The organism is Rhizobium sp. BK591, assembly GCF_014195045.1.
Lineage (GTDB): Bacteria > Pseudomonadota > Alphaproteobacteria > Rhizobiales > Rhizobiaceae > Rhizobium > Rhizobium anhuiense.
The window spans coordinates 286226-399279 of the sequence record NZ_JACIAZ010000001.1; the positions used below are offsets into that span (position 1 = coordinate 286226).

At 61.6% G+C, this 113054-nt stretch carries 109 protein-coding genes and 1 pseudogene (2 of these 110 running past the window's edge); 52 read left to right on the forward strand and 58 right to left on the reverse strand.

The annotated features are described in order from the left end of the window. The 3 genes in view from FHX10_RS01315 to FHX10_RS01325 are tightly spaced (at most 9 nt apart) and all read left to right on the forward strand, a layout consistent with a single transcriptional unit that may run on beyond the window. Positions 1-414 carry the 3' end of a bifunctional alpha/beta hydrolase/class I SAM-dependent methyltransferase gene (locus FHX10_RS01315; RefSeq protein WP_063474480.1) on the forward strand. The gene continues 1371 nt to the left of window position 1, outside the view, so 414 of the gene's 1785 nt are visible here — the last part of the coding sequence; its start codon lies beyond the left edge, outside the window; its stop codon occupies positions 412-414. Positions 415-423: 9 nt separating this feature from the next. Beyond that, positions 424-1752, forward strand: a complete 1329-nt coding sequence (locus FHX10_RS01320) for a phosphatase PAP2/dual specificity phosphatase family protein (protein ID WP_063474481.1) — start codon at positions 424-426, stop codon at positions 1750-1752. Beyond that, positions 1749-2189, forward strand: coding sequence for a hypothetical protein (locus FHX10_RS01325; RefSeq protein ID WP_063474482.1), 441 nt, complete (start codon positions 1749-1751; stop codon positions 2187-2189). Before FHX10_RS01320 ends, FHX10_RS01325 begins: the two co-directional genes overlap by 4 nt. A gap of 221 nt (positions 2190-2410) precedes the next feature. On the opposite strand, the gene FHX10_RS01330 is transcribed toward FHX10_RS01325, so the two are convergent. The 3 genes from FHX10_RS01330 to puuD all read right to left on the reverse strand — a co-directional run bounded on the left by FHX10_RS01330 (position 2411) and on the right by puuD (position 6221). Beyond that, complete coding sequence (locus FHX10_RS01330; protein WP_063474483.1) at positions 2411-3553, reverse strand: alpha-hydroxy acid oxidase; 1143 nt, start codon at positions 3551-3553, stop codon at positions 2411-2413. A 122-nt stretch (positions 3554-3675) separates the two neighbouring features. Then, positions 3676-4986, reverse strand: coding sequence for a guanine deaminase (gene guaD, locus FHX10_RS01335; RefSeq protein WP_063474484.1), 1311 nt, complete (start codon positions 4984-4986; stop codon positions 3676-3678). Further along, the gene (gene puuD / locus FHX10_RS01340; RefSeq protein ID WP_063474485.1) at positions 4983-6221 is read right to left on the reverse strand and encodes a urate hydroxylase PuuD; all 1239 of its coding nucleotides are present in this window, start codon (positions 6219-6221) and stop codon (positions 4983-4985) included. The genes guaD and puuD overlap by 4 nt, the downstream gene beginning before the upstream one ends. A gap of 115 nt (positions 6222-6336) precedes the next feature. Between puuD and FHX10_RS01345 the strand changes: the two genes are divergently transcribed. Both FHX10_RS01345 and FHX10_RS01350 read left to right on the forward strand, forming a co-directional pair. Then, positions 6337-7023: a Type 1 glutamine amidotransferase-like domain-containing protein gene (locus tag FHX10_RS01345; protein ID WP_063474486.1), complete on the forward strand. Its 687-nt coding sequence runs from the start codon at positions 6337-6339 to the stop codon at positions 7021-7023. Between the two features lie 164 nt (positions 7024-7187). Further along, positions 7188-7520: a hypothetical protein gene (locus FHX10_RS01350; protein ID WP_018243137.1), complete on the forward strand. Its 333-nt coding sequence runs from the start codon at positions 7188-7190 to the stop codon at positions 7518-7520. Between the two features lie 87 nt (positions 7521-7607). Here FHX10_RS01350 and FHX10_RS01355 read toward each other — a convergent pair whose 3' ends face one another. After that, on the reverse strand, positions 7608-8504 hold the full coding sequence (locus FHX10_RS01355; protein ID WP_184389040.1) for a LysR substrate-binding domain-containing protein: 897 nt from the start codon (positions 8502-8504) through the stop codon (positions 7608-7610). A 101-nt stretch (positions 8505-8605) separates the two neighbouring features. On the opposite strand from FHX10_RS01355, the gene FHX10_RS01360 reads away from it, so the two are divergent. Next, entirely contained in the window at positions 8606-8797 is a 192-nt protein-coding gene (locus FHX10_RS01360; protein WP_047611388.1) for a hypothetical protein, read from the forward strand. Here the strand turns inward: FHX10_RS01360 and xdhC are convergent. The 4 genes from xdhC to FHX10_RS01380 all read right to left on the reverse strand — a co-directional run bounded on the left by xdhC (position 8770) and on the right by FHX10_RS01380 (position 14386). Beyond that, positions 8770-9588, reverse strand: a complete 819-nt coding sequence (gene xdhC, locus FHX10_RS01365) for a xanthine dehydrogenase accessory protein XdhC (RefSeq protein WP_063474488.1) — start codon at positions 9586-9588, stop codon at positions 8770-8772. The genes FHX10_RS01360 and xdhC overlap by 28 nt on opposite strands. A 107-nt stretch (positions 9589-9695) precedes the next feature. Then, positions 9696-12035, reverse strand: coding sequence for a xanthine dehydrogenase molybdopterin binding subunit (xdhB, locus tag FHX10_RS01370; protein WP_063474489.1), 2340 nt, complete (start codon positions 12033-12035; stop codon positions 9696-9698). Positions 12036-12114: 79 nt separating this feature from the next. Continuing rightward, positions 12115-13581 carry a xanthine dehydrogenase small subunit gene (gene xdhA / locus FHX10_RS01375; protein WP_063474490.1) on the reverse strand — a complete coding sequence of 489 codons (1467 nt, stop codon included), beginning with the start codon at positions 13579-13581 and terminating at the stop codon, positions 12115-12117. Between the two features lie 28 nt (positions 13582-13609). Beyond that, the gene (locus FHX10_RS01380; RefSeq protein ID WP_063474491.1) at positions 13610-14386 is read right to left on the reverse strand and encodes a 3-hydroxybutyrate dehydrogenase; all 777 of its coding nucleotides are present in this window, start codon (positions 14384-14386) and stop codon (positions 13610-13612) included. A gap of 158 nt (positions 14387-14544) precedes the next feature. On the opposite strand from FHX10_RS01380, the gene glpK reads away from it, so the two are divergent. The 6 genes from glpK (at position 14545) to map (ending at position 20507) form a co-directional block, all read left to right on the forward strand. After that, complete coding sequence (gene glpK / locus FHX10_RS01385) at positions 14545-16038, forward strand: glycerol kinase GlpK (protein ID WP_063474492.1); 1494 nt, start codon at positions 14545-14547, stop codon at positions 16036-16038. 160 nt (positions 16039-16198) lie between these two features. Next, positions 16199-16573 carry a YciI family protein gene (locus tag FHX10_RS01390; RefSeq protein WP_011653034.1) on the forward strand — a complete coding sequence of 125 codons (375 nt, stop codon included), beginning with the start codon at positions 16199-16201 and terminating at the stop codon, positions 16571-16573. Further along, positions 16570-17829, forward strand: coding sequence for an RNA polymerase sigma factor (locus FHX10_RS01395; protein WP_063474493.1), 1260 nt, complete (start codon positions 16570-16572; stop codon positions 17827-17829). Before FHX10_RS01390 ends, FHX10_RS01395 begins: the two co-directional genes overlap by 4 nt. Before the next feature lie 100 nt (positions 17830-17929). Next, positions 17930-18397, forward strand: coding sequence for an SRPBCC family protein (locus FHX10_RS01400; RefSeq protein ID WP_063474494.1), 468 nt, complete (start codon positions 17930-17932; stop codon positions 18395-18397). 250 nt (positions 18398-18647) lie between these two features. Further along, a complete protein-coding gene (locus tag FHX10_RS01405) occupies positions 18648-19709 on the forward strand; it encodes an LLM class flavin-dependent oxidoreductase (protein ID WP_063474692.1) in 1062 nt (353 codons plus the stop codon). Positions 19710-19748: 39 nt separating this feature from the next. After that, positions 19749-20507, forward strand: a complete 759-nt coding sequence (map, locus tag FHX10_RS01410; RefSeq protein ID WP_047611367.1) for a type I methionyl aminopeptidase — start codon at positions 19749-19751, stop codon at positions 20505-20507. A gap of 227 nt (positions 20508-20734) precedes the next feature. On the opposite strand, the gene FHX10_RS01415 is transcribed toward map, so the two are convergent. After that, positions 20735-21310 (reverse strand): PadR family transcriptional regulator, encoded by a 576-nt coding sequence (locus tag FHX10_RS01415; RefSeq protein ID WP_047611365.1) that lies wholly within the window; start codon positions 21308-21310, stop codon positions 20735-20737. Between the two features lie 166 nt (positions 21311-21476). Between FHX10_RS01415 and FHX10_RS01420 the strand changes: the two genes are divergently transcribed. Together FHX10_RS01420 and sbmA are read left to right on the forward strand one after the other, a co-directional pair. Beyond that, complete coding sequence (locus FHX10_RS01420) at positions 21477-22661, forward strand: YbfB/YjiJ family MFS transporter (protein WP_174824438.1); 1185 nt, start codon at positions 21477-21479, stop codon at positions 22659-22661. 126 nt (positions 22662-22787) lie between these two features. Then, a complete protein-coding gene (gene sbmA, locus FHX10_RS01425) occupies positions 22788-24053 on the forward strand; it encodes a peptide antibiotic transporter SbmA (RefSeq protein WP_063474495.1) in 1266 nt (421 codons plus the stop codon). Between the two features lie 210 nt (positions 24054-24263). On the opposite strand, the gene FHX10_RS01430 is transcribed toward sbmA, so the two are convergent. Further along, positions 24264-25253 (reverse strand): polysaccharide deacetylase, encoded by a 990-nt coding sequence (locus tag FHX10_RS01430; protein WP_097542064.1) that lies wholly within the window; start codon positions 25251-25253, stop codon positions 24264-24266. Positions 25254-25645: 392 nt separating this feature from the next. On the opposite strand from FHX10_RS01430, the gene FHX10_RS01435 reads away from it, so the two are divergent. From FHX10_RS01435 to der, 3 genes are all read left to right on the forward strand, one after another. Continuing rightward, positions 25646-26230 carry an NnrU family protein gene (locus FHX10_RS01435; protein WP_063474497.1) on the forward strand — a complete coding sequence of 195 codons (585 nt, stop codon included), beginning with the start codon at positions 25646-25648 and terminating at the stop codon, positions 26228-26230. Positions 26231-26545: 315 nt separating this feature from the next. Beyond that, positions 26546-27229: a tetratricopeptide repeat protein gene (locus FHX10_RS01440; RefSeq protein WP_063474498.1), complete on the forward strand. Its 684-nt coding sequence runs from the start codon at positions 26546-26548 to the stop codon at positions 27227-27229. 16 nt (positions 27230-27245) lie between these two features. Then, positions 27246-28661, forward strand: coding sequence for a ribosome biogenesis GTPase Der (gene der, locus FHX10_RS01445; RefSeq protein ID WP_047611354.1), 1416 nt, complete (start codon positions 27246-27248; stop codon positions 28659-28661). Between the two features lie 292 nt (positions 28662-28953). On the opposite strand, the gene FHX10_RS01450 is transcribed toward der, so the two are convergent. Further along, positions 28954-29391, reverse strand: coding sequence for a MarR family winged helix-turn-helix transcriptional regulator (locus tag FHX10_RS01450; RefSeq protein ID WP_063474499.1), 438 nt, complete (start codon positions 29389-29391; stop codon positions 28954-28956). Between the two features lie 161 nt (positions 29392-29552). On the opposite strand from FHX10_RS01450, the gene FHX10_RS01455 reads away from it, so the two are divergent. Continuing rightward, positions 29553-30566: an alpha/beta hydrolase gene (locus tag FHX10_RS01455; RefSeq protein WP_063474500.1), complete on the forward strand. Its 1014-nt coding sequence runs from the start codon at positions 29553-29555 to the stop codon at positions 30564-30566. A gap of 5 nt (positions 30567-30571) precedes the next feature. Here FHX10_RS01455 and FHX10_RS01460 read toward each other — a convergent pair whose 3' ends face one another. Both FHX10_RS01460 and FHX10_RS01465 read right to left on the reverse strand, forming a co-directional pair. Continuing rightward, a complete protein-coding gene (locus FHX10_RS01460; RefSeq protein ID WP_063474501.1) occupies positions 30572-31753 on the reverse strand; it encodes a glycosyltransferase family 4 protein in 1182 nt (393 codons plus the stop codon). A gap of 238 nt (positions 31754-31991) precedes the next feature. Further along, on the reverse strand, positions 31992-33032 hold the full coding sequence (locus FHX10_RS01465) for a glutamine synthetase beta-grasp domain-containing protein (protein ID WP_047611346.1): 1041 nt from the start codon (positions 33030-33032) through the stop codon (positions 31992-31994). Between the two features lie 433 nt (positions 33033-33465). On the opposite strand from FHX10_RS01465, the gene gstI reads away from it, so the two are divergent. After that, positions 33466-33654 (forward strand): glutamine synthetase translation inhibitor GstI, encoded by a 189-nt coding sequence (gene gstI, locus FHX10_RS01470; protein WP_063474502.1) that lies wholly within the window; start codon positions 33466-33468, stop codon positions 33652-33654. A gap of 151 nt (positions 33655-33805) precedes the next feature. On the opposite strand, the gene FHX10_RS01475 is transcribed toward gstI, so the two are convergent. The 7 genes from FHX10_RS01475 to FHX10_RS01505 form a co-directional block, all read right to left on the reverse strand. Further along, positions 33806-34726 carry a sugar kinase gene (locus FHX10_RS01475; RefSeq protein WP_063474503.1) on the reverse strand — a complete coding sequence of 307 codons (921 nt, stop codon included), beginning with the start codon at positions 34724-34726 and terminating at the stop codon, positions 33806-33808. A 195-nt stretch (positions 34727-34921) separates the two neighbouring features. After that, positions 34922-35263: a hypothetical protein gene (locus tag FHX10_RS01480; RefSeq protein ID WP_063474504.1), complete on the reverse strand. Its 342-nt coding sequence runs from the start codon at positions 35261-35263 to the stop codon at positions 34922-34924. Positions 35264-35429: 166 nt separating this feature from the next. Further along, positions 35430-36416, reverse strand: coding sequence for an ABC transporter ATP-binding protein (locus FHX10_RS01485; protein WP_097542065.1), 987 nt, complete (start codon positions 36414-36416; stop codon positions 35430-35432). Beyond that, positions 36409-37401, reverse strand: coding sequence for an ABC transporter ATP-binding protein (locus tag FHX10_RS01490; protein ID WP_018243107.1), 993 nt, complete (start codon positions 37399-37401; stop codon positions 36409-36411). The genes FHX10_RS01485 and FHX10_RS01490 overlap by 8 nt, the downstream gene beginning before the upstream one ends. Continuing rightward, positions 37402-38319, reverse strand: a complete 918-nt coding sequence (locus FHX10_RS01495; protein ID WP_063474506.1) for an ABC transporter permease — start codon at positions 38317-38319, stop codon at positions 37402-37404. Further along, positions 38316-39239 carry an ABC transporter permease subunit gene (locus FHX10_RS01500; protein ID WP_063474507.1) on the reverse strand — a complete coding sequence of 308 codons (924 nt, stop codon included), beginning with the start codon at positions 39237-39239 and terminating at the stop codon, positions 38316-38318. The genes FHX10_RS01495 and FHX10_RS01500 overlap by 4 nt, the downstream gene beginning before the upstream one ends. Positions 39240-39287: 48 nt before the next feature. Further along, the gene (locus FHX10_RS01505) at positions 39288-40868 is read right to left on the reverse strand and encodes a peptide ABC transporter substrate-binding protein (RefSeq protein ID WP_047611333.1); all 1581 of its coding nucleotides are present in this window, start codon (positions 40866-40868) and stop codon (positions 39288-39290) included. A gap of 285 nt (positions 40869-41153) precedes the next feature. Here FHX10_RS01505 and FHX10_RS01510 point away from each other — a divergent pair, with 285 nt between their 5' ends. Beyond that, a complete protein-coding gene (locus tag FHX10_RS01510) occupies positions 41154-42800 on the forward strand; it encodes an alpha-glucosidase family protein (protein WP_063474508.1) in 1647 nt (548 codons plus the stop codon). Between the two features lie 71 nt (positions 42801-42871). On the opposite strand, the gene ade is transcribed toward FHX10_RS01510, so the two are convergent. Beyond that, positions 42872-44569 (reverse strand): adenine deaminase, encoded by a 1698-nt coding sequence (gene ade, locus FHX10_RS01515; RefSeq protein ID WP_063474694.1) that lies wholly within the window; start codon positions 44567-44569, stop codon positions 42872-42874. A gap of 119 nt (positions 44570-44688) precedes the next feature. Continuing rightward, positions 44689-45792, reverse strand: coding sequence for a branched-chain amino acid ABC transporter substrate-binding protein (locus tag FHX10_RS01520; protein ID WP_047611329.1), 1104 nt, complete (start codon positions 45790-45792; stop codon positions 44689-44691). Positions 45793-45906: 114 nt separating this feature from the next. On the opposite strand from FHX10_RS01520, the gene FHX10_RS01525 reads away from it, so the two are divergent. Then, on the forward strand, positions 45907-46143 hold the full coding sequence (locus FHX10_RS01525) for a hypothetical protein (RefSeq protein ID WP_155295704.1): 237 nt from the start codon (positions 45907-45909) through the stop codon (positions 46141-46143). A 134-nt stretch (positions 46144-46277) separates the two neighbouring features. Next, positions 46278-47192, forward strand: a complete 915-nt coding sequence (locus FHX10_RS01530) for an HD-GYP domain-containing protein (RefSeq protein ID WP_047614315.1) — start codon at positions 46278-46280, stop codon at positions 47190-47192. 104 nt (positions 47193-47296) lie between these two features. On the opposite strand, the gene FHX10_RS01535 is transcribed toward FHX10_RS01530, so the two are convergent. The 6 genes from FHX10_RS01535 to FHX10_RS01560 form a co-directional block, all read right to left on the reverse strand. Further along, positions 47297-48622 (reverse strand): aspartate aminotransferase family protein, encoded by a 1326-nt coding sequence (locus FHX10_RS01535; protein ID WP_184389043.1) that lies wholly within the window; start codon positions 48620-48622, stop codon positions 47297-47299. 357 nt (positions 48623-48979) lie between these two features. Further along, positions 48980-49297 carry an ArsR/SmtB family transcription factor gene (locus FHX10_RS01540; RefSeq protein WP_003561417.1) on the reverse strand — a complete coding sequence of 106 codons (318 nt, stop codon included), beginning with the start codon at positions 49295-49297 and terminating at the stop codon, positions 48980-48982. Positions 49298-49413: 116 nt separating this feature from the next. Next, a complete protein-coding gene (locus tag FHX10_RS01545; RefSeq protein WP_029867901.1) occupies positions 49414-50163 on the reverse strand; it encodes a HugZ family protein in 750 nt (249 codons plus the stop codon). A 31-nt stretch (positions 50164-50194) separates the two neighbouring features. Continuing rightward, positions 50195-51247: a choline ABC transporter ATP-binding protein gene (choV, locus tag FHX10_RS01550; RefSeq protein ID WP_029867902.1), complete on the reverse strand. Its 1053-nt coding sequence runs from the start codon at positions 51245-51247 to the stop codon at positions 50195-50197. After that, the gene (gene choW / locus FHX10_RS01555; protein WP_024319499.1) at positions 51244-52089 is read right to left on the reverse strand and encodes a choline ABC transporter permease subunit; all 846 of its coding nucleotides are present in this window, start codon (positions 52087-52089) and stop codon (positions 51244-51246) included. The genes choV and choW overlap by 4 nt, the downstream gene beginning before the upstream one ends. A gap of 73 nt (positions 52090-52162) precedes the next feature. After that, positions 52163-53119, reverse strand: coding sequence for a choline ABC transporter substrate-binding protein (locus FHX10_RS01560; protein ID WP_029867903.1), 957 nt, complete (start codon positions 53117-53119; stop codon positions 52163-52165). 237 nt (positions 53120-53356) lie between these two features. Here FHX10_RS01560 and FHX10_RS01565 point away from each other — a divergent pair, with 237 nt between their 5' ends. The 3 genes from FHX10_RS01565 (at position 53357) to FHX10_RS01575 (ending at position 56385) form a co-directional block, all read left to right on the forward strand. Beyond that, positions 53357-53959 carry a thymidine kinase gene (locus FHX10_RS01565; RefSeq protein ID WP_029867904.1) on the forward strand — a complete coding sequence of 201 codons (603 nt, stop codon included), beginning with the start codon at positions 53357-53359 and terminating at the stop codon, positions 53957-53959. A gap of 73 nt (positions 53960-54032) precedes the next feature. Beyond that, positions 54033-55106: a hypothetical protein gene (locus tag FHX10_RS01570; RefSeq protein WP_029867906.1), complete on the forward strand. Its 1074-nt coding sequence runs from the start codon at positions 54033-54035 to the stop codon at positions 55104-55106. A 148-nt stretch (positions 55107-55254) separates the two neighbouring features. After that, entirely contained in the window at positions 55255-56385 is a 1131-nt protein-coding gene (locus FHX10_RS01575) for a DUF2333 family protein (RefSeq protein WP_029867907.1), read from the forward strand. Positions 56386-56432: 47 nt separating this feature from the next. Here FHX10_RS01575 and FHX10_RS01580 read toward each other — a convergent pair whose 3' ends face one another. Beyond that, positions 56433-56894 carry a PAS domain-containing protein gene (locus tag FHX10_RS01580; protein ID WP_029867908.1) on the reverse strand — a complete coding sequence of 154 codons (462 nt, stop codon included), beginning with the start codon at positions 56892-56894 and terminating at the stop codon, positions 56433-56435. Between the two features lie 46 nt (positions 56895-56940). Further along, complete coding sequence (locus tag FHX10_RS01585) at positions 56941-57666, reverse strand: helix-turn-helix transcriptional regulator (protein WP_029867909.1); 726 nt, start codon at positions 57664-57666, stop codon at positions 56941-56943. A 332-nt stretch (positions 57667-57998) separates the two neighbouring features. On the opposite strand from FHX10_RS01585, the gene FHX10_RS01590 reads away from it, so the two are divergent. Next, complete coding sequence (locus tag FHX10_RS01590; protein ID WP_029867910.1) at positions 57999-59648, forward strand: hypothetical protein; 1650 nt, start codon at positions 57999-58001, stop codon at positions 59646-59648. Positions 59649-59708: 60 nt separating this feature from the next. Here the strand turns inward: FHX10_RS01590 and FHX10_RS01595 are convergent, their stop codons facing one another. Next, positions 59709-60239, reverse strand: coding sequence for a TIGR00645 family protein (locus FHX10_RS01595; protein ID WP_080759844.1), 531 nt, complete (start codon positions 60237-60239; stop codon positions 59709-59711). A 157-nt stretch (positions 60240-60396) separates the two neighbouring features. Here FHX10_RS01595 and FHX10_RS01600 point away from each other — a divergent pair, with 157 nt between their 5' ends. Then, a complete protein-coding gene (locus tag FHX10_RS01600) occupies positions 60397-62076 on the forward strand; it encodes a formate--tetrahydrofolate ligase (RefSeq protein ID WP_029867912.1) in 1680 nt (559 codons plus the stop codon). A gap of 67 nt (positions 62077-62143) precedes the next feature. Here the strand turns inward: FHX10_RS01600 and FHX10_RS01605 are convergent, their stop codons facing one another. After that, entirely contained in the window at positions 62144-63091 is a 948-nt protein-coding gene (locus FHX10_RS01605; RefSeq protein ID WP_029867913.1) for an extensin family protein, read from the reverse strand. A 271-nt stretch (positions 63092-63362) separates the two neighbouring features. Between FHX10_RS01605 and FHX10_RS01610 the strand changes: the two genes are divergently transcribed. From FHX10_RS01610 to queF, 6 genes are all read left to right on the forward strand, one after another. Continuing rightward, positions 63363-65597 carry a TonB-dependent hemoglobin/transferrin/lactoferrin family receptor gene (locus FHX10_RS01610; RefSeq protein ID WP_029867914.1) on the forward strand — a complete coding sequence of 745 codons (2235 nt, stop codon included), beginning with the start codon at positions 63363-63365 and terminating at the stop codon, positions 65595-65597. Between the two features lie 264 nt (positions 65598-65861). Further along, positions 65862-68051: an anthranilate synthase gene (locus FHX10_RS01615; protein ID WP_029867915.1), complete on the forward strand. Its 2190-nt coding sequence runs from the start codon at positions 65862-65864 to the stop codon at positions 68049-68051. A gap of 131 nt (positions 68052-68182) precedes the next feature. Then, entirely contained in the window at positions 68183-68422 is a 240-nt protein-coding gene (locus FHX10_RS01620) for a hypothetical protein (RefSeq protein ID WP_029867916.1), read from the forward strand. 15 nt (positions 68423-68437) lie between these two features. Then, positions 68438-69109, forward strand: a complete 672-nt coding sequence (locus FHX10_RS01625; RefSeq protein ID WP_047611309.1) for a DUF2161 domain-containing phosphodiesterase — start codon at positions 68438-68440, stop codon at positions 69107-69109. Positions 69110-69326: 217 nt separating this feature from the next. Further along, positions 69327-70241, forward strand: a complete 915-nt coding sequence (gene emfA / locus FHX10_RS01630) for a CDF family cation efflux transporter EmfA (RefSeq protein ID WP_047611305.1) — start codon at positions 69327-69329, stop codon at positions 70239-70241. Next, positions 70241-70705 carry a preQ(1) synthase gene (gene queF / locus FHX10_RS01635; protein ID WP_029867919.1) on the forward strand — a complete coding sequence of 155 codons (465 nt, stop codon included), beginning with the start codon at positions 70241-70243 and terminating at the stop codon, positions 70703-70705. Before emfA ends, queF begins: the two co-directional genes overlap by 1 nt. Before the next feature lie 134 nt (positions 70706-70839). Here the strand turns inward: queF and FHX10_RS01640 are convergent, their stop codons facing one another. After that, complete coding sequence (locus FHX10_RS01640; RefSeq protein WP_029867920.1) at positions 70840-71613, reverse strand: DUF2076 domain-containing protein; 774 nt, start codon at positions 71611-71613, stop codon at positions 70840-70842. A gap of 330 nt (positions 71614-71943) precedes the next feature. On the opposite strand from FHX10_RS01640, the gene FHX10_RS01645 reads away from it, so the two are divergent. The 4 genes from FHX10_RS01645 (at position 71944) to leuA (ending at position 75993) form a co-directional block, all read left to right on the forward strand. Next, complete coding sequence (locus tag FHX10_RS01645) at positions 71944-72528, forward strand: ATP-dependent Clp protease proteolytic subunit (protein WP_029867921.1); 585 nt, start codon at positions 71944-71946, stop codon at positions 72526-72528. Positions 72529-72716: 188 nt separating this feature from the next. Beyond that, positions 72717-73916, forward strand: coding sequence for a benzoate/H(+) symporter BenE family transporter (locus FHX10_RS01650; protein WP_029867922.1), 1200 nt, complete (start codon positions 72717-72719; stop codon positions 73914-73916). A gap of 60 nt (positions 73917-73976) precedes the next feature. Continuing rightward, positions 73977-74102 (forward strand): hypothetical protein, encoded by a 126-nt coding sequence (locus FHX10_RS35410; protein WP_254959063.1) that lies wholly within the window; start codon positions 73977-73979, stop codon positions 74100-74102. Positions 74103-74259: 157 nt separating this feature from the next. Further along, complete coding sequence (leuA, locus tag FHX10_RS01655; protein ID WP_029867923.1) at positions 74260-75993, forward strand: 2-isopropylmalate synthase; 1734 nt, start codon at positions 74260-74262, stop codon at positions 75991-75993. Between the two features lie 12 nt (positions 75994-76005). On the opposite strand, the pseudogene FHX10_RS01660 reads toward leuA, so the two are convergent. Then, positions 76006-76492 (reverse strand): annotated as a pseudogene (locus tag FHX10_RS01660) (winged helix-turn-helix transcriptional regulator). Between the two features lie 5 nt (positions 76493-76497). Here FHX10_RS01660 and FHX10_RS01665 point away from each other — a divergent pair. Further along, positions 76498-77526: a zinc-binding alcohol dehydrogenase family protein gene (locus FHX10_RS01665; protein WP_049813628.1), complete on the forward strand. Its 1029-nt coding sequence runs from the start codon at positions 76498-76500 to the stop codon at positions 77524-77526. Positions 77527-77623: 97 nt separating this feature from the next. On the opposite strand, the gene FHX10_RS01670 is transcribed toward FHX10_RS01665, so the two are convergent. From FHX10_RS01670 to FHX10_RS01685, 4 genes are all read right to left on the reverse strand, one after another. Then, entirely contained in the window at positions 77624-78466 is an 843-nt protein-coding gene (locus tag FHX10_RS01670; protein ID WP_029867926.1) for an anti-sigma factor family protein, read from the reverse strand. A gap of 2 nt (positions 78467-78468) precedes the next feature. Then, positions 78469-78978, reverse strand: coding sequence for an RNA polymerase sigma factor (locus FHX10_RS01675; protein ID WP_029867927.1), 510 nt, complete (start codon positions 78976-78978; stop codon positions 78469-78471). Positions 78979-79165: 187 nt separating this feature from the next. Then, on the reverse strand, positions 79166-79726 hold the full coding sequence (locus FHX10_RS01680; RefSeq protein ID WP_029867928.1) for a tetratricopeptide repeat protein: 561 nt from the start codon (positions 79724-79726) through the stop codon (positions 79166-79168). Between the two features lie 159 nt (positions 79727-79885). Continuing rightward, entirely contained in the window at positions 79886-80794 is a 909-nt protein-coding gene (locus FHX10_RS01685) for a metallophosphoesterase family protein (RefSeq protein ID WP_029867929.1), read from the reverse strand. Positions 80795-80864: 70 nt separating this feature from the next. Between FHX10_RS01685 and FHX10_RS01690 the strand changes: the two genes are divergently transcribed. Next, the gene (locus FHX10_RS01690) at positions 80865-81344 is read left to right on the forward strand and encodes an NUDIX domain-containing protein (protein ID WP_029867931.1); all 480 of its coding nucleotides are present in this window, start codon (positions 80865-80867) and stop codon (positions 81342-81344) included. A gap of 6 nt (positions 81345-81350) precedes the next feature. Here the strand turns inward: FHX10_RS01690 and FHX10_RS01695 are convergent, their stop codons facing one another. Beyond that, positions 81351-82337 (reverse strand): glutathione S-transferase family protein, encoded by a 987-nt coding sequence (locus FHX10_RS01695; RefSeq protein WP_029867932.1) that lies wholly within the window; start codon positions 82335-82337, stop codon positions 81351-81353. Positions 82338-82531: 194 nt separating this feature from the next. Here FHX10_RS01695 and FHX10_RS01700 point away from each other — a divergent pair, with 194 nt between their 5' ends. Further along, a complete protein-coding gene (locus tag FHX10_RS01700) occupies positions 82532-83095 on the forward strand; it encodes a GNAT family N-acetyltransferase (protein ID WP_080759849.1) in 564 nt (187 codons plus the stop codon). Here the strand turns inward: FHX10_RS01700 and FHX10_RS01705 are convergent, their stop codons facing one another. The 5 genes from FHX10_RS01705 to FHX10_RS01725 are packed head-to-tail and all read right to left on the reverse strand — an operon-like array spanning position 83096 to position 90342. Continuing rightward, entirely contained in the window at positions 83096-83512 is a 417-nt protein-coding gene (locus FHX10_RS01705) for a GNAT family N-acetyltransferase (RefSeq protein ID WP_029867935.1), read from the reverse strand. A gap of 4 nt (positions 83513-83516) precedes the next feature. Further along, complete coding sequence (locus FHX10_RS01710; protein ID WP_029867936.1) at positions 83517-85586, reverse strand: membrane protein; 2070 nt, start codon at positions 85584-85586, stop codon at positions 83517-83519. Between the two features lies 1 nt (position 85587). Next, positions 85588-88401, reverse strand: a complete 2814-nt coding sequence (locus tag FHX10_RS01715) for a DUF4159 domain-containing protein (protein ID WP_029867937.1) — start codon at positions 88399-88401, stop codon at positions 85588-85590. Next, positions 88398-89318 carry a DUF58 domain-containing protein gene (locus tag FHX10_RS01720; RefSeq protein ID WP_029867938.1) on the reverse strand — a complete coding sequence of 307 codons (921 nt, stop codon included), beginning with the start codon at positions 89316-89318 and terminating at the stop codon, positions 88398-88400. The genes FHX10_RS01715 and FHX10_RS01720 overlap by 4 nt, the downstream gene beginning before the upstream one ends. 13 nt (positions 89319-89331) lie before the next feature. After that, complete coding sequence (locus tag FHX10_RS01725; protein ID WP_028757018.1) at positions 89332-90342, reverse strand: AAA family ATPase; 1011 nt, start codon at positions 90340-90342, stop codon at positions 89332-89334. Between the two features lie 158 nt (positions 90343-90500). On the opposite strand from FHX10_RS01725, the gene FHX10_RS01730 reads away from it, so the two are divergent. Genes FHX10_RS01730 through FHX10_RS01740 form a run of 3 tightly spaced genes read left to right on the forward strand, consistent with a single transcriptional unit; the run spans position 90501 to position 93021 of the window. Continuing rightward, positions 90501-91124: a DUF1285 domain-containing protein gene (locus FHX10_RS01730; protein WP_028757008.1), complete on the forward strand. Its 624-nt coding sequence runs from the start codon at positions 90501-90503 to the stop codon at positions 91122-91124. Beyond that, the gene (locus tag FHX10_RS01735; RefSeq protein ID WP_028757009.1) at positions 91121-91771 is read left to right on the forward strand and encodes a CoA pyrophosphatase; all 651 of its coding nucleotides are present in this window, start codon (positions 91121-91123) and stop codon (positions 91769-91771) included. The genes FHX10_RS01730 and FHX10_RS01735 overlap by 4 nt, the downstream gene beginning before the upstream one ends. After that, positions 91768-93021 carry a CCA tRNA nucleotidyltransferase gene (locus FHX10_RS01740; RefSeq protein WP_063474521.1) on the forward strand — a complete coding sequence of 418 codons (1254 nt, stop codon included), beginning with the start codon at positions 91768-91770 and terminating at the stop codon, positions 93019-93021. Before FHX10_RS01735 ends, FHX10_RS01740 begins: the two co-directional genes overlap by 4 nt. A gap of 66 nt (positions 93022-93087) precedes the next feature. Here the strand turns inward: FHX10_RS01740 and FHX10_RS01745 are convergent, their stop codons facing one another. From FHX10_RS01745 to hemF, 3 genes are all read right to left on the reverse strand, one after another. Beyond that, complete coding sequence (locus FHX10_RS01745) at positions 93088-93273, reverse strand: DUF1059 domain-containing protein (RefSeq protein WP_010029983.1); 186 nt, start codon at positions 93271-93273, stop codon at positions 93088-93090. A 112-nt stretch (positions 93274-93385) separates the two neighbouring features. Beyond that, positions 93386-93655, reverse strand: coding sequence for a hypothetical protein (locus FHX10_RS01750; RefSeq protein WP_028757011.1), 270 nt, complete (start codon positions 93653-93655; stop codon positions 93386-93388). A 103-nt stretch (positions 93656-93758) separates the two neighbouring features. Beyond that, positions 93759-94670 (reverse strand): oxygen-dependent coproporphyrinogen oxidase, encoded by a 912-nt coding sequence (gene hemF / locus FHX10_RS01755; protein ID WP_028757012.1) that lies wholly within the window; start codon positions 94668-94670, stop codon positions 93759-93761. A 177-nt stretch (positions 94671-94847) separates the two neighbouring features. On the opposite strand from hemF, the gene FHX10_RS01760 reads away from it, so the two are divergent. Continuing rightward, on the forward strand, positions 94848-95108 hold the full coding sequence (locus tag FHX10_RS01760) for a hypothetical protein (RefSeq protein WP_017965345.1): 261 nt from the start codon (positions 94848-94850) through the stop codon (positions 95106-95108). 3 nt (positions 95109-95111) lie between these two features. On the opposite strand, the gene FHX10_RS01765 is transcribed toward FHX10_RS01760, so the two are convergent. After that, complete coding sequence (locus FHX10_RS01765) at positions 95112-96758, reverse strand: Na/Pi cotransporter family protein (RefSeq protein WP_028757013.1); 1647 nt, start codon at positions 96756-96758, stop codon at positions 95112-95114. A 215-nt stretch (positions 96759-96973) separates the two neighbouring features. After that, positions 96974-97435: a tRNA (cytidine(34)-2'-O)-methyltransferase gene (locus FHX10_RS01770; RefSeq protein WP_028757014.1), complete on the reverse strand. Its 462-nt coding sequence runs from the start codon at positions 97433-97435 to the stop codon at positions 96974-96976. A 385-nt stretch (positions 97436-97820) separates the two neighbouring features. On the opposite strand from FHX10_RS01770, the gene FHX10_RS01775 reads away from it, so the two are divergent. Further along, complete coding sequence (locus tag FHX10_RS01775; protein ID WP_028757015.1) at positions 97821-99677, forward strand: ABC transporter ATP-binding protein; 1857 nt, start codon at positions 97821-97823, stop codon at positions 99675-99677. Positions 99678-99764: 87 nt separating this feature from the next. On the opposite strand, the gene FHX10_RS01780 is transcribed toward FHX10_RS01775, so the two are convergent. After that, positions 99765-99995 (reverse strand): CopG family ribbon-helix-helix protein, encoded by a 231-nt coding sequence (locus tag FHX10_RS01780; RefSeq protein ID WP_028757016.1) that lies wholly within the window; start codon positions 99993-99995, stop codon positions 99765-99767. Between the two features lie 162 nt (positions 99996-100157). On the opposite strand from FHX10_RS01780, the gene FHX10_RS01785 reads away from it, so the two are divergent. Further along, complete coding sequence (locus FHX10_RS01785; protein WP_063474522.1) at positions 100158-102071, forward strand: ABC transporter ATP-binding protein; 1914 nt, start codon at positions 100158-100160, stop codon at positions 102069-102071. On the opposite strand, the gene FHX10_RS01790 is transcribed toward FHX10_RS01785, so the two are convergent. Further along, the gene (locus FHX10_RS01790; RefSeq protein WP_063474523.1) at positions 102027-102959 is read right to left on the reverse strand and encodes an endonuclease/exonuclease/phosphatase family protein; all 933 of its coding nucleotides are present in this window, start codon (positions 102957-102959) and stop codon (positions 102027-102029) included. The two genes, FHX10_RS01785 and FHX10_RS01790, sit on opposite strands and share 45 nt — an antisense overlap. A 284-nt stretch (positions 102960-103243) precedes the next feature. Between FHX10_RS01790 and petA the strand changes: the two genes are divergently transcribed. The 4 genes from petA (at position 103244) to FHX10_RS01810 (ending at position 106684) form a co-directional block, all read left to right on the forward strand. Then, positions 103244-103822, forward strand: coding sequence for a ubiquinol-cytochrome c reductase iron-sulfur subunit (petA, locus tag FHX10_RS01795; RefSeq protein WP_063474524.1), 579 nt, complete (start codon positions 103244-103246; stop codon positions 103820-103822). Between the two features lie 14 nt (positions 103823-103836). Next, entirely contained in the window at positions 103837-105117 is a 1281-nt protein-coding gene (locus FHX10_RS01800) for a cytochrome b (RefSeq protein ID WP_047611266.1), read from the forward strand. Positions 105118-105142: 25 nt separating this feature from the next. Beyond that, positions 105143-106027, forward strand: a complete 885-nt coding sequence (locus FHX10_RS01805) for a cytochrome c1 (RefSeq protein WP_047611264.1) — start codon at positions 105143-105145, stop codon at positions 106025-106027. A gap of 114 nt (positions 106028-106141) precedes the next feature. Then, a complete protein-coding gene (locus FHX10_RS01810) occupies positions 106142-106684 on the forward strand; it encodes an adenine phosphoribosyltransferase (RefSeq protein ID WP_018243044.1) in 543 nt (180 codons plus the stop codon). Positions 106685-106708: 24 nt separating this feature from the next. Here FHX10_RS01810 and FHX10_RS01815 read toward each other — a convergent pair whose 3' ends face one another. Both FHX10_RS01815 and FHX10_RS01820 read right to left on the reverse strand, forming a co-directional pair. Then, positions 106709-107176, reverse strand: coding sequence for a MaoC family dehydratase (locus FHX10_RS01815; protein WP_063474525.1), 468 nt, complete (start codon positions 107174-107176; stop codon positions 106709-106711). Then, positions 107173-107643 carry a MaoC family dehydratase gene (locus FHX10_RS01820; protein WP_063474526.1) on the reverse strand — a complete coding sequence of 157 codons (471 nt, stop codon included), beginning with the start codon at positions 107641-107643 and terminating at the stop codon, positions 107173-107175. Before FHX10_RS01820 ends, FHX10_RS01815 begins: the two co-directional genes overlap by 4 nt. Positions 107644-107724: 81 nt before the next feature. On the opposite strand from FHX10_RS01820, the gene FHX10_RS01825 reads away from it, so the two are divergent. Beyond that, positions 107725-108798: a hypothetical protein gene (locus FHX10_RS01825; protein ID WP_063474527.1), complete on the forward strand. Its 1074-nt coding sequence runs from the start codon at positions 107725-107727 to the stop codon at positions 108796-108798. A gap of 18 nt (positions 108799-108816) precedes the next feature. Here the strand turns inward: FHX10_RS01825 and ychF are convergent, their stop codons facing one another. Then, a complete protein-coding gene (ychF, locus tag FHX10_RS01830; RefSeq protein WP_063474528.1) occupies positions 108817-109920 on the reverse strand; it encodes a redox-regulated ATPase YchF in 1104 nt (367 codons plus the stop codon). Between the two features lie 342 nt (positions 109921-110262). On the opposite strand from ychF, the gene clpS reads away from it, so the two are divergent. Continuing rightward, positions 110263-110574 (forward strand): ATP-dependent Clp protease adapter ClpS, encoded by a 312-nt coding sequence (gene clpS / locus FHX10_RS01835; RefSeq protein WP_047611252.1) that lies wholly within the window; start codon positions 110263-110265, stop codon positions 110572-110574. A gap of 11 nt (positions 110575-110585) precedes the next feature. Here the strand turns inward: clpS and FHX10_RS01840 are convergent, their stop codons facing one another. The 4 genes from FHX10_RS01840 to FHX10_RS01855 form a co-directional block, all read right to left on the reverse strand. Further along, positions 110586-111059 (reverse strand): GNAT family N-acetyltransferase, encoded by a 474-nt coding sequence (locus FHX10_RS01840; RefSeq protein ID WP_063474529.1) that lies wholly within the window; start codon positions 111057-111059, stop codon positions 110586-110588. Continuing rightward, a complete protein-coding gene (gene pth, locus FHX10_RS01845; protein ID WP_063474530.1) occupies positions 111056-111787 on the reverse strand; it encodes an aminoacyl-tRNA hydrolase in 732 nt (243 codons plus the stop codon). The genes FHX10_RS01840 and pth overlap by 4 nt, the downstream gene beginning before the upstream one ends. An 87-nt stretch (positions 111788-111874) precedes the next feature. Then, positions 111875-112588 (reverse strand): substrate-binding periplasmic protein, encoded by a 714-nt coding sequence (locus tag FHX10_RS01850; RefSeq protein WP_047611786.1) that lies wholly within the window; start codon positions 112586-112588, stop codon positions 111875-111877. A 24-nt stretch (positions 112589-112612) separates the two neighbouring features. Then, on the reverse strand, positions 112613-113054 hold the final stretch of the coding sequence (locus FHX10_RS01855; RefSeq protein WP_063474531.1) for a putative bifunctional diguanylate cyclase/phosphodiesterase. 1910 nt of this gene lie beyond the right edge of the window; the window shows 442 of its 2352 coding nt (coding positions 1911-2352); its start codon lies off the right edge, out of view — the gene reads right to left on this strand; the stop codon is at positions 112613-112615.

Consider the following 113054-nt stretch of genomic DNA (forward strand, 5'->3'; position numbering starts at 1 on the left):
GCCGGCCGCAACAGCATTGCCGCACGTGGACTGGGCGATTTCGTCAACTTCCGCCAGCAGGATGCCTTTGATGGCGAGGGGCTGGCAGCAACCACGCCGGCTCCGGATCTCGCGATCGTCTCCGGCCTTTACGAGCTGTTTTCCGACAATGCGATGATCGCCGCTTCCCTCAACGGGATCGCCCGCGCGATGCGGCCCGGTGGTCTGCTAGTCTACACCAACCAGCCATGGCATCCACAATTGGAGATGATTGCCCGCGCCCTGACCTCCCACCGCGGCGGCGAGGCGTGGGTGATGCGGCGGCGGACGCAAGAGGAAATGGACCAACTGGTCGCCGCAGCCGGTTTCCGCAAGATCGAACAGCGCATCGACCAGTGGGGCATTTTCACTGTCTCGTTGGCCGAGCGAGTTTGAGGGCAAAGCGTGGAGAAGGCACGTTCACCTTTTTCCCGGGCAGCACCGGTCCAGAAGCGGGCGGCGCTCTGGCTCGCCTTCCTGGGACCGTTCTTCTATCTGAGCTATGGCGGCGCCAATTGGCTGGCGTCGCAGCGCGCTCATGTGCCGAACGTCGCCTTCGCATGGGAAAGCGCCATTCCGTTCCTCGGATGGACGATCATTCCCTATTGGTCGATCAATCTGTTCTATGCACTCTGCCTGTTCATCAACACGACGCCGCGCGGTGTGGATATGCTGGCGAGGCGTTATCTAACGATCCAGATAATAGCCGTCGCCTGCTTTGTCGCGTTTCCGCTTGAAGCGACCTTCGTGCGGCCGGCAACGAGCGGCCTGCCCGGTTTCATGTTCGCCGTGCTCGGCGGCTTCGATAAGCCGTTCAACCAGGCGCCGTCGCTGCATATCGCGCTCCTGGTTGTGATCTGGGACCATCTGCGCGGCCGGCTGCCGCGCAAGGCACGGCTTCTGTGGCACTTCTGGTGCCTCCTGATCGGTGCCTCCGTGCTGACCACGTGGCAGCATCACGTCATCGACATACCGACCGGCATGCTGCTCGGCCTGTTTGCCGCCTGGCTTTTTCCGCGCGATGCCGGTTCGCCTCTCGCGAATTTTGCGATGAGCGGCGATCCGAAGTCGCGTCGCCTCGGCATCTATTATCTATGCGGCGCCATCGCATTTCTCGGCCTTGCAACGCTCTGCACACCTCTATCGGCCGCGGCCCTGCTGTTGCTCTGGCCGGCTGTTGCGCTGGCGATCGTCTCGCTCGGATATCTCGGCGCCGGCCCGCAGATATTCCAGAAACGCGTCGATGGCCGGGCCACCCTTGCCAGCCGCTGGCTGCTGGCACCCTACCGGCTCGGCGCTCACATCAATATTTGGCTCTGGACCCGGGGAATGCCGGCGTCGGTGGCGATCGCCGACGGCGTCCATCTCGGTCGTTTTCCGCGTCGCTACGAGGCCGACCGTTTTGCCACGGTGATCGACATTACCGGCGAACTTCAGCGCCCCGGCGCGACACGCGCGCGCTGGTGCAGCTTTCCCACCCTTGATCTTACCGCCCTCGACAAGATCCAGACGCTCGCCGCGGCGAACCTCGTCGAGGCTGCGCGCGAGCAGGGACCGGTTCTCGTCTGCTGTGCGCTAGGTTTCCAGCGGAGCGCTTGCGTCATCGTGCGTTGGCTGCTCATCAGCCGACGTTGCGAAGATCCGGCCGAAGCAGTGCGGCTGATCGAACGGGCGGGGCGGCGTGTTCATCTGCCCGCGGAAAGTATCCATGCCGTGACGGAGGGCGTGCAATGACGCAGTGGAATAGCACGGCCTCGGCGGCGGCGCGAAATCTCGGCCGTAATTCGATCTTCTGCGGGCTGACGGCACTGTTGCCACTGATTGTCGGCCCGATCACTGCCGAATATCGAGGCTTCGTTCCACAGTTCGGCTGGCTCTTGATGCTGGTTTTCTGCGTGATTGTTCTTGCGCTGGCGATCCATCTTCTCTTCGATGCGCTGTTGTTTCGCCTCGCGGCGAGCCACGAGACCGAGACGGCCGGTCTTGCTGCCGTCGACGACCTGTTGTCCCGCATGCGGCTTCGCAAGCCTGACGGGACACCGTCTGGGCTCGAGAGGCGGATTGCCGGATCGCGTCGCATCGTCTGGCGGCAGCGTTTTGCGCTCGCCATCTGTCTCGTGATTTTCGCGATCCTGGTGCTCGATGCGACCGATGGGCAGCCGCTCTGCTGAATATGACGGCAGGCGATTGATGCAAGCGCTCCGGCACGTGTCCGGCAGGTCTTGCGCGCGCCAATCGCGACGGCGATTCCGGGATCCGTGACCCTTCTAGAGCAATTCCAGGAAAAGTGCGAAGCGGTATTCCGTCCGGAATTGCGTCAAAACAAGAGCTTAGAGCGGTTTTGCGTTTCCATGAAAAGTTGAACCGCTCTCAGCTGGCTTCTCCAGCAGCTTCACTGCCGTCCGTCGATGATCGACGAATTCACGTCGTTGATGTCGCGCTTGCCGCAGAGCGCCATGGTGATGTCCATCTCCTTGCGGATGATGCCGAGCGCCAGCGCCACGCCTTCCTTGCCCATGGCGCCGAGGCCGTAGAGGAAGGGGCGGCCGATATAGGTGCCTTTGGCGCCGAGCGCCACGGCCTTCAGCACGTCCTGGCCAGAGCGGATGCCGCCGTCGAGATGGACCTCGATACGGTCGCCGACGGCGTCGACGATCTTCGGCAGCATGCTGATCGAGGAGGAGGCGCCGTCTAGCTGCCGACCGCCATGATTGGAGACGACGATCGCATCGGCACCGGTATCGGCGGCTGCCTTCGCATCCTCCGGATCGAGTATGCCCTTGATGATCAGCGGTCCGCCCCATTGTTCCTTGATCCAGGCGACATCCGCCCAAGACAGCCGCGGATCGAACTGTTCGGCCGTCCAGGAGGAGAGGGACGAGAGGTCGGAAACATTCTTCGCATGGCCGACGATATTGCCGAAGGTGCGGCGCTTGGTCTGCAGCATCTCAAGGCACCAGAAGGGCCGGGTCGCCATCTGCCAGATATGCTTCGGCGTGAATTTCGGCGGCGCCGACAGGCCGTTGCGCAGATCCTTGTGGCGCTGGCCAAGGATCTGCAGATCGGCCGTCAGCACCAGCGCCGAGCATTTGGCCGCCTTGGCGCGGTTGATGAGGTTGAGGACGAAATCCTTGTCCCTCATCACGTAGAGCTGGAACCAGAAGGGGCGGGTCGTCACCGAAGCGACATCCTCGATCGAGCAGATGCTCATCGTCGAGAGCGTGAAGGGAACACCGAATTCTTCGGCGGCGCGCGCCGCCAGCATCTCGCCGTCGGCATGCTGCATGCCGGTCAGGCCCGTCGGCGCCAGAGCCACCGGCATCGACACTTTCTGGCCAACCATCGTCGTTGCCAGCGTGCGGTCGGTCATGTCGACCATCACCCGCTGACGCAGCTTGATCTGACTGAAATCGCTCTCATTCGCCGCGTAGGTCGATTCCGTCCAGGCGCCCGAATCCGCATAGTCGAAGAACATCTTCGGCACGCGGCGCTGTGCGAGTTTTTTCAGGTCGGCGATGGTGAGCGGGGTGGCCATGAATTGAACCTTCACATCTGAATGCGGCCATCGGCCATAACATGAATTTGGCGGCAGTGTTATGGGAAATTGGCCGTGTGAGGCAGCTTTTCACGGACCGATTTCGAGAGCAACGGCGCGCGTTATCGAAGTCCCGCCTTCAGCGCCACACCTGCAACATAGGTCTCGGCAATCGCCCGGTCGTCGCCCATCGTCTGCAGCAGGAATAGCTCCTCGGGCAGCGTCTTCACCACCTCCATCTTCAGCGCCATGGCCGGTGTCGCCGTCGCATCGAGCACGACGAGATCGGCTTCGGTGCCAGGTTCCATGGTGCCGATTCGGTCTGTCAGCGACAGCGCTTCGGCATTGCCGCGCGTCATCAGGTAATAGCTTTCCAGCGGGTTCAGCCGTTCGCCAAGCAACTGCTGGATCTTATAGGCCTCGTCCATCGTCCTGAGCATCGAATAGCTGGAGCCGCCGCCGATATCGGTGGCGACGCCGATACGGACCGGCTTTTGGCGCCGCGCCAGCGCCTTCAGCGGAAACAGGCCCGAGCCGAGGAAGAGGTTCGAGGTCGGGCAGTGGACGGCGACGGCGCCCGCCTCGCTCATGGCATCGGCCTCGCGCTCGGACAGGTGGATGGCATGGCCAAAGAGGCTTTTCGCCCCGAGCAGGCCGTAGCGGGCGTAGATGTCGGTATAATCGAGCGCCTCGGGATAAAGCTCGCAGGTGAATTTGATCTCGTCGTGGTTTTCCGAAAGATGCGTCTGGATGTGCAGGTCGGGAAATTCACGGGCCAGGGCCGATGTCGCTTCCATCTGCGCCGGTGTCGAGGTGATGGCGAAGCGCGGGGTAATGGCGACGTGATTGCGGCCCTTGCCGTGCCAGTCCGATATCACCTGGCGGGTTTCGTCATAGCCCATTTCGGGGGTGTCGAGCAGGCCCTGCGGGGCATTGCGGTCCATCATCACCTTGCCGCCGACCATGCGCATGTTGCGCTTCATCGCCTCGGCGAAGAAGGCGTCGGCCGAGGTCTTGTGCACGGAGCAATAGGCAACCGCCGTCGTCGTGCCGTGGCGGATCAGCTCGTCGTAGAAATGCGTGGCGATCCTTTCAGCATGCCTGCTTTCGACGAAGCGGCATTCCTCGGGAAAAGTATAGGTGTTCAGCCATTCGAGCAGGTTGGCGGCATAGGAGGCGATCACCTGCATCTGCGGAAAATGCAGGTGCATGTCGATGAAGCCGGGCATGATCAGATGCGGGCGGTGGTCGATCTCGGCCACATCAGCGGCTGCCTTTGCCTTGACATCGGCATAGGGGCCGATTGCCGAGATCAGCCCGTCCGTAATCAGCAGGCCGCCATCTTCCTCATAGAGATAGCTTTGGCTGTCGGTCAGGCTCAGCGGCGCGCGATGGAAGGACAGCAGGCGGCCGCGCAGGAGTGTCGTCGTCATTGTTTCTTGCCTTCGACTGCGTTTTCGAACCAGGCGACGAGCAGCTTGCGCTCGTCCGGCGTGATGTCGGTGATGTTGCCGGGCGGCATGGCATGGCTGCGGCCGGCCTGTATATAGATTTCACGGGCATGGGCGGCGATTTCGGCGTCGTTTTCAAGGATTACGCCCTTTGGCGGTCGCACGATGCCCTCATAAACCGGCTCGGCGGCATGGCACATGGAACAGCGCGTCGACACCAGTTGCTTGACGGCGGGAAAATGCGGGTCGCCGGCGAATTGCTGGAAGGCGGGCGCGACTGCTGCCGCATCCGTTTCGCCGGTCAGCAGCTTCGGCGCGGTCGAAAGCCACATGATCAGGATGAAGAGGATGACGGTGACGATCCAGGTCCAGGTCGGCCGGCCTTTCCTGGCATGCGTGGTATTGAACCAGTGGCGGATGGTGACGCCCATCAGGAAGACCAGGGCGGCGATCACCCAGTTGAACTGCGTGCCGAAGGCCAGCGGATAGTGGTTCGACAGCATGAAGAAGATGACGGGCAGCGTCAGGTAGTTGTTGTGCAGCGAGCGCTGCTTGGCGACCTGCCCGTATTTGGGGTCGGGCGTGCGCCCGGCGATGAGATCGGCGACGACGATCTTCTGGTTCGGGATGATGATCATGAAGACGTTGGCCGACATGATCGTCGCGGTGAAGGCGCCGAGATGCAGGAAGGCGGCGCGGCCGGTGAAAAGCTGTGTATAGCCCCAGGCCATGAAGACGAGCACGATATAGAGCACCGCCATCAAACCCCAGGTGTGCCGCCCAAGCGGGGATTTGCAAAGCACATCGTAGACGACCCAGCCGAGCGCCAGCGACGCCAGCGAGATCAGGATCGCGACGGGCGCACTGATATCGAGCACATGCCGGTCGATCAGGAAGAGATCGGCGCCGCCGTAATAGACGATGCACAGCATCAGGAAGCCGGAAAGCCAGGTGAAATAGCTCTCATATTTGAACCAGGTCAGATGCTCGGGCATCTGAGCGGGCGCCACCAGATATTTCTGGATATGGTAGAAGCCGCCGCCATGGACCTGCCACTCCTCGCCATAAGCGCCGGGCGGCAGATGCGGGCGTTTCACCAGTCCGAGATCGAGCGCGATGAAATAAAAGGACGATCCGATCCAGGCGATCGCGGTGATGACATGAAACCAGCGCGCCGCGAAGGCGAACCATTCCCATGCTATGGCATATTCATACATCGAGTTCCCCTATCTTCCTCCGACTCGTGACATTGCGGAAATTTTGGCGGGGAGGGAAGAGGAGATTGAAGGACTGCACACGCGCGACGACCCGGCGCGCCAAAGGAGCAAGGGAATGATCACCGCCCTCTACAGCGATCAGCTCATCGCCGAAAACGCGCCGATGGACCGCAGGATTGCAGCACTCGTCCGCGCTCGCGGAAACCGCATCGGCTATATCGCGTCGGGTCCAGACCCGGAGCGCGCGTTTTTTGATGAGAAACGGCAATATTACGCCAAGTATGGGCTTTCGCTTGATCTCTTTGTCGATCTCGATGCGCTCTCCGGCGATGAGGAGATCAGCCGGCTGTTCTCCTGTGACGCCATTCATCTTTCCGGCGGCCACACCGGCGATTTTCTGAGAAGGCTGCGCCAAAGCGGCATGCTGGACAAGTTGCGCGCATGGGCACTGAATGACGGAATTCTTATCGGAACTAGCGCCGGGGCGATTTTGATGACGCCGACAATCGCTGTCGACGCCCTCTTTTCTGGCGGTTCGCCCAATACGGTGCGGGATGGCGCGGCTCTCAATATGCTGCCCTTCGAATTCTTCCCGCATCTCGATGATGATCCCGGCTATTTCTCCGCGCTGCTGCGCTATAGTGAGACGACGGCGACCCCCATTCTTGCGTGCCGGGATGGTGAAGGAGTCATCATCAGCAATGGGCTCGTCGAGATCTTCGGCGCTCCGCTGATGATTTTCGACGGTTATGCCGAAGCCGCCGATCACGGTCGTATCGCCGATCTGCTGTCGCGTGCCTAAAAGCTGCCGAGAAGACTGTGCATTATCCCTGACTTATACTGCGCCTGCTAAAATAGCAGACCTTGAACTACGACGACTCGATTACAATTATTTTTGCAGGCCGCCGGAATAAAATAAGAACCGTTGGATCATCGGCGGCGCATTCATCGACGGAGAAGATGCCCATGCGCAGCATTCTGACGTGTGTGATGATTGCGTATGCGTCGTTGGCGACGGCCCACGACGCACCTTCGGGGTGGAGTTATGACCCCTATTGTTGCAACGGCGACAGTCATAATGGCGATTGCCAGATGATCCCTTCGAAAAGCGTGGCGGTGACGCCGGGCGGATATCGTGTGACGTTGATGCCTGGCGACCACCGGTTGGTCACGCATGCTCATGTCTTCCTGCTGCCGATGACGAAGGCGATGCAATCCGGCGATAACGACTATCATCTCTGTCTGTTCCCGAACGAGGATACGCCGCGCTGTTTTTATGCGCCGGAAATGGGATATTGAAGGCGGACCACAGCACCGGACCCGGCTCGCGAACCGGGTCCGGCATGGCGTCGTCAGAAAATCACCGCACAATTCAGGCGGCGTGCATCAATTTCCGGCTGCCTTCATCTCCTCGAGGATCCAGTTGCGGAAGGCCTTGATCTTCGGCACGTTGCGACGGTTTTCGGGGTAGGCGAGCCAGTAGGCCTTGCCGTCGCTGCGGGTCAGTTCGAAGGGCTGGTAGAGCCGGCCGAGCGTGATCTCGGCCTCATAGAAGGCCGGATGGAGGATGGCGACGCCATGGCCGGCGATGGCCGCATCGGCTTCCACGGCCTGGGAGCCAAGCTGGTTGCGCGGGCGCCGATCGAGATCCGTCTCCGTGACGCCGGCTGCCTCGAACCATTGTTTCCACCAGATATCGCCGGCGTCGAAGAGATCGAGCTTCAGGAGATCGCGCGGCTCCTTGATGCCGCCGGCCGCTTCCGCCAGCTTCGGGCTCAGCATCGGCGTGAACTCCAGCCCCATCAGCCGGTGCAGTGTCAGCCCCGGCCAGTTGCCGTCGCCCCAGCGGATGCCGACATCGATCTGCTCGCGGGTGAAATCGATGATGTCAGAGCTTGCCTGAAAGCGCACCGCGATCGCCGGATGCTTCAAGTGGAAAGAGCCGAGGCGCGGCGCCAGCCATTTCGAGGCGAAGGTATGGGTCGAGCTGATGGCGAGCGTGCCTTCGACGCTGTCGCGGGCCGTCGCCATCGCGTCGCGCAGCATGGCAAAGGCTTCGGTTACCTTCGGCGCCAGTCGCTCGCCGGTCTCCGTCAGCGCGATCTGGCGGGGACGGCGCAGGAAGAGCGGCTCGCCGACATTCTCCTCCAACAGCTTGATCTGGTAGCTAACGGCCGTCTGCGTCATACCGAGTTCGTCGCCTGCCTTGGTGAAACTTCCGAGCCGGGCAGCGGTCTCGAAGACGCGCAGCGCATTCAGTGGAAATTGCTTGGAAAGTTTCATGGATAAGTTCTCTTGATGCATGCAGACGGTCGTTCGATTGGAATTGCAGCATTTTTAGCTGCAAACTGCAACTCATACCATCAAACTATTGAGGTGATGTCATGGATTGCTATGCTATCGAACAAAGCCCGCCGCAGCCGACCATCGGAATTTTCCGGCGCATCGGCGGCCAGCTGGCGCGGATCTGGCGCATGCCCAGCCTCGATCTCGACACGGCGCCGGATCGCGTCAAGCGTGATCTCGGTTTCCTCGACGGGCGCGATCCCTACTGCGAGGACGAACGCATGCGGTAGACCGCAAGCGCCGTCAGGATTTCGGCGGCGGTCATGGCGGCGATCACCTCAGGGCGCTTGTCCCTGACCGCCGAGCCGCCGATCGGCAGCGTCAGGCGTTCTGTCCAGCCACGTTCTCCGCCGCCCTCGCGGGAAAGCCAGCTTACGAACGTGGCGCGCTTCGTCGCCGAGCCGATCATGCCGATATAGGCGAGGTCGGTCCGTTCCAGCGCCTCGCGGGCGATGAGGAAATCCAGCGCATGGTCGTGCGTCAGGATGACCAGCGCGCCGCCGGCCGCAACATCCTTCACCAGCGCTTCCGGCATCGGCACGAGCCGCGTCTTCGTTTCGGGAGGCAGGCTGGTGATTTCTTCCTGCCGCGTCTCGACGACCGTGATTGACAGCGGCAACGGCGCCAAGGCCGCGGCCAGCGCCCGACCGACATGACCGGCGCCGAAGAGATAGACCTCCGGCAGACGCTCGGTCTCGCCGGCAAGCCTGACTTCGATTTCTTCGGCAACCGCCTGTGTCACCCGGCGAAACCGCAATTGCGTGCGCCCGCCGCAGCATTGGCCGATGTCGGGCCCGAGCGGGATATCCATCTCCGCCATCCCGCCGGTTCCCGCCAGCATGTCTCGCGCATTGCCGATCGCCATGAACTCGAACCGGCCGCCGCCGATCGTGCCCCATAAGGCGGTTTGCGAGACCAGCATGAAAGCGCCCACCTCACGCGGGGTCGAACCTTGTGTGCCGGTGATGTCGATGAGGATGCTGTCCGGGTGGGCGGCGAGGAAGCGGCGGATGGCGGTCATGGGTGAATGACCGGTAGGTTCGTGGGTGTCTCACGGCGGTTCCAGTCTCTCTGCCCGCCCCGATCAGCCGCCGAGGCCAATAAACAAGCGGGACGCATTCGCATCTCCTACACCCGCTTCATCCGCTCGACTGCCATCAGTACCCGCTCGGGCGTCGCCGGCGCATCCAGCCTCGGGCAGACCTTGTAGTTGGCCACACTCGCCACCGCCATCGACAGTGCCTCCAGCACCGAGATCGCCAGCATGAAGGGTGGTTCGCCGACCGCCTTGGAGCGACCGATGGTGGCCTCAGCGTTCTCCGACCATTCGGCGAGGCGCACGTTGAAGATCTTTGGACGGTCGGAGGCGAGCGGAATCTTGTAGGTCGAGGGGGCGTGAGTGCGCAGCCGGCCCTTGTCGTCCCACCAGAGTTCTTCCGTCGTCAGCCAGCCCAGGCCCTGCACGAAGGCGCCTTCGACCTGGCCCATATCGATCGCCGGATTCAGCGAGCGACCGACATCGTGGAGGATGTCGGTACGGTCGATCAGATATTCGCCCGTCAGCGTGTCGATCGACACCTCGGTGCAGGAGGCGCCGTAGGCGAAATAATAGAAGGGCGTGCCGCGGCCGGCCTTGCGGTCCCAGTGGATCTTCGGCGTCTTGTAGAAGCCGGCGGCGGAAAGCTGGACGCGGGCGAAATAGGCCTGCTTGATGAAATCGGGAAAGGGAATCTCGATCTCGCCGGCGCGCACCCGGTTCGGCAGGAAGACGATGTCGGAAGGCGCCACATCCCATTTTTCGGCAGCAAACGCCACCAGCCGTTCCTTGATCTGGCGGGCGGCGTCGAAGGCTGCCATGCCGTTCAAATCCGAGCCGGAGGAGGCCGCCGTCGCCGAGGTGTTCGGCACCTTGGCCGTTGTCGTCGCGGTGATCTTCACCCTGTCGATATCGACCTGGAAGCTGTCGGCCAGCACCTGCGCCACCTTGGTGTAGAGGCCCTGGCCCATTTCGGTGCCGCCATGATTCAGATGGATCGAGCCGTCCTGATAGATGTGGACGAGGGCGCCGGCCTGGTTGAAGGCGGTCATGGTGAAGGAGATGCCGAATTTGACCGGCGTCAGCGCGATGCCCTTTCTGATATAGCGGCTGTCGCGGTTGAAGGCGATGATGGCGTTGCGCCGCGCCTGGTATCCGGCGGTCTCTTCCAGCTCCTCGACGACGCGGGCGATGACATTGTCCTCGACCTCCTGATGGTAAGGGGTGAGCGTGCGCCCGGAGCCCGGCTGGCCGTAAAAATTCCGCTTGCGGACGTCGAGAGGATCCTTGCCGAGGGCATAGGCGATCTCCTCGATGAAGCGCTCGGCGCCGAGCATGCCCTGCGGCCCGCCGAAACCGCGGAAGGCGGTGTTGGAAACGGTGTGCGTTTTCAGCGGTTTCGAGACCAGATGCACATGGGGGTAGAAGTAGCTGGAATCAGCATGGAAGAGGGCGCGGTCGGTCACCGGTCCGGAGAGGTCGGAGGAGAAGCCGCAGCGGGCCGCATAGGTCGCGTCGACCGCGTGGATGCGACCTTCGGCGTCGAAGCCGAGTTCGTAATCGACGAGGAAATCGTGGCGCTTGCCGGTGGCGCTCATGTCCTCGTCGCGGTCCGGGCGGAACTTGACCGCGCGGCCGAGCTTCTTGGCGGCGATGGCGGCGAGTGCTGCGAACTGATTGCCCTGCGTCTCCTTGCCGCCGAAGCCGCCGCCCATGCGGCGCACATTAACGGTCACGGCGTTGGACGGGATATCGAGCACATGGCCGACGATGTGCTGGATCTCACTCGGATGCTGCGTCGAGGACCAGACGGTGACCTCGTCGTCCTCGCCGGGGATCGCTACGGCGATATGGCCTTCGAGGTAAAAATGCTCCTGTCCGCCGATGCGCATCTGACCTTTCAGACGCATGGCGGCATTGGTCATTTCCGTTTCCGGCTCGCCGCGCCTGAGCGTCATCGGGGTGATGACCAGCGGGCTGCCATTGGCGAGCGCACCATCGATATCGCTCCAGTGCTGCAGGTCGCGATAGTCGATCTTTGCCAGCCGCGCGGCGCGGCGGGCAGCGTCGCGCGTTTCGGCGATGACGGCAAAGATCGGCTGGCCGTGGAACTGAACTAAAGTTTCGGCCAGCAGCGGCTCGTCATGGCTGCCGTTCGAGCTGACGTCGTTGACGCCGGGCACGTCCTTGCCGGTGAAGACCCATACGACGCCGGGATAGGCGGCGACGGCGGAAAGGTCGATGCCGGCGATTTCGGCATGCGCCCGGTCGGAGAGGCCGAGGGCGCCGTGCAGCAGGCCTGCGGGTTCCGGAATGTCGTCGATATAATCGGCGGTTCCAGTGACGTGCTTATGCGCGGAATCATGCCGCAGCGCGCCGTGCATCGGGCCTGATATGATAACCTTGCGGTCGTCGAAGGTGGACTTGTCCATTAGCGCCTCCCTGTCGAGAGATTGCCCGCAGCCGATGCTCCGGGCGCTCGCGGCTCAGCGCCGACGGTCAATCTTTCCATCACGCCACCTCCTCGAACCGCTTCAGTTCCGCCGGCGCGCCGACGGTCTCGAGGTAGAACCGCGTCAGCAGGTTCTTTGCCGTCAGCTGGCGGTATTCCGCCGAGGCGCGCCAGTCGGTCAGCGGCTGGTAATCGGCGTCGAAGGCGGGACGGGCCGCCTCGATCGTCGCTTCCGTCCATGGTTTGCCGATCAGTTCGGCCTCCACCGTGCGGGCGCGTTTCGGCGTTGCCGCCATGCCGCCGTAGGCGATGCGGATATCGGTGATCATCTCGGCATCGTCGAGCGTCAGCAGGAAGGCGCCGAGCACGGCGGTGATGTCCTCGTCGCGACGCTTGGTGATCTTGTAGGCGGCAAAGCGGCTGGTTGCTGCCGGATAGGGCACAAAAACGCTTTCCACGAATTCGCCGGGTTTCCGGTCCTGCTTGCCATAGGCGATGAAGAAATCCTCGAGCGGCATTCTGCGCTGGCCTTGCAGGGACCGCAGCGTCAGCGTCGCGCCGAGCGCGATCAGCGGCGGTGGGCTATCGCCGATCGGCGAACCGTTTGCGATATTGCCGCCGATCGTGCCCATATTGCGCACCTGCTCGCCGCCGATGCGGTCGATCAGCCGCCCGAGCGCGGGGATTTTCTTGGAGATCGCCTCGAAAGCCTTGGTGTAACTGACGCCGGCGCCGATGGTGATGCCATCCTCGCCTTCCCCAACCGACTGCAATTCGCTGAGGTGGCTGATGAAAACCACCGGGCTCAGCCTGCGCATCTGCTTCGTCACCCAGAGGCCGACATCCGTCGCGCCGGCGACGATAATCGCATCAGGCTCCTGCGAGAGGACTTCGGCGAGCGCCTGGACCGAAGCCGGCACGATCAGCCGGTCGTCGCCATTGGCAATCCGGATCGTGCCGCTCGCCTGCATCGCCCAGAGCCGGGCGACGATTTCGGATCGCGTCCGTTCCAGCGGATCGAAGAGGGTGCTTGGCCGCATCAGGCTCACCTGCTCGGCAGCCTTGACGATCGGCTCATAGCCGGTGCAACGACAGAGGTTGCCTTGCAGCGCCTTTTCGATCTCGTAGCGGCTGGGGTTTTCCCTGGTCAGCCACAGGCCATAGAGCGACATGACGAAGCCCGGGGTACAGAAGCCGCATTGCGAGCCGTGACAATCGACCAATGCCTGTTGCACCGGATGCAGCGCGCCGTCCCTGCCGGCGAGATGCTCGACCGTCACCACATGGGTGGCGTGCAGTGAACCGATGAAACGGATGCAGGCATTGACGGATTCATAGGCGAGCTTACCGTCGGCAAGCCGCCCGACGAGCACGGTGCAGGCGCCGCAATCGCCTTCCGCACATCCTTCCTTGGTGCCTGTCAGCCGTCGCTTCAACCGCAGAAAATCGAGAAGCGTCTCGGTCGGCCTGACATCGGTGAGCGTGATGTCCTCGCCATTCAGGATGAAGCGGATGCTGTCGTTCATGATATTCCCGGTTATTTTTTCCAAATGGTTAAGCCGCCGTCCAGCCACCGTCAATCGAGATATGCGTTCCGGTCACCTGGCGGGCCGCGTCGCTGGCGAGGTAGAGCGACAGTGCACCGATTTCCTCGGCCTTGACGAATTCACGCGTCGGCTGCGCCTTGAGGATGACTTCGCTCTTCACCTGCTCCTCGGTCATGCCGCGGGCTTTGGCGGTATCCGGGATCTGCTTCTCGACGAGCGGTGTCAGCACATAGCCGGGGCAGATGGCGTTTACGGTCACGCCGAATTCGGCAAGTTCAAGTGCTGCCGTCTTCGTCAGGCCTAATATACCATGTTTTGCCGCGACATAGGCGGATTTGAAGGGGGAGGCGACGAGCCCGTGGGCCGAGGCGATGTTGATGATGCGGCCGTACTTCCTGGCCTTCATCAGCGGGATCGCGGCGCGCATGGTATGAAAGGAGCTCGACAGATTGATCGCGATGATCTGATCCCATTTTTCGACCGGGAAATCCTCGATCTTCTCGACATGCTGGATGCCGGCATTGTTGACCAGGACGTCGACGGTGTCGAAGGTCTTGTCAGCCGTTTCGATCAGGTCGGCGATCTCGGCGGGCTTCGTCATGTCGGCCGGATGATAGATCGCCCGGCCTTTGGACAATGATTCAAGCCGCTCGACGATCGCCTTGATTTCATCGGCCTTTCCGAAGCCGTTGATGACGACGTTGTCGCCCATTTCGGCGAAGGCCGTGGCGATCGCAAGGCCGATGCCGCTGGTGGAGCCGGTGACGACGACTGTTCTGCTCATGCTTTTCACTCCTGAAATCGCGATGCTGCGTTGCAGCGTTATTTGCGAGGTTATGCCCAAAGCCGTCGGGCTGGCAATTCCGCTTTATTCGCTTTTCTCGCCCGCATCCGTGTCCTATTGATTTGCCTCGACAATTGACATGTTGAGGGAGGGTTTTCATGAGCGGATATGTTCTGGCGATCGATCAGGGAACGACATCGACGCGGGCGATCGTCTTTGACGGCGATATGCGTATCGCCGGCAAGGGCCAGAAGGAATTCACCCAGATCTATCCGCGTTCCGGCTGGGTCGAGCATGATCCCGAGGAAATCTGGGATTCGGTCGTCTCCACCGTCCACATGGCGTTGCGCGACGCCGGGATCGAGGCCAAGGATCTCGCAGCACTCGGCATCACCAACCAGCGCGAGACCGTCGTCGTCTGGGAGCGCGAAACAGGGCGACCGATCCAGAATGCCATCGTCTGGCAGGACCGGCGCACGGCAAGCTATTGCGACAATCTGAAAAGGCAGGATCTGGAGCGGCTGTTCACCAAGAAGACCGGCCTGATCCTCGATCCCTATTTTTCCGGCACGAAGCTTTCCTGGATGCTGGCTAACGTAAAGGGCGCGCGGGCACGCGCCGCCAGGGGCGATCTCTGCTTCGGCACGATCGACACTTTCCTGATCTGGCGGCTGACGGGTGGCAAGAGCTTCGTCACCGATGCCACCAATGCCTCGCGCACGCTGATGTACAATATTGCCGAAAATGCGTGGGACGAGGATCTGCTCGACATTCTGAGGGTGCCGGCCGCCATGCTGCCGGAGGTCAAGGATTGCGCCGCCGATTTCGGCACGGTCAATCCCGACATCTTCGGTGCAGCGATCCCGATTCTCGGTGTTGCCGGTGACCAGCAGGCGGCGACCATCGGCCAGGCGTGTTTTGCGCCGGGCATGATGAAATCGACTTACGGCACCGGCTGTTTCGCACTGCTCAACACCGGCGCCGATATGGTGCGTTCCAGAAACCGGCTGCTGACCACCATCGCCTATCGCCTGAACGGCGAGACGACCTATGCGCTGGAGGGTTCGATCTTTATCGCGGGTGCCGCCGTGCAATGGCTGCGGGACGGGCTCGGCATCATCGACAGCGCCGCCGAAACCAACGCGCTGGCCGAAAAGGCCGATCCGACACAGGAAGTCTATCTCGTGCCCGCCTTCACCGGCCTCGGCGCGCCGCACTGGGATGCCAAGGCGCGCGGTGCAATTTTCGGGCTGACGCGCAACAGCGGTCCGGCGGAGCTCTCCCGGGCGGCACTGGAAGCCGTCTGCTACCAGACCCGTGACCTGCTCGACGCCATGCAAAAGGACTGGAAGAACGGCACGGAAGACACGGTGCTGCGCGTCGACGGCGGCATGGTCGCTTCAACCTGGACGATGCAGCGCCTTGCCGACCTGCTCGATGCCCCGGTCGACCGCCCGGTCATTCTCGAGACGACGGCGCTGGGGGCCGCCTGGCTCGCCGGCAGCCGGGCAGGGGTGTGGCCGGACAAGGACGGTTTTTCGGCGAGGTGGAAGCGGGATCGGCGGTTCGAGCCCGATATGGATGAGAAGCTGCGGGCGGCAAAGCTCAAGGGCTGGAAGAACGCGGTCAAGCGGACCTTGAGCGAGGGGTGATCAGCGGGATGTAGTTCCGTTCGTCCCAGGAGATGCACCGCTATTCTTCAGCTACGGCGCCGCCCGTGCTCCGGAGATCACGAATCTCCGCCCATAATTTTTTGATGCGCGCTGTCGGTCAAGGCGGTACTCCTTCGTCATTCGGAAAGAGGAGTGAGCGATGCTTTATGCAATCCTTTGTTACGCCCATGAGGAAACCGTCTTTGCCTGGAGCAAGGAGGAGGAAGCTGCCGTCATGGAGAAACTCTATGCCGTGCAGGAGCCGCTTGCCGCATCCGGCAAACTCGGCCCCGTCGGCCGGTTGATGCCGACGACCGCTGCGACCACCGTGCGCAAGGGCAAGGACGAACCCTTGGTCATCGACGGGCCCTTTGCGGAAACGAAGGAGGCGCTTCTCGGCTTCTATGTGGTCGACTTCGAAACGCTCGACGAGGCGATCGCCTTCTCGAAGCAGCTTTCATCCGTCAATCCAGGTTCCACCTCTTACGAAATTCGGCCTTTCTACGTCTTCAGGCCCGGAGATGCTTCATCATGACAGACATTGCCTGGATCGACCTCGCGCTTGCATCGGCCCGCCCGAAGGCGCTCGGCGCGCTGCTGCGCTATTTCCGCAATCTCGATATCGCGGAAGAGGCGTTTCAGGAGGCGTGCCTGAGGGCGATCCGGACATGGCCGGAGAAAGGGCCGCCACGTGACCCCACAGCCTGGCTGATCTTCGTCGGTCGAAACAGCGGCATCGATGCTGTGCGCAAGCGGGCGAAGACCCAGGCTCTGCCGGATGAGGACGTCATCTCCGATACCGAGGATGCCGAAAGCGATATTGTCGAGCGGCTCGATGATTCCCATTATCGCGACGATATTCTGCGGCTTCTCTTCATCTGCTGCCACCCGGACCTGCCGGCGACCCAACAGATCGCCCTGGCGCTGCGCATCGTCTCCGGCCTTTCGGTGCCGCAGATCGCGCGTGCCTTCCTGGTGTCCGAAAGCGCCATGGAGCAGCGCATCACCCGGGCCAAGGCGCGCGTCGCCAAGGCAGGGGTGCCTTTCGAAACGCCGAGCCCTGAGGAAAGGGCCGAACGGCTCTCGATCGTCAGCACGATGATCTATCTGATCTTCAACGAGGGCTACAGCCAGGCCGATCCCCGGCATGAGGCGGCTGCCTTCAGCGACGAGGCGATCCGGCTGGCTCGGTTGATGCTGCATATCTTCCCGTCGGAACCGGAGCTGATGGGGCTGCTTGCGCTCATGCTCCTGCAGATCTCGCGCCGGCCGGCGCGCTTCAGCGCCGAGGACGAGATCGTGCTGCTCGAGGATCAGGACCGGTCGCTCTGGAACCAGCCCTTCATCAACGAGGCCTTAGCGCTGCTCGACAAGGCGCTGCGCCATCGTCGGCCCGGCCCCTATCAGTTGCAGGCAGCCATCGCCGCCGTTCACTCCCGGGCAAAACGCGCTGGGGATACCGACTGGGTGGAGATCGACCTGCTCTACCGCGCGCTGGAGCGCCTTCAGCCGTCGCCTGTAATAACGCTCAACCGGGCCGTCGTCGTCTCCAAGCTCCAAGGTGCACAGGATGCGCTCGATCTCATCGATCCGCTTGGCGAAAAACTCGGCGGCTATTTTTACTACCACGGCTTACGGGGCGGGCTGCTGAAGCAGCTTGGCCTGACCAGCCAGGCGCGCGAAGCCTTCGAGCGCGCCATTGCCCTGGCCCACTCGGCCGCCGAGGCCGCCCATATCCGCAGGCAGATCGACAAGATGCAGGAAGAGGCCACGCAGCCGATCGCAAAATAAAATCCGAAAAGGCCGGTACGCTGTCGGAACGGCGAACGTCGACACGTCCTTGTAACAACCTGACAGGAGACAGGTTTCATTCAAATGGAGAGATGTCGCAATGACCGCCAGCACGCAACATGAACTCGTCCTCGTGCGCGAATTCGACGCGCCACGCGAGAAGATCTACAAGGCATGGACCAATCCCGATCTGCTGAAGCAGTGGTTTGTGCCGCGTCCCTGGGGTGTGGCGGACGCAACGCTCGACGTCCGCCCCGGCGGTTCCAGTCTCGTCGTCATGCATGATCCCGAGGGCAATCAGTATCCGAACCGCGGCGTCTATCTCGAGATCATCGAGAATGAGAAGATCGTCTTCACAGATGCCTATACCAGCGCCTGGGTACCATCCGAGAAACCTTTCTTTACAGGTGTCATCCTGCTCGAAGATCTGGGCAACGGTCGCACCAGATATACGGCCAAGGCGCTGCACTGGCGCGCCGAGGACAAGGAAGCGCATGAGAAGATGGGCTTCCACGAAGGGTGGGGCAAGGCTGCCGATCAGCTGGCGGAGCTGCTGGCGAAGATGTGAGCGGCGGCTGGACGGCGCGGCGAGGGTGCGCCGTCCAGCCGCTTCAAGTACGATCTAAGGCGGTTCGAAAGATGAATCCGCCGGCGCTTCGAAGTGGTTGAATTCAGATTCGAATTAATCGATCGCTCTGCCTGATCACCAAACACATCATGCCGCCATCGAAATTCTCGAACATTCCGTTCCACAATTTGTATTTGCGCTCCATCCCAGCCATCCTTATCTCAGCCGGGAATTCAATAGGATGCCGATGATGGAACTGGGGCTTTACACATTTGCCGACGTCAATCCGAGCCCTGCCGGCAGCAGAGGTGTCGAAGGGGCGGAGCGGCTGAAGAACCTGATCGAGGAAATCGAGCTCGCCGACCAGGTGGGGCTCGATGTCTTTGGGCTCGGCGAGCATCATCGGCCGGACTATGCGGCATCCGCTCCTGCTGTCGTATTGGCCGCGGCCGCGGTCAAAACCAAGAACATCCGGCTGACCAGTGCGGTCACCGTGCTCTCCTCCGACGATCCGGTGCGCGTCTTCCAGCAGTTTTCGACGCTCGACCTGCTCTCCAACGGCCGGGCAGAGATCATGGCCGGGCGTGGCTCCTTCATCGAGTCCTTCCCGCTATTCGGCTATAATCTCGAAGACTACGACCAGCTTTTCGAGGAGAAGCTCGATCTGCTGCTGGCGCTGCGCGACAGCGAGGTTGTGGAGTGGAAGGGCGAGCTTCGCGCGCCGATCAACGGGCGCGGCGTCTATCCCAGGCCGCTGCAGGATCCGCTGCCGCTCTGGGTCGCCGTCGGCGGCACGCCGCAGTCGGTGGCGCGCGCCGGGGCGCTCGGGCTGCCGGTGGCGCTGGCGATCATCGGTGGTGAGCCACGCCGTTTCGCGCCGCTCTTCGATCTCTACCGCGAGGCTGCGCGCCGGGCAGGGCAGGACCAGGCGAAGCTGAAGACCAGCATCAATGTCCATGGCTTTATCGCCGATACGACGGAGGCCGCCGCCGACCAGTTTTACGGGCCGCAGGCCGAAGTGATGAACCGCATCGGCCGCGAGCGCGGCTGGGGGCCGACGAACCGGGCGCATTTCGATATGTCGCGCGGGCCGAACGGCGCGCTCTTCGTTGGCGATCCCGAGGCGGTCGCCGAAAAGATCATCGCCCATCACGCGCTTTTCAGGAACGACCGCTTCCTGCTGCAGATGGCGATCGGCCTGATGCCGCATGATCAGATCATGCGTGGTATTGAACTGTACGGGACGAAAGTCGCGCCGATCGTCAGAAAGGCATTGACTGAAAAGGGTGAAGGGGCGAAAGCCTCAGCTTGAGGTGGCCGCGGCCGCCCTGCGCACGGCCGGGACAGACGAATGGTTATCGCAAACGACGACGAACTGACAAAGCTCAAGGAGATCGGCCGCATCTGCGCCAACGCCATCCAGGTGATGGCGGCAGCGATGGAGCCCGGCATGACGACGCTGGAGCTCGACGGGATCGGCCGCAAGGTGCTCGAGGATTCAGGTGCGCGCTCGGCGCCGGAGTTCTGCTACCAGTTTCCGGGTGCTACCTGCATCAGCATCAATGAGGAAATCGCCCACGGCATTCCCGGCCCGCGCGTCATCCGCGCCGGCGATCTCATCAATATCGACGTTTCGGCGGAGAAGGACGGTTTCTTCGCCGATACCGGCGCCTCCTTCGCGATGCCGCCGGTCAAGCCGAAGATCGAACGGCTTTGCCGCGACGGCAAGCGAGCGCTTTGGGTCGGGCTCAACCAGGTGAAATCGGGCGAACCGCTGGCCAAGATCGGCACCGCAGTCGGCGCCTTTGCGCAGAAGAACCGCTATACGCTGGTCGCCAATCTGGCGAGCCACGGGGTCGGGCGATCGCTGCACGAGGAGCCGGCCGAGCTATCGACCTGGCCGGACCCTTCGGAAAAGCGGATGATGACGGAAGGCCTCGTCTTCACCGTCGAGCCGTTCCTTTCGCTCGGCGCGACATGGGCCGAGGGCGGCGACGATGCCTGGACACTCTATGCCGATCCCAAGGCGCCGACCGTGCAATATGAGCACACGGTGGTGGCGACTCGCAACGGCCCGGTGGTTTTGACCTTGCCGGATGCGCGGGGGTAGGGGCAGCTCGCCAACGTTCCTCATCCTTGTAGGTTGCCGTTGCTGAGGTGCGCAGCCTGTAGGGCGGAGCCTCGAAGGATCATACTTGCTTGTCGCTTCTTGCATTCATCCGGCGTCAGTACACCCGCCTCGCCCTTCGAGGCCCCTGCGGGGCGCACCAGGATGAGAGGCTCTCTTGGGGGGCGCGGCGTCCTCGAACCCGACGCACGTCGGCGCCAACCCCGTCTTCACCCCCGCGTTTCCGGCCTGCCGCCCTGCAGAATTTCGGTGGCGGCACGTTCCAATATGCCGGCGATGCGGGCGGCTTCGGGTTTCGACCAGGGATAGCGCATGCGCAGGGCTGAGCGCAGCAGCATGCGGGCGGCGCGAATATCGCCGCCATCCTGCATGAAATCGCCGTCATCGCCCTCGTCGGCGCCGTGACGATCGGTTTCGAAGACGCGCTTCACATGGGCCATCTTCTCGCCGATGCGTTCCAGCTTGGCGAAGGTATGCAGGATCATGGCGCGGTTTTCCTCGACGCGGCTGCGGCCGGCCTCGGTGATGCGGTAGAGCTTCTTGGCGCCCTCAGCCTCCACCTCGGCAAGGCCAGTTTCCTCGAGATAGGTGAGTGCGGGATAGATGACGCCTGGGCTCGGCACATAGAAGCCGCCCGAACGTTCTTCCAATATCTTTATCAATTCGTAGCCGTGGCGCGGCTGCTCAGCGAGCAGTGCCAGGATGACGAGCTGCAGATCGCCCGCCGCGAATTTGCGGCCCATGCGGAAATCTCCGCCGAACATGCCGCCTTTAAAACCTCTCATTGCCCTTCCTTTCATCGTTGGATGTATCGTTAGCTATGTCGTAAAACATATATCTTACGATAACTGCTTTCAAGTGCGGCCGAGAATTTTTGACGTTCGGGGAAATTGATCGATCGATCAGAATTACTTGATTGTGGTGCGGATGTTGCGGCGCGATAAGCGCTGCATGCTCGAGCGCACCCGTCACTCCCGGCCGAACCTTGTCTCCACTGCCGCTGCCGGCGCCGTTGCGATGGCGGCCGCCATGGGCTTCGGGCGCTTCTCCTATACTCCCATCCTGCCGGGCATGATCAGCGGCGTGCCGCTTTCGGCCGCGGATGCCGGCTTCATTGCGTCGGCGAATTTCGTCGGTTATCTCGTCGGCGCAGTGCTTGCCGCCTATGGCTGGGCGGCGGGTCGGGAGCGGCTGGTTGCGCTGCTGTCGCTGCTGGCAACGGCGATCCTGCTTGCCGCCATGGCTGCCACCGATTCCGTCGCGATCTTCTCTGTCATCCGCTTCCTGGCCGGCCTCGCCAGCGCTTTTGCGCTGGTCTTCACCTCGTCGATCGTGCTCAGTCACGGAGCTGCTGCCGGCAATGACCACGTGCAGGCGGCGCATTTTGGTGGGCCGGGAGTGGGTATCGCGCTGTCCTCAGTCATGGTGTTTCTGATCGGCCTCGGCTTTCACGATGGGTCGGGCGGCTGGCGGGCCGACTGGATCGGCGGGGCGCTCTATTGCGCGGCAAGCCTCGTCGTCGTTTTCCTGCTGCTGCCGGCGGCGCCGGCGCAATCGGCGCAGGCGGGCAGGGAACCGGCGCTGGTCTGGAACCAGCCGATGGTGCTGCTGACGCTCTCCTACGGCCTGTTCGGTTTCGGCTACGTCATCACCGCGACCTTCCTCGTCACCATCGCGCGCCTTTCTGCAACCGGGCCCTTCGTCGAATTCCTCTGCTGGTTCATCGCCGGCCTGACGGCGGCGGTCGCGCTGTTTGCCTGGAAGCCACTGGTCAGATCGCTGGGGCTTGGCGGCGTCTATGTCGCGGCCCTTCTGGTCGAGGCCGCGGGCGTGGCCGCGACCGTGGCGCTGCCGCCTGCCGTCGCACCGCTGATCGGCGGGGCGCTGTTTGGGGCGACCTTCCTGGCGATCACGGCTTACGGGCTGCAGATCGGCCGCAAGCTTTCGCCTCAGAGCCCGCGGCGGATCCTGGCGATGATGACGGCCGCCTTCGGCGTCGGCCAGATCGTCGGGCCTGTTGTTGCCGGCTGGATTGCCGAGCGCAGCGGCAGTTTCACCGTCCCGACGGTGATTGCCGCCATCGCGCTCGTCGCCTGCGCAGCGCTTGTCATGCCGGTGATCAGGAAAATCGCTTAACCGGTTACATCTCCGTAACAATGGGCCGAACCCATTGCTGCTTCCTTGGAACTGCCTTAGTTTCCGGCACAATCCGTGTTCCACGACACTCCCGAGACTCACAGTTCAGGAAAGCAAAGCCCTCCCGTGTTTCATTCCTTTTTTCCACAGCCAAAGGCGTTCTTTACTTCACTCGTCGTTTGGACCCTGATTTCCATTGCCGGCTGGTATCTCTTCGCTGCCGGTCTCGGCGCATCGCTGGGCTTCGCACCGGTTGCCGAGGAACAGCAGCCGATCGACCTTTCGTTTTTCCTGCTCCCAGAAAACGTCTGGTTTTACAGCTATTTCTTCCTTTCGGCAGTGATCTTCTGCGGCGCATGGCATCTGAAGGCGCTGCGCCACCCCTGGAAACTGTGGTCGATCTGGGGTTCGGCACTGATCATCTTCGTGACCTATTTCGGCGTTCAGATCACCGTGGTGATCAACAACTGGCGCCGGCCGTTCGGCGATCTTCTGCAGAACGCATTGTCGAAGCAGCCGGGCATTTCCGTCGACAATTTCTACAGCCTGATGTGGATCTTTTGTCAGATCGCATTTCTCAGCATGTTCGTGTCGATCATGACCGACTTCTTCACCAGCCACTACATCTTCCGCTGGCGAACAGCGATGAACAATTTCTATATGTCGAAGTGGGAAAAGCTGCGTCACATCGAAGGTGCCTCACAGCGCGTTCAGGAAGACACGATGCGCTTTTCGAGCACGCTCGAAGGTCTTGGTATCAGCCTCATCAACTCGGTGATGACGCTCGTGGTATTCCTGCCGATCCTTCTGGCGCTATCGCATTATGTGACGGAACTGCCATTCGTCGGCCCGGTGGCGAATTCACTCTTCTGGCTGGCGCTCTTCTGGTCGGCGTTCGGCACGGTTCTGCTGGCGGTCGCCGGTGTCAAGCTGCCGGGCCTGAACTTCCGCAACCAGCGCGTCGAAGCAGCCTATCGCAAGGAACTGGTCTATGGCGAGGACCATGCGGAACGGGCTCAGCCGCTGACAGTCAGTGAGCTCTTCGGTAACGTTCGTAGGAACTATTACCGGATGTATTTTCATTACATGTATTTCAATGTCGCCCGCTATTTCTATATCCAGGCCGACGCGCTCTTCGTGGTCTTCATGCTGGTGCCGACGATCGTGGCGGGCGCCATCACCTACGGGATCTTCCAGCAGATCTCGACCGCCTTCGGACAGGTCAGCAACTCGTTCCAGTATCTCGTCAACTCCTGGACAACGATCATCGAGCTGCTCTCCATCCACAAGCGCCTCAAGGCCTTCGAAGCGGCAATCGACGACGAGCCGCTGCCGGATATCGACCAGCGCTACCTGGAGCGTGACGCGGGCGTCGTGCATGCTGACGGTTGATGGACGGGACTTGTCCGTGATCCAAATGTCGGCGCGTGGGGCTCTTCATCTGCCCGCCGGCACCTTCCCTCCGTTGGGGAGAAGAGACTTGCCGCAGGGTCTCGATTCCTCCTTCTCCCCTTGGGGAGAGATGCCCCGTAGGGCGATGAGGGGCGGCATGATACGCCGTCTCGGCGATGGTGCCATCAATCCTGATGTGGTGCCACGCCGTCAGAGACCCGACGCCCGCTCCAGCTTCCCGCGCGCCTCGATCATCGGGATCGCTTCCGAATAGCTGATGCAGGCGACGTCAGCCCGGTGGCAGACGTCGCTGACCAGGCGGTCGAGGGCGCGCCAGTAGGCGCCGCCGTTCATTTCGACGAAGTGGAAGCCGAGCTGGAGCGGGATGCGGGCGCCGGCATACTGCTTGTCGAATGCCTCCCTGAAGGCGGCATAGGCGCGCGCCTCGAATTCAGCGGAATCGGCCGTGTCTTCCTCGCCCTTGGAATGGCGGACGAAGAGATTGTAGTCCATGCCGATGATCGGCTTTTCATTCGGGCCTTCGGGGATCAGCGGCAGGCCGAAGCGGATGATGTCGTCTTCCTCGACGGGCATGGCCGGGCCCTTGGTGACAAGGCTCGCATCATAGCTGAAACCCGCCTTCTTTTCTGCGGCGGTCATGTCGGCGCCCGCTGTCGCCGAGAGATAGGGGGCGCGAAAGCCCTTGATGCCGTGGTCGACCAGATCCTGCCAGCCGGCCGGCTCCTCGAGGCCGACGCTCTTCCAGGCATTCTTCAGCGTCGCGTGAAAGGTCGCGTATTCGGCCGACCAGTCGGCCTCGCTCCATTGGCGGCCGTCGAAGTGGCCGCAGGCATGGCTCGATATGTCGTGGCCTTCAAGATGGGCGTGCCAGATATTGCCAAGGCGTTCGCGGATCTCGTCGTCGCTCTGGGCGAAGCCGACATTGGATTTTCCGCGTTTCTGGTGCGGCGCCTGATAGGCCTTCTTCGCCGCATCGTTCATCAGGAAGGTGCAGGAGAGGAAATAGGTGAAGTGGGCGCCGTTCTTCGCGGCCATCTCGCGGCTCTTCAACCACAGCGCATTGTCGTGGGCGCCGTCGAAGGAAATGATGACGAGCTGTTTCGGCCGGTCGGCCGCCTCGGCGGTTGCCGGGAGCAGGAACGAGGCAGCCAGACAGGCGGAGAGGAAAAAACGGGACATGGACACCGCGACAATTTGTTCGCGGTTTCCCTCTAACAGAAATGCGGCGAAGCTGCGGTCTCGCTGGCATTTATTTACGCCAGCCGTTAGAGCCTTTCCTGGTCAGCTTGAAGCATTCTGCCGGAGCAGGTTTTCGTCAGGGCAGAGGCGATTGGCGAAGGGCATACCCCACGGTACGTCCGAGCCGATCGCCTTTGATCCTGGCGGAAAGATGCCCGGCCCTTCGGGTTGGCTGAAACGGGCCGGCTGATCGACCGGCCGGCTTGGCCGTAGAACTGGGCTACGACGCGCGCCGGCCGGTCGACCATCCGACTCCGTTTGAGCCAACAGAATGCTTCAATCTGACCAGGAAAGGCTCTAAGCCATGACAAACGGCACGGAAGGGACTCGCAATGACATTGCTTATCGTCGGCATCATACTTTTCCTCGGAGTGCATCTGGTGCGGGTGGTGGCCCCCGGTTTCCGGCGTTCGATGATCGCAAGCCTCGGCGAGACGGGCTGGCGGGCGGCCTATTCGATCGCGAGTCTGGCCACGCTGATCCTGTTGATCTACGGTTTCGGGCAGGCGCGCGCGGTGACCGGCATGCTTTACAATCCGCCGGTCTGGACGGCGCATATCGCGATTACGCTAATGTTGATCGCACTGATCTGTCTCGTCGCCTCGCTGCTGCCGGCGGGGCATATCGCGACGAAGACCAAACATCCGATGGTGCTGTCGGTGAAGATCTGGGCGCTGGCGCATCTGCTCGCCAATGGCGAGACGTCCTCGGTGCTGCTGTTTGCAGCCTTTCTCGCCTGGGGCGTCATTCTGCGCATCTCGCTCAAACGGCGGCAGCGGGCGGGCGAGATTGTGGTCCGGCCCTTCGTCTCGGCCAAATACGACCTCTATGCCGTCGTCATCGGCGTCGTCGCCTGGGCGTTGATCATCTGGAAGCTGCACGAATGGTTGATCGGGGTCTCGCCGCTCGTGATGTGACCGGCGCATAACCCCAAAAATCGATTCCGATTTTCGGAAAGGATTATGCGCGGATTCAAAGTGTTAGAGCGTCCTGTCGGACGCGTTAGGGATAGGGCGGTTCAGCTTTTCATGGAAGCGCAGAACCGCTCTAATTTTTTGTTTTAGGCAATTCCCGGCAAAAGCGCTTCGCGCTTTGCCTGGGAAACCGCTTCGCACTTTTCCTGGAATTGCTCTAATCTTTCACATCCCCCTTACAACAGCGGCAAAATGGAGTAGAAGGCCGACAATATGCGTTTTGCATGTGTATGGGTATTTCCGCGGCCGGAGACGAGAATGGCATTCAACGACGACAGCTTCATCCGTGAAGTCAATGAGGAATTGCGGTCTGACCAGATGAAGGGCGTCTGGCGCCGGTTCGGCCGCTATATCATTGCCGTTGCCATCCTGATCGTCGTCGGCACCGCCGGCAAGGTCGTCTACGAATATTGGGACAACAACCGCTCCTCCGGCACCGGCGACCAGTTCCTGGCGGCGATGAAGCTTGCCGACGAGAATAAGAACGACGAGGCGCTGGCCGCGCTCGACAAGCTTGAGAAGGAAGGCCACGGCGCCTATCCGGTGCTGGCGCGCATGCGGGCCGCGACGGTCCAGGCGCAGAAGGGCGACGCTAGCGCGGCGATCGCCGCCTTCAACGAGATCGGCAAGGACAATGGTGTTCCTGCCGCCGTGCGCGATGCCGCCAGAATGCGCGCCGGCTGGCTGCTCATCGAAAATGGCAGCTACGAGCAGGTTTCGGCTGCGATCGAGGAAATGGCCGTGCCGGGCAACGCCTTCCGGCATTCGGCGCGCGAAGCGCTCGGCCTTGCCTCCTATAAGGCCGGCAACATGGCGCAGGCGCGCCAGTGGTTCCAGTCGATCGTCGATGATACCGATAGCCCGCGCAATGTTGCCAATCGCGCCCATATGATGCTTGATCTCATTACCGCATCCGGCAAGGCGCCCGCCGCACAGGGCTGAGTTTTAAGGAAAAAGAATGAGTTTCACGGTCGCCATCGTCGGTCGTCCGAATGTCGGCAAGTCGACGCTTTTCAACCGACTGGTGGGGAAGAAGCTGGCGCTTGTCGATGACACGCCGGGCGTGACCCGCGACCGCCGGCCGGGCGATGCGCGGCTGATGGGCCTGACCTTCACGATCATCGATACCGCCGGTCTGGAAGAGGCCGACGCGGAAAGCCTGCAGGGCCGGATGCGCGCGCAGACAGAAGCGGCGATCGATGAGGCAGATCTTTCGCTTTTCGTCGTAGACGCCAAAAGCGGGCTGACGCCCGTGGACACCGCCCTTGCGGAAATGCTGCGCCGGCGCGGCAAGCCGGTGGTGCTGGTCGCCAACAAATCCGAAGCGCGCGGATCCGACAGCGGCTTTTACGACGCCTATACACTCGGCCTCGGTGAACCGACGCCGATTTCGGCCGAACACGGACAGGGCATGATCGACCTGCGCGACGCGATCGTCGCGGCGATCGGCGAGGACCGGGCCTATGCGAAGGAAGATGTTGCCGTCACCGACGTCGACATTTCCGAGACTGCGGGTGAGGACGAGGACGAAGAGCCCGTCTATGACGACACCAAGCCGCTCAGGGTGGCGATCGTCGGCCGGCCGAACGCCGGCAAATCGACACTAATCAACCGCTTCCTCGGCGAGGACAGGCTTTTGACCGGGCCGGAGGCCGGCATCACCCGCGACTCCATCTCGGTCGAATGGGACTGGCGTGGCCGCACCATCAAGATGTTCGACACCGCAGGCATGCGCCGCAAGGCGCGGGTGATCGAGAAGCTGGAGAAGCTCTCGGTCGCCGATGCGCTGCGCGCCATCCGCTTCGCCGAAACCGTCGTCATCGTCTTCGATGCGACGATCCCCTTCGAGAAGCAGGACCTGCAGATTGTCGACCTGGTGCTGCGCGAGGGGCGCGCGGCCGTGCTCGCCTTCAACAAGTGGGACATGATCGAAGACCGGCAGGCGGTGCTTGCCGACCTGCGCGAAAAGACCGACCGGCTGCTGCCGCAGGCGCGCGGCATCCGCGCCGTGCCGATCTCCGGCCAGACCGGCTGGGGACTCGACAAGCTGATGCAGTCGATCATCGATACCGACAGGGTCTGGAACAAACGCATTTCGACGGCGCGTCTCAATCGCTGGCTGGAGACGCAGCAGATCCAACATCCACCACCGGCGGTTTCCGGCCGACGGATCAAGCTGAAATACATGACGCAGGTCAAAGCCCGCCCGCCGGCTTTCATGATCTCCTGCACCCGCTCCGATGCGCTGCCGGAATCCTATACGCGCTACCTGATCAATGGCTTGCGCGCCGATTTCGACATGCCGAGCGTGCCGATCCGCATCCATTTCCGCTCGCCGGACAATCCGTTCGAAGGCAAGAAGAGGCGGACGTAGAGCTGGGCTTGCAATGATTGCCGGCGTTTTGTGAAGTTAGGGCGTGTGCCGTGTGGCACACGCTTGGCCTGCCTGACATCTCCCCCACAAGGGGAGATCGGCAAGAAGCTATGCCTCGCCTTAAATTTGCGGTTCATGTGATGGCCAGTTGTTTGGGGAAGCCATCACGCCCAGCCGATCTCCCAACCTGTAGGGGGTCCGAAGGACGGGTCAGACCCGTGGTTCGACCCCGAGCCCGGCAGGGCAGAAGGGGCTATCACAAGCTCTGTGATAGCCATCTGCTGTTCAACAGCTAAGCCACGCTTCTATTCAACGCCTCGCGCAGCGCCACGATCTCGCTCTGCAGCCGAGTGAGATCGACGGCATCGCGGCCGCTGGCAGCGGCGATGCAGCCGGGAATGCCGATCGCCTTTTCCTTCAGGCGAAGGCCTTCTTCGCTCAAGCGGATGACGACGACGCGTTCGTCCTCCCGGCTGCGTTCGCGTCTGACATAACCAGCGGTTTCCAGGCGTTTCAGCAGCGGGGTCAGCGTGCTCGATTCCAGGAAGAGCTTTTCGCCGAGGCCCCCGACGGTCTGGCCATCCTGCTCCCATAGAGAAACCATCGCCAGATATTGCGGATAGGTAAGTCCCAGAGCATCGAGCAGCGGCTTGTAGACGCGGTTCAGTGCGTGGCCTGCCGTATAGACGGCGAAGCAGATGAAATTGTCGAGCTTCAGTTGATCCTGCATGGCTTGTCTCCGAAACTGACGAAATTTATATCGCGCAATAAATAATCGGAAGCGATTTTTATGCATGGCAGCCATGACTAAATTTAAATTGTCCGATAAATAATCGTGCGCGATATAAACTCGGTGTTCACAACGAACATCGAAACCGAGAGGACAAGACAATGTCGACCATCAAGACCGCAGTTTCCGCAGTCGCACTGCTCGCAGCTTCCGCCGCTGGCGCGCTTGCTGATCCGGTACTGGAACCGGCAACGCAGAAATTCATCGACGGGCTTGCCGGTGGCGCGCCGATCTACACGCTCTCGCCGGCCGATGCCCGCGATGTCCTGGCCGGGGCGCAGAAGGGCGACGTGAAGATGCTTGCTGCCCAGGAAGAGGGCAGGGTCATCAAGGCAGGCCCGACAGGCAGCATCAAGCTGCGCATCATCCGCCCGGAACATGCCAAGGGCACGCTGCCGGTCATTCTCTATTTCCATGGCGGCGGGTGGGTTTTGGGCGATGCGGATACGCATGACCGGTTGGTGCGCGAGATCGCCAACGGCGCCGATGCCGCTGTCGTCTTCGTCGATTACGAACGCTCGCCGGAAGCCCGCTATCCCGTCGCCATCGAGCAGGCTTATGCTGCGACCAAATATGTCGCCGAACACGCCAAGGAGTTCAAGGTCGACGCCAGCAGGCTCGCGGTCGCCGGCGATAGCGTCGGCGGCAACATGGCGGCGGTGGTGACACTGCTTGCCAAGGAACGCGGCGGTCCTGCCATCGATCAGCAGGTGCTGTTCTACCCAGTCACCGACGCCAATTTCGACAACGGGTCCTACAACCAGTTCGCCGATGGCCCGTGGCTGACCAAGGAAGCGATGAAGTGGTTCTGGAACGCCTATTTGCCTGATGAAGCCAAGCGCAAGGAGCCGACGGCCTCACCGCTGCAGGCCTCGCTGGAGCAGCTGAACGGCCTGCCACCGGCGCTCGTCATCGTTGACGAAAACGACGTGCTGCGCGACGAGGGGGAGGCTTACGCTCGCAAGCTTAGCCAAGCTGGCGTCAAGGTCACGTCGATGCGCTATAACGGCACGATCCATGACTTCGTGCTGCTGAACGCGATTGCCGAAACGCCTGCCGCACGCAGCGCGATTGCGGTCGCCAACGACACGCTTCGCAGCGCGCTTCACAAGTAAACCAATCAGTCTGCGGAGGGGAGAGGCCCGGCGGTTTCGCCGGGCTTTCTGCTTCTTGGAAGCGATTTGGCAAATTGCCAGGCCTTCTTCCATTTCGGCGTGATGATGCCGTTGGCGGCGCGGATATTGTTGATGAACTGCAGGGTCGCTGCTTCCCAGGAATATTGCATGGCGAGCTCACGCGCCTTCTGCCGCGAGGCGGAGAGGGCGGCAAGGCAGGCGATCTGCAGGTTGGCATCGAGTGCCCCGACTTCACTGTCCTCACCGATGATGTCGAGCGGGCCGGTGACCGGATAAGCTGCGACCGGAACGCCCGATGCCAGCGCCTCGAGGATAGTATTGCCGAAGGTGTCGGTGAGCGAGGGAAAGACGAAGACATCGGCCTGGGCATAGATTTTCGCCAGATCCTCACCGAATTTCACGCCGGTGAAGTGTACCTGGGGATAGCGTTGCTCCAGTTCGGCGCGCGCCGGGCCGTCGCCGACGACGACTTTCGAGCCGGGCAGGTCGAGATCGAGAAAGGCCGGCAGGTTCTTTTCCAAGGCGACGCGACCGACCGTCATGAAGATCGGACGGGGGAGGCCGAAAGGCTCGTCTTCAAGCGGCATGGGGTGGAATTGCGAGGCGTCGATGCCACGGGTCCAAGGCATCAGGTTCTTGATGCCGCGCGCCGATAGCTCGCGGGCAAGGCTCGGTGTCGCCACCATGCAACCGGCACCGCCATTGTGGAACCAGCGCACGAAGGCATAGAGCCAGCTCTGCGGGATCGGCAAGCGGGCAGAAACATACTCCGGAAAACGCGTGTGATAGCTTGTCGAGAAGGGCATGCGCTTGCGCAGGCACCAGCGCCGGGCAGTGAGCCCCAGCGGGCCTTCGGTGGCGATATGCACGTAGGAAGGATTGTGCTTTTCGATCTCGCGGGCGACGCGGCGGTAATTGGCGATCGACAGGCGGATCTCGGGATAGGTCGGGCAGGGGATGCTGTGGAAGCGCTCCGGCGTCACCATCGAAACCTCGACGCCCATCTTCGCCAGCTCGCGATTGGTGTTCTCGATCGAGCGCACGACGCCGTTCACCTGCGGATGCCAAGCGTCGGTGACGATTACCAGCCGTTCCGGCAGATTACCGGCGGCTGCGGCACTGGCCCAGCTTTCGCCGCTATAAGTGTTTGCCGGACGTTGCAACATGTCACGATTTCCATCTGCGTTGCAGTGATCTGGCAACGCTCAACCCCAAAGCGGGGTTCCGGAACGGCGATTCCCGCTTCTCTATTTTGAGGCATGACCATGATGGAAATATTACAGCCGCATGCCAGCATCTGCAGGGCCTTAGCGGCTCGATCCCCGCGAATATGTCAGCGGTCGATCGCAGTTCTCTTACGGAAAGAATGACGGCGCCGGTCATGGACCGGCGCCGTTTGGGAGGTTAAGCGGCAGCGGAAGCCGAGCTTGCTGTCGGAACTTCCGAAATCGTCTTCAGAACCTGCGAAGCGATCTGGTAGGGGCAGCCCTGCGAGTTCGGGCGGCGATCTTCCAGATAGCCCTTGTAGTCGTTCTTGACGAAGGAGTGCGGAACGCGGATCGAAGCACCACGGTCGGCAACGCCGTAGGAGAACTTGTTCCACGGAGCCGTTTCGTGCTTGCCGGTCAGGCGCTTGTCGTTGTCAGGACCGTAGACGTTGATGTGGTCCATCAGGTTCTTTTCGAACTGCGCCATCAGCGCTTCGAAATAGGCCTTGCCGCCGACTTCGCGCATGTACTTGGTCGAGAAATTGCAATGCATGCCCGAGCCGTTCCAGTCGGTGTCACCGAGCGGCTTGCAGTGATACTCGATGTCGATGCCGTACTTTTCGGTCAGGCGCTGCAAGAGGTAGCGTGCCATCCAGATTTGGTCGGCGGCCTTCTTGGAGCCCTTGCCGAAAATCTGGAATTCCCACTGGCCCTTGGCCACTTCGGCATTGATGCCTTCGTGATTGATGCCGGCAGCGAGGCAGAGGTCGAGATGTTCTTCGACGATTTCGCGGGCGACGTCGCCTACATTCGAATAGCCGACGCCGGTGTAGTAGGGACCCTGCGGAGCCGGGTAGCCCTGCTCGGGGAAGCCGAGCGGACGGCCGTTCTGGTAGAAGAAATATTCCTGCTCGAAGCCGAACCAGGCATCTTCGTCGTCGAGGATGGTGGCGCGGGCATTCGATGCGTGCGGCGTGACGCCATCCGGCATCATGACTTCGCACATGACGAGAGCGCCGTTGGTGCGGGCCGGGTCGGGATAGATGGCGACCGGCTTCAGCACGCAATCGGAGCTGCGGCCTTCAGCCTGCTGCGTCGAGGAGCCGTCAAAGCCCCAGAGCGGAAGCTGTTCCAGCGTCGGGAATGCGTCGAATTCCTTGATCTGCGTCTTGCCACGCAGGTTCGGTACCGGAGTGTACCCATCGAGCCAAATATACTCGAGCTTATATTTTGTCATCGTGACTCTCTCAATGCTACGAAGGTGAGCAAATCCGGAGACGATCTCGGCGCGCAAGCGCATCCGACCGCCAGGGGATGACGCTTTAAAAGCATGTAGCGTGCCAGTTCAGTTGCCGGGCCAAAGAAAAATCGCGAATCAGCCAGTCGACGCGCATTTTTCTTTTTCCAGAAACAGCCCGATTTGACGGTCGAGGGCCCTATCTTCAAGCAGAACGCGGCTTTTCCGCTTCGGAATCGGATGAAAATTGAGGCGTTAGGGCTGAAATGATGAAGTGTTGAACAAATAGGCGGAAGCTTTCGGCCTGGTCAGCATGTCGAGCGGCTATAATTACAACAATGCATATATATTGTGCAATTTGCATAAACTATGTGCATTGTGCTATGGTAATGGTCCTGAATGTTGATGCGCCGTGCTGAATGGAGGCGATCTCATGCCCACCGGTTTCCATCGTGAATCCGCAACGATCTACCAGTTTCCCGTCAAGCCGATGCGGGCCACCAACCGGTTCGAACGCGCCCGGCTGATGGAGCGTGAGGCGGCCGATGTCTGCGATGCGCTCGACAGCTGCTGGTATCATGACGAGGCGGTTCGCGAGTCCGATCGGCCGAAGAAGTCCTGATTTCGAAATCCTGATTTTCCTGGCACCCGACCCGGTAAAGCGGAGTTTTCGGCTCGTGCGGGGATCTAAGGCAGCGGTGCTTCCCTGGCGCGCGGTGCAGGAGATGCCGACAAGGCGGGGGCAGCGTTCGTAGGGTGTTCTCAGCGCGGGTTCAGCCGCGATCCAATCCAAGCTTTTCCTTTGCGACCAATGCGCCGTGTTCGCTGACGACGCGGGCTGCGACCTTTGCGGCGAAGCGGGCGGCGGCCGGTGCGTCCGAGGTCTCAAGGTAGCGGGCAAGGAAGGCGCCGTTGAAACTGTCGCCGGCGCTGGTGGTGTCCACCACTTTCTTCACCTTTTCGGCTGGAACGAAGGTCTCCTCGCCGGCAAAATTCAACCTTACTCCGTCTGCGCCGTTCTTGACGACGATATCGACAGCGCCCAGCGTGCGATAGCGGTGGATCGTTGCCTCGATGGAATCGTCGCCGAAATGGGCGGCCTCGTCGTCGAAGCTCGGCATGACGATCACGGAGGAGCGGGCGCCCTCGCTGATCGTCGTATGCATGACGTCGTAGCTCGACCAGAGGCGGGGACGGATGTTCGGATCGAACACGACGAGCTTGCCGGCGGCCTTGGCGCGGCGGACCTCGGCGAGCAACGTCTCAGCATCCTCATGCGGCAGGATGGCAAGGGTGATGCCCGAGAAATAGATAACGGCAGCGCTTTCCACCGCCTCGCGCAGACGATCCGGGTCGGCGGCCAGGCTGCGGGCGGCAGAGCTGTCGCGCCAATAGCTGAAGGAGCGTTCGCCGTCTTTCAGGTTGATCATATAGAGGCCGGGCGTCCTGCCCCTGATGCGGCGGATGAGGCTCGTGCCGATGCCTGATTTGTCGATGAAGGCCAGCATCTCCTCCGACATGGCATCGTCGCCGAGAGCGGTGAAATAATCGACCGACCAATCGGCGGCAAGGCAGGCGCGGGCATACCAGGCGGTGTTGAAGGTATCGCCGGCGAAGCCTTTGCGCAGCAGGCCGTCGCCTGCCTGCGAGAGCTCCACCATGCATTCACCGATCGATAGAAACCGTCTGCTCACCTTGTCCTCCCGGCATGAGAGCGCTGCAGATCCAACAGGACACGCTAAGGACGCTCTATCACTTTGAATTGGCGGATTATCCGCTGCTCTTCATTCGCTGATACGCGGAGCCGGGCGGAGTGACAAGCGCCGATATCACGGGAGATGAAAGCCCGCCTTCACCGACGAGGCGAAGGCGGGCTTTCAGAAGGATGCCTATTCGTGGATGGTATAGCTGCCCATCGCGCAAAGATCCTGCGTATCCTCTGTGGTTGCGAGGTTTGAGCCTTCCTCGAATTCGAAGCGCATGTCGTATTTGCAGACGGTGCGGCCATCGGCGATGGTGATATCGATGCTCTCGCCCGGATTGAGAACGTCGTCGCCGAAGACGTCTTCTTCCCATTCGCCGACGCCGGTCGGCGAACTGTAGAAGCGCGTCAGGACGGAGTTCGTTCCGTTGGTGAGCTTGAAGTTCAGATCTTCGGCATGCGACGAACCGGCGGAGGCGGCGATCATCGTGGCGGCGAGTGCGATCAAAGCTGATATTTTCGATTTCATGTAAGCGTTCCCCTGGCTTGCGATTAGGCCGAAATGGGATAGCACGCGCTCATAAAATCTTTCTTATTGGGGACTTTAGATCCAAAAATAATCCGCTTCGTTCTGACAATGGATGGCGCATCAGGCATCCAAGGCGAAGGCCGCTCTCACGCGGCCCTCGTTCCGTTCATGGCCTGTCCATATGATAACAGGCGGCCTTCTGGCCGGGACGGACCTCCTCGGTCGGCGGCATTTCGGTGCGACAGATGTCGGTCGCCTTCCAGCAGCGCGGTGAGAAGACGCAGCCTTTCGGCGGGTTGAGCGGTGAGGGTGGATCACCCTGCAGCCGGATGCGGGTGCGCAGGCGCGCGAGCTTCGGATCCGGGATCGGCGCGGCGGAGAAGAGTGCCTGCGTGTAGGGATGGGCGGGATGGTCAAAGACGGTGGCGCAGTCGCCGGCTTCGACAACCCTTCCGAGATAGAGCACCAGTACATCGTCGGAGATCAGGCGCACGACGGAGAGGTCGTGGCTGATGAAGATCAGCGTCAGGCCGAACTCCTTGCGCAGCTTGCGCAGAAGCGTGATGACCTGACCCTGGATCGAGACGTCGAGGGCCGAAACCGGCTCGTCGCAGATGATGAGTTTCGGTTTGGTGACGACCGCGCGGGCAATGCCGATGCGTTGCGCCTGGCCGCCGGAGAATTCATGCGGATAGCGGTTGATCATTTCCGGCACCAGGCCGACGGCGGTCATGATCTCGCGGACACGTTCGGTGCGCTGGGCTTTGGAGAGTTTCGGCTCGAAGACGGTGAGCGGCTCGGCGATGATGTCTCCGACCGTCATGCGCGGGTCGAGCGAGGCGATCGGATCCTGAAAGATGATCTGCATGTCGCGGCGGGCGGCGCGCATTTCCTCGTCCGTGAGGTCGAGAAGGTTCCGGCCCTGCCAGAGGATGCGGCCTTTCTGCGATTTCAGCAGCCGCAGGATGGAGCGGCCGAGCGTGGACTTGCCGCAGCCGGATTCGCCGACGATGCCGAGCGTGCGGCCTTCGCTGAGGTCGAAGCTGACATTGTTGACGGCAGTCAGGAAGATCGGCGGCTTGAAGAGGCCTTTCGCCGGCAGCTCGAATTGGGTCGTCAGGTTCTCGACCCTCAGAAGCGATCGTTCAGCCATGGTTGAGCAACTCCTCGCGACGCGGGAAAGGGTGGTAACAGGCGGCGCAATGGTGCGGCGCCAGCGTTTCGAGCGGCGGCGGGCGATCGATGCAATCGTCCTGGACCTGCGAGCAGCGCGGAGAGAAATTGCAGCCCTTCGGCAGGTGCTGCAGGTTCGGCGGGCGGCCCGGGATGACGACGAGGTCGTCGACATCCTGGTCAGGGCGCGGGATCGAGGCATGCAGCGCTGCGGTATAGGGATGGGCCGGGTTGTCGAAGAGCTCGTCGACCGGCGCCTCCTCGACGATGCGGCCGGCATACATGACGGCGACGCGGTCGGCGAGGCCGGCAACCACGCCGAGATCGTGGGTGATCATGACGAGCGCCGTGTTCATCTCCGCCGTCAGATCGTTGAAGAGATCGAGGATCTGCGCCTGGATGGTGACGTCGAGTGCCGTCGTCGGTTCGTCGGCGATCAGAAGTTTCGGCCGGGTGAGCAGCGCCATGGCGATGACGATCCGCTGGCGCATGCCGCCGGAGAGCTCATGCGGATAGAGGTGGAAGCGCCGCGTCGGGTCGGGGATGCCGACGCGTTTCAGCATGTCGAGTGCGGCGGCGGATGCGGCGCGCGCCGTGAGCCCACCGTGAACCTCGAGCTGCTCCGTCAGTTGCCGGGAAATTTTCAGCGATGGATTGAGGGCGGTCATCGGGTCCTGGAAGACCATTGCCATATCCTTGCCGCGGATCTGGTCGAGTTCGCGCGGTTTCAGCGCCAGCACATCCTTGCCTTCCAGCAGCGCCTGTCCCGTCGTTTTGCCGTTCTTGGCAAGCAGGCCCATGATGCCGAGGAAGGTCTGGCTCTTGCCGGAGCCGGATTCGCCGACGATGGCGATGCGCTCGCCGCGCTTGACCGTCAGGTTCATGTTCGAGACCGCCTTCACCTCCCCATCGGGTGTTTTGAAGGTGATCGAGTAGTCTTTGAGTTCGAGGAGGGTGTCCGTCATTTAACGATCCTTCGGGTCGAACGCGTCGCGCAGGCCGTCGCCGATGAACAGCAGGCTGAGCAGCAGGGCCACGAGGAAGCTGGCCGGGAAGATCAGCAGCCAGGGCATGCTTTCCATGGCATCGGTTCCCTCGGCGATCAGCGTGCCGAGTGAGGTCAGCGGCTCCTGCACGCCGAAGCCGAGATAGGAAAGGAAGCTTTCGGTGGCGATGATCTCGGGAACGGTCAGCGCCGCGAAGATCACCACCGGGCCGACGAGGTTCGGGATGATGTGCTTGATGATGATCTTGAACGGCCGCTGCCCGGATGCGCGGGCCGCCTCGATGAATTCGCGATGCTTGATCGACAGCGTCTGGCCGCGCACGATGCGGGCCATGGTCAGCCATTCCAGCGCGCCGATCGCCGCGAAGAGCAGATAGACGTTGCGGCCGAAGATCACCATCAGCAGGATGACGAAGAGGATATAGGGAAGCGCATACATGATGTCGACGAAGCGCATCATGATCGCATCCAGCCTGCCGCCGATATAGCCCGATACCGCGCCGTAGAGCACGCCGATGAAGACGGAGACGACGGTCGCCGTCAGCGCCACGGCAAGCGAGACCCGGGTGCCGTAAAGGACGCGGGCGAGAAGGTCGCGGCCGTTCGGGTCGGTACCGAAATAGTGGCCGGTTTCGATCGAGGGCGGTATGCGGAAGGCCGCCCAATCCGGATCCTCATAGTTGAAGGGAATGAACCAGGGGCCGAGGAAGGCCGCAAGGATCAGCAGCGCCAGGACGAAAATCGACAGGACGGCTGCCTTGTTGCGCCCGAGGCGGCGTAGCGCATCCCTGGTGAGCGAACGGCTTTCGGGCGCAAGGCCCTCCGCCTCCAGCAGTTCCTGGGCGAGCAACTCGCGTTTTGCGGGATTGAGGATCATCGGTTTCTCACTTTCGGATCGAGCCACGCATAGGCGATATCGACGAGAAGGTTCAGGAACACGATTAGCACCATGTAGAAGATGACCGTGCCGAGAACCATGCCGTAGTCACGGTTCAGCGCTGCGTTGACGAAATAGCGGCCGATGCCGGGCAATCCGAAGATGCTCTCGACAACCAGCGAGCCGGTGAGAAGGTAACTTGCCGCTGGACCCAGATAGGAGACGACAGGCATCATGGCGGGCTTCAGCGCATGGCGCATGACTGTCAGGCGGGGACCGATGCCTTTGGCCTTGGCAGTGCGAATGAAGTTCTGATTCATCACCTCGATCATCGAGCCGCGGGTGATGCGCGAGATACGGCCGGCATGCGGCAGCGCCAGAACGACGATCGGCAGGATAAGGTATTTGATCGAGCCGTCACCCCAGCCGCCGACCGGAAACCAAGCGAGACGGATGCCGAAGACGAGCTGCAGGATGGGCGCAATCAGGAAGTTCGGCAGCACGACGCCCACCAGAATGAGCGCGCCCAGAATATAATCCGGTGCCTTGTTCTGATAGAGCGCCCCAAGACAGCCGACGGCCACGCCGACAATGATGGCAATCAGGAAGGCAGCCGTACCGATGGTGAAGGTGTAGGGCAGACCGATCATGATCTGCTGGGCGACGGTGAAATCCTCGCTGGCGAAGGAGGGGCCGAGATCGCCCCGGAGCAGGTCACCGACATAGATCAGGTACTGCTGGATGAGCGGCTTGTCGAGATTGTAGTGGATCGCAAGGTTCTTCAGGATCACCGGCGGCAATGGCCTTTCGCCATCGAAAGGGCCGCCGGGGGCAAGGCGCAAAACAAAAAAGCAGGCTGTGACGGCGATCCACAGAACGGGGATCGTCGATAGCAGGCGACGGAGGGCGTATTTGATCATGATCGTGGGCCGGTCCTTTCCGCAATGCGCGGAAAGGACCGTTTTCCCTTACTCTTTCATCGACAGCCAGCGGGTGCGGTGGATGTCCTGAATATTGTCGACGAAGCCTTCGATCTTCGGCGAAACGACGTTCTTCGAGACATAGTAGTAGATCGGCAGGGCGGCGGATTCATCCAGCGCCAGCTGTTCGGCCTTCTTGAAGATCGCCGCACGCTTGGTGAGATCGGTCTCGGCGTTGCCTTCCTTGATCAGCTTGTCGTATTCGGGATTGGACCAGCGGCCATAGTTCATCTGGACGCCTGTCACCAGGAGGTTCAGGAAGTTGTCCGGGTCGTTATAGTCGGCGAGCCAGCCGGCGCGGCCGATTTCGACCTGGCCACGCTGCATCTGGTCGTAATGCACCTTGGTTTCGGCATTGACGAGCTCGACATCGACGCCGAGCGGCTTCCACATGGAGGCAATGGCGACGGCGATGCGCTTGTGGTTGTCGTTGGTGTTGTAGCTGAGCACGGCGTGCAGCGGCTTGTCCGGGCCGAAACCGGCTTCGGTCAGAAGCTTCTTGGCTTCGGCGACCTTCTCGCTATAGGGCAGGTCCTTCCAGCTGACATAGGCCGGCTCGCCGTAATTCGCTGTGCCCGGCGGAACCCAGGAATAGGCCGGCAATTCGCCGGTGCCGAGGATCTGCGGGCCGATCACTTCACGGTTGATCGCCATGGACAGAGCCTGGCGGACGCGCTTGTCGCTGAAGGGCGGCTTCTGCGAGTTGACGACGTAATAGTAGAGGCCGGAGAAGGGGGCGACGTGCGCCTGGCCGGGCAGGTTCTTCTTCATCCATTCATACTGGTCGGTCGGGAAGTCGGTGAGGATGTCGAATTCGCCGGCGCGATAGCGTTTCAGCGCGGCTTCCTGGTCTTCGAGCACGAAGAACTTCGCGCCGTCGATCTTCAGGTCCTTGGTGTCGTACCACTGGTCGTTCTTGACCGTCGTGACATGCGAGCCCGGAACCCATTCGACCGGCTTGTAAGGGCCGTTAGTGACGATGTTGCCGATCTTGACCCAATCCTGACCCTTCGCCTCGACGACATGCTTCGGCAGCGGATAGGCGGTGTAATGCATCAGGGCATTGAGGAAATAGGGCGTGGCATTTTCGAGCGTGATTTCGAGCGTCTTGTCGTTGATCGCCTTGACGCCGAGCTGGTTGAGATCGGTGATCTCGCCCTTGTTGATCTTTTCGGCATTCTTGATGGTGAATTGCAGATAGGCATAGTCAGCGGCGTTCTTCGGGTCGACGAGGCGCTGGAAGGCGAAGACGAAGTCTCCTGCCGTTACCGGCTGGCCATCGGACCACTTGATGCCGTCGCGAAGCTTGAAGGTGTAGACCTTGCCATCAGGCGAAATCGTCCAGCTTTCGGCCTGGCCTGGGATCGGATTGTCCTTGGCGTCCTCGGTGACGAGGCCCTCGAAGATGTCACCGGCGATACGGTTCTCCCAGTCGCCTGACAGTTTCTGCGGATCGAGCGACTGCGGGTCGCCACCATTGTGAATGTTCAGCGTGGCCGCATGCGCCGAAAACGCCAGCAATGTGCCAAGCATTGCAGAGGCGAGAAATTTTTTCGTGAATTGGTTCATGGTGGGTCCACCTTTCTAGGCTTTGCGCCTTTATTAGACATTTGTTCCCGGTGTTTGACCTCTTACGTGCAGGTCAGTGCGCACATTATCGCAAAGGCTTTGCGTTGCAACCCCAAATCCGGTGGGTGGAAAGGGGTTGTGGACAAGCCTATATACGTCTCCCCCTTGTCGGATCGCGACGATGCCTCCCGGCCTTCGCAGCGCCTTCATAACGGCTTCACATGGTTGTCTTTTGTTTCTTCCGCTTTAGTGTGGCGGGCGCAAACGAGGCAGGAGATGTAGCCGATGGCATTGCAGGCAGGCGGGAGTGCGGACTGGTGGCGCGGCGCGGTGATCTATCAGGTCTATCCGCGATCGTTTCAGGATACCAACAGCGACGGGCTCGGCGATCTCAGGGGAATCACCCGCCGGCTGCCGCATATTGCCAGCCTCGGCGTCGACGCGATCTGGCTCTCGCCCTTCTTCAAGTCGCCGATGGCCGATATGGGCTACGACGTTTCCGATTATTGCGATGTCGATCCGATCTTCGGGACGCTCGCCGATTTCGACGAGATGATGGCCGAGGCACACAGGCTCGGCATCAAGGTCGTCATCGACCAGGTGATCTCGCACACATCAGACCGGCATCCCTGGTTCGTCGAGAGCCGGTCGAGCCGGACCAATTCCAAGGCGGATTGGTATGTCTGGGCCGATCCGAAGCCTGACGGTACGGCGCCGAACAACTGGCTGTCGATCTTCGGCGGACCGGGCTGGGAATGGGATGGCGTGCGTCGCCAATATTACCAGCATAATTTCCTGACCTCACAGCCGGACCTCAACTTCCACAGCAAGGCAGTGCAGGATGCGGTACTGGAGACAGTGAGGTTCTGGCTCGACCGCGGCGTCGACGGCTTCCGGCTGGACACAGTGAACTATTATTTCTGCGACAAGCAGCTCAGGAGCAATCCGCCGCACGAGCCGGACGAGGACGACGCAGGCCTCGATGCGCCCGACACCAACCCCTACGGCATGCAGAACCATCTCTACGACAAGACGCAGCCGGAAAATGTCGATTTCCTCAAGCGCTTCCGGGCGCTGCTCGACCAATACGAAGATCGCACGACCGTCGGCGAAGTCGGCGACGGCGCGCGTTCGCTGAAGACGGTCGGCGCCTATACGAGCGGCGGCGACAAGCTGCACATGTGCTACACATTCGATCTGCTCGGACCGGATTTCACCGCCGTGCATATTCGCGGCTGCGTCGAGGCTTTTCAGAAAGCGGTGACCGACGGCTGGGTCTGCTGGGCTTTTTCCAACCACGACGTCATGCGCCATGTCAGCCGCTTTGCGCGGACGGAGGAAGAGCGGCCCGTCATCGCCATGCTGGCGATCTCGGTGCTTGCGGCGCTGCGCGGCTCGATCTGCCTCTATCAAGGCGAGGAACTCGGGCTTCCGGAGGCCGAACTCGCCTTCGAGGATCTGCGTGACCCCTATGGCATCCGCTTCTGGCCGGCCTTCAAGGGCCGCGACGGATGCCGCACGCCAATGCCCTGGGAGGCGGGCAAAGCGCATGCGGGCTTCACCTCGGCGGAAAAGAGCTGGCTGCCGGTGCCTTACGAGCAGGCAGCACTTTCGGTGGATATGCAGGAGGCAAGCGACGGCTCGGTGCTGCATCACTACCGCAGGACGCTTGCTTTCCGGAGGAGCCATCCGGCACTGATCGACGGCGATATGACCTTCATCGGCACCAACCAGGATCTGCTCGCCTTCACCCGCGAAAAGGACGGAGAAAAACTACTCTTCGTCTTCAACCTGACGCGCGAACCGGCGGAATTCCACCTGCCTGATGGCGTGGTGCTTGAGGAACCGCTCGAGATGCCGGGCTTCGGGGCGATGGCTGGCGTGGGATCGGTGAAGCTTGCGGCGCTCGACGGGTTTTGCGCGCGGGTTTGATGTTCTTTCTGCCGTAACCATGAAGGCAACATTCAAAGGTCGCCCACTGCGAAATCAGCCCTAGAATTGCATCACCCGATCAACGCGAACTTATCCACGTCAACCATGCCGCGGTCGGATATCTTCAGGTGCGGGATGACCGGCAGCGGCAGGAAGGCGAGTTGGAGGAAGGGTTCCTCGAGCGTGGCGCCGAGCGCGAAGGCGGCTTTGCGCAGGTGGTGCAGTGTATCGCGGACCGTCTCATAGGGCTCAAGGCTCATCAGGCCGGCGATGGGCAGGGCGATTTCGCCGGTGACCTTGCCGTCTTCGACGACGACGAAGCCGCCGTTGATTTCGCCGAGACGGTTTGCCGCGCGCGCCATATCGTCCTCGCTGACGCCGACGACGCAGATGTTGTGGCTATCATGGCCGACGGTGGAGGCGATCGCGCCCTTCTTCAGGCCGAAGCCCTGGACGAAGCCGTTGGCATGGTTGCCGTTCTTGCCATGGCGCTCGATGACGGCGACCTTGATGATATCGTTGGCAAGATCGACCGTCGTCTCGTTGCCGCTGACCGGCAGGCGGTAGCGGCGATGTTCGGTGATGATCTTGCCCGGCATGACGCCGATGACAGGCGTTTCACCCTCGGCGACCGGCACGCCGAAATGGGCGGCGTTGACGGGCCGGGCCTTGACGCTGTCGAGGCCGATCGGAGCAACCGGTTTGCGCGAGGAAAAGAGTGCATCGGTGACCCGGCGGCCGGCGGAGAAGACCATGTCGGCGCGACAATTTTCCAGGCTGTCGAGAACCACAAGATCGGCGCGCCAGCCCGGCGCGATCAGACCGCGATCCCTGAGGCCGAAGGCGCGGGCCGCCGAGATCGAGGCGGCGCGGTAGATCGCCAGGGGCTCGACGCCGCTTGCGATCGCCGTGCGGATCATGTGATCGAGATGGCCCTGTTCGGCGATATCGAGCGGATTGCGGTCGTCGGTGCAGAGCGCCAGATAGGGCGACAGCCGCTCGGTGATAATGGGTATCAGCGCGGCGAGATCCTTGGATACCGAACCTTCACGCACGAGGATATGCATGCCCTTGCGGATCTTTTCCAGTGCTTCGCGGGCCGTCGTGCATTCGTGCTCGGTGCGGATGCCGGCCGAGAGGTAACCGTTGAGGTCGTTGCCGGACAGCAGCGGCGCGTGACCGTCGATATGGCCGCCCTGGAAGGCCTCGAGCTTGGCCATGCAGACAGGATCCTTGTGGATCACGCCGGGGAAATTCATGAATTCGGCAAGGCCGATGACTTTCGGATGGTGGCGGTAGGGCAGGAGGCGCTCGATCGGCAGATCGGCGCCGGAGGTTTCGAGATGGGTCGCTGGAACGCAAGAGGAGAGCTGGACGCGGATGTCCATGATCGTCTCCAGCGCCGATTCGAGAAAGAATTCGATGCCGGCGCTTCCGAGCACATTGGCGATCTCGTGCGGATCGCAGATCGCGGTGGTGACGCCATAGGGCAGGACGCAGCGATCGAATTCATGCGGCGTCACCAGCGAGGATTCGATGTGCAGATGCGTGTCGATGAAGCCGGGAACGACGATCCTGCCCGAAATATCGACCTCGGTCTCGCCATCATAATTGCCTGAGGTGCCGACGATGCGATCGGCGCCGATGGCAATGTCGGAGAGGACGAGTTCGCCGGTGACGAGATCGAAGAAGCGGCCACCCTTCAGCACGATATCGGCCGGCACGCGGCCGACGCCCTGGTCGATGAGACGTTCGAGCTTGGTGGTCATGGCATTGCTCACATTGCAACCGATTCCGAAACTTATAACCGATCTGCCGCCACAAGCGAGTGCCGCAAAACGAAACCGGGCGCCGTAAGGGCGCCCGGTCGTCGACGGTCAGCGATGGTTTATTCGGCAGCAACGATCTTGCCGGCTTCCCATTTGTAGAGCGAGAAACTCTGCGAGGTCAGGTCGCCGGTTTCGCCGTAGGTGATTTTGCCGATGGCGGTCGGGATCTCCTGGCCGCCCTTCAGCGCGGTCGCGACGGCTTCCGCATCCTCGGCGCTGCCGGCCTTCTCGATGCCAGCCTTCAGCACTTCGACGGCGGCATAGGCGTTCAGGGTGAAGGCTTCGGCCGGGATGTTCTTGGCGGCGAGCGCCTCGGCTGCGGCCTTGGAGTCCGGGTTCTTGGTGGCGTCCGAGGCATTGGTGAAGATGGTGCCGGCGGCGGCATCCGTGCCGATTGCCCAGAATTCGGTGTTGGAGAGGCCGTCGCCGCCGATGATCGTCGCGTTGGCGGCGAGGTCATGCAGTTGGCGGGCGAGCAGACCGCCTTCCGGGTGATAACCGCCGAAATAGACGAGGTCGACCTTCTCGGACTTGATGCGGGTGGTGAGCGCGCTGAAATCCTTGTCGCCTGGGGTGATCGCGTCATTGACGACTTCGGTGATGCCGCCGGCGTTCAGCGTCGCCTTGAAGGCGTCGGCAAGGCCCTTGCCGTAGGCGCCCTTGTCGTTGACGATGGCGACGCGCTTGTCCTTGAAATTCTTCAGCACATATTGGGCGGCGACTTCGGCCTGCTGGTCGTCGCGGCCGCAGGTGCGCAGCACGTTGGTGAGACTGCGCTTGGTCAGGTCAGGGGCCGTCGCAGTCGGAGTGACCATCAGCACGCCGTTTTCAGCAAGCACGTCCGAAACCGGGATGGCGACGCCCGAGGTCACCGGGCCGACAACGAAACGGATACCGTCGCCGACGACCTTGTTGGCGGCGGAAACGCCCTGTTTCGGTTCGCCGGCATCGTCGGCCAGTTCGAGGACGACCTTCTCGCCGAGAATCCCGCCCTTCTTGTTGATCTCGTCGACGGCGGTCTGAGCGCCGTTCTTCACCTGATCGCCATAGGCCGCGACGGGGCCGGTCAGCGGCGCGATCAGGCCGATGGTGATATCGGCATGGGCGAGCGGCGCAAAGGCGAGTGACGCGACGAGGGTCGCCGTCAATGTCTTGAGGGTCATTGTCTGTCTCCTTGGATGGGGTCATTCGACCCACGATGAGGTGCCGCGCCGGTTTTTCCGGATCGTTCAACGACCCTCAGGCCGTGCCAAGGACGATCGATATCGGCGCGATCAATGCGCCCTCCGGCCATGTTTGGCTCGAACGGGCGCAACGCCAAGATTTCTAGGAATTTTGGTGAGATTCCGCAAGATGATAACAAAATGAAACGAAAATCGAGCCGATTCGGCGCGAATCGTCGAAAAATCATCGATCTCGGCGCCGTTTTCCATTTTTTCTTGGTGCCGGTACCCCGCGTCAGCGGCGCGCCGATGAACCCTCCCGAATTTCGCGGAAGCTCTCTATCTGTCTGACTATTCGAATTCCGCTTTGAGATTAACACTTGATTCTACCAGTTAGTGTAGAACCATTGTGCGCGCATATATTGCTGCGATGCAAAAGAGCGGTCGAAATAAACAGAGAGATATTTTCAGGAATAGAGAGCTGGATGCTCAAGCGGGTCGAAGCCAGACAGGTGCGCACCGGAATGTTTGTAGAGGCGATCGAGGGTGCCTGGCAGGATCCTCTTCTGTCTAAACGAAGATTTCTCCTGCGCCGTGAAATCGATGCCCAGAAGCTTCGCAAGAGCGGCATGACAGGTGTTATCATCAACACCAGCAGAGGCCTCGACATTGATGGCCTGCCGGGCGGCAATATCGAGATCGATACCAAGGCGGCACGCGAGACCATCCAGAAATCCGTGCAGGTGCTGGAAAGTGTTTTTGGTCGACTCCAGCACGGCGACGGGATCAGCATAGATCAGGTGGCTCCGGTGATTTCCTCGGTCTCCAAGTCGATAGATCAGAATCCCACTGTCTTTTTGAGCGTTACGCGTCTGAAATCCAGGGACGAAGCGACATTCCTGCATTCCATTTCGGTGAGTGCGCTGATGATCCTTTTCAGCCGTCATCTCGGGCTTGACGAGGCTACCGTGCAGGCGCTCGGCACGGCGGGATTGCTGCACGATGTCGGTAAACTCGAAATTCCGCTCGAGATACTGAACAAGGAAGGTCCCTTGGACGAGGACGAGATCAAGATGATCCGCGATCATCCGGAAAAGGGACACGCAATCCTGTCACGCCAGGAAGGCATATCGGAGATCGTTCTAGACGTCTGCCTCAACCATCATGAGCGTATCGACGGCAAGGGTTATCCCCGCAAGCTTTCCGAAGAGCAGGTCAGCTTCCATTCGCGCCTTGCCGCGATTTGCGACGTCTATGACGCCATCACCTCCGTGCGGCCGTACAGAGCGCCATGGAGCGCGAGCCAGGCATTGAAGTGGATGCTTGGCAATGAAGGGCATTTTGATCGCCGGCTCCTGAAGAAATTCGCCCTCTGCCTTTCCGTCGCCGCCGTGAACTGAAATCCATCCATCTTCGCAACAAAAGGGCCTGCACGGGCTTACAGCGCCGCGCCTCTTTTCTGACGCGCGACGCAGGCGCTGTTGCCGGAAGCTTGCGAGCTTTTTCAGATGTTGTTTTGCAGGATCGTCCGCAGCTTGCCGAAGAGCTCGTCGATGTGTTGCTTCTCGATGATCAGTGGCGGAGAGAGCGCGATGATATCGCCGGTGGTGCGGATCAGCAGGCCGCTTTCATAGGCTTTCAGGAAAGCGGTGAAGGCGCGCTTGGTCGGTTCGCCGGCGATCGGGTCGAGTTCGATCGCGCCGATCAGCCCGGTGTTGCGGATGTCGATGACATTGGGGCAGTCCTTCAGCGAGTGCAGAGCATCGGCCCAGTAGTCGGAGAGCTCGGCGGCGCGTGTCAGCAGACCCTCTTCCTTGTAGGTGTCGAGCGTGGCGAGTGCTGCGGCAGACGCGATCGGGTTGCCGGAATAGGTATAGCCGTGGAAGAACTCGATCATGTGCTCCGGGCCGTTCATGAAGGCATCATGGATCTCGGAGGTGACGAAGACGGCGCCCATCGGAATGACGCCATTGGTCAACCCCTTGGCGGCGGTGATCATGTCAGGCTTGACGTCGTAATATTGCGCGGCGAAGGGGGCGCCGAGGCGTCCGAAGCCGGTGATGACCTCGTCGAAGATCAGAAGGATGCCATGCTTGGTGCAGATCTCGCGCAGCTTCTGCAGGTAGCCCTTCGGCGGGATCAAGACGCCGGTGGAGCCGGCCACCGGCTCGACGATGACGGCCGCGACGGTAGAGGCGTCATGCAGAGTGACGATACGCTCGAGTTCGGTGGCGATGTCGCCGCCATGCTCGGGCTCGCCGCGGGTGAAGCTGTTCTTGCCGGGCTGGTGGGTGTGCGGCATGTGATCGACGCCGGTCAAAAGCGTGCCGAACATCTTGCGGTTGGTGACGATGCCGCCGACCGAGATGCCGCCGAAATTGACGCCGTGATAGCCGCGCTCGCGGCCGATCAGGCGGAAGCGTGAACCATTGCCCTTCACCCGGTGATAGGCGAGCGCCACCTTGAGCGCCGTCTCGACGGATTCAGAACCGGAATTGGTGTAGAGAACGTGGTTCAGGCCTTCCGGGGCGATATCGACCAGCCGGTTTGCCAGTTCGAAGGCCTTGGGGTGGCCGAGTTGGAAGGCCGGCGCGTAATCGAGTTCGCCGGCCTGCTCGCGGATCGCCTCGGTGATCTTCGGGCGGCAGTGGCCGGCATTGACGCACCAGAGGCCAGCCGTGCCGTCCAGCACCTGACGGCCGGCATGGGTCGTATAATACATGTCCTTGGCGCCGACGAACAAACGCGGCTCCTTCTTGAACTGGCGGTTTGCCGTAAACGGCATCCAGAAGGCGCGAAGATCGTTCGGTGCGTTGAGGCGGTTGGACATGCTGTTCTCCTGGCCGCTGACGGCCCTTTCCCGGGGGCTTCTCGCCCATATTTTTACTGCCCGGTCAAATTATCAGGGCTTCCCAAGGCGTCAACGGGAAAAGTCCCGGAGCCCCTCCTGACGGCAGGCTCAAGCTGCTTCGCTCGATCACGGGCGAGCGCCTCGGCGCGGTCATGCTGCAAGTCTTTCCGGTGAGGGGAGCAGGAAGAATATGGCTTTCAAGAAAAAAGCACGACCGGCAAATCGCAAATTTGCCGGTCGTGCCATTAATGTTCAGGTGCTGAAATATCGCTGCCACGCCTCCGGAAACATCCCCTTGCGGCAGGGCATCGGCCGACATTCATGTCAGCGCTATCATCAAGCGGCGGATCTATTCCTGTTTTGCACGAGGTAGATATCTTCGAGCGTTGCCAGAATTTTCATGACCGGCTCGGAGGTGCTCGAATAGTAGATGGTTTGTGCGTCCCGTCGGGTCTTGACCAGCTTTTGAGCGCGCAGTTTCGACAGGTGCTGAGAGAGAGCCGACTGGCTGAGGCCGACCTGCGTCGCCAGCACACCGACGGCGACTTCGCCCTTCACGAGGCTGCACAGGATCAGCAATCTCTTCGGGTTGGCCATGGCCGACAATAAAGCTGCCGCCACGTTCGTGTGATCGGCCAAATCAGAGGTTTCCATATGTTATCTTCCTAATGCGAAACGTACATCATGCGTGCTGGCACTGGCCCCTCAGCCGAGATTTTGACTGATGCCAAAAACTAGCAACTGGGGTCGAAGATTGTATATACCTAAATTTAAGGTATCGAGTATGCTATTTTAGATATGTTTGAACAAATGTGATCGGCATCCACAGCGAGGGTTTCGAACTCGTGTCGCAGCAGAAAATCGCCGGAAATCATGTCGAAACCTGAGGAATCGATACCACAAATACGCCAAGAACCCGATTCCGGCGCCTTTAGGCGGTCAGCGAGCCTTTCGGCCACATCGGGGTGACGTTCTACTAAATCTCGCACTGCTGCCGTCGCTGCGGCGGCGATCTCTTCATTCGCGGCCGACTGGATTATCAGATCGTTGCCATCGAGCTGGTAGGCGCGGCCGAAGCCGCCATTGAGGCTGGCCTGCTCCGGCTTGAGACGGAAGAAGAGGAAATCAGGGAAGTCGATATAAAGCTTCGCCTTGGTGTGGCGATCGAGAAAACGCGTGCGGATACGTTCGTAAAACGGGTGCCCGCGCTCGACGGCTTCCGCCAGGCATTGGGTCGTCAGACGCCCGTGGGCGAGGGGATCGCCCCTGCCGGGCTCGCCGGTCAGGAGCGAGGCGCGCGGGTCGCTGCCGAGCGCCCTGGTATGGGCCGACAGCCTCGAAACCAGGATGACGGGCGTGCCGTCGATGTCGATCGCGACCAGCACGCGGCTGGCGAAGGGAAAGCCGGTCTCGGGGTCGAGAACGGCAATCGCCGCGTGCCGCGCGGAGCGCAGAAGCACGCGGGCGAGCTTGCGGGCCTCGTCGTCGGTTTCGCGTAAGGGCGAGGGCTGATCTTTCATATCCGCTTTGTGGCAAAGCGGACGGAAAACATCAAGCGTCCTGCTTGCGGCGATGGCGGGTGAGGCCGGCGACGATATCCTGGGCCGAGATGGTGCCGACGATCGCGCCGTTCTCGACGATGCCGATACTGCCCGGCTGGCGGGCAAGGGCATCGAGGACATCGACGAGTGGCGTCGCGGCACGGGCCGTGGCGCTGACGCTCATGCCGGCGGCAGTCTGGCCGAGGCCGGGCTGCATCACGTCGGCCGCCGTCAACATATTGATCGGATTGAGGTTCTGCACGAAATCCGCGACATACTGGTCGGCCGGGTTCTTGACGATGTCATGCGGCGTTCCGCACTGGATGATGCGGCCGCCCTCCATGATGGCGATGCGGTTGCCGATGCGGAAGGCCTCGTCGAGATCATGGCTGACGAAGAGGATGGTCTTCTTCAGCCGCCGCTGGAACTCCAGGAGTTCGTCCTGCAAGCGGGTGCGGATCAATGGGTCGAGTGCCGAGAAGGGCTCGTCCATCAGCAGGATCGGGGCGCCGGTGGCAAAGGCGCGGGCAAGGCCGACACGCTGCTGCATGCCGCCTGACAGTTCGTTGACCTTGCGGTCCGCCCATTTCGTCAGGTTCACGAGTTCGAGCTGCTCACCGACGCGGACCTTGCGTTCGGCCTCCGGCATGCCCGCGAGCTCGAGACCGAAGCCGACATTGTCGGCGACGGTGCGCCAAGGCAGGAGGGCGAACTGCTGGAACACCATGGAGACGGTGTGGGTGCGCAGGTCGCGCAGGGCTTTGGCATTGCATTTGTAGGGGTTGACGGAGCCGGTGGCGGCCGAGACTGCGACATCGCCGCGTACCACGGGCGCGAGCCCGTTGACGGCGCGCAGCAACGTCGATTTGCCGGAGCCGGAAAGGCCCATCAGCACCAGGATCTCGCCCTCCTCGATCGTCAGCGAGGCATTGGCGACACCTAGCACCAGGCCGGTCGTGGCGCCGATTTCGTCGCGCGTTTTGCCCTGGTCGACCATGGCAAGCGCGGTTTCCGGCCGGTCGCCGAAGATGATGCTGACATTGTTAAAGCTTACCGCGGTCATGCGCCGCCTCCTTCACCCGCCGTGCGGAACATCCGGTCGAGAATGATCGCCAGGATGACGATGCAGAAACCCGCCTCGAAACCCTTGGCGATATTGACGGTATTCAGCGCGCGGACGACCGGCACGCCAAGCCCGGGAGCGCCGACAAGGGCGGCGATAACGACCATCGACAGCGACAGCATGATGGTCTGGGTGAGGCCCGCCATGATCTGCGGCGTGGCGAACGGAAGCTCGATCTTGCGTAGCACCTGTATCGGCGTCGCGCCGAAAGCGACGGCGGCTTCGACGAGCGAAGGCGGCGTCGAGATGATGCCGAGCCGCGTCAGCCGGATCGGTGCGGGGATTGCGAAGATGACGGTGGCGATCAGCCCGGGCACCATGCCGAGGCCGAACAGGATCAGCGCCGGGATCAGATAAACGAATGTCGGGATGGTCTGCATGAGATCGAGCACCGGGCGCATGGCGGCATAGACCCAAGGGCGGCGGGCGGCGGCAATCCCGAGCGGAATGCCGATCACCATACAGACGAAGGTGGCGGCGAGCACGAGGGCGAGCGTCTCCGTCGTCTCCTTCCAATAGTCCTGGTTGACGATGAGCAGCAGCCCGAGACAGGTGAAGACGGCGACCGCGATCGACCGGCGCAGCCAGAAGGCGATGGCGGTGATGGCAGCGATGACGATCAGCGGATGAGGCTTCTGCAGCACGAAGAGCAGGCCGTCTATGGCGCTCGATAGCAGGAAGGCGATCTGGTTGAAGAACCATTCGCCGTTCGAGGTCAGCCAATCCACGAAGGATTTGGCCCAGGGGCCAACGGGAATCTTAAATTCGGTGATCCAATTCAAGGGGCGCGCCTATCCAGAAAAACAACAATCGGACAAAAATGAAACGGGGCGGCGAGCCGCCCCGTTCATGTCATCAGAGACCGAGGCCGGTCTTGGCGGCCGCCAGCGCGTCGCCCTTGCCGTCGCGGGTTTTGACGCCCGCAAGCCAGGGTTCGATCGCCGAGGGGTTCGCCTTCAGCCATTCGGAAGCCGCAGCCTCCGGCTCCTTGCCGTCGTTGAGGATCTTGCCCATGATGTGGTTCTCCATGTCGAGGGAGAACGTCAGGTTCTTCAGCATCGCGCCGACATTCGGGCATTCGTCGAGGTAACCGGCCCGCACGTTGGTGTAGACCTTGGCGCCGCCGAAATCCGGACCGAAGATATCGTCACCGCCGGTGAGGTAGGTCAGCTTGAAGTTGGTGTTCATCGGATGGGGCTCCCAGCCGAGGAAGACAACGGGCTTGCCGGATTTGTCGGCACGCGCGACCTGAGCGAGCATGCCCTGCTCGGAGGATTCGACGACTTCCATATCCTTCAGGTCAAAAGTGTTCTTCTCGATCATGTCCATGACGAGGCGGTTGCCGTCATTGCCAGGCTCGATGCCATAGATCTTGCCGTCGAGATCGTCCTTGTGAGCGGCGATGTCCTTGAAGTCCTTGATGCCGAGCTCGGCGCCCTTGGCGTTGGTGGCGAGCGTGTACTTGGCGCCGACAAGGTTGGGGCCGAAGGATTCGACCGACTTATCGTCGAGGTAGGGACGGACATCCTTTTCCTGTGTCGGCATCCAGTTGCCGAGGAAGATGTCGATGTCCTTGTTCTTCAGCGAGGTGTAGGTGACCGGCACCGAAAGGACCTTAACATCGGTCTGATAGCCGATGCTCTTCAGAATGACGGATGCGGTGGCGGTGGTGGCGGTGATGTCAGTCCAGCCGACATCCGAGAAATGCACCGTAGAGCAGCTGTCTGGATCTGCGGCGAAGGCGGCGGTCGCAACGGAGAGGGCGGCGACGGCAGTTGCAGTGACGAGTTTGAATGTGCTTGTTGTTTTCATTTTAGACTCCCAGTCTTTAAGTTCCCAAGCCAACCATCAATAACCGAGTTTGACAAGCGACCTCAGTGCGTTTGCGTCGTATCGACCCATGCGATTGCGACGTCGGCGGATTTTTTCGCGACGCCCTGTTTTCGGGGCTTTCGGCGGTTTTTGAGCGTGGATTCCTGTGATTATCGCCGCCACGGGGCTTTTCTTTGCCATTCCGAGCTTTCAATAAGCCGATTAAGGAGAAATCGGATGGCAAAACTCTATTTCAACTACTCGACGATGAATGCCGGCAAGTCGACGATGCTGCTGCAGGCCTCCTATAATTATCAGGAGCGCGGCATGCGCACCGTGCAGTTGATCGCCGCTTTCGACGAGCGCGCGGGCCGGGGCGTGATCGGTTCGCGGATCGGCTTGGAGGCGAGCGCCATTCCCTTCGAGCCGCACGAGGATCTGTTTCGGCTGGTCGCGACGTTGAGCGGCGAAGGGGCGCCGATATCCTGCATCTTCGTCGACGAGGCGCATTTCATGACGCCTGTCCATGTCTGGCAGCTTGCCAGGGTCGTCGACAGGCTCGGTATCCCCGTCATGGTCTACGGGCTGAGAACCGATTTCCAGGGCAAGCTGTTTCCGGCCTCGCAGGAACTGCTGGCGATCGCCGACGAAATGCGCGAGGTGCGCACCATCTGCCATTGCGGGCGCAAGGCGACGATGGTGGTGCGACACGACGCAGAGGGAAAAGTGTTGCACGAAGGCGCGCAGATCGATGTCGGCGGAAACGAGAAATATGTCTCGCTCTGCCGCAGGCATTGGGACGACGCGATGAACGGTGCCTGGATCGCCGAGCCGGTCTGAAGCCGCGAAGCTGCCTGTTTTCTTTGGCGCCGCAAGCGACTAGCTTGAGCAGGAGATTCCTTGGAGAGATCAGGTGCGCAAACCCCCGCCATTCGACGGCCAGTACGAAGTCGCAGGCAGACTTGCCGAGAGCATTGCGGCGGAGGGAGCCTATTGCGTGGCTGCGATCGGCGCCTTTAGCGGTGACGAAACACGGTCGGCCGACGAGATCTTCATCGAGCAGAATGTCCGCTTCCAGGCCCATATCGCCGATGCTGCGGGGCTCGACGCCCAACTGGCCGAGCTGGTCTTTGCCCTCGACCGGCTGACGGCCGAGGTTTCGGCCGATCTCGACAGCTTCCGGGGGCTGACGCTGCGCGAGAAGATGGCCGGCTGGCTGTCGCGCCAGCGGATGTGGCGCATGTATACCTCACGTGTACGTGAGGCGCCCGTCATCGAACGGCTGCTCGATCTTTTGGCGAAATCGGACGCGCTCGCCAGGCTGATCGCCGGCCAGCGCGCCTTGCTCACCGAACGGCACAAGGCAGCCGAACTCAGCCTCGTCGACATTGTCGAGCAGCGGCGCCGGCTGGTCGTTTCCATCGATATCGCCCGCCTCAAGATGAAGGAGCTCAATGCCAAGGCGCTGACGACGCAGGGCCGTATCGGCGTCTATGGCAACAGGGCGCATTGGGAGCAGATGGAGGCGGAGCGGCGGGCGTTGAAGGCGGAGGCCGAGCGGATTTCCGCCGGCGAGCACGAGATGCGCGACGATAGCCAGCGGCGCGAGCGCTTCATCGGCCTGTTCCAGGCTTTTGTCGATTCGCTGAACGGCCGGATCGCCGCCTGCAACGTGCTGCTGCGCAAGCTGATGATCGATGTCGAGGAGCGGCTGATCATCTACCAGGCGCAGGTCGATACCGACCGGCCGGGCATGAAGATGCGGATCAAGCCAGAACTCTTTCCCGATATCGCCGCGCCGATCCGGCTGTTCGAAAAGGGCATGCTGGTCGCCCAGGATCTGGAGCGACGAAAGAGCCGCGCCGATCTCGAATTCGCCAGGCGGTTTCCGACCTATGCCGAGCCGCCGCCGGCAACATCGGGAGCACCTCTGATCGACACGGCGCGCAGGTCCTTCCGTTTCAACCTGCCTTTCCTGCGTTCCTGATCGCCGGGCGCGTTGCGCGCCCTTTTTCGCCATAACTTCAATCCGAAAAATCGAGAGGCTGTTGTTGTGCTCGGGCCATCGAGCGCATATGTGGAAGCAGCGGGGCGGCAATGTCCCGATGTTCGCCTCGCCCTGACAGGAGACGACGATGCTTGACGGGATTGCCGGTTTTTTCAGGCTGATCGGCCAGACGATCGGCCGCTGGGCCCGCCTGTTTGCCGCTTGGGCCTTCTGGCCTTTTCTTGCCGCGCATGGCTGGTATCAGCGCCGGAGCTGGATGATCCGATTGCCGGTCATCGCATTCGTGGCGCTGTTCGTCGTGCTTTACGGCTATTTCTTCTGGCAGACGCAGATCTGGACGAATTTCAACACCGCCTTCGTCGACCAGTACCGGCTTTCCGAACGCAAGGTTGCCGCCGGGCAGGACGTGCCGGTCGCTGAAGGAGCCGATGCGACCGCGCGAAAGACCTGCCAGCGCTCGGCGATCGTCGACGTCGCGGCCGATCTGACCGATTTCAATGTCAACCAGAACGCATGGATTTCCTCCATGCTGCTCTACAAGATGGGCTTCTTCGGCATCGACTGGGATCACACGCCCTTCCTCGACAACAAGGCGTCGTTCCAGCGCGGCGTCAACCAGGCGGTCCGGCGGACCTCGGTGGAGCTTGTCGACACGCTCGGGCGCGTGCGCGGTACGTCGGGTATCAACAACGACTTGCAGCGCGCGCGGGGCAATCTGCAGTTCGACGAATATAGCTGGTATTTCGGGTTCAATCCCTTCGGGCCGAAGACGCCGACGCCTTCCTATTACCGCTCGGCGATCGGCAGCCTGCGCAAGTTCAACACTGATCTCGCCCTCTGTAACGCCATTTTCGATGGCCGTGCCGACAATCTGGTGCAGTTCATCGACCGCATCGCCAACGATCTCGGCGGCACCTCGGATATGCTTGCCGAGCGCTCGGAAAACCACAATCGCGGCTGGTTCGATACCCGCGCCGACGACCGGTTCTGGTTCGCCTACGGCCAGCTCTACGGCTATTACGCGATTATGGCGGCTGCCCAGGCCGATTTCTCGCAAGTTGTGTCGGAGCGCAATCTCGGAGCGATCTGGGGCGGGACCATGCGACAGTTCCAGGCGGCGCTGCGCATCCAGCCGGCGATCATCTCGAACGGGCGCGAGGATGGCTGGATCATGCCGAGCCATCTCGCCACCATGGGCTTTTATATTCTGAGGGTGCGCTCGAACCTCGTCGAAATCCGCTCGGTGCTCGACCGCTAATCCCGCGCGTCCAACAGACGAGCTAATCAGGCGTTATCGCTGTCGAGTCAGCGAGACGCCGTGTTGTCCTCGAAGCCGACGACACGCAGTTTCTCGACGAATTCGTAGGTGATGCCGACGATGCCGCTGCCACTTTCATCGTCACGGAAGCGGCCGACGCTGCGCACCACCTTGTAGCCGCCAAGCCGGTTGTCGACACGATAGACAAAATGGAAACCGGCGCGGTGAAGGCTCGCCTCTTCGAAGGTTTGAGCGATGAGGCTGCGGTCCTCCTCATGAATGCGCGACATCAGCTCTGTCAGATTGACGGGGCCGTCGCTGTAGGGGAGATCGAAGATCGTGTGCACATCCTCGCTTGCAAAGAAATGTCCAGTCTCGATGTCGATGCGCCAGAAGCCGAAAAGGCGATAGGCAGCAAGCATCTGGACAATTTCCGCATCGGTGATGCCGATGTGGGCGCGGGATTGCGCTGTCTTGTCAATGACGGGCTGTTCGAAACGAAGAGACACGATTCCCCCAGATCACGGGACGACGTGCCGACTCTCTTCTGATGCCTCAGTTGATCAGCTTCAATCGAATTGCCTTAGCTACCAACTGGGTGCGGTTGACGCAATCGAGTTTTTTGATCGCGTTCGTCATATAGGCGTTCACCGTATGGTCCGAGAGCGCTAGGATCTGGCCGATTTCGATCGAGGTTTTGCCTTGGGCAGTCCAGCGTACAACTTCTAGTTCTCGAGTCGACAGCGCGTTATGCGCGCATTCCTCGTTGCGTTTGACTGCATTGTATGCATCGAGTGCATGCAGAATGATCATTGCCAACTCATTGATCTCGCTCTGGCCGAGTGCGGCGCGGTCGCCGCAGAACCAGAAGACCAACCGTTGGCCATCGGCTGCGATGGTCGGCATGGCGACGCCTGCCGGTATGGCATGGCGCAGCATCAGGGCACGCAGTTCGGCAGGAAAGGCCTGACCATTGACGGTGTCGTTGAGGTGCCAGACCGGCGGCACAGCGGACTCTCTCAGCCGCACGCCAAATGGACAACCGCGCATCATGTGGGCGCGATCAAACTCCCTGACATAGGCGGCCGGAAGCGAACTCTCGATCAGCAGCGGTTTCAAAAGAAGGTCTTCGGGAGAAGGGGCGTGCATCAGCGTCGCATGCGACAATCCGAAGGCTGTGGAGATTCTGCCGAGCGCCTGTGCAAAGAGGCCACGTGTTCGTGCAGTCGCAAGCTCTGCCGAAAGCAATGACTGTCTTTCAGAGGTAGTCATGTAAGACATTTGTACGCCTCCGGCAGCCCCAATGTTACCGCTATCAAACACAGAAAGGCGGCGGGATGCTAGTCCCAACCGACTTGGCGCAAGCCGATTCATTCAAATTGTGAAAAATTAGTCACAGTAGATCGCGTCTTGGTTGAGTTTCGACTTGCAAAAATAGCGTTGCGGTATCTTTGGCTCCCGCGTGGCCGCAGAGCGATGGATCTCACGCAGCCGGACAGGAAGAGAATCACTTCGGGAAAGAGGTTGGGCGGTAACCACCAGCGAAATCTGGCTTGCTGCGGTTCGATGCAATTGCTAATCGTATTCTCATGTATAACTGAGGCGATTTAATCGTGCGCTTTGCAATTTTTGTTTTTCGCAAGCATCTGTTTTTCCTTATATTACTTGCCCTGTTATTTTTGAGCTTGCCGATCGGTGCCGCGATCTCACAGGCTGCCGAGAAGAAGAAGCAGGCGGGGCAGGCGCCAATGCGTTTCATCATCGTACGAAGCCTCCTCTGCATGGAAGACTGTCCTGAATGGATATCGGCAGAGGGGCGCATAACCACCGATACTCCCGGCCAGCTCCGAAAAATTCTGAAGAAAATCGGGGATCGGAAATTGCCGGTGGTCTTTCAGTCGGAAGGTGGTGAGGTCGATGCTGCCTATGCGATGGGCCGGATCATCCGCAAGGCCGGTCTGGAAACAGCCGTAGGAGGCACGCGACTGAAGGATTGCCCAGCGGACGATACGCGCTGCGCCGCCGCTATCGAAAAGGATGGCAGCTCGGTCGGCGTCACCTATTCGGATGGCGCATACTGCTTTTCCGCATGTCCTCTGGCTTTCGCCGGCGGTACCTCGCGCGTCTCGTCGCAATGGGCTTTCATCGGTGTCCACCAGATCACGACTGTCTACAAGAGAGAGCGTGTCTCCTATCGCATCGAATACAAGATCGTGAATGGCAAGAAGACGGAAATTTCCCGCAAGGAGGTTGGACGCAAATCCGCGGGGCAGAGTAGTTCCACTAAACTTGGAAAGAAGGCGGCCGCTGCCCTGACGGGCTATTTGAAGGAGATGGGCGTCAGTGCCGATCTGATCGGTTTGATGATGAGTACCCCTCCCGATCGCATCACTATCGTACCGCCAGCAGATGCACTTCGCATGGGGCTGAACACCGACATGCTGGCTTACAATGAGTGGCCGGGCATGCCGCTCTGCGTGGCGGGTGCAGCCACTGATGCCGCCTGCCACGGCCATTCGGCGGTCGAAGCGGCTGGGGCGCCCGCAACTGCAGACACAAGCGAGAAACAGCCGACAACCCTGCCGATGGACTTTCTCCTGATGTATCATGGCAATTGCCAGGAGGAGTGCACGCAGTGGATTTCTGCGGAAGGAGACATCACGCCGGATACCCCGGCTCGGCTGGCGGCAATCTTGAAGACGCTCGGCGAAAGAAAGCTGCCGCTCGTTCTTCAGTCCAATGGCGGGGATATGGATGCGGCTTTCGCGATGGGGCGTGTGATCCGTGCGGCAGGTCTGGAGACCTCGATTGGCAGAACGCGGTTGCCGAACTGCCCGACGCTCGATCCGCGTTGCAAGGCGAGCATGGCCAAAAGCGGTCCGACGGAGGGGGAGGTCTCTGCCGGCGGTGCATACTGCCTTTCGACCTGTACTCTCGTCTTGATGAGCGGAACGCCGCGGATTGTCGGATATTCCGATATCGGCCTTGTCAGACCCACGACGGCTGAAGATAGGAAATTCTTCGCCTATTTCGACGAGATGGGCGTTAATGCCGAGTCTTTCGAGACGATGATGCTCGCGACCTCGATTGAGCGAAAGAATATTCCTCGTTCTCAGGCGCTCGAGCTTGGCATCGTCAACGGGATCATCCCTTACGGTGATGAGCCCGGTGATCGCCTATGTGGACCCGATGCCAAGGAAAGTCTTCGATGCCCCAGAAAAGCTGAGGCAGAGATCGCTCCTGTTGCTGCGGCCTCGAATTGATGCGGAAAAGAACGCCGGTGTGCCCACTCACTGACGTGGGACAATCAGTTCGTCGTCCCTTTACCCCTTGTCCTTCAAATCATTTTTCGACGTCACGCTCATCAGCTTCTCCAGGAAGCCGAGCATGACGGCGGAGGCGACGAAGGCGAGGTGCATGAAGGTCAGCCACATGATCTTGCCGTCGGCATATTTGTCGGCATTAAGGAAGACCTGCAGCAGATGGATGGAGGAAATGGCGACGATCGAGGAGGCGACCTTGATCTTCAGGCTGCCTGAATCGAGCTTGCCGAGGAAGGAAACCTCGTTGTCAGCCTCACTGGCCTCATCGAAGCGGCTGACGAAATTCTCGTAGCCCGAGATCATCACCATGACGATCAGGCTGGCGACGAGGGCTGCGTCGATCAGACTGAGCATGGCAAGGATCATCTCCGCTTCGTCGAGCTCGAAGACGCCGGAGGCGATCTTCAGGAGCTTGTAGGCGAAGGAAACGGCATAGACGGCGAGCGCCGCTACCAGGCCGATATAGAAGGCGACGAGGAGCCAGCGGCTCGACAGGATGATGCGCTCAATGATGAGTTCCAGTGACTTCATGTTTTCACCCTGTGAAACCGCAATCGTTGACCGCCACATAAACGCCCAGCGTGGCTGCCGCAAGGCGTGGCGCTATTCACACTTCGCCGATATTTCGCTATCTCGATAAGGGGAAAACAACGACTCTGCGTCCGCGGAGGTCGGACGGGGGACATCCATGCCAGCCATCAAATCCGATATCGAAATCGCGCGCGCAGCTGCCAAGAAGCCGATCTTCGAGATCGGGGCGAAACTCGGCATTCCGGTTGAGCAACTCGCTCCCTATGGTCACGACAAGGCGAAGGTCAGCGCTGAGTTCATCGCGGCGCAGGCAGGCAAGAAGGACGGCAGGCTGATCCTCGTCACTGCGATCAATCCGACACCGGCGGGCGAGGGCAAGACGACGACCACCGTCGGGCTCGGCGACGGGCTGAACCGGATCGGCAAGAAAGCCATCATCTGCATCCGCGAGGCTTCTCTCGGCCCCTGTTTCGGCGTCAAGGGCGGGGCGGCCGGCGGCGGTTATGCGCAGGTCGTGCCGATGGAAGACATCAACCTGCATTTCACCGGCGATTTCCATGCGATCACCTCGGCGCACAATCTGTTGGCGGCGATGATCGACAACCATATCTACTGGGGCAACGAAGAGAATATCGACATTCGCCGCATCACCTGGCGGCGGGTCATGGACATGAACGACCGGGCGCTCAGAAGCATGGTCTCCTCGCTCGGCGGTGTCGCCAACGGTTTCCCGCGCCAGGGCGGGTTCGACATCACCGTCGCCTCCGAGGTGATGGCGATCCTCTGCCTCGCCACCGATCTCAAGGATCTGGAGCGGCGGCTCGGCGACATCATCATCGGCTATCGCTTCGACCGCACGCCGGTGCATGCGCGCGACCTGAAAGCCGACGGCGCCATGGCGGTGCTCTTGAAGGATGCGATGCAGCCGAACCTCGTGCAGACGCTGGAGAACAATCCGGCCTTCGTGCATGGCGGACCCTTCGCCAACATCGCCCATGGCTGCAATTCGGTGACGGCGACGAAGACGGCGCTGAAGCTCGGCGACTATGTGGTGACGGAAGCAGGCTTCGGGGCCGATCTCGGAGCGGAGAAATTCTTCGACATCAAATGCCGCAAGGCCGGGCTGAAACCGGATGCGGCGGTCATCGTCGCGACCGTCCGGGCGCTGAAGATGAATGGCGGGGTGAAGAAGGAGAATCTCGGCACCGAGGACGTGGCGGCGTTGAAGAAGGGCTGCGCCAATCTTGGACGGCACGTCGCCAATGTGCGCCGGTTCGGCGTGCCCGTCGTCGTGGCGATCAATCATTTCGTCTCGGATACCGACGCCGAGATTGCGGCGGTCAAGGAATTCGTCTCAAGACTCGGCGCCGAGGCGATCCTCTGCCGCCACTGGGCGCTGGGTTCGGCCGGCATCGAGGAACTGGCGCACAAGGTGGTGGAACTGGCTGAATCCGGCCAAGCGAAATTCCAGCCGCTCTATGGCGACGACATTTCGCTGTTCGAGAAGATCGAGATCGTCGCCTCGAAGATCTACCATGCCGGCGAGGTGACGGCCGACAAGGCGGTGCGCGACCAGCTACAGACATGGGAGGAGCAGGGCTACGGCAATCTGCCGATCTGCATGGCGAAGACGCAATATTCCTTCTCCACCGATCCGAACCTGCGCGGCGCGCCGGAAGGCCATGTCGTCACCGTGCGGGAGGTGCGGCTTTCGGCGGGCGCCGGCTTCGTCGTCGCCATCACCGGCGAGATCATGACGATGCCCGGCCTGCCGAAATCGCCGTCGGCGGAGCGGATTTTCCTGAACGATCAGGGTTATATCGAGGGCTTGTTCTGATCTTCAGAACGCTTGCTCATCTGTTCGACGGCCTGATTCAAGCGTGAACCGCAACTCGTTGAAATGATTAGTGGCAATAGCGATAGCCGCCCTTCCTCTCGATGACGTCGAGATGGAAATGCGTCTCGTGGGCCGCGTCGCTTTCGGGGTCGAGGACGGTGGTGAAATAGAGGCAGCCGGCGGCGCTGACGGTGCGCTGGAAGGCGCCGGTGAGCGTCGGATCCTCGCGGCGGGAGCGGACGGCGACATCCTCGCCCTTTTCGAAATGGAAACTGGCAATATCGATGGCGTTGCCGCGGGCATGTTCGGAGATCTTGCCTGTTCCGGCGCCATTACGCAGGCGGCACATATAGGCCGTTGCCTGGTTGACGGTGGTGATGCGGCCCTGCTCCGGCAAGGCGGCGGAGGCGGTCGGGATGACGCTGTCCTTCATCCAGCGGGCAAGGGCGAGTGCTGCCGGGCAGCGGAGCGTCGCTTCCGGCTTCAGGCTGATGCCGGGCAGGGCTTCGGAGACGATGATCGGTTTGTCGATGCCGCAGCCGTTGCCGTCATCGATACGCGGCGTTTCCTTGAAGACGACGCCCAAAGCCCGGAGTGCGGCCGTGCATTCGGCGTGCTCGGTGTCGCTTTCGGGTTCGATCGTCAGATGCTGTTCTTCGAGCGTCTGCTCGGCTGGCGGCTTGTTTTCTTCAGTCGGGGTCTGCGGGCTTTCAAGCTTGCCCGGGGGCAGCGGCGGGCCTTGCATGGGTTCGGCCGGCGCAGGCTGGGCCGGTTCGGCCCCCGGCGTCGACGGCTGGCTCGGTGCCTCCGGAGCCTTTACATCAGGTTTCGGCTGAGGGGCCGGCACCTCTTCAGGCGCGGGCGGTTCCGCCTCCGCAGGCGGGACAGAGGTGGGGCTGCTCGTCTCGCCGGCATCGGGCCGAGGTTGGGGCAGTGGACCTTGTGGGGGCAAGCGGGCGCCGGCAAGAAAGGCGGTAGCGGCGATCAGGATCGCCAGTATCGAAAGTTTTCTCAACGCATCCGATTCCCTGCTGCCGATAGTTAGGGATAATGCGCGAGGGCGGTTTTCGTTGCAAATGCGCAACGTTTAGGAAGATCGTTAAAACTTGATAATATTATTCAACATAAATCGCCGGATTATGTTGACAATAGAACTCATGTTTTTTATGCGGCAAAAAGAAGGCAGAAATTCTGCGTCGCCTTCATCCGCAAAAGCCCAGCCAGCCCCTCGAGCGTTTGACGCGCCACGACCAGCCAGCCCGGTAATCATCATTAGAGGGTAGGTTATGATCGTCCGGCATTGGCGTTCGGTTTTGTTGGTCTGCACGGCAGCCACAGTTGTTTTTCCTGTTTCGCAGTCTTTCGCGCAAAGCGCTCCGGCAACGACGCCGCAAGCCACCGCAGAAGACAGCACCGTCCTGCAGAAGATCGTCGTCAAGGGCAAACGCGTGGCGCCGGGCAGCGTCGCCGACACGCCGCTTGCGACCGAGATCACCGCCAAGACGCTCGAAGAGAAGCAGGTCACCAATTTCGACGATATTGGCCGCAGCGTCGATGCAGGTGTGAACTACTCGCGTGGCGACGCGGGCTTCAACCTGCGCGGCCTCTCCGGCGCTCGCATCCTGACCACCATTGACGGCATTCCGATCCCATATATTTCGAACAGTTCGCGCCAGGGTGCTTTCGCGCCGGCCAACGCCAATGGCGGCGGCGATACCTTCGATTTCGATTCGCTGTCGTCGCTCGATATCGTGCGTGGCGCAGATTCGAGCAAGGGCGGCTCGGGCATGCTCGGTGGCGCCATCGTTCTCAATACGCTCGAGCCGGAGGATCTCATTCCCGAAGGCCGGGATTGGGGTGCGATCGTCAAGTCGACATACGACAGCGAAAATCGCAGCATTTCCAGCTCGGCCGCCGCTGCCAAGAAGATCGGCAACACGTCGATCCTGTTTCAGGGCGGCTACCGCAAGGGCCATGAACGCGACAATATGGGCGACAACGACAGCTATGGCCGCTCTCGCACCGAGGCGGATCCCGCCGATTTCGACCAGCACAACCTGCTCTTCAAGCTGCGACAGGAGCTGGAAGGCGGTCATCGCATCGGCCTGACGGCCGAACGCTTCCGCCGCGATCTCAAGACCGACCTGCGCGAGCTCCAGGGCGGCACGACGCCGCGCAACTTCCGGATCGACAATTATGACGGCCGCGAACTGCGCGACCGCGACCGCGTTTCTCTCGATTACGATTATGAGGCGCAGTCTTCCGACGCATTCTTCAGCAGTGCGCGCGCAACGCTTTATTGGCTGGATTTGAAGAAGGAAGCCGGCAGCCGGGGCCGTACGACCACCAATGTGGCCTATGGCCGTAACAACCAGATAGAAAACGAAACCTGGGGCTTCAGCGGCACGGCGACGAAGGATTTCGAATATTCCGGTCTCAGCCACTCCGTTCGCGTGGGCCTCGACGTCGGCATTTCCAGCTGGAGCCAGTATAGCTGGGCACTTTGCCCGACGCCCACAACGTGCCCGGCGCTGAACAACCAGGCGGAAGTGCCCAATGTCGACAGCCAGAACCTGGGGCTGACCTTCGAAGACAAGATCGAAATCGGCAATACCGGCTTCGCGTTGACACCCGGCTTCCGCTTCGACTGGTTCAACTACAATCCGTCGACCGGCGGAAGTTTCGCAAGCAATACCGGGCTTACTCGTTTCGGGGACCTGAACGACCGGACGGAAGCCGGCCTGTCGCCGAAGATCCTTGCCACATATGACCTGACGCCCGACGTGCAGCTTTACGCACAGCTGGCCGTTGGCTTCCGCGCACCCACCGTGGACGAGCTCTACAGCCGCTTCTATAATCCGACGGGCCGCTACGCCCAGCTCGGCAATCCCGATCTGGAGCCGGAAATCGGCCGCGGCGTCGAAATCGGCGCCAATTTCGACACGGGCGATTTTACCGGTCGGGTTGCGGCTTTTCACACCCGCTACCAGAACTTTATAGAGACGGTGACAAGCCGGGACGCGACCGGCTTTACGGAGTTCAACTACACGAACGTTTCTGCGGCCACAATTTCGGGTATTGAAGCCAGTGCCGTCAAGACATTCAACAATGGCATCAACCTGCATGCGTCGCTTGCCTATGCCTATGGCCGCAACGAGGATACGGGCAAATACTTGCGATCGGTTGCTCCCTTCAAGGCGATCATCGGCGGCGGTTGGAGCAACGACAACTACGGTTTCGATCTTTCCTCGACGCTCTCGGCAGCCATGCCTGACGACGATGTTGCGACCACATTCGATGCGCCAGGTTATGGTGTCGTCGATCTGACGGCATGGTGGACGCCGGAACAGTTGAAGGGTCTGCGTATCCAGGGGGGTGTCTACAACATCTTCGATCAGGAGCATTACAACGCGCTCGCCGTGCGCGACGTCAACCTGACCTCGGTGACTGCGTCGCAGCCGCAAGAATGGTATTCGGAGCCGGGCCGTACGTTCAAGGTGTCGATCACCAAGACTTTCTGATCGCGATCACGCTTTCAAGGCTGGGGGAGGGCGGCTTTCGGGCCGCCCTTTTTCAATCCCGCAATCGCCTCTTGCGCAATGGCTGATCTCAGGCTAACAATTTTTCATGATCAAGTCCTTGAACATTGCTGTTTGGTGGTGGGTTCGCTAAGGCGGCCTCGACCAATCGTGTCCAAAGACGACGAGTGAGCCGCCCGAAACTTCGAGGCGGCTTTTTTGTTTTATGGCCGCCTGTCGTCCGGGCCCCGATAACGGAGTGGAACAATGGTAACGATCCTGCGGGATGATGGTGCGGAAATCTACGAGACCAAGGGCGGGATATCCGTCACGCGGCAGCGGCGGGCGATTCCCTACGGCGATGCGGTCTCTTCCTATGTCGACAAGCTCGACGAGCGCCGCGGTGCGGTGTTCTCGTCGAACTACGAATATCCGGGCCGTTACACGCGTTGGGATACTGCCGTCGTCGATCCGCCGCTCGGCATCTCCTCCTTCGGGCGCGACGTCTGGATCGAAGCCTTTAACGAACGTGGCGAAGTGATCCTCGGCTTCGTAACCGAGCGGCTGAAGACGGTGGCCGACCTTGTGCTCGGCGCTTCCTCTGCCCGTCGCCTCGACCTGACCGTCAAGACACCGGACCGGGTGTTCACCGAGGAAGAGCGCTCGAAGATGCCGACGGTCTTCACCGTGCTGCGCGCCGTGACCGATTTGTTCTATTCGCAGGCGGATGCGAGCCTCGGGCTTTACGGCGCCTTCGGCTACGACATCGCCTTCCAGTTCGACGCGATCGATCTGAAGCTGACGCGGCCCGCCGACCAGCGCGACATGGTGCTCTACCTGCCGGACGAGATCCTCGTCGTCGACAATTATGCCGCCAAGGCCTGGATCGACCGTTACGATTTCGAAAAAGGCGGGGTTTCGACCGAGGGCAAGGCCCAGGATATCGCGCCCGACCCCTTCCAGCATACGGATTCCATTCCGCCGAAGAGCGATCACCGGCCGGGCGAATATGCCGATCTTGTCACCAAGGCGAAGGAAAGTTTCCGCAAGGGCGACCTCTTCGAAGTCGTGCCGGGGCAGAAGTTCATGGAACGCTGCGACAGCAAGCCTTCCGATATTTCCAGGCGGCTGAAGGCGATCAATCCGTCGCCCTATTCCTTCTTCATCAATCTCGGCCATCAGGAATATCTGGTCGGCGCCTCGCCCGAAATGTTCGTGCGCGTTTCCGGCCGCCGCATCGAGACCTGCCCGATCTCGGGCACCATCAAGCGCGGCGACGATCCGATTGCCGACAGCGAGCAGATCCTCAAGCTTTTGAATTCGAAGAAGGACGAATCCGAACTCACCATGTGCTCGGATGTCGACCGTAACGACAAGAGCCGGGTGTGCGAGCCGGGCTCGGTCAAGGTGATCGGCCGCCGGCAGATCGAGATGTATTCGCGCCTCATCCACACGGTCGACCATATCGAGGGACGGCTGCGCGACGACATGGATGCCTTCGACGGTTTTCTCAGCCATGCCTGGGCCGTCACAGTCACCGGCGCCCCGAAGCTCTGGGCGATGCGCTTCATCGAAAGCCATGAAAAGAGCCCACGGGCATGGTATGGTGGGGCGATCGGCATGGTCGGCTTCAACGGCGATATGAACACCGGCCTGACGCTCCGCACCGTGCGCATCAAGGACGGCATCGCCGAGGTGCGCGCTGGTGCTACGCTGCTGAATGATTCCATTCCAGAGGAAGAAGAAGCCGAAACCGAACTGAAGGCCTCCGCCATGCTTTCCGCCATCCGCGATGCCAAGACCGGTAATTCCGGCAAGATCCAGCGCGACGTCGCAAGCGTCGGCAAGGGTGTCAGCATCCTGTTGATCGATCATGAGGACAGCTTCGTTCACACGCTCGCCAACTATTTCCGCCAGACGGGGGCGACGGTTTCGACCGTGCGCACGCCGGTGCCGGAGGAAATCTTCGACCGTTTGAATCCCGACCTCGTCGTGCTGTCGCCTGGCCCCGGAACCCCCAAGGATTTCGACTGCAAGGCGACGATCAAGAAGGCGCGGGCGCGCAATCTGCCAATCTTCGGCGTCTGCCTCGGCCTGCAGGCGCTTGCCGAAGCCTATGGTGGGGAACTGCGCCATCTGGCCCTGCCGATGCACGGCAAGCCATCGCGCATCCGCGTGCTGGAGCCGGGCATCGTCTTCTCCGGCCTGTCGAAGGAGGTGACGGTCGGCCGCTACCACTCGATCTTCGCCGATCCTTCGACGCTGCCGCGCGAGTTCATCATCACGGCGGAAAGCGAAGACGGCACGATCATGGGCATCGAACATGAGAAGGAGCCGATCGCCGCGGTGCAGTTCCACCCCGAATCGATCATGACGCTCGGCGGCGATGCCGGCATGCGGATGATCGAGAATGTGGTGGCGCATCTGGCGCGCAAGGTGAAGACCAAAGCTGCCTGAGCGCAATTCCACCTCTCCCTTCCTGCTTTGCGGGAAGGGAAAGGCGGGTCAGCGGCGTTCACATCAGAGTTCGGTTGACTTCTTCCCGTAAATCAGAACATTTCAGGAACGATCAATCGGAGCCCGTCGCCGTGGCCAATGCTGAAAAGTTCATCATTCTCCCTTATCGTAAGAACCGCGGCAATCTCGTGCCCGGTGAAATGCGCCAGGCATCGACCTCCGTCAGCGCGGAAAAGATCGCTTCGGCGATGGCGCAGCGTTTCGTCGGCGTGGCGGCCTATGCCGTAATCGTCGATGAAGAAACCGGCGACATGTCGTCGCCGCGGTTGCTCGCGCGATATGGCGAGATTGCCGATCTCAACGCCGCCTGAGGCGCGGTTTTCAGCATGGAGACATCACTCTACCTGCCGGTCAAAGCTTTCCTGGAGGCGGCCGGTTATGTCGTCAAGGGCGAGGTCGGCGGATGCGATCTCGTGGGGTTGAGCGATGGCGAGCCGCCGGTCGTGGTGGTCTGCGAACTCAAACTCTCCTTCAACCTCGAACTGCTTCTGCAGGCGGTCGACCGGGCGGCGATGAGCGATGAGGTCTGGATCGCGGCCCGCGTTTCCGCCAAGGGGCGCGGGCGAGAGGCCGACAGACGCTACCGCGACCTCTGCCGGCGCCTCGGCATCGGCATGCTCGGCGTTTCCGATGGCGGCGAGGTCAGCGTCATCGTCAGCTCCGTCTCGCCGATGCCGCGCACCAATCCGAAGCGGCGCTCGCGCCTCGTCAAGGAGCATCAGCGCCGCCGCGGTGATCCGGCCGTCGGCGGCGGCTCGCGGGCGCCGATCATGACCGCCTATCGCCAGCAGGCGCTGTTGTGCGCCGCCGCACTCGAGCGGGGATTGGCGCGGCCGCGGGATATGAAGGCGCTTACGCCCAAGGCCGGCCCGATCCTGCGCGACAACGTCTACGGATGGTTCGAGCGCATGGAAAAAGGCGTTTATGCCCTGACGCCTGCAGGGCAGGCCGCTCTTCTACGCTGGCCGCAGCCTGTATTTTCCGACCCGCCACCTTGAAAGCTGCGCTGTAGGGAGCATCGGCGGGATCGCTCAGTATGCCGCTTTCCGACCGGACACGGCAACGCCTGTGAACGACTTGTCATTCCCCTTTGACAAATCCGCCGTCATCGCCCATATCACCCTTAACTGAACCGCCTGCGCGACATTCGCGTGGGCGGTTTTGCGTTTCAACGGCTTGAATTCTGCAATTCATTCGCAACCGCAGGGGAACGATATGAGTGACAATGGCGATCTTACGGTTCGGAAGCTGGCGATGTGGGGGATTCCGCTGTCGCTCGGTGTCATGGGCCTGAAGATGGTGGCTTGGTGGGTGACCGGATCGGTGGCGCTGCTGTCCGACGGGCTCGAATCCTCGGTCAACGTCGTTGCCGCCTTCGTCGCCTTCTTCGTCATCCGCTATGCGCAGAAGCCTGCCGATCACGACCATCCCTTCGGCCATCACAAGGCGGAATATCTGTCTGCCGTCACCGAAGGCGTGCTGATCGTCGTCGCTGCCCTGCTGATCGTCACCGAGGCGATCGGTTATCTCGCCGAGCCGCGCATGCTGGATGCACCCGTCCTCGGCCTTGCGATCAATTTCGCGGCCGGCGTCATCAACGCGATCTGGGCGCGGTTGCTGATCCGCACTGGGCGCAGGCATCGCTCGGCGGCACTGATGGCGGACGGTCAGCATATCATGTCCGATGTGGTGACCTCCATCGGCGTGCTCGTCGGCCTGCTGCTGGCGCTGGCGACAGGTTATGCGATCTTCGACCCGGTGCTTGCCATCCTCGTTGCCGTCAACATCTTGTATCAGGGCTGGAAGGTGATCTCGCAATCGATCGGCGGGCTGATGGACCAGGCGGTCGAGCCACAGGAAGAGGAGGCGATCAAGCAGGCGATCGCCACCCATGCGGCGGGCTCCATCGGCGTGCATGACCTGAAGACGAGGCGGGCGGGCACCGTCACCTTCATCGATTTTCACATGGTGGTGCCCGGCGGGATGTCCGTGCGACAGGCGCATGATATATGCGATCGCCTTGAGGATGCCATCAGGGCAGTGCACGAGGGCGCCACTATCGCAATTCACGTGGAGCCCGAGGGCGAAAAGGCTCACGGCATCCGCGTCAAAGTCGTCAAGGAGGCATGATGCCGAGTACCGATGTTTCCAGCCTGTCGATGCTGGGTCAGCAAACCGAAACCGCGCAATCGCCGGAGGAGGCGGTGCTTGAAAAAGTGCCGTCCAACCATGCCGGTACCGACTACGTTGTGCGCTTCACCGCGCCGGAATTCACCTCGCTCTGCCCGATGACCGGGCAGCCGGATTTCGCCCATATCGTCATCGACTACATTCCGGGCGAATGGCTGGTGGAATCGAAATCGCTGAAGCTCTTCCTGCATTCCTTCCGCAATCACGGCGCTTTCCACGAGGATTGTTCGATCTACATCGCCAAGCGCATCGTCGAGCTGCTCGATCCCCGGTGGCTGAGGATAGGCGCCTATTGGTATCCGCGCGGAGGCATTCCGATCGACGTCTTCTGGCAGACGGGCAGGCCGCCGGAAGGCGTGTGGCTGCCGGAGCAGGGTGTTGCCACCTATCGCGGGCGTGGGTGAGCCGCGGTCGGGCAAAGCCCGAGCAATCGATCCAGTGAATCGATTGCAGCGGCGAACGCCCTGAGCCCAAGCGAAGGGCCGGGCAACAGCGCGGCATGTAAAACCAACTGGCGCCGTTCCTTGGCCCTTAAACCTCAAGCATCAGTGACGTCGTTGCCGGACGAATCGTCAACATAATCGTCGTCGCCATCGTCGTAGTCGGCCTGCTGCACGTTGGCGTCCTTGTCGTCACTTGCGTTGTCCGAGGCCTGGCGGGTGTCGTCGTTGCCGTAATAATTGTTGATGACGGTTTCTTCGGTCGGCGCACTGGCATTGCCGAAGGGGTTGGCGCCGAAGGGCGAGCCCCAGCCGAGCGAGGACATGTGGTTGCCGAAGATGCCGCTCAGCGAATTGGCAAGCAGCATGCCTCCGGCAACGCCCGCTGCCGTGCCGAGCGCGCCGCGCAGGAAGCTGCCGCCGGCCGATGGCGCATAGGCCTGCTGGCTCCAGGGGCCGGACGGCTGTTGCGGCGGCTGGCGGGCATCACGGTCGTAGCCACGGGGCTCGTCATAACCGCGGGAGGCCTGGCCCCATGGGCCGGGGTTGGAGGGGACAGGCGCGGGCTGCTGGGTCTGCGTATTGCCGAAGATCGAGCTCAGGAAGCCGCCGCCCTGTTCGGCCTGGTGGTGTTCACTGGCGCCGGCTTCCAGCTGGCGGATATGCTCTTCGAGTTCCTTGATATGATTGGCGGCCGCCTCCAGCCCCTTTTCCTGAACGATGACGGCCTGGGCCAGATAATAGGTGGCCGATGGCTGTTCGCGCGTTGCCTGGTCGATCAGCGCTTCAGCCTCGCGGTCGCGCGGTGTGGCCGCGGCGGTGCGCACGCGGTCGAAGAGGGCGGTCAGCAGTTGGCGTTCTTCCGGTGACATGTCCTGTCTCCTAATGATCTAGAGCGCCGCGCGTCCGATAGGACGCGCTAAGGACGCTCTATCAATTTAAAACTGCGCATAATCCTTTCCGACAATCGATTCCGATTTCGGGGTTATGCGCTGGCGGCGTTTGCCGCGTGAGGCTGAGGTAGGAACCGATTTTGGCTTTTCAAAGCCTTTCACCGTTACAATTCAGTAAGGCTTGCAGAACGGCGCGCGGCTTCTTAAGGATATCTGCATCGCTTCGGTGCCTTGTGTTTTTCCCGCATTGTTTTAGGCATTGAGTCGCACTATGTGCGAGGAACCCGAATTCATCTCCAAGAGGTTCGAATGAACGACGAAGACCAGGACGACAAGACGAAGGAACTGCCGCTCGGCAAGGAAACGGAGGCGAATCTTTTCAAGTCGCGTTCGATCTTCATCTACGGACCGATCAATCAGGAATTGGCGCAGAAGGTCTGCTCGCAGCTGGTGGCGCTTGCCGCAGCCAGTGACGAGGACATCCGCATCTATGTCAATTCGCCCGGTGGCCACGTCGAATCCGGCGATTCCATCCATGACATGATCAAGTTCATCAAGCCGAAGGTCTGGATGATCGGCACGGGCTGGGTCGCCTCGGCCGGCGCGCTGATCTATGTCGCGGTTCCGAAAGAGCGGCGCCTGTGCCTGCCGAACACGCGCTTCCTGCTGCACCAGCCCTCCGGCGGCACGCGCGGCATGGCATCCGACATCGAGATCCAGGCGCGCGAGATCATCAAGATGAATGAGCGCCTGAACAGGATCATGGCGGCGGCCACCGGCCAGCCGCTCGACAAGATCGCCAAGGATACGGATCGCGACTACTGGCTTTCTGCCGAAGAGGCGAAGGACTATGGCCTCGTTTCGCGGGTTGTGACGTCGCAGTCCGACATCTGAGCTTTCTCAGCCAAAAGCTGCCAAGAAGCCGCCCTTGCCTGCCGATCGCAGGCGAGGGCGTTTTATCTTCGGCTGGTTTGAATGAAGACGGTTATCCGCAAGGGTTGAACGGAAAGCGCTGATTCCGGACTTGCGCCTGCGGCAGCCATCATGCTCCATGCGTCACTCCTGCAGCCCACGAGTCCGCCATGCTCAAAGATTTTTCCGTCCAGGCCCTGTTCATGGGGCTGCTGACTGCCTTCGTCGGTTCCGCCAGCTCTTTTGCCGTTGTGCTGCACGGGCTGCAGGCGGTCGGCGCCACGGATGCTCAGGCGGCTTCGGGCTTGATGGCGTTGTCGATTTCCATGGGCATCTGCGCGATCGTGCTGAGCGCCGTGACCCGATTGCCGATCAGCATTGCCTGGTCGACGCCGGGCGCCGCACTGCTGGCAAGCACCGGGGCTATCGAGGGCGGCTTCAATGCGGCGGTCGGGGCATTCCTTATCTGTGCTGTATTGATCATCGTCGCGGGGCTTTTCAAGCCGCTCGGTCGGGCGGTGGCCGCCATTCCGGCGCCGCTCGCCAATGCGATGCTCGCCGGCGTGCTGATCGGCCTCTGCTTCGCGCCGGTGAAGGCAATCGGCTTCAATCCGCTGTTCGGCCTGCCGATCGTTGTCGCCTGGATCGTCGTCGGCGCCTTCAAGCGGCTCTGGGCGGTGCCGGCGGCACTCGCAGCCTTCGCGCTGGTGCTCGCCTTCGGCGTCGATATCCCCGAGGGTGCGCTCAGATCGCTGGAACAATCGCTGGTGCCGACGGCGGAGATCGTCCGGCCGGTGTTCAATCTTGCCGGCCTCGTCTCGATCGCGCTGCCGCTTTTCATCGTCACCATGGCCTCACAGAATATCCCGGGTATCGCGGTCCTGAAGGTCAATCACTACGATCCCAAGCCCGGTCCGCTCTTTGCCGTCACCGGCTTCTTCTCGCTGCTGTCGGCGCCATTCGGTGGCCACGCCGTCAATCTGGCGGCAATCACCGCGGCGATGTGTGCCGGGCAGGATGCCCATACCGATCCGAAGCGGCGCTATTGGGCGTCGCTGATCGCCGGCGTCGGTTATGTCATCCTCGGGCTGCTCGCCGGCGCGGTAACGGCCTTCGTCGCGCTCGCGCCTTCGATCCTGATCGAGGCGGTGGCGGGGCTGGCCCTGGTCGGCGCCTTCTCGTCCTCGGCAATGTCGGCGTTCCAGGTGCCGGATTCGCGCGAGGCGGCGGCGATCACCTTCCTCGTCACCGCCTCCGGCGTTTCCTTCGGCGGCATATCAGGCGCCTTCTGGGGCCTGATCGCGGGCGGGCTGATGCTCGCCCTGTCCCGGCTAGTGAAGATTTGGAAAGACCGGGCCTCGTCGAGATAGCGGAAGGTCGTTGTGCCTGAGGGCTTGCCAGTTCCACTGCCCGAGGTTATAAGCGCGGCCATGAAGACCACTGGCGCCAAGATTTCCAACAGCATTGCACGCGGCCGCATCGCCCTGCGTGACAATACGCGCGCCCTGACCTCGCTTCTTCTCCTCGGCCTTACGCGCGGTTGCCGGGTCCTTTGAGGAGCGCCCGGCGGCCGAAAGCCCGCCCGGCCATCGCTCCTCGCGACTCACTTTCAAAATTGACCTAACGACCGACAAAGGTCCGCATTTGTTTATCGCCAAGCCCGACACGATCGGCTAAGAGGCGGGGCAAATGCCGGGACGAGGAGACGATACGATGGACGCGAAGACGCAATCCTCCCAGAACAAGACCACCCCCGCAAAAGGCATGCCTGACGCCGCGGTGAAATACCGGGCCTATCCGCAGGTAAACATTCCCGACCGCACATGGCCGACGAAGACCATTACCAAGGCGCCGGTCTGGTGCTCGGTCGACCTGCGCGACGGCAACCAGGCGCTGGTCGATCCGATGGGCCACGACCGCAAGGCGCGCATGTTCCAACTGCTGCTCGATATGGGTTTCAAGGAAGTCGAGATCGGCTTCCCCTCGGCTTCGCAGACCGACTTCGATTTTGCCCGCTGGTGCGTGGAGGAGGGCAATGTGCCCGCCGACGTCTCCCTGCAGGTGCTGGTGCAATGCCGCCCGGAACTCATCACCCGTACCTTCGAAGCGCTGGAAGGCGCAAACCGGCCGATCGTGCATTTCTATAACTCGACCAGCGAGCTGCAGCGCCGCGTCGTCTTCGCCAAGGATGTGCAGGGCATCAAGCAGATCGCCGTCGATGCCGCCAAGATGATCACCGATATGGCCACCAAGGCCGGCGGCGGCTACCGTTTCGAATATTCGCCAGAGAGCTTCACCGGCACCGAACTCGAGGTGGCGCTGGAAATCTGCAACGGCGTCATCGAGGTCGTCAAACCGACGCCCGATAACAAGTTGATCATCAATCTGCCGTCCACCGTCGAGATGGCGACGCCGAACGTCTATGCCGACCAGATCGAATGGATGTGCCGCAATCTCGACAATCGCGAGAACCTGATCATTTCGCTGCATCCGCATAACGACCGCGGCACGGGCATTGCCGCTGCCGAACTGGCATTGCTGGCAGGCGCCGACCGTGTCGAAGGCACGCTGTTCGGCAATGGCGAGCGCACCGGCAATGTCGACATGGTGACCATGGCGCTGAACATGTTCACCCAGGGCGTCGATCCCGGGATCGACTGCTCGAATATCGAGCGCATCAAGGAAGTGTTCGAATATTCGAACCAGATGGCGATCGGCGAGCGCCATCCTTATGTCGGCGAACTGGTCTATACCGCCTTCTCCGGCTCGCATCAGGATGCGATCAACAAGGGCATGAAGGCAGCACAGGTCGCCAACCATCCCGTATGGGAGGTCCCGTATCTGCCGATCGATCCGCGTGATGTCGGTCGTTCCTACGAGGCGATCATCCGCATCAACTCGCAATCCGGCAAGGGCGGCATTGCCTACATCCTGCAGCAGGATTACGGGCTGAACCTGCCGCGCAACCTGCAGGTCGAGTTCCGCGAGGACATTCAGCGCATTACCGACGTAGAGGGCAAGGAGCTTCCTTCGAAGCGCATTCACGATCGTTTCATCGAGCGCTACGTGACGCAGCCGAGCGCGCGCCTGAAATTCGTCGACCACCACACCTATCCCGATACTGAGCGCAAGGGCCAACGGGTCGTGGCCGCCGAGATCACCGACAATGGCGAGATCAAGCGCATCGAAGGGCGTGGCAACGGCCCGATCGACGGCTTCATCAACGCGCTGTCGCATTATCTCGGCATCGAGATGTCGGTCGAGGACTATTCCGAGCATTCGCTGCAGCACGGCTCGAATGCGGCGGCGATCTCCTATGTCGAGACCTCCTATCCCGGCGGCAAGCTCTTCGGCGCCGGCATCAATACCAACATCGTCGCGGCGTCGCTGGAGGCGATCGTCTCGGCCGCCAACCGTGTGCTCGAGGTGAAGGCCGGCAAGGCCTGATCTCAAAGGAACTCAGGCCGCGATCGTATCGGTGCGGCGCGGTCTGACGATGCAGTCGGCGATATCGCGGGCTTCGTTGCGCGCCTCGGCATGGCGCTGGCCCCATTGGCAGAGCGCCAGCAGCACCGGTTCGAGGCCGAGACCGAGTTCGGTCGCGCTGTATTCGACGCGGGCGGGGATTTCGGTAAAGATCCGGCGCGCAACCAGCCCATGTTCCTCCATTTCGCGCAGCTGCTGGATCAGCACCTTCTGGCTAATGGCAGGCATCATGCGCTTTAGCTCCGAAAGACGCTTCGGGCCGGAGAAGACGTAGTAGAGGATGACCGGCTTCCAGCGCCCTGAAATCACTTTCAGCGCGCGCTCGACCGGCAGCTCGGGGAGTCTTTTCATCGGCTCAGCCATGGTCACCTCCTGGTGGGTATGGCACGAAAGAGTGTGTATTTTTACAGGATATCCTATTGCTAAACCTGCCCCACGCCAAATCAGACGTGAGGTTCATCTGTTATGAAAGCGATCCAATTCACGCGCTTCGGTCCGCCCGAAGTCCTCGAGGTGGTGGAACTGCCGGTTCCCGAGCCGGGGCCGGGTGAGGTTCTCATCCGCGTTCATGCGGCCGGCGTGAATTTCTTCGAGGTACTGGTGCGGGCCGATCGCTATGCCGTATCGCCCGACCTGCCGATGTTTCCCGGTGTCGAGGTCGCGGGTATCATCGAGCGGGCGGGGCCCGGTGCCGATCGCTCGCTCATCGGCACGCGGGTTGCCGTTCCTCTCTTTGCGATCGGCCGCGGTTCGGGCGGTTATGCCGAGTTCGTCGCGGTCGACGGCGGGGCGGTGGTGCCGCTGCCGGATGCTGTCTCCTTCACGATGGCTGTGGCGCTGATGGTGCAGGGACTGACGGCGCTGCATCTCCTGCGCAGCAGCCCCGTCAATGGCAAAATCGTCCTCGTCAATGCGGCAGCCGGCGGTGTCGGCTCGCTGCTGCTGCAGCTTGCAAGACGCGACCGCGCAAAGATGGTGATCGCGGCGGCGAGCAGCGAGGAGAAACGGGCGCTTTCCCTGTCTCTCGGCGCCGATCATGTGGTCGACTATACGGCGCCCCGCTGGCAGGAGGAGGTCAAGGGGCTGAGCGGAGGGCTCGGCGCGGATATCATCTATGAAACCGTCGGCGGCGCGGTTTCAAGGGCGACGCTCGATGCGCTGGCGCCTTGCGGCGAGCTGGTGCTGACGGCGATGGGACGATTCGGGCTTGGGGTCGCCGATATCGAGCGCATGCTTGATCAGAACCAGTCGATCAAGGGATTTTCGCTGTTGCCGCTGCTGACGCTCCAAGCTGTGCCAAAGGATTTTGGCGCGCTCTTCGATCTTGCGGCGACGGGCGCGCTGACGGTTGTCGAAGGCGGTCGCTTCCCACTGCATCGAGCCGCGGAGGCGCATCGCGTCATTGAGGAGCGGAGGGCGGTCGGAAAAGTGGTGTTGACGCCGTCAATCCAAGAAAGCGAGCCCGACGCGATGCCAAAAAACTTGGCCCCTTAAGCACCGTGCGTCCTTTCGGACGCACAAAGGACGCTCTAACAGTTTGAACCGACGCATCGTGCTTTCCGAAAATCGATTCCGATTTTCGGGCGATGCGCTAGATCGCCGTGGCGATCTCCATGGCGAGCTGGCCGAGCGTTGCTTCGGCGGAGGGACCGGCCAGCACATAGGAGGTGCCGGCATTGTGCCAGGTTACCAGGCCGATCTCGTCCTTGATCGTTTCCTTGAAGTCGTCGGTCTCCGGCGGCTGCGCGTCTTTGCGGAAGCAGATGGAGATAACGTCGCCATCGGCGTTGGAATAGACGAGCTGCCCGACAGGGCGGCTGTCGCCGAGGATGACGCGCGCGCCTTGGAAGGTCCAGCCTTCGGCGCTGAGATCGGGCACGCGGAAGGGCACGCCGATCGCGGTCGTCAGCCAGCTGGAGATTTCCTCGGCTTGCGAGGCGGGCACTTCGACGAGGTGACGGGGCTGGCGGATCAGCAGGCGCTGATAGGCGGTGACGTCGCCCAACCAGTCGCTGGTATTGGCCGGCGCCGTGGCGGCGGTCGTGGTGGCGATTTCGTCGGCATCGGGGCTGGTGCCGACGAAATAGCCGATGCCGCAACCGACGACGAAGAGGATCAGAGCGGCGGCCAGCGCCTGCGGGCCGCTCGGCGCCAGTTTCACCTGCGGGCGCGTGGCACGCTGGGCGATCGGCGTCTTCGGCGGCTGCGTGCTCTTGATGGAGCGGACGAGGGCGAGCGGCACCGGCTCCTTCAGGATATCGTCGAGGCGCCGGCGGCCGAAATCGGCACCGTGGCGCAGCTTCTCATGCAGCCGGCGCGCATTCTCGTCGCTTGCCAGACGCTGCTCCAGTTCGTGCCTTTGTTCGGGCGAGACTTCGCCGTCGAGAAGGGCGGTAAGCTGGACTTCGAGCGGCAATTTCCTAAGATCGAGCAAATTCAGTACCTGTGGATCGGGTGGGTGCCGGCAAGCTCGGCAAAGTGCAGCCTTGCGGCGGCGAGCTGCGAAACGACGCTTGCCACTGGGATGCCCATAATGTCGGCCGCCTGCTGGTAGCTGTGGCCTTCGACGTCGACAAGCAGGAACATGCTGGAAACGCCATCCGGCATATCGGCGATCATGTGATGGATGGCGTCGGGATCGACGGCAGCCGAGCGTTCGCGTGCAGCCTCACGAAGATCGGTGACGTTGCCGCGGACGGAAGCCTTCGGCTTGCGCTTGCGGCTGTCGTCAGTCCATTGCTGGCGGGCAAGCGTGTAGATCCAGCTTTCCAGCCGGCCTTCGCCGCTCCATTGATGACCCTTGGCGATGGCGCGCTGACAGACGGCCTGAACGAGTTCGTCGGCCACGGAAACCTCACCCGCGAGCGTGATCGCGAAGCGGCGAAGGCGGGGCAGAAGGCCGACGAGATCACGTCGGAGATCGATGGTCGTTGCGGGTTGACGCATTGTCTATCCAAGAAGCATTCACAATGGTTTCGCGGACGAAGGGATTGCCCTCGGGCGCGAAGCCGACCTTATCGACGCCGGCGATGCATGTGCTTTATGAAACAAGTCTCCTGCACTGCGCAAGCATCCGGTCGTCTTCATCCCTCTTTCCCAAGGGAATTTCGTATTATGGCCCGCCAAGCTTGCGTCAATATGTCTTGTAGCCGTTCAAGCTTTGCAGCAGAGCCCGATAGGCCCAGGTGCCTTCGCCGCCGCGATCACGGATTTCGACGAGCTGAACGCGGGCGCCCTGAATGTCTCCCTGTTCGACCAGCGCCATGCCCATGTAGGAGCGGGCGAGGATGTAATTCTCATCCGCCTGCAGCGCCTTGCGGTAGTAGGACATGCCGAGCTCCATCCGGCCGGCCTTGCGGTTGGCGTAGCCGAGATAGTTCAGGATGCGCGGGTCGTTCTGGTTGCGGGCGAGATTGAGCACGGTGATGGCGTTGTCATATTGGCCGGCATAGGCAAATTCCCGGGCGAATTTATAGAGATCGTCGTCGTTGAAGCTGCTCTTCTTCGGGTTGACGCATTCCTTCTTGGCCTTGTCCCAGACCTTGCCGCCGGTGCAGGTCTTGGTCGTCTGCGTCTTCGGCGGCGGATTGGTGTCATCGTTGTTGTCGCCGACCGCGAAAGCGGCCGTGGCGATGCCGAAGGCAAAGCCGGCGGCGAGCGAAAATCTGGACAGGCGACGGAAAGGAGAAGTCATGGGCGGGCTCCGTTCTCAGGCGATGCTGTTGCTGGAATTGTACGCTTACCATTAAAAATACCAAGAGGGTAAGCAACCTCCACGGCAAATGTCGCGACGATGGTCTGATCTCTTCGCAGATCGATTCAAGTGCGGCACAAACAGAGTCTGGAACTGGTGCTAACGCGCGAAAATATCGGCGCTTTCCGGTATCACCGCGTCGCCGGCCCTGTTGAGGCTGAAACGCTCGCCGCGGAGTTCCCAGGCACCTGGAGAGCCCTCGATGGAGAAGAGGTTATAGGCGGCAGGCGGCTTGATGCTGCCGGGTCCCTGCGACGCCGACGCGATGCCGACGACGGGCACCGGCTGCACCTGGCCGCGCAGCCAGTGCAGCGTGTTCAGGTGCGTATGGCCGTGCAGCACGAGTTCGGCGCCGCCCGTCGAAATTACGGCGGCGAAGCGGCGGATGCCGATCATCCGTTTGTAGAAGGCCGTGGCGCCGCGGATCGGCGGATGGTGGATCATGACGACGCGAAAGAGACCGGCTTCGCCGGCCGCGCGCAACATGTTGACGGTGTCGCGGGCCTGGCGCGCGCCGAAAAAGCCGGAAGCGGCAAAGGGAGGGGTGGCGACCGCCGTCGAGCAACCGACGATCGCGACTTTGTCGCGGATGCGCAGATAGGGGAAGACGTGGCGATCCTCCTGCCATTGCGGCGGGGCGAGATCGCCGCGGACATAATCGTACCAGGCGCGCATTGACTTCTCATAGGCGCCCGGCACATAGGCGTCGTGGTTGCCGGGAACGACCGAGGTGTCGGCGGGATCGCCGAGCGTGCGCAGCCAGGCGGCGGCGGCGCGGATCTCGATGCCGCTCGCCAGATTGACGAGGTCGCCGGTGACGGCCAGGTGATCGGCCTGGCGGGCGCGGATATCCTCAAGCAGCAGATCCAGCGTGCTGCCGAAAAGGTGCTTGCGTCGGTTTCGATGCCAGTTCACAAAGCCGGTTATGCGTTTTGAAAACAGCTCTTGAATGGAAAGGCGGGGCAGCGGTCCGAGGTGGACGTCGGAAATATGCGCGAGCTTGAACATGCTACGAGACATAGACCAGCTTATTGACAAATCAAACACATCCGGCGCGATGAATAGCCGAAACGGAACCATGGTGGATAAAGAGAAGCGCCCCCCTCATATCAGGCTGGCCTTGCGCCTGCTGCATGTTTATTTCTCCTTCGCCCGCGGCATGACGATGGGCGTCAGGGCCGCCTGCTTCGATGCGGACGGCCGGATTTTTCTCGTGCGTCACAGTTATATCGGTGGCTGGCATATGCCGGGCGGCGGACTGGAGCGTAACGAGACGGTAGAAGAAGCGCTGGTCAAGGAGCTACGCGAGGAGGGCAACCTCAGGATCATCGGCAAGCCGGAACTGGTCCAGGTCTACTTCAATACCACGACGACCCGGCGCGACCATGTCGTGTTCTACAGGGCGACCGTCGAGCAGACGGCGCCCCGTCCGCCGGACTGGGAAATCTCCGACAGCGGGTTCTTTTTCCTCGACAGCCTGCCCGAGGGTACGACCGAGGCGACGCATCGCCGCCTCGCCGAGCTTCGGGGCGAGCAGGAGCCCGATCACCGCTGGTAAGAAGTATCAGGCGGCATTTAGCCTGGCGCGGCCATGCGGGCTGTCGAGATCGAGCGCCGGACCGACAGGGACGATGCCGGTCGGATTGATCGTCTTGTGGCTGCGGTAATAATGCTGCTTGATGTGGTGCAGGTTCACCGTCCCGGCAACGCCCGCCGTCTGGTAGAGGTCCCTGAGATAACCGGGTAAGTTGCGGTAATCGGCGATGCGGCGGATGTTGCACTTGAAATGGCCGACATAGACGGGGTCGAAGCGCACCAGCGTGGTGAACAGGCGCCAGTCGGCCTCGGTCAATCTGTTGCCGAAGAGGTAGCGGCCCTTGCCCAAGCGTTCGTCGAGCATGTCGAGCGTTTCGAACAGCTTGCCGACGTTTTCCTCATAGGCCGCCTGGGTTGTGGCAAAACCCGCCTTGTAGACGCCGTTGTTGACGGTGTCGTAGACGGTAGTATTAAGCGCATCGATTTCGGCACGGATATCCTCGGGATAGAAATCGGCCTTCGAGCCGGTCAAGCCGTCGAAAGCGCTATTGAACATCCGGATGATCTCGGCGGATTCGTTGCTGACGATCGTGCCGGTTTTCTTGTCCCAGAGCACGGGAACGGTGACGCGGCCGGAATAGTGCGGATCGGCTCTGACATAGATCTGCCAGAGCGCGGACGCACCGAAGAGCTGGTCGCCGGTGGCGCCGTCGCCGACCTTGAACTCCCAGCCATTCTCCGCCATCAGCGGATCGACGACGGAGACCGAGATCAGCCCTTCGAGCTTCTTCAGCTTGCGGAAGATCAGCGTGCGATGCGCCCAGGGGCAGGCAAGCGAGACATAGAGGTGGTAACGCCCGGCCTCGGCCTTGAAGCCGCCGGCGCCGGAAGGGCCGGCTTCACCGTCCGACGTCACCCAGTTGCGAAACTGCGAGGGCTGCCGCTTGAAATGGCCCTTGCTCTCCTTCGTGTCGTACCAGACGTCATGCCAGACGCCATCCACCAGCATTCCCATGGTGTTCATCCCTTTGATTGCGTGTTGGAACGGAAGATATCGCAGATGGCAGGGCTTTACAGGCGGCAAAGATTGAACAGAGCGTCACGTCGTGCATTTTGCGTTGGACGACGGAAATTTTTCCTGCTATCGGCCTTTTCACGATTTTCGGACCCCTGCTTGATGTTCATTTCCAGAAACCCGCGACGACGCTGATGTTCCCGAACGCCCAAGGCGTGTTCGAGACCCATCAATCTGTCCATCCGGTTTCTGTCATCATGTACAAGCACGATCTCGTCTACCTCACCGAAGACGCGTCCCACGACGCCGCCATCGAACACATCAACGAAGAAGCCTTCGGTCCTGGCCGTTTCACGCGTGCCGCCGCGCGCATCCGCGAGCAGGGGCCGCACGATCTGTCGCTCTCCTTCATCTGCGCCGACGACGGTGAGACGATCGCCTCCGTGCGCATGACGCCGGTGCTGGCAGGCTCCGTGAAGGGGCATCTGCTCGGCCCGCTCGCCGTCCGCCCCTCCCATAAGAATCAGGGCATCGGCCGGGAGCTGGTGCGGATCGCCGTGGAGGCGGCTAGACGCAAGGGCTCGGAAGCCGTCATCCTCGTCGGCGATCCGCCCTATTACGGCCCGCTCGGCTTCGAGAAGGTCGCCTACAACGCGCTGTCCTTCCCTGGCCCCGTCGATCCCGGCCGCGTGCTCGTCGTTCCGATCGCCGAGGGCGTGCACGAACGGCTGAAGGGCATCATCGCCTGGCACGGATGATCAGAGGTTTTTGCGGAGGAAGCTGCGCGTGCGGCCTTCCGGGAAATCCTGAAGCTCCCCGAAAACCTCATAACCCTGACGCAGATAGGCTCGCAGCGCCAGCGGGCTGAAAGTGTCGATCCAGGCGCCGCGGCATCCCCGGGTTCTCGCCTCGTCTTCCGCTTTTGCGAGGATCTCGCCGGCGAGACCGGTGCCGCGCAGCGTGTCGGGAATATAAAGCATCTGGGTGAAGAGCCAGCCCCAGGCGGTAAAGCCGGAAAGACCGCCGGTCACCTTGCCGTCGGTATCGCGGATGAGGACGGCGAGCGGCCGGCGATCCGAGGGGCCGACATCGCCGGTGTTGAAGGCCGAGAGCGCATCGGTGATCGCCGCGAGTTCCTCCGGCGAGGGTGAGGCGGTCAGCTCGAATTCCGGCATGAGATTACCGTCCTTCGCGCCACCACATGGCGCCGAAGGCGAGCAGCAGGATGCCGACGCCGGCGAACCCGGCAAAGAGCGGCAGCGTGTTGATGCCCTTCAAGACCGTCTCGCTGGTCATGCGGATCATCATGCGATCATTGTCGGCGACGCGGACCTGGCCGCGCACCGGCAGGATCGGCGGGACGGAGATCGCGCCATTCGCATTGGCGACCCGGGTGACGAGACCCTTGCTTCTGTCGGCGACCGGCTGCAGCACATCGGTCGTCGAGATCATCGCCTTGAATTCCGGTGCGTCGACGGCGCCGATATGAACAAGCGTCGATAGCTTGCCGTTGCGGATTTCGAAAAGGCCGATCTCGTCCATCCTCTTCTCGGCCTTGTAGAGGCCCGGTTCGGACTGGGTGAGCGGCAGGGTTTCGGTCTTGCCGGAGGGATAACGCACGGTGGCGTTGCCGGGATTGTCGCCGATCGTCTGGCGCGTGACTTCAAGGGTCCGGCCGGAGGCGCGCGCCGTCAGCGCTTCTTCCTCGAGCGCCGGCTCCTTCATCAGCCAATGGGCGATCCGGCGATAGAGCGAAACGTTCGGACCGCCGCCTTCAAAGCCGCGCGCCCAGAGCCAGCCCTGATCGGAAAGCAGCATGGCGACGCGGCCCTGGCCGGCGCGGTTCAGCACCAGCAGCGGATGGTTGTCGGCGCCGAGCATGATCGTTTCGCCCTGCGGCCGGTCGACATCGACGCTGCGGAACCAGCGGCCCCAATGCGGCGGATCCTCGCCCGAACCATCAAGGCCGCGCGTGACGGGATGTTTGCGGCCTTCCTCGGAGAGGCGGGGATAGAAGGCCTTCTCGATCATCTGGCCGGTGGGCGTTGCCGGCAGGACCGAGGAAAGTGGCGTCAGTGCAATGGAATCGGGGCCGGCGTGCTCGGGACCGGCGGCGATCAGCAGCGCGCCGCCATTGTCGACATATTGCGCGATGTAATCGTAATAGAGCAGCGGCAGCACGCCGCGGTGCTGGTAGCGGTCGAAGATGATCAGGTCGAAATCCTTGATCTTGTCGACGAAGAGCTCACGCGTCGGGAAGGCGATCAGCGACAACTCGTTGATCGGCGTGCCGTCCTGTTTTTCCGGCGGACGCAGGATGGTGAAGTGGACGAGATCGACCGACGCGTCCGATTTCAGCAGGTTGCGCCAGGCGCGCTCGCCGGCATGCGGTTCGCCGGAGACAAGCAGGACGCGGAGATTCTGGCGGATGCCGTCGATGACGTGGACGGCGCGGTTGTTGGCGGTGGTGACTTCGCCGGGAAGGGCTGCGACCGAGAATTCGAGCACGTTGCTGCCGCCACCCGGCACCTTGAAGGAGAAGGGCGTATCCTGCCCGGGGGTCGCCTGCAGGGTGGCGATCTCGTCACCGTTCAGCTTCACCGTGACATCGGCTGTGCCGCCGGGGCTCGGGCCGTCGTCGAAGACGCGCAGGATCACCTGCTGCTCCTCGTTGACGATGCCGAAGCGCGGGCCCTTGATGACTTGGATGCGGCGATCGAATTCGTTGGCCTTGCCGGTGACCAGGCCATGGATCGGGGCGTCGAAACCGAGCGCCTGATTGGCGGCTGGAACATCATGGACCTCCCCGTCGGTCAGCATGATGGCGCCGCCGATGCGGGCGGGCGGAACATCGGCGATATTGGCCGACAGGGCGTCGAACAGGCGCGTGGACGGCACGTCGGAATTGACGTCGCCTTCGACATCGACGAAGCGCGGCTCTATCTGCGGGAAGCGAGCGAGCTGTCCCTTCAGCGCCGCAAGCGCGTCGTCGGTCATCTTGACGCGATCGGGCGTCTGCTGGCTCTGGCTGCGATCGACGAGAACAGGCACGATCGTCGACAGCTGATCGCGGTCCTCCTGCAGCAGCACGGGATTGGCAAGCGCAGTCAGCATGGCGAGTGCCGCCAGCGTTCTGATCCAGGCGCCGCGAATGCCGCGCCAGATCGCGAAGGCGGCGATAACAGCGCTGACGACGGCCAGTGCGGCCAGAACCGACCAGGGCAGGAAGGGCGAAAAATCGAAGGTCATCTCATTGTCCTAACCGTTCGAGAAGGTCGGGAACATGGACCTGGTCGGTCTTGTAGTTGCCGGTCAGCATGTACATCATGATGTTGACACCGGAACGGTAGGCATACTCGCGCTGCGTTTCATCGGACGGCACGGTCGGCAGTATCGGTACGCCGTTGTCGTCGATCGCCCAGGCGCCGGCAAAATCATTGCCGGTGATCAGGATCGGCGAAACGCCGTCGGCCGTCGCCGCCGATTTTTCGCTCGGCTCCTGGCCGCCCTGCCGCGCCTCGATCCAGAGGGGGCTGCCGGTATAACGGCCGGGAAAGCTCGAGAGGAGATAGAAGGATTTAGTCAGCACGTGGTCCGATGGCACCGGCTCCAGCGGCGGAATGTCGAGATTGGCGAGGATTGCCTGTAGCCTCTCGCCGTTGGCGCTGACATTGCCGCCATTGTCCAATGCGCTGATCTGGTCGCGCGTATCGAAAAGCACGGTGCCGCCATTGCGCATATAGGCGTCGATGCGGCTGATCGCCGCCGATGACGGCATCGGCGCCGTTGCCGAAACCGGCCAGTAGATGATCGGATAGAAGGACAGCTCGTCTTTGGTGAGATCGATGCCCACCGGCGGCGCCGGCTCCAGCGTCGTGCGGAAAGTCAAAAACTGGGTCAGTCCCTCGAGACCGCGCTCGGAAATATTGTCCACCTCCTGTTCGCCAGTAACGACATAGGCGAGGTGGGTGTTATCGAGCCTCTGCAGGATGAGGTCGTCGCCGGGTTGGGAATCGTTGGCGTGAAGCGTGCCGGGTTGCACGAGGAAGCCGGCGCCGACGGCGACCGCGACCATCGCTGCGGTGCGGACAGCCGGGCGCAATCGTGAGAATGCGCCATTCATGAAGAGAACGATCAGGCTGTCGGCCAAGAGCAGCAGAAAGGCTGCGAAAAAGAGTGCGGGTTTTGCCGACCAGCTTTCGCCGCCGATCAGGCCTTCGCGCACGGCATTGGTCCCGGTTGTGTCGAGCGGCGTCAGTTCGGCGTTCTCGGGCAGCACGTTCAGGGAGGTGAAACCATCCTCCGAGCCATAGAGCCCGGGCGGATTGTCGAAATTCGCGGTCGGTTCGGCTCCGGCCTGCGGAATGAGCGGCCGCGCCGAGCCCGTCTCGGAGACGAGCGTGCCCTTGGCCGTGAGCATGCGGAATGGCGGCAGGGTTTCGGAGACACGCGCATTGCCGCGCGCCTCCGACGTCACGCCGCCCGATCGCGATATCTGCAGGAGGTGACGCAGCATGTCGACGAAGGTACCTGAGATCGGCAGATCGGACCAGGTGGCCTCGGCGGTGACATGAAACAGGACGATCTGGCCGGATGCGATCTGCTTCATCGTGACGAGCGGCGTGCCGTCAGCCAGGCTTGCCCAGGTGCGTTCGGCAAGATCGGGCGTCGGTTCGGCAAGCACCTGTCGCTTGACGACGACATCGGCGGGGCGGGCTATGCCGGCGAAAGGCCCAAAATTCGGAAATTCGGCAAGCGACTGCGGCTCGCTCCAGGACAATGTGCCGCCAAGCGCCCGTTCCCCCTGGCGCAGGATGACGGGAATCAATGGATCGTCGGCGGGGGCAGCCGCCATGCGCGGGCCGGCGAAACGCAGCAGCATGCCGCCATTCGATATCCACCGCGTCAGAGGCTCGTAGGTTTCCTCAGGCAGCCGGCCGATATCGGCCATGATGATGATGGAGGGATTGCTGGCGAGAAGTTTTGGTATCGCGACCGAAAGATCGGAATCGGCGGGCTGGATCAGATCCGCATAGGGCTGCAGTGCCCGTTGGATATAATAGAGCGGCGAGAGCAGCGGTTGGAACTCATCGCCTCCTTCACCCGACAGCAAGACGACGCGGCGGCGCTTGAATGCGTCGTCGAGAAGGTGGACGGCGCCAGCCGTGGCGCCGTTGTCGACGCTGACGCGCGCGAAATCGTTGCGCATCTCGAAGGGGGCGGTGATCGAACTCGTCGCGACGCTCTGGCCGGGACGGAAATCTACCCTGCCGTTGGCAATCGAGCGGCCCTGGGTATCGACGGCGTTCAGCGCCACCGATGCGGCCTGCGAACTGTTGAGCCGCGTGACCTTGACGGTCATGGCATCAGCCGCATTGTTGGCGGCGGTGATCGCGACCGTCCTTGCGGCATCGCCCTCGATCAGGCGGAGATCGACGGGCTGGAGTTCGGCGAGTCTGCGCACCGTGGCGTCGTCGGCCTTGGCAGCGGCGCCGTCGGTGAGGAAGGCGAGGGTGCCGGGCTTGATGCCGTTCAACGCGCCGCGCAGTGCCTGGAAGGCGCGTTCGCGGTCTGGCACCAGCGGTCGCGGTTCGGCGGCGCGCAGCTTGTCTCGGGCGGCGGCGGCGGTGCCGGGCACGGCGTCGTTGGTCGGATCGGCGGTAAAGGTGATCGACACCGGCGTGCCGGCGGATTCGGCGTCGTCTATCAACGCGTCGGCGGTCTGGATGCGGCGCTCCCAGTCGGGTGCCGCTGCCCAGCTGTTGTCGACGAAGAGGACGAGCGGGCCACCCGATGCGAGCGAACTGGTGCGCGGATTGAAAACCGGATCGGCGATCGCAAGGATGATGGCGGCGGCGAGCAGCATGCGCAGCAGCGTCAGCCACCACGGGCTTTGCGCCGGGGTCTCCTCGCGTTTCAGTACGGAAGCGAGGATCTTCAGCGGCGGGAAGACCTCGGTCTTCGGGCGTGGCGGTGTCAGCCGCAGCAGCCACCAGATGACGGGCAGGGCGACGAGCGCGCCGAGAATGGCGGGATAGGCGAAAGCGAAGGGAAGGGCGTTCATAGCTGCCCTCCATGAGTCGCCTTGGCCGGCATGCCGGACAGATACATGTGCACCGCGACCAGCGCCTCGGAAGCAAGATGATCGGTGCGGTGGCTTGCGAAGGTCCAGCCGAGATGGCGCAGCGACTGGCCGAGGCTGTCCCTGCGGGCGAGGTAGGCGTTGCGATAGGCCTCGCGAATGTGTTCGGCGCGGCCGGAAACGAGCTTGGTGCCGCTCTCCGGATCGGTGAATTCGGTGCGGCCGCTATAGGGGAATATCTCTTCGGCGGGATCGGATATCTCGACCACGTGGCCGCGCAGGCCGCGGCGGGCCAGCGGCCCGAGCCGTTCCATGATTGCCGGCGCATCGTCGAGGAAATCGCCGATGAGGACGAGATCGCTCCAACCGCGGATCATCGCCGTTTCCGGCAGACCGCCGGTCAGCGGCGTGTGCATGAGCGCGGATGCGAGGCGTTCGGCCGCGTTGCGGGCGGAGGCGGGTTCCATGATGCCGGGGCAGCCGATGCGCTCGCCGGAGCGGGCGAGGATTTCGGCAAGCGCCAGCATGATGACCAGCGCGCGGCTTTCCTTGGAGACATTGCCGTAGCTCGACTTGTACATCATCGAGGGCGACATGTCGCACCAGAGCCAGATCGTGTGCGCCGCCTCCCATTCGCGTTCGCGCACATAGGTGTGGTCGTCGCGGGCGGAGCGGCGCCAGTCGATGCGCGACAGGCTCTCGCCCTCTGAATAGGGACGGAACTGCCAGAAATTCTCGCCGATGCCGCGCTTGCGGCGGCCATGCCAGCCGGCGATCACCGTGTTGGCGATGCGCTTGGCTTCCACCAGGCAGTCCGGCACCAGGGCGGCCCGCTGCCTGGCGCGGGAAAGGGCATCGCTGCCGGGTGTCGGATTGACGATCTGTCCGATAGATGCCACGCGTCCGGCTTCCTTATCCCTTTGCCTGCTTGACCAGTCCGGCGATGACGTCGCGCACCGACATGCCTTCGGCGCGGGCGGCGAAAGTCAGCGCCATGCGGTGCTGGAGAATGGGTTCGGCGAGCGCGAAAATATCGTCCAGAGACGGTGCGAGACGGCCTTCGTAAAGGGCGCGGGCACGCGCGCAGAGCATCATTGCCTGGCCGGCGCGCGGGCCTGGACCCCAGGCGACGTTCTTGTCGGTCGAGGCATTGCCCTGTCCGGGACGGGCCGAACGCACCAGCGCCAGGATGGCGTCGACAACCGTGTCGCTCACCGGCATCTGGCGCACCAGGGTCTGGATCTCGATCAACCGCTGCGCATCGATGATGGCTTCCGGCCGGGTTTCGCCCAGGCCCGTCGTTTCGAGCAGGATCTGCCGCTCAGCGGCAAGTTCGGGATAGTTGACGTCGACCTGCAGCAGGAAGCGGTCGAGCTGGGCTTCGGGCAGGGGATAGGTGCCTTCCTGCTCGAGCGGGTTCTGGGTGGCGAGCACATGGAAGGGCGCCGGCAGGTCATAGCGCTGGCCGGCGATCGTGATGTGATATTCCTGCATGGATTGCAGAAGAGCCGACTGGGTACGTGGCGAGGCGCGGTTGATCTCGTCGGCCATCAGGAGCTGGGCGAAGACCGGGCCCTTGACGAAACGGAAGGAGCGGCGTCCACTGTCGTCCTGGTCCATCACCTCGGAGCCGAGAATATCCGAGGGCATCAGGTCCGGCGTGAACTGGATGCGGTTGGCGGCAAGGCCGAGCACCTCGCCGAGCGTCGTCACCAGCCTGGTTTTGGCAAGACCGGGAACGCCGACAAGCAGGGCATGGCCACCGGAGAGCACGGCGAGGATGGTGTTTTCGACGACGCTTTCCTGACCGAAGATCACCTTCGAGACTTCCGCGCGGATGGCGGCGATATCGGAGAGCGCCTTTTCGGCGGCGGCGACGATCGCCTTTTCATCGAGGCTGGATTCGGTCTTCATCATACCCACGGGCATCTCCAACGGCTGAAATCATTCGGCAGCGAATCGGCGGACTTATACATGTGCCTCATACCCGATAGAGTTATGGAGATGAGACGGGCTGACAAGTTCGTTGCGAATGACTATCTCGTGACTTCACTTCGTTAAGGACAAACCGGGACGGAAGAATGGCAGCCGAGGAAATCAGCGGACAGGCGGATGCGGCGGGACTTGCCGCACTGATTTCGCGTGCATCTGACGAAAGTGGCGGAGAAAAACGCGGCTTACCGCCGGTCGAGCGGTGGAATCCGCCTTTTTGCGGCGATATCGACATGGAAATCAAGGCCGACGGCACCTGGTTCTACATGGGCACGCCGATCGGTCGGCCGGCGCTGGTGCGGCTGTTTTCGACGGTTTTGAGGAAGGACGATGATAAGAAGACCTATCTCGTAACTCCTGTGGAAAAGGTCGGGATAAGGGTCGTCGACGCGCCTTTCACCGCCGTGGAGATGAGCGTGACGGACCGAGAGGGTCAGCAGGTGCTGACCTTCCGTACCAATGTCGGCGATGTCGTGGAGGCGGGAGGAGACCATCGGCTGCGTTTTGCCATTGCGGACGGCAACGCCGAACTGAAACCCTATCTGCATGTGCGCGGGCGGCTGGAGGCGCTGGTGTCGCGTGCGGTGATGTATGAACTGGTCGCGCTCGGCGAGACTTTCGACGTGGGAGGGCGCGCGATGTTTGCGATCCGCTCCGCGGGCGAGGTCTTCCCGGTCATGCCGGCCGACGAACTGGATGCGCTTTCCCGATGAATGATGCAATTACCCAACGTTATCCGCTGTTCTCAGCAGCCGAATTCCGTCGCCGTGCGCTCAACCAGAATGGCGGGCCGGTCGATCATGCCTGGCGCGATCACGGGGACCATATCCTCAACCCCGATATCGTCGCCGAAGTCGAAACCTTCAAGCTGCGCGACGCCGCCGTGCTGGTGCCCGTCGTCGACGACGGCGAGGAGGCGCAGGTGATCTTCACCAAGCGCACGGCGACGCTGCGCAAACATTCCGGGCAGATCGCCTTTCCCGGCGGTTCGATCGATCCTGCAGATGTCTCGCCCGAAATGGCGGCGATCCGCGAGACGGAAGAGGAGATCGGCCTGGCCGGTTCCTTCGTCGAAACCGTCGGTCGCTTGCCGAATTATCTTGCCTCGACGGGCTTCCGCATCACGCCTGTGCTCGGCGTCGTCACGCCGGGCTTCGCGCTGACGCTGAACCCGACCGAGGTGGACGACGTGTTCGAGGTGCCGCTTTCCTTCCTGATGGATCCTGCCAATCACACCCGCGACAGGCGTGTCATCGACGGGATCGACCGACATTTCTACCGCGTGCCCTATGAAACCAGAATGATCTGGGGCATCACCGCCGGCATCGTCCGCACGCTTTACGAAAGGCTTTATGCATGACCGGCCTTGCCGACCAAGCATGGTTCCGCGACCCGGCACTCGGCCGGATCTTCGCACTTCTCAACGCCGATAGCGGGGAAGGACGGGTGGTCGGCGGCGCGGTGCGCAACAGCCTGATGGACCTGCCGGTCAGCGATGTCGACATCGCCACGACGCTCAGACCGGAGGCGGTGATCGAGCGGGCAGCGGCGGCGGGCATCAAGGCGGTACCAACCGGCCTGCAGCACGGCACAGTGACGCTCGTCATCGACGGCAAACCCTTCGAGGTGACGACGCTTCGCACCGACATCGAGACCGACGGACGCCATGCCAAGGTTGCTTTCAGCACCGACTGGAAGGCAGATGCCGAACGGCGGGATCTGACGATCAACGCGCTTTACGCCGATGCCGACGGCGAGGTGGTGGATCTCGTCGGCGGACTTGCCGACATTAAGACGCGCAACATCCGCTTCATCGGCGATGCCGCAAGGCGTATTGCCGAAGATCATCTGCGCATCCTGCGTTTTTTCCGCTTCTTTGCCTATTACGGGTCAGGACGGCCGGACGCCGAGGGGCTGAAGGCCTGTTCGGCAGCGCGTTCAAAACTGAAGATGCTTTCGGCAGAACGCGTCTGGTCGGAATTGCGAAAGCTGCTCGGTGCTGCCGATCCTGGCCGGGCGCTGCTCTGGATGCGGCAGGTGGCCGTGTTGACGGAAATCCTGCCGGAATCGGAACGATGGGGCATCGATGCGATCCCATCGCTGATCACCACCGAAAAGGCGCTCGGCTGGACGCCCGATCCGTTGCTGCGCCTTGCGGCGATCGTGCCGCCTGACGCGGGGCGCGTGGAGGCGCTTGCGGCCCGGCTCAAGCTCTCGAATGCGGAAGCGGCCACTCTCAAGGCCTGGGCAATGGCAGCGCCCGTCAATGACGAGATGTCGCCGGCCGCCTTCGAAAGGCTGCTTTACCGCAACGGCGCCGACGGCATCACGACGCGGCTGAAGCTGGCGCTTGCGGTGGCACGCGGCAAGGCTGAAGGCGATTTCGACGAAATGGCGCGGTCGGCGCGGCTCAGCAAGCTGCTGGACAAGGCAATGCATTGGAAGAAGCCGCAGTTTCCGCTGAACGGCGGCGACGTGATTTCGGCGGGAGTGGCGTCCGGCCCGCGCGTCGGCGAATTGCTTGCCGGCCTGGAAAACCAGTGGGTGGAGGAAAATTTCGCCTCCGACCGGGCGGAACTGCTCGTCCGGCTGCAGGAACGCGTGCAATAGGCAATCCGGCGTCGCATCCGTCGGATGCGGCGACTTTGGTCGTTGATATCGATACTCGCCCAGCTATTAGGCGGCGGTCGCTTCGTCGCGGATGCGGGCCTTGATGTTATCAACCATGTTTTCGCGTATGGTCGTTTCGCCGTGGGCCGTCTTCAGGTGCTCGACGGCGCGGCGAACCACTTCTGCGTCATTATCCGCCCGGGTGTGCCAAGCGCAGCCGGGAACGAGCGTGCCGCATTCGAAAAGTCGCATGGTTTTCTCCTCTGTCTGAAACGCAACGGCCATCGCGCTTTCACGCGATTGATGAATGTGCGGAGGAGGAGAAGGTTCCGGCCGGCATAAGATGACGACCGGAGAAGGTCTTTCAGTCGGGCATCGCCCAGGCTTTGTAGGTATCCGAAAGCTGGCCGGGCATGTTGCTGTTGGCGGCCGCGGCTTCGTTCTGCAGCTGTTCCGGTGATTTCCCACCGGCCAGTTGCAGCTTGACCTGCTCGATGAAGCAGGACAGCGGCAAATCCGAGCCGCTCTTGGCCCGCAGTTTCTCCGCGATGCGCGTCAAAAACTCGGATGTGTCGATCGTGCGGGATGTTTCCTGGACATCCGTGGACGTAGGCGAGCCACTTTGTATCGTCATGACAATCCTCCTCCGATTGTTACGCACATACATATAAAGTTAGGACGCGCTGAATTTTCGTGAAGGTCTATCAACTCGAATTTATCGATGAGATATCACAGTCTCACGGCCAACGGACGACGGGGGGCAGCGAGGAGAGAATGGATTCCACATTGCCGCCGGTCTTCAAGCCGAAGATCGTGCCGCGATCATACAGCAGATTGAATTCGACGTAGCGGCCCCGGCGGATCAATTGTTCGTCGCGATCGGCCTCTGTCCACAACTTGTTGAAGTTGGAGCGAACGATCTTCGGATAGACCATGGCGAAGGCCCGGCCGACATCGCGCGTGAAGGCGAAATCGGCGTTCCAGCCGCCGGCTTCCTCGCTCGAATGCAGCCAGTCGTAGAAGATGCCGCCGATGCCGCGGGCCTCATTGCGGTGCTTCAGGAAGAAATATTCGTCGCACCAGGCCTTGTAGGCATCGTAATCGGCGACGGCGTGATTGCGGCAGGCGATCTCCATCGCCTTGTGGAAGAGCTGGCTGTCCTCGTCCTCCTGGGTCCGGCGGCGCGACAGCACCGGCGTCAGGTCGGCGCCGCCGCCGAACCAGCGGCTTGATGTGACCACCATGCGGGTGTTCATATGCACGGCGGGAACGTTGGGGTTCACGGGGTGGGCGATCAGCGAGATGCCCGAGGCCCAGAAACGCGGATCATCCTTGGCACCTGGTATCTGCGTCCGGAAATCCGGGGAGAATTCGCCGTGAACGGTGGAGGTGTGGACGCCGACCTTTTCGAAGACGCGGCCTTCCATCATCGACATCCGGCCACCGCCGCCGGCGCCGTTTTCGCGTGACCAGTCCTTGGCGACGAAGCGGCCGGGTTCCTGGTCGGAGAGCGGCCCTTCCAATTCGTCTTCGATGGCTTCGAAGGAGGCGCAGATCGTATCGCGCAATCCCTCGAACCAATTGCGGGCGGCAGCCTTCTTCTCTTCGATATCGTCAGGCAAGCCGATCGGCAGTTCCGGTCTTTCCATTTGCGCCTCCGGCGGTCACATCCGCTGTGGAAGCGACTCGCTCATTCTTGATTGCGCGCCATGATTAGCAGTTGGCGCAGCATCTCGCCAAGCGTGGCCAAGCACGGCTGGGCGCTTCCGAGATTCGACTCGCAAATCAAGTATTTCGATACTACCTTTTCCCAAGAGGTAGGTTAGATGAAAAAAGTTCCAGGACCTCCATCCTTCGATGGGCTGAAGCGCAGGATAGCGAGACATCGGGCGGAAAATCCTCCGCGCAAGAAGGACCATTTCGTGCGTGAGACATATTGCCTCGGCCTCATGGACGCGCGGGCCAAGGCGCGCGAATGGTTCGACGAATATCCGAAAGCCGCCTACTGGACCGAGGTGGAAAGCTGGCGCCAGCTCGACGGCGACCAGATCGAATTCACCATGCGCCGCCTGCCTTCGGCCGACTGATCGTCACTTCGCAGTGGTGCGTACGCGGCTTTCGATCAAGAGGCCGCTTTCATCCATGATTGGATGCGCGACGGAGACGATGTGGGCGTTGATGCGCTTCAGGTCGCGCAGCATGTCGAGATGCAGCGAACTCGTCTGCAGGCTGTCGGCGCGGCCATCGCGCAGACGTTCGAGGTGGCGCTCGGCAGATTGTTTTTCCATCCGGCGCACCTCGACCTTCACCTCCATCATCTGACGCGCGAGATTGAAATCGCGGGTGACGAAGATCGTCTGGGCGACGCGCAGATTGTCGATCGTCAGATCGAACAACTTGCGCAGTTCCTGATGACCGTCCTCGGAGAATTTCAGGCCAAGCGAGATCTTCTTCGTCACCTGCTCCAACAGGCCCTTCTCGATGATGTCGCCCATATGTTCGAGGTTGATCGCATAGTCGATGACGACGATCGAGCGGCGGGCGTTCTCATCGCTGAGACCCTCGCGGCCAAGTCTGGAGAGATAGACCTTCACTGCCTGCTGCAGTCGGTCGACGCGCTCTTCGAGGGCGGGGATCTCGGCAAGCTTGGATGCGTCGTTGCGCTCGAAGGCTTCGGAGACCCGGATCAGCATGCGCTCGATCAGGTCGCCGACGCCGAGCACTTCGCGGGTGGCGCTGGCGAGGGCCACGACCGGCGTCGAAAGCTCCTGCGCATCCAGATATTTCGGGGCACTGTCAGGCTCGGCCTGATCCGGCACCAGCCTGGCCATCAGGGCGGCGAGCGGCCTGGAGAATGGCCAGGCAACTGCTGCCAGCAGAAGGTTGAAGGCAAGATGCGCATCGACCGGCAGCTTGGCCGGGCCAAAGGGCAGCATCTGGATGAGTTCCGCACCGTAGCCCGCCAGCGGCAGGGCGATGAGACAGCCGAGCGTGCGGATGGCGAGATTGCCGAGAGTGACGCGCCGCGCCGAAGCCGGGCCGGACAATGTCGCGACCACAGGCGGTATCGCACCGCCGAGATTGGCGCCGAGCACGAGCACGATGACGAGTTCGGCAGAGACCACGCCGGCCGAGGCAAGCGACAGGATGAGCACCACCACCGCAAGACTCGACGAGGACGCAAAGGCGAGTGCCGCCGAGACGATCATTGCCACGGGCAGGGCGCCGTCCAGCAGGCCGATGAAGGCCGCAAGGGCGGGAGAGGCGCGCATGGGCTCCGTCGCAAGGCCGAGAAGGTGCAGCGACAGCAGCATCAGCCCGATGCCGATCAGCGCCGTGCCGCCGCCCTGGCTGGTGCTGGAGCGGCCGCGGTAAAGCACGATGCCGGCGAGGATCAGAAGCGGGGAAAGCCATTCGATGCCGGTGGCGACGATCCAGGCTGTGATCGCGGTACCGACATTGGCGCCGAGCAGAACGATCTGCGCCATGCGCGGCTTGATCAGGTCACGTTCGACGAAGGAGGCGGTCATCAGCGCCGTTGCCGTCGAACTCTGCAGCGCGACCGTTGCAACGAGACCCGACAGGAAAGAACGAAGACTGCCGCGCGTACCGGTCGCCAGACCCGTTCTGAGGCGGGCTCCGAAGGCTCTGGATACGCCATCCTTTACCTGCGCGAGGCCGAACAGCAGCAGAGCCACGGCGCCGAACAGGTTGATCATGATGATTGTAGAGTCCATTTTGTTGTTTTTATTCTTCTTTCACAGATCTGGAGAAGTGCTGCTTTCCTCGCATAGCTATTCCAACTTATTGAAATCATGGAGGCCAATATTGAATTTTTGATTGCCCGGCTAATAAATATACGCTGGTTTCACAGATAGACAACGCTATTTTGCGACATATTCTGGAGCGGATCGGCAATTCCGCAGGCTTTGCTCCGCCGGCGCCGCGTTCGTCAGGTCCAGACGGTTTGGCGCATTGCCTCACCGACGATCATGGCGGCCGAAACAGCGACGTTGATCGAGCGCTGGCCGTCGACCATTGGGATCAGGATGCGTGCATCGGCTGCTTCATGGACCTGATCCGGCACGCCGGCGCTTTCGCGGCCGAAGAGCAGGATATCGTCCGGGCGGAAGGCAAAATCAGTGTAGCGCTCCGCCGCCTTGGTCGAGGCGAGGATCAGGCGGCCGCCGGTGGTCAGGCGCCACGCTTCGAAGCGGTCCCAATTGACATGGCGGGTGAGGGCCGCGGCGGCGATATAATCCATGCCGGCCCGTTTCAGGTTGCGGTCGGACACATCGAAGCCGGCGGGCTCGATCAAATCGACCGCGAAGCCAAGGCAGGCGGCAAGGCGCAGGATCGTGCCGGTATTGCCAGGAATATCCGGCTGATAGAGTGCCAGTCTGAGTAAAGTCATGATGCGCCGTCTTTCCGCTTTCGCCGTCAAAGGCCTAATGCAACTGTGATTTCGGCGCAACAGGGCGCGTTTTGACCAGGAAACGTTCAATTTACGGCAATACAGGGCTGGAATTTTCGCGGTTTTCGCGTTATCCATGCCTATCTTCAATCGCCAGCAGGGAGGGTCACAATGAATATTTTGCTCGATATGCGCCTTCCCGCCGTGATGCCGATTAAGGCGACACGCCGCCGCTAGTGCGCATTTCTTTCTGAAATCCCCCTTTTGATCCATTGTGCGGCTGTTTCGGCCTCGCCCCTTGAACGTTCGGTTCCCATATGTGCTTGCATGGCGCTGGGATGGCGCGAAGCCGGGAGCCGAAACGCTGACGTTTCGGAGCAATTTCATGTTTGGCTGGTTCGAACAGCGACTCAATCCCTTTCCGAGCGAGGAGCCTGTCGCCCCGCCGAAGGGTCTCTTTGCCTTCTGCTGGCATTACAGCAAGCCGGCAGCCCCCTGGCTCGGCCTGATGGCGCTGCTGACAGCGCTGATCGCCGTCGGCGAAGTGGCGCTGTTCCAGTTCCTGGGCGACATCGTCGACTGGCTGACCAATGCCGACCGCGCCACCTTCCTGCAGACGGAGGGTCACAAGCTTTTCTGGATGGCGGCGCTTGTGCTGGTCGGTCTGCCGCTGACGGCGGGGCTCGATTCTCTCATCATGCATCAGATGATGCTCGGCAATTATCCGATGATCGCACGCTGGCAGATGCACCGCTTCCTGCTGCGCCACAGCATGTCGTTCTTCGCCAACGAGTTTGCCGGGCGTGTCGCCACCAAGGTGATGCAGACGTCGCTCGCCGTGCGCGAGACGGTGATGAAGATCCTCGACGTCTTCGTCTATGTCGTGACGTACTTCCTGACGATGATCATCGTCATCGCAGCGGCCGACTGGCGGCTGATGATCCCGATCCTCGTCTGGCTCGCCGTCTATATCAGCATCGTCGCCTATTTCGTGCCACGGCTTCGCAAGATCGCGGCCGCCCAGGCGGATGCGCGCTCGATGATGACGGGGCGCGTGGTCGACAGCTATACGAATATCGCCACCGTCAAGCTGTTTTCGCATGCGGGCCGCGAGGAGGTCTATGCCAAGGAGGGCATGGATGAGTTCCTGCAGACCGTGCACAAGCAGATGCGCAAGGTGACGCTCTTCCACATCAGCGTCTATCTGAACAACTGCGTTGCGCTCTTCGTCATTTCGGGCCTGTCGATCTGGTTCTGGCTGAACGGAGCGATCTCCGTCGGCGCCATCGCCATCGCCATTGGTCTTGCCATGCGCGTCAACGGCATGTCGCAATGGATCATGTGGGAAGTCTCGGCGCTGTTCGAGAATATCGGCACGGTCTATGACGGCATGGAGATGATGAGCAAGCAACACGACATCGTCGACAAGCCGGGCGCGCCCACCTTGACGGCGAAGAAGGGCGCGATCCACTACGACCGCATCCGCTTCCACTACGGCAAGAGCAAGGGTGTCATCGACAATCTGTCGCTCGACATCAAGGCGGGCGAGAAGGTCGGCCTGGTCGGCCGCTCGGGCGCCGGTAAGACGACGCTGATGAACCTGCTGCTGCGCTTCTACGACCTGGAGGCCGGCCGCATCACCATCGACGGGCAGGACATCGCCGGCGTCTCGCAGGAAAGCCTGCGCTCGCTGATCGGCGTGGTGACGCAGGATACGTCGCTGCTACATCGCTCGATCCGCGACAACATCGCCTATGGCCGTCCCGATGCCTCGGACGTCGAGATAATCGAGGCCGCCAAACGTGCGAATGCCTGGGAGTTCATCGAAGGCCTCGTCGACATGCAGGGCCGCGAGGGGCTCGACGCGCAGGTCGGCGAACGCGGCGTCAAGCTGTCTGGCGGTCAGCGGCAGCGCATCGCGATCGCCCGCGTTTTCCTGAAGGACGCGCCGATCCTGGTGCTCGACGAGGCAACTTCGGCGCTCGATTCGGAAGTCGAAGCGGCAATCCAGGAGAACCTCTTTGCCCTGATGGAGGGCAAGACGGTGATCGCGATCGCCCACCGGCTTTCGACGCTGACGGAGATGGACCGGCTGATCGTGCTCGACAAGGGCCGGATCATCGAGGCCGGCTCGCACAGCGAACTGATCGAGGGCGGCGGTATCTATGCCGACCTCTGGAACCGCCAGTCCGGCGGCTTCCTCTCCGATCACGCCGAGGAAGCGGAAGAGGCTGCGGAATAAGATGAAAGAGGCCCTCCCTGCGAAAGCGGGGAGAGCCTCTTGAATTCTCAGGGTTGCTTCGAATTTGCCGGCGCGTTTGCTATCCGTTCAAAGGCTGTCGGCCCAGTCGATCGCGCGGTGATGTTCGATCAGGACGATGGTGTTGGCGGCGGCGATCGTGCGCAGCGCCGTGATGCGGCGGCGCTCCTCCTGGTCGATCCATGCGGTGATGGCCTCGGTGACGATTTCGTCGCGCGGCTGCGCCAGGTCGATGGCCAGGGCATCCAGCCTCTCTGCAAGCGGAAGCGGAATATGCGCATCGAGCATTTTCGTTTCCATGGACCTTCTCTCCGGTGACACGCGATCATAACGTCAGATTGTGACGGGTTCGGGGGCAGTCAATGGCGATGCCGCCGATGTTATCGTTTATTACAAAAATATAAGCTTGCGTCCGCTTTTCATTCTCTTTGCCGCTCCCCTCAATCCGCCTATATCGCTTCTATGTTCCTGCGCCCCATCCTCCGCCTGTTCGAAACCTGGATCGATCCGTTCCGTCCACGCGCCAATCTCCAGCCCCCGCGTTCGACGCTCGGCTTCGTCTGGTTCTATATCGGCCAGGCGAGGATGCCGTTCATCGCCATGCTCGTTCTCGGCGGGACATCGGCGGCAATCGAGGCGGCGCTCTTCTGGTTCGTCGGCCGGCTGGTCGATATCCTCGGCAGTATCAAGCCCGGCGCCGGCTGGAGCGGACTTCTCGCAGCCCATGGCGGCGAACTGTTCGGCATGCTCGCCCTCATCGGGGGTGTGCGCTTCGTCGTCGCCTTCCTGATCGCGCTCGTCGATCAGCAGGTGATCACGCCTGGTTTCTATAATCTAGCACGCTGGCAGTCCTATCTCCATGTCTCCCGCCAGTCTTTATCGTTCTTTCAGAGCGATTTCTCCGGACGTATCGTCACCAAGGTCTGGTCGGCCGGGCAGGCAACCGGTGATCTCGTCACCTCGCTGATGGAAAGCGTCTGGTTCGTCGGCATCTATGCCGTAACGACGCTCGTGCTCGTCGCCCGGCTGGACTTCTCCCTTGCCGCCGTCGTGCTGTTCTGGCTTGGCGCCTTCAGCCTGCTTGCCCGCCACTTCGTTCCGCGAATTCGCCATCATTCCCGCGAAACGGCGGAAGCCGGATCGATGCTGAATGGCCGGATGGTCGATTCCTACAGCAACATGCAGACGTTGAAGCTGTTTGCGCGCGATGAGGAGAGCGACCGCTATATGCGGCAGGGCTTCGATATCTATCAGGATACGGTGCTGCGTTTCACGCGGTTCATCACTGGTGTCAGGGCCTCCATGGCGCTGCTCTCCGGCCTGATGATCGTGACGATGGCGGGGCTGAGCGTCGATTTGTGGCTGCGCGGCCTGGTCAGTTCCGGTGCTGTGGCATTCTCGTTGGCGCTGGTGCTCCGCCTGAATTTCCTGCTCGGACGGCTGATGACGCAGTTCAACGGCATCATGCGCAATCTCGGCACCATCCAGAACGCCGCCGAGCTGATCTCGCAGCCGCTGGGGCTCGTCGACCGGGCCGATGCCAAAAACCTGGTGATCCGGCATCCCGGCATCCGCTTCGACAATGTTTCCTTCCGCTACGGCAAGGGTCATCAGCCGGTCGTCGAGAATTTCTCTCTGACCATCCGACCGGGCGAAAAGGTCGGAATCGTCGGCCGTTCGGGCGCGGGGAAGTCGACCCTGATGAACCTGCTTCTAAGACTCTACGACATCCAGGACGGCCGCATTCTCATCGACGGCCAGGATATTGCAGCCGTGACGCAGGAATCGCTCAGGATGCAGATCGGCGTCGTCAGCCAGGACACTTCGCTGCTGCACCGTTCGGTGCGTGACAATATCCTGTTCGGACGGCCGGATGCCGGCGAGGAGGGGCTGGTCGAGGCGGCCAAGCGCGCCGAAGCCATCGACTTCATCGCCCGCCTGCAGGATCAGCAGGGCCGCAGAGGTTTCGATGCGCATGTCGGAGAGCGCGGCGTCAAACTGTCTGGCGGGCAGCGCCAGCGCATCGCCATTGCCCGCGTCATGCTGAAGGATGCCCCGATCCTTGTTCTCGACGAGGCGACGTCGGCGCTCGATTCGGAGGTGGAGGAAGCGATCCAGTCCAATCTCCACCGGATCATGGAAGGCAAGACGGTGCTTGCGATCGCCCATCGGCTGTCGACGATCGCCGCACTCGACCGGCTGATCGTCGTCGATCTCGGCCGGATCATCGAGGAGGGCAGCCATGACGAACTGCTTCGCCGCGGCGGGCTCTATGCCGAACTTTGGGCACGCCAGTCCGGCGGCTTCCTCGCGACGGACGAGGATGTGGGCTCAAGGGTCGACGACGAATTCCGCCATGAGGCCAAAATGGTTTGATCCGAAACTGTCCTCGATGCGGCGGACCGATTTCAGCCGCAGGGGCGCCCTGCTGAAGATATGATCGATCGGAATGCCGAAAGCACCGGCGCGGATTGGCCATGTCGCCGGCTCCAGCGATGCCGTGCCCAGGCCCTGGCTGCGCATGAGATACTGCACGTCGGGCGCCAGAATCGACGTATTGAAATCACCGGCAAGAACGAGCGGTCCCGGCAGGGAAGGGATAATCTCCGCGAGGTCTGCGATCTCAAGGCCGTGGAATTCGTCGTAATAGGGTTTGGTCAGGTGCGCGGCGAGGAAATTGACCTTCTGGCCGTCGAAATCGATCGTCGAGATCGTCAGCCGGTTGCGCCATAGGAGCCCGAGGCTGCGGATACGAGGTTCGATAAGCGGGCGCTTCGACAGGACCAGCGTATCGCATTGCTCCATGCCGACACCGCAGCCGATGTAATAAGGGTAGGTCTTCAACAGCCGCGGCAATTCCGACAGCAGCGGTTCGGCCTCCAGGATGTTGACGACGTCGGCGCCTGAGGCAATGGCCATGTCGGCGATCGCTGCCCCGTTCGCGAAATTATCGTTCTCGATATTGAAGGACATCAGCTTGAAGAGGACCGGGCGGCTTTGATCGACCGCGGGCTCGACGAATTCGCGCATCATCACGGCGCCGTGGACGGCAAGAACCAGCGATACGCCGAGCGTCAGAAACCCATACCAGTGCCGCTTGACGAGAAGGGCCGCGATCGAGGCGGCCGCCGCGGCCGCCGCCAGATGGAGCTGGAAGCTGTAAAAGAAGGAAAGCAGGTAGAAATCTTTGACATAGCGCAGAGAGACGATGGCGAGGACGAGGGTGGTGAGGACGCTGAATACGCAAAAAATCGTGTCTCTCATCCGCTCCGGTCCGGCTCGCTGGCGTGGTTGTGACTGCGCCTATCACGCCGGCTTTTTTGTTGCAATGCAACATAATGGCGAGCGCGTGTTTGCCTTAAAAAATTCATCCGAAATTTCCCGCGACATTGTGCCCTCATCCCCTTGTCAAGGCTGGACATAATTTGCGATCAAGCATAGAACGCGCCGGATTGCCGGGGAATCTATGGCCGAATTGTGTCCAGAGAGATTCGCCGGTAGAGGGGGTAGGGCGGAATTCCGCGAAAATTGCGCAGAGGATGTTAGCCGTGAGCGAACACGAAACGACAAGCGAGGGCATGGGCGAACCCACTCGCCGTGATTTCCTTTATCTCACCACTGGTATGGCAGGCGCCGTCGGCGCCGTTTCGGTCGCTTGGCCGTTCATCGATCAGATGCGTCCTGATGCTTCGACGCTCGCTCTCGCCTCCATCGAAGTCGACGTTGCCAGCCTCGAGCCCGGCATGTCGCTGACGGTCAAATGGCGCGGCAAGCCGATCTTCATCCGTAACCGTACCCCGGAAGAAGTGACGGCCGCAGCCGATGTTCCGCTGTCGGACCTCAAGGATCCGGTCGCGCGCAATGCAAACCTTCCTGTCGACGCTCAGGCAACGGGTGTTGACCGTTCGGGCGGCAAGGGCAAGGAAAACTGGATCGTCATGATCGGCACCTGCACACATCTCGGCTGCGTGCCGCTCGGCCAGGCCGGCGAATACAATGGTTGGTTCTGTCCCTGCCATGGCTCGGTCTACGACACGGCCGGCCGTATTCGTAAGGGTCCTGCGCCGCAGAACCTGGCGATTCCGACCTTTTCATTTTTGTCCGATACCAAAATCAAGATCGGTTGAGGGGAGACTGATTAATGAGTGGCCATTCCAGCTACGAGCCATCAACCGGCCTCGAGAAATGGGTCGATGCGCGCCTTCCGCTGCCGCGCATGGTCTATGACAGCTTCATCGCCTATCCGGTTCCGCGTAACCTGAACTATGCCTACACCTTCGGCGCCATGCTCGCCGTCATGCTGGTGGTGCAGATCCTGACGGGTGTCACGCTCGCCATGCACTACGCCGCCGACACGACGATCGCCTTCAACTCCGTTGAAAAGATCATGCGCGACGTCAACCACGGCTGGCTGCTGCGCTACATGCATGCCAACGGTGCATCCTTCTTCTTCGTCGCCGTCTACCTGCACATCGCCCGCGGTCTTTACTACGGCTCCTACAAGGCGCCGCGCGAAATCCTCTGGATCCTTGGCGTGGTCATCTACCTCCTGATGATGGCGACCGGTTTCATGGGCTACGTCCTGCCCTGGGGCCAGATGTCCTTTTGGGGTGCGACGGTCATTACCGGCTTCTTCTCGGCTTTCCCGCTGGTCGGCGAATGGATCCAGCAGTTCCTGCTCGGCGGCTTTGCCGTCGACCAGCCGACGCTGAACCGCTTCTTCTCGCTGCACTACCTGCTGCCCTTCATGATCGCCGGCGTCGTCGTCCTGCACATCTGGGCGCTGCATGTCGTCGGCCAGACCAACCCGACGGGCGTCGAGGTCAAGACGAAGACCGACACGGTTCGCTTCACGCCCTATGCGACGATGAAGGATGCGCTCGGCGTTTCGGTCTTCCTGCTGGTCTATGCCTATTTCGTCTTCTACCTGCCGAACTTCCTCGGCCATGCTGACAACTACATCCCGGCCGACCCGTTGAAGACGCCGGCCCACATCGTTCCGGAATGGTACTTCCTGCCCTTCTACGCGATGCTGCGCTCGATCACCTTCAACATCGGCCCGATCGACTCCAAGCTCGGCGGCGTGCTGGTGATGTTCGGCGCGATCATCGTGCTGTTCTTCCTGCCGTGGCTCGATACCTCGAAGGTCCGTTCGGCCGTCTACCGCCCCTGGTACAAGCTGTTCTACTGGCTGTTCGTGATCAATGCGATCATCCTCGGCTGGCTCGGTTCGCAGCCGGCGGAAGGGCTGTTCACCACGATCTCGCAGATCTGCACACTCCTCTACTTCGCTTTCTTCCTGGTCGCGATGCCAGTTCTAGGCCTGGTGGAAACGCCGCGCCGTATCCCGAACTCGATCACCGAAGCGGTGCTCGAAAAGCGCAACAAGACAGCTGCCGCCAGTGCAGCGGCCAATGCGTAAGCGCGCGACGGAAGGGAATAGAAATATGAAAACGCTTGTTGCAAGCATTCTGCCGCTCGCCGTCGCTGTCGTTCTCGGCAGCGCAGCCTTCGCCGAGGAAGCGGCGCCCGCGAATGGAGCAGCACCTGCCCATCACGAGGAAGGCGCGACGCCGCACTATCCGCTGAAGGAGCCGAAAGAGGAAGAATGGAGCTTTGCCGGACCGTTCGGTCATTACGACAAGGCTCAGCTTCAGCGCGGCCTCAAAGTTTATACCGAAGTCTGTTCCGCCTGCCATTCGATGAACCTTGTGCCTTTCCGCATGCTCGACGAGCTCGGTTATTCCGAGGCGCAGGTAAAGGCTTTCGCCGCGAATTACGAGGTCCAGGATGGCCCGAACGCCGCCGGCGAGATGTTTACCCGCAAGGCGGTCCCTTCCGATCACTTCCCGTCGCCTTTCCCCAATGCGGAAGCGGCGGCTGCTTCCAACAATGGCGCGGCTCCGCCCGACTTTTCGTTGATCGCAAAGGCCCGCGAGGTCGAGCGCGGTTTCCCGCAATTCGTCTTCGATATCTTCACCCAATATCAGGAAAGCGGACCGGACTACATCCACTCGCTGCTGACCGGCTATGAAGAGCCGCCGGCCGGTTTCCAGGTGCCTCAGGGTGGACATTATAACCCTTATTTCCATGCCGCCGCCGTCCTCGCCATGCCGAAGCCGCTCTCCGACGGCCAGGTGACCTATGACGACGGCGCGCCGGCGACCGTCGAGCAGTATTCCAGGGACGTTTCCGCCTTCCTGATGTGGGCCGCCGAGCCGCATCTCGAAGAGCGCAAGCGCACCGGCTTCATGGTCATGATCTTCCTGGCGATCTTCACGGTGCTGATCTACCTGACGAAGCGCTCGGTTTACGCCAACAAGGAACACTGAGCGTTCCCTACCGGAATTCGAAAGGCGGCTTGCAGGCCGCCTTTTTTGTTGGTTCCATTCCTGTCAATTGATAGGGTGCGGCCAGTTTCATGCGCTCGCAGATATGGATTTTCCATGGACAATACGACTTCGGAGCTCGCAGCCAGCATCCGCTCCATTCCCGACTATCCCAAGCCGGGCATCATCTTCCGTGACATCACCACGCTGCTCGGCAACCCCCGCGCTTTCCGCCGAGCAGTCGACGAACTCGTGCAGCCCTATGCGGGCATGAAGATCGACAAGATCGCCGGCATGGAGGCGCGCGGCTTCATCCTCGGCGGCGCGGTGGCGCACCAGCTTTCCTCGGGCTTTGTGCCGATCCGCAAGAAGGGCAAGCTGCCGCACGAGACCGTGCGCATCGCCTACAGCCTGGAATATGGCGTCGACGAGATGGAGATGCATCGCGATGCGGTGCAGCCCGGCGAGAAGGTGATCCTGGTCGACGACCTGATCGCTACCGGCGGCACGGCGGTGGGTGCCACGAAGCTGCTGCGCCAAATCGGCGCCGAAGTGGTCGGCGCCTGCTTCGTCATCGATCTGCCGGATCTCGGCGGCCGCAAGAAGCTGGAAGAGCTCGGCGTCGTCGTGCACACGCTGGTCGAATTCTCCGGTCACTGAGTCCGTGGCTACTATGCGGCAGCGTCAGTCGAATTCGAGCACGCTGCTTTCGAAGCGGATTACGGCATCGCCGTTTTGATCGACGCCCTCGCAGAGGATGGTGTTGAGGTGCCAGCCCGGCCGCGACGCGAGCGGCCGGCTGGCGAGGAAGGCGACGGAATAGGTGACGACGTCGCCTGCGAAGACCGGCCGCAGCCATTGCAACTTCTGGAAGCCGGGCGAGGGGCCGAGGTTCGGCGACGTCAGGCCCTCCTGCGCGAGTGCGGCGCTCTGCCTTTCCCAAAAGGCGAGGAAGGTCCGCATCCAGGCGGCCGTGGTGTGCCAGCCCGAAGCGCAGAGGCCGCCGAAGAGCGTGTCTTTGGCGGCTTCCTTGTCGATGTGGAAACGCTGCGGATCGTAGCGCGTCGCGAAACGGATGATGTTTTCTTCGGTAAAGGCGTAGCTGCCGATCTCGACCTTCTCGCCGACGGCGTAAAGTTCCGACATTCTCATGCTGACAGCTCCGAGGTGGGACGCATACGGATCATCACCGAATTCTCCGAGACGCAGACGAGTTCGCCGCGCTGGTTTCCGACCTCATGACGAAACTTGACGATGCCCATTCCGGCGCGCGAGCGCATCGGCCGGGCTTCGAGGACGGTCGAATGGCCAGACAGCGTGTCGCCGGCAAGCACCGGCTTGCGCCATTCCATCAGATCGACGCCCGGTGCACCCTCGCAGAGCGAATGCAGCACATAGCTGTCGGCCATCATGCGCATGAACATCGAAGAGGTGTGCCATCCGGACGCGGCGAGCCCCCCGAGAATGCTGGCGCGGCCGGCCGCCTCATCGAGATGCATCGGCTGCGGGTCGAATTCGCTTGCGAACTCAATGATTTCCTCAGCGATCACCAGCTTCGGGCCGAGCGCGAAGCGGCGGCCGGGCTGGAAATCCTCGAAGGAAAGCTTTTCTGCCGACATTCGCTCCTCCCGCCATATGCAGCGCACAATGCTTACAATAGCATCCGCGCGGGCTCAATGATTCCGGGGAGATAAACCGGCATGACGGAACTGAGGTCGATACTCGACGAGGCGGGGCGCCAGGGACTGATTTCGCCGGAGGCCGGAGAGCGGCTTCTGCCGTTTCTGATCGCGCACGGTGTGGCCGTCGCCGAGGCGCAGCCGGCAATGGCGGCTGAAGGACAGGCCTGGTCGGATACGGAGACGCCGCGTTTCGTGCGCGGCTTCCACGACGTGCTGATCACCATCGGCGTCGTCGTGGCGCTCGGCGGCCTCTGGGGGCTTGCGCCGCTTTACGCGGTGCCGCCCGCTATCCTCGTGCTTTCGGAAATTCTCGTGCGGCGTCAGCGGCTCGCCCTGCCGGCCGTCGGCTTGACGATCGCGCTGTTCTGCTGGACATTTTTGCTGATGTCCCGTGTCTTTACGCCGTGGACCTTCGAGATAGGGGCGGACCTCACGCAGTTCATTGCCGGCTTCCCGATCCTTCTCGGCATCTACTATGCCCGCTATCGCGTGCCCTTGACGCTGGCGCTCGCCATCATGTCGATACTTGCCCTGGTGCTCACCCTGCTTTTACGTTTAGCGCAATGGCTAAGCGGCAATCCCGCATTTTTCGTCGACCATCTTGCCCTGCTGGCTGCGGTGTCCCTCGTCTGCGCGCTCGGCCTCTTCGCGATGGCGCTCTATTTCGATCTCGGCGACCGGCTGCGCCGGACGACGCGCTCGGATATTGCTTTCTGGCTGCATCTCGGTGCGGCGCCGGCGCTGCTCTACAGCACCGTTTCTCTGCTGTCTCTAGGAGAAGGCGGCCGTATCTTCGACCTGGCGAACATGTCGGCCCAGACCCCCGTGGTCGTCGCGACCGTGGCGGCGCTGATGCTGATCGGTCTGATCATCGATCGCCGCGCTTTCGTCACCTCGGGGCTGCTATCACTCGGTGTTGCGATCTTCAGCGTCTTCCGGCACGGAAGCGCGACTGTCGACACCTACATCTTCACGACGCTGATCGTCGTGGGCGCGATCGTTCTCATTATCGGAACAGGCTGGATGCCACTGCGACGGCTGGTGCTGCGGGCACTGCCCCCGGCAATCGCAAACAGGCTGCCGCCTGGTTAAGGCGGCAGCATTTCTTATTTAGGTGTTGAAGCGGAAATGGATGACGTCGCCGTCCTGGACGACGTATTCCTTGCCTTCGTCACGCGCCTTGCCGGCATCCTTGGCGCCGACTTCGCCGTTGTATTTGATGTAATCGTCATAGGCGATGGTGTTGGCGCGGATGAAGCCGCGTTCGAAATCCGAATGGATAACGCCGGCGGCCTGCGGCGCCTTGGTGCCGCGCTCGATCGTCCAGGCCCGCGTTTCCTTCGGGCCGACGGTGAAATAGGTGATGAGGTGGAGCAGCTTGTAGCCGGCGCGGATCAGCCGGTCGAGGCCCGCCTCGTCAAGGTCGAGGGCGGAAAGGAATTCCTTGGCTTCATCCTCGGGAAGCTGGGCGACCTCGGCCTCGATCGCCGCCGAGATGACGACGGTTTCGGCACCCTGTTCCCGAGCCATAACGGCGACAGCCTCGGTGAATTCATTGCCTGTCGAAGCCTCGGCCTCAGCGACGTTGCAGACATAGAGGACCGGATGCGAGGTCAGAAGGTTGAGGCCCTTGAGGATGGCGATTTCCTCGGCATCGAGCGTCGACAGCAGCGTGCGTACCGGCTTGCCCTCGTTGAGCAGTTGCAGCGAGGCTTCCATGATCGGCAGCATCGCCATCGAATCCTTGTCCTTGCTGGTGGCGCGCTTGCGCGTCTGCTCGGTGCGGCGCTCCAGGCTTTCGAGATCGGCGAGCATCAGTTCCGTCTCGATCGTCTCGGCATCGGCGACGGGATTGATGCGGCCTTCGACATGGGTGATGTCGCTGTCTTCGAAGCAGCGCAGCACGTGGACGATGGCATCGACCTCGCGGATATTGGCGAGGAACTGGTTGCCGAGACCTTCACCCTTCGAGGCGCCGCGCACAAGGCCGGCAATGTCGACGAAGGAGATGCGGGTCGGGATCAGTTCCTTCGACTTGGCGATGTCGGCAAGCTTGCGCATGCGCGGATCGGGCACGGCGACTTCGCCGGTGTTCGGCTCGATGGTGCAGAAGGGATAGTTTGCCGCTTGCGCAGCCGCCGTCTTGGTGAGCGCGTTGAAGAGGGTCGATTTGCCGACGTTCGGCAGACCGACGATGCCGCATTTGAAGCCCATGGCTAAAACCTGCTGTTCTTGAATTCCTTGCTGGTGCCTATGGGATAAAGGAGCAATATGGTCAAGTCTTAGAGAGCTTTTACCGCTGCTCACTTGCCGATGGATCGGTGCTGGCCTATTTTTGAATGCGACTGAGATTTTCGACGCATTGCGGATTTCACCAGAATGCCAGGTCACTCCCACGCAGATGCAATTGCTTCTCTCTGCGCCGAAGCCGGGGACGAGATCCTGCCTGTTTGAGGCCGGGAGCTGTGGCGGCTGACCGTCGAAAATTCGTCATCGACACTGATTAGCTGGTTTGAACATTCCTGACCCCATGTCATCAACGGCTGGATTTTTCCGATGAGTGACAATGACATTGCCCTGAAACCGAAGACCAAGGTGAGGCCGAAGCTGGATAAGCCGAAGCTCTACAAGGTCATTCTCGTTAATGACGACTATACGCCGCGCGAATTCGTCATCGTGATCTTGAAGGCCGTGTTCCGCATGAGCGAGGAGACGGGCTACCGGGTGATGATAACAGCGCACAAGCTCGGTTCCTGCGTGGTCGTGGTCTGCGCCAGGGATATCGCCGAGACCAAAGCCAAGGAGGGCATCGACCTTGCCAAGGGCATGGGCTTTCCGCTGATGTTCACAACGGAGCCGGAAGAATAGATGCTGCGGATTCAGGTGCTGCGGATCTGATAGCCGGTCTTGTCCTGCACGAAGCCGCAATTCTCGTAGAAGCGCAGGGTCGCCGGGTTTTTCGAGCCGGTGAGCAGCATCACCTTGTAGCAGCCAGCTTTCCAGGCCTCCGTCACGGCATGGCCGATGACGGCGCCGGCATAACCGCGCCGACGGTGATCGGCGTGGGTGACGACGTTTTCAATCAGGGCATAGGAGGCGCCGTTCCGCGTCAGGTTCGGCACGACGATCAGCGTGACGGTGGCCGCAGCGAGATCGCCGGCAAAGCCGATGAAGAGAGTCATGCCGGGTTGGGCGAGGATGGCGGAGAAGCGCTCTTCGGCCATGGCCTTGTCGAGAACCGGATCGGTCGAGTTCAAATGCTGGTAGAGGGTGATCAGCCCGGGAAGATCGCCGACGGCGGCCGGGCGGATGGCGAAATCCTGGTCCTGGTCGTGAACCGGCACCGGCCTCATTCTCCCTTGTTGCCGAACATCTTCTTCAACATGTCGGCCATCGGGCCGCTGGCCGGCAACTTCGGCTGATTGTGGTTGCGGGCCTGATGGATATGCGACTGGCCGGTCGGCTTCTTTTCGGTATTCTTGTTTTCCTTCCGCGGCTTCTCTTCCTCGGCCTTGCCGCCGAGCGCCAGCGCGATCTTGTTCATCAGCTGCGAATCCTCGTTTCGCACCAGCATGTCGGCATTGTCGGCGAGGGTGTCGAGAAGCGGCTCCAGCCAGACCTTGTCGGCCTTGGCGAAATCGCCGAGCACGTGGTTCTGCACCATTTCCTTGACGCCCGGATGGCCGATGCCGAGGCGCAGCCGCCGGTACTCCCGGCCGCAATGGGCGTCCAGCGACCTGATGCCGTTATGGCCGCCATGGCCGCCGCCGGTCTTAAGCCGCGCCTTGCCCGGGGGAAGATCGAGTTCGTCGTAGATCGCGACGAGGTCGGCGGGCTGGAGCTTGTAGAAGCGCATCGCCTCGCCGACGGATTCGCCGGAGAGATTCATGAAGGTCTGCGGCTTGATCAGCAGCACCTTCTCGCCGCCGATCTCGCCCTCGGCGATCTCGGCCCTGAATTTCTTCGACCAGGGCGAGAAGCTGTGGCGCCGATGAATGGCGTCGACGGCCATGAAGCCGATATTGTGGCGGTTGCCGGCGTATTTGCCGCCAGGATTGCCGAGACCCGCGATGATCAGCATGGTCTGTTTTTCCTTGCTAGAATTTCCCGCCGTTCACCACCTGTAAATGACCGCAAAGTCAAGCGGAAAGGGCAGTATCCGTCGCAGTCACTGCGACAGATTCATGCCGTATTTCAGGAAGATCTGCTTCTGGTCGCCATCGGCGATCAGCTTGTCGAGGGCAGCTTGCATCTTGACGAGCAGATCGTCCGGAAAGCTCTTCTCGCAGGCGATGCTCATCGGCTGGGCGGAGAGCACGGTCACCATCTCCACCGGCTGGTCGGCCTTCAGCTTTTCGAAATAGAGTTCGGAGATCGGCATCATGTCGATGCGTCCGCCGAGCAGCTTGCGCAGCGTCGCGTTGAAGTCGCTGGCGACATCGAGCTTGGTGAAGCCTTTCTCTTTCAGGATCGTCTCGGTGTAATCCTCACGCTGAGTGCCGACCGTATATTTCTTTGCCTCTTCCAGATTGTTGGCGATGACGCCCGAGCCCTTGCGGGTGATCAGGATGTTGCGGTCGATGAGCAGCGGCTCGACCCATTTGAACAGCGGGTCGCGTGCGCCGTTGTGGGCGGTTGCGAAGACACAGGTCATCGGCGCTGTGCGGGCAAGGCCGAAAGCGCGCGCCCAGGGCATGATCTCGATCGTGTAGTCGACGCCGATCGCGGCCATCACCTTTTCGACCTGCTCGACGGTGGCGCCCTTGATCTCCTTGCCTTCGCGATAATTGAAGGGGGCATAGTCCTCAGTCGTGAAGGTCACGGTTTGCGCATGGGCGGCGCAGGGCAGCGCCAGGCATGCGAGAAGCAGGAGCTTTTTCATCATATCATCTCCTTCGTTCTTCATTCACGAGGCGCGTGCCACGGCCGATTGTGAGCCTACCAGTTGCTCGATGAGCGCGGTTGCATGCTGCGGACGATGGAAGAGGTAGCCCTGGCCGTAGTCAAGCCCCATCTGATGGAGCGTGCGGCATTCCTCTTCGGTCTCGATGCCCTCGGCAATGACGGTGCAGTTCATCTTGTGGGAAAGCGTGGTGATGCCTTCGATCAGCATGCGGCTCTTCTGGCGGACGTCGTCGTCGCCGTCGTTGATCGCGCGGGTGAAGGACTGGTCGATCTTGATGATGTCGACGGGGAAACGGTTGAGGTAGCTCAGCGACGAATAGCCGGTGCCGAAGTCGTCGAGCGCGATGCGGCAGCCGAAGCGACGAAGCTCGGTGACAATCATGCGAATCTCGGGGTTGTCGTGCATCAGCACGGCTTCGGTGATCTCGACGACGATGCGCTCG

Coding starts and splice junctions, on each gene's coding strand:
- FHX10_RS01325 (WP_063474482.1), top strand. CDS start 1,749: ATGACGCAGTGGAATAGCACGGCCTCGGCGGCGGCGCGAAATCTCGGC.
- FHX10_RS01330 (WP_063474483.1), bottom strand. CDS start 3,553: ATGGCCACCCCGCTCACCATCGCCGACCTGAAAAAACTCGCACAGCGC.
- guaD (WP_063474484.1), bottom strand. CDS start 4,986: ATGACGACGACACTCCTGCGCGGCCGCCTGCTGTCCTTCCATCGCGCG.
- puuD (WP_063474485.1), bottom strand. CDS start 6,221: ATGTATGAATATGCCATAGCATGGGAATGGTTCGCCTTCGCGGCGCGC.
- FHX10_RS01345 (WP_063474486.1), top strand. CDS start 6,337: ATGATCACCGCCCTCTACAGCGATCAGCTCATCGCCGAAAACGCGCCG.
- FHX10_RS01350 (WP_018243137.1), top strand. CDS start 7,188: ATGCGCAGCATTCTGACGTGTGTGATGATTGCGTATGCGTCGTTGGCG.
- FHX10_RS01355 (WP_184389040.1), bottom strand. CDS start 8,504: ATGAAACTTTCCAAGCAATTTCCACTGAATGCGCTGCGCGTCTTCGAG.
- FHX10_RS01360 (WP_047611388.1), top strand. CDS start 8,606: ATGGATTGCTATGCTATCGAACAAAGCCCGCCGCAGCCGACCATCGGA.
- xdhC (WP_063474488.1), bottom strand. CDS start 9,588: ATGACCGCCATCCGCCGCTTCCTCGCCGCCCACCCGGACAGCATCCTC.
- xdhB (WP_063474489.1), bottom strand. CDS start 12,035: ATGGACAAGTCCACCTTCGACGACCGCAAGGTTATCATATCAGGCCCG.
- xdhA (WP_063474490.1), bottom strand. CDS start 13,581: ATGAACGACAGCATCCGCTTCATCCTGAATGGCGAGGACATCACGCTC.
- FHX10_RS01380 (WP_063474491.1), bottom strand. CDS start 14,386: ATGAGCAGAACAGTCGTCGTCACCGGCTCCACCAGCGGCATCGGCCTT.
- glpK (WP_063474492.1), top strand. CDS start 14,545: ATGAGCGGATATGTTCTGGCGATCGATCAGGGAACGACATCGACGCGG.
- FHX10_RS01390 (WP_011653034.1), top strand. CDS start 16,199: ATGCTTTATGCAATCCTTTGTTACGCCCATGAGGAAACCGTCTTTGCC.
- FHX10_RS01395 (WP_063474493.1), top strand. CDS start 16,570: ATGACAGACATTGCCTGGATCGACCTCGCGCTTGCATCGGCCCGCCCG.
- FHX10_RS01400 (WP_063474494.1), top strand. CDS start 17,930: ATGACCGCCAGCACGCAACATGAACTCGTCCTCGTGCGCGAATTCGAC.
- FHX10_RS01405 (WP_063474692.1), top strand. CDS start 18,648: ATGGAACTGGGGCTTTACACATTTGCCGACGTCAATCCGAGCCCTGCC.
- map (WP_047611367.1), top strand. CDS start 19,749: ATGGTTATCGCAAACGACGACGAACTGACAAAGCTCAAGGAGATCGGC.
- FHX10_RS01415 (WP_047611365.1), bottom strand. CDS start 21,310: ATGAGAGGTTTTAAAGGCGGCATGTTCGGCGGAGATTTCCGCATGGGC.
- FHX10_RS01420 (WP_174824438.1), top strand. CDS start 21,477: ATGCTCGAGCGCACCCGTCACTCCCGGCCGAACCTTGTCTCCACTGCC.
- FHX10_RS01430 (WP_097542064.1), bottom strand. CDS start 25,253: ATGTCCCGTTTTTTCCTCTCCGCCTGTCTGGCTGCCTCGTTCCTGCTC.
- FHX10_RS01435 (WP_063474497.1), top strand. CDS start 25,646: ATGACATTGCTTATCGTCGGCATCATACTTTTCCTCGGAGTGCATCTG.
- FHX10_RS01440 (WP_063474498.1), top strand. CDS start 26,546: ATGGCATTCAACGACGACAGCTTCATCCGTGAAGTCAATGAGGAATTG.
- der (WP_047611354.1), top strand. CDS start 27,246: ATGAGTTTCACGGTCGCCATCGTCGGTCGTCCGAATGTCGGCAAGTCG.
- FHX10_RS01450 (WP_063474499.1), bottom strand. CDS start 29,391: ATGCAGGATCAACTGAAGCTCGACAATTTCATCTGCTTCGCCGTCTAT.
- FHX10_RS01455 (WP_063474500.1), top strand. CDS start 29,553: ATGTCGACCATCAAGACCGCAGTTTCCGCAGTCGCACTGCTCGCAGCT.
- FHX10_RS01460 (WP_063474501.1), bottom strand. CDS start 31,753: ATGTTGCAACGTCCGGCAAACACTTATAGCGGCGAAAGCTGGGCCAGT.
- FHX10_RS01465 (WP_047611346.1), bottom strand. CDS start 33,032: ATGACAAAATATAAGCTCGAGTATATTTGGCTCGATGGGTACACTCCG.
- gstI (WP_063474502.1), top strand. CDS start 33,466: ATGCCCACCGGTTTCCATCGTGAATCCGCAACGATCTACCAGTTTCCC.
- FHX10_RS01480 (WP_063474504.1), bottom strand. CDS start 35,263: ATGAAATCGAAAATATCAGCTTTGATCGCACTCGCCGCCACGATGATC.
- FHX10_RS01485 (WP_097542065.1), bottom strand. CDS start 36,416: ATGGCTGAACGATCGCTTCTGAGGGTCGAGAACCTGACGACCCAATTC.
- FHX10_RS01490 (WP_018243107.1), bottom strand. CDS start 37,401: ATGACGGACACCCTCCTCGAACTCAAAGACTACTCGATCACCTTCAAA.
- FHX10_RS01495 (WP_063474506.1), bottom strand. CDS start 38,319: ATGATCCTCAATCCCGCAAAACGCGAGTTGCTCGCCCAGGAACTGCTG.
- FHX10_RS01500 (WP_063474507.1), bottom strand. CDS start 39,239: ATGATCAAATACGCCCTCCGTCGCCTGCTATCGACGATCCCCGTTCTG.
- FHX10_RS01505 (WP_047611333.1), bottom strand. CDS start 40,868: ATGAACCAATTCACGAAAAAATTTCTCGCCTCTGCAATGCTTGGCACA.
- FHX10_RS01510 (WP_063474508.1), top strand. CDS start 41,154: ATGGCATTGCAGGCAGGCGGGAGTGCGGACTGGTGGCGCGGCGCGGTG.
- ade (WP_063474694.1), bottom strand. CDS start 44,569: ATGACCACCAAGCTCGAACGTCTCATCGACCAGGGCGTCGGCCGCGTG.
- FHX10_RS01520 (WP_047611329.1), bottom strand. CDS start 45,792: ATGACCCTCAAGACATTGACGGCGACCCTCGTCGCGTCACTCGCCTTT.
- FHX10_RS01525 (WP_155295704.1), top strand. CDS start 45,907: ATGCGCCCTCCGGCCATGTTTGGCTCGAACGGGCGCAACGCCAAGATT.
- FHX10_RS01530 (WP_047614315.1), top strand. CDS start 46,278: ATGCTCAAGCGGGTCGAAGCCAGACAGGTGCGCACCGGAATGTTTGTA.
- FHX10_RS01535 (WP_184389043.1), bottom strand. CDS start 48,622: ATGTCCAACCGCCTCAACGCACCGAACGATCTTCGCGCCTTCTGGATG.
- FHX10_RS01540 (WP_003561417.1), bottom strand. CDS start 49,297: ATGGAAACCTCTGATTTGGCCGATCACACGAACGTGGCGGCAGCTTTA.
- FHX10_RS01545 (WP_029867901.1), bottom strand. CDS start 50,163: ATGAAAGATCAGCCCTCGCCCTTACGCGAAACCGACGACGAGGCCCGC.
- choV (WP_029867902.1), bottom strand. CDS start 51,247: ATGACCGCGGTAAGCTTTAACAATGTCAGCATCATCTTCGGCGACCGG.
- FHX10_RS01560 (WP_029867903.1), bottom strand. CDS start 53,119: ATGAAAACAACAAGCACATTCAAACTCGTCACTGCAACTGCCGTCGCC.
- FHX10_RS01565 (WP_029867904.1), top strand. CDS start 53,357: ATGGCAAAACTCTATTTCAACTACTCGACGATGAATGCCGGCAAGTCG.
- FHX10_RS01575 (WP_029867907.1), top strand. CDS start 55,255: ATGCTTGACGGGATTGCCGGTTTTTTCAGGCTGATCGGCCAGACGATC.
- FHX10_RS01585 (WP_029867909.1), bottom strand. CDS start 57,666: ATGTCTTACATGACTACCTCTGAAAGACAGTCATTGCTTTCGGCAGAG.
- FHX10_RS01595 (WP_080759844.1), bottom strand. CDS start 60,239: ATGAAGTCACTGGAACTCATCATTGAGCGCATCATCCTGTCGAGCCGC.
- FHX10_RS01600 (WP_029867912.1), top strand. CDS start 60,397: ATGCCAGCCATCAAATCCGATATCGAAATCGCGCGCGCAGCTGCCAAG.
- FHX10_RS01610 (WP_029867914.1), top strand. CDS start 63,363: ATGATCGTCCGGCATTGGCGTTCGGTTTTGTTGGTCTGCACGGCAGCC.
- FHX10_RS01615 (WP_029867915.1), top strand. CDS start 65,862: ATGGTAACGATCCTGCGGGATGATGGTGCGGAAATCTACGAGACCAAG.
- FHX10_RS01625 (WP_047611309.1), top strand. CDS start 68,438: ATGGAGACATCACTCTACCTGCCGGTCAAAGCTTTCCTGGAGGCGGCC.
- emfA (WP_047611305.1), top strand. CDS start 69,327: ATGAGTGACAATGGCGATCTTACGGTTCGGAAGCTGGCGATGTGGGGG.
- queF (WP_029867919.1), top strand. CDS start 70,241: ATGCCGAGTACCGATGTTTCCAGCCTGTCGATGCTGGGTCAGCAAACC.
- FHX10_RS01640 (WP_029867920.1), bottom strand. CDS start 71,613: ATGTCACCGGAAGAACGCCAACTGCTGACCGCCCTCTTCGACCGCGTG.
- FHX10_RS01645 (WP_029867921.1), top strand. CDS start 71,944: ATGAACGACGAAGACCAGGACGACAAGACGAAGGAACTGCCGCTCGGC.
- FHX10_RS01650 (WP_029867922.1), top strand. CDS start 72,717: ATGCTCAAAGATTTTTCCGTCCAGGCCCTGTTCATGGGGCTGCTGACT.
- FHX10_RS35410 (WP_254959063.1), top strand. CDS start 73,977: ATGAAGACCACTGGCGCCAAGATTTCCAACAGCATTGCACGCGGCCGC.
- leuA (WP_029867923.1), top strand. CDS start 74,260: ATGGACGCGAAGACGCAATCCTCCCAGAACAAGACCACCCCCGCAAAA.
- FHX10_RS01665 (WP_049813628.1), top strand. CDS start 76,498: ATGAAAGCGATCCAATTCACGCGCTTCGGTCCGCCCGAAGTCCTCGAG.
- FHX10_RS01675 (WP_029867927.1), bottom strand. CDS start 78,978: ATGCGTCAACCCGCAACGACCATCGATCTCCGACGTGATCTCGTCGGC.
- FHX10_RS01680 (WP_029867928.1), bottom strand. CDS start 79,726: ATGACTTCTCCTTTCCGTCGCCTGTCCAGATTTTCGCTCGCCGCCGGC.
- FHX10_RS01685 (WP_029867929.1), bottom strand. CDS start 80,794: ATGTTCAAGCTCGCGCATATTTCCGACGTCCACCTCGGACCGCTGCCC.
- FHX10_RS01690 (WP_029867931.1), top strand. CDS start 80,865: ATGGTGGATAAAGAGAAGCGCCCCCCTCATATCAGGCTGGCCTTGCGC.
- FHX10_RS01695 (WP_029867932.1), bottom strand. CDS start 82,337: ATGGGAATGCTGGTGGATGGCGTCTGGCATGACGTCTGGTACGACACG.
- FHX10_RS01700 (WP_080759849.1), top strand. CDS start 82,532: ATGTTCCCGAACGCCCAAGGCGTGTTCGAGACCCATCAATCTGTCCAT.
- FHX10_RS01705 (WP_029867935.1), bottom strand. CDS start 83,512: ATGCCGGAATTCGAGCTGACCGCCTCACCCTCGCCGGAGGAACTCGCG.
- FHX10_RS01710 (WP_029867936.1), bottom strand. CDS start 85,586: ATGACCTTCGATTTTTCGCCCTTCCTGCCCTGGTCGGTTCTGGCCGCA.
- FHX10_RS01715 (WP_029867937.1), bottom strand. CDS start 88,401: ATGAACGCCCTTCCCTTCGCTTTCGCCTATCCCGCCATTCTCGGCGCG.
- FHX10_RS01730 (WP_028757008.1), top strand. CDS start 90,501: ATGGCAGCCGAGGAAATCAGCGGACAGGCGGATGCGGCGGGACTTGCC.
- FHX10_RS01735 (WP_028757009.1), top strand. CDS start 91,121: ATGAATGATGCAATTACCCAACGTTATCCGCTGTTCTCAGCAGCCGAA.
- FHX10_RS01740 (WP_063474521.1), top strand. CDS start 91,768: ATGACCGGCCTTGCCGACCAAGCATGGTTCCGCGACCCGGCACTCGGC.
- FHX10_RS01745 (WP_010029983.1), bottom strand. CDS start 93,273: ATGCGACTTTTCGAATGCGGCACGCTCGTTCCCGGCTGCGCTTGGCAC.
- FHX10_RS01750 (WP_028757011.1), bottom strand. CDS start 93,655: ATGACGATACAAAGTGGCTCGCCTACGTCCACGGATGTCCAGGAAACA.
- hemF (WP_028757012.1), bottom strand. CDS start 94,670: ATGGAAAGACCGGAACTGCCGATCGGCTTGCCTGACGATATCGAAGAG.
- FHX10_RS01760 (WP_017965345.1), top strand. CDS start 94,848: ATGAAAAAAGTTCCAGGACCTCCATCCTTCGATGGGCTGAAGCGCAGG.
- FHX10_RS01765 (WP_028757013.1), bottom strand. CDS start 96,758: ATGGACTCTACAATCATCATGATCAACCTGTTCGGCGCCGTGGCTCTG.
- FHX10_RS01770 (WP_028757014.1), bottom strand. CDS start 97,435: ATGACTTTACTCAGACTGGCACTCTATCAGCCGGATATTCCTGGCAAT.
- FHX10_RS01775 (WP_028757015.1), top strand. CDS start 97,821: ATGTTTGGCTGGTTCGAACAGCGACTCAATCCCTTTCCGAGCGAGGAG.
- FHX10_RS01780 (WP_028757016.1), bottom strand. CDS start 99,995: ATGGAAACGAAAATGCTCGATGCGCATATTCCGCTTCCGCTTGCAGAG.
- FHX10_RS01785 (WP_063474522.1), top strand. CDS start 100,158: ATGTTCCTGCGCCCCATCCTCCGCCTGTTCGAAACCTGGATCGATCCG.
- FHX10_RS01790 (WP_063474523.1), bottom strand. CDS start 102,959: ATGAGAGACACGATTTTTTGCGTATTCAGCGTCCTCACCACCCTCGTC.
- FHX10_RS01800 (WP_047611266.1), top strand. CDS start 103,837: ATGAGTGGCCATTCCAGCTACGAGCCATCAACCGGCCTCGAGAAATGG.
- FHX10_RS01805 (WP_047611264.1), top strand. CDS start 105,143: ATGAAAACGCTTGTTGCAAGCATTCTGCCGCTCGCCGTCGCTGTCGTT.
- FHX10_RS01810 (WP_018243044.1), top strand. CDS start 106,142: ATGGACAATACGACTTCGGAGCTCGCAGCCAGCATCCGCTCCATTCCC.
- FHX10_RS01815 (WP_063474525.1), bottom strand. CDS start 107,176: ATGAGAATGTCGGAACTTTACGCCGTCGGCGAGAAGGTCGAGATCGGC.
- FHX10_RS01820 (WP_063474526.1), bottom strand. CDS start 107,643: ATGTCGGCAGAAAAGCTTTCCTTCGAGGATTTCCAGCCCGGCCGCCGC.
- FHX10_RS01825 (WP_063474527.1), top strand. CDS start 107,725: ATGACGGAACTGAGGTCGATACTCGACGAGGCGGGGCGCCAGGGACTG.
- ychF (WP_063474528.1), bottom strand. CDS start 109,920: ATGGGCTTCAAATGCGGCATCGTCGGTCTGCCGAACGTCGGCAAATCG.
- clpS (WP_047611252.1), top strand. CDS start 110,263: ATGAGTGACAATGACATTGCCCTGAAACCGAAGACCAAGGTGAGGCCG.
- FHX10_RS01840 (WP_063474529.1), bottom strand. CDS start 111,059: ATGAGGCCGGTGCCGGTTCACGACCAGGACCAGGATTTCGCCATCCGC.
- pth (WP_063474530.1), bottom strand. CDS start 111,787: ATGCTGATCATCGCGGGTCTCGGCAATCCTGGCGGCAAATACGCCGGC.
- FHX10_RS01850 (WP_047611786.1), bottom strand. CDS start 112,588: ATGAAAAAGCTCCTGCTTCTCGCATGCCTGGCGCTGCCCTGCGCCGCC.